Source organism: Sinorhizobium sp. NFACC03 (assembly GCF_900103435.1).
In the GTDB taxonomy this organism is placed as follows: Bacteria; Pseudomonadota; Alphaproteobacteria; order Rhizobiales; family Rhizobiaceae; genus Ensifer.
This window is the reverse complement of sequence record NZ_FMXF01000006.1, coordinates 111538-224650: the sequence shown is the minus strand read 5'-3', so window position 1 is coordinate 224650 and position 113113 is coordinate 111538. Positions and strand designations below refer to the sequence as shown.

107 protein-coding genes (3 of these 107 only partly in view) are annotated in these 113113 nt (G+C 62.8%); 45 read left to right on the top strand and 62 right to left on the bottom strand.

Annotated features, from left to right (window positions below; translation table 11 throughout):
* The 3 genes from BLU35_RS12055 to BLU35_RS12045 form a co-directional block, all read right to left on the bottom strand.
* Positions 1–279, bottom strand: the 5' portion of a protein-coding gene (locus tag BLU35_RS12055) for a VOC family protein (protein WP_058321766.1). Its footprint begins 90 nt before the window's first position; only the first 279 of its 369 coding nucleotides appear in the window; the start codon lies at positions 277–279; its stop codon lies beyond the left edge, outside the window.
* 135 nt (positions 280–414) lie between these two features.
* Positions 415–576, bottom strand: coding sequence for a Thivi_2564 family membrane protein (locus BLU35_RS12050; protein WP_089044368.1), 162 nt, complete (start codon positions 574–576; stop codon positions 415–417).
* Between the two features lie 133 nt (positions 577–709).
* Complete coding sequence (locus BLU35_RS12045) at positions 710–1432, bottom strand: META domain-containing protein (protein ID WP_093233151.1); 723 nt, start codon at positions 1430–1432, stop codon at positions 710–712.
* Positions 1433–1642: 210 nt separating this feature from the next.
* Here BLU35_RS12045 and dxr point away from each other — a divergent pair, with 210 nt between their 5' ends.
* Positions 1643–2818, top strand: a complete 1176-nt coding sequence (gene dxr, locus BLU35_RS12040; protein ID WP_093233181.1) for a 1-deoxy-D-xylulose-5-phosphate reductoisomerase — start codon at positions 1643–1645, stop codon at positions 2816–2818.
* Positions 2819–2944: 126 nt separating this feature from the next.
* Here dxr and hemA read toward each other — a convergent pair whose 3' ends face one another.
* From hemA to BLU35_RS12020, 4 genes are all read right to left on the bottom strand, one after another.
* A complete protein-coding gene (hemA, locus tag BLU35_RS12035; RefSeq protein ID WP_176907216.1) occupies positions 2945–4159 on the bottom strand; it encodes a 5-aminolevulinate synthase in 1215 nt (404 codons plus the stop codon).
* A 330-nt stretch (positions 4160–4489) separates the two neighbouring features.
* Positions 4490–5287 (bottom strand): FAD binding domain-containing protein, encoded by a 798-nt coding sequence (locus tag BLU35_RS12030; RefSeq protein WP_093233149.1) that lies wholly within the window; start codon positions 5285–5287, stop codon positions 4490–4492.
* Positions 5288–5302: 15 nt separating this feature from the next.
* Complete coding sequence (locus BLU35_RS12025) at positions 5303–7648, bottom strand: xanthine dehydrogenase family protein molybdopterin-binding subunit (protein ID WP_093233148.1); 2346 nt, start codon at positions 7646–7648, stop codon at positions 5303–5305.
* Positions 7649–7729: 81 nt separating this feature from the next.
* A complete protein-coding gene (locus BLU35_RS12020) occupies positions 7730–8218 on the bottom strand; it encodes a (2Fe-2S)-binding protein (protein WP_034802397.1) in 489 nt (162 codons plus the stop codon).
* A 430-nt stretch (positions 8219–8648) separates the two neighbouring features.
* Between BLU35_RS12020 and BLU35_RS12015 the strand changes: the two genes are divergently transcribed.
* The 5 genes from BLU35_RS12015 to BLU35_RS11995 all read left to right on the top strand — a co-directional run bounded on the left by BLU35_RS12015 (position 8649) and on the right by BLU35_RS11995 (position 17803).
* Positions 8649–8906, top strand: coding sequence for a YMGG-like glycine zipper-containing protein (locus BLU35_RS12015; protein WP_034802400.1), 258 nt, complete (start codon positions 8649–8651; stop codon positions 8904–8906).
* 218 nt (positions 8907–9124) lie between these two features.
* Positions 9125–10354: an MFS transporter gene (locus BLU35_RS12010; RefSeq protein ID WP_058325673.1), complete on the top strand. Its 1230-nt coding sequence runs from the start codon at positions 9125–9127 to the stop codon at positions 10352–10354.
* Positions 10355–10623: 269 nt separating this feature from the next.
* Positions 10624–12537, top strand: coding sequence for an autotransporter assembly complex protein TamA (locus BLU35_RS12005; protein WP_082616183.1), 1914 nt, complete (start codon positions 10624–10626; stop codon positions 12535–12537).
* A 103-nt stretch (positions 12538–12640) separates the two neighbouring features.
* Positions 12641–16819, top strand: coding sequence for a translocation/assembly module TamB domain-containing protein (locus BLU35_RS12000; protein WP_093233147.1), 4179 nt, complete (start codon positions 12641–12643; stop codon positions 16817–16819).
* A 192-nt stretch (positions 16820–17011) separates the two neighbouring features.
* Positions 17012–17803 carry an APH(3') family aminoglycoside O-phosphotransferase gene (locus tag BLU35_RS11995; protein ID WP_286161501.1) on the top strand — a complete coding sequence of 264 codons (792 nt, stop codon included), beginning with the start codon at positions 17012–17014 and terminating at the stop codon, positions 17801–17803.
* Between the two features lie 66 nt (positions 17804–17869).
* On the opposite strand, the gene BLU35_RS11990 is transcribed toward BLU35_RS11995, so the two are convergent.
* Positions 17870–18352, bottom strand: coding sequence for a VOC family protein (locus BLU35_RS11990; protein WP_057255053.1), 483 nt, complete (start codon positions 18350–18352; stop codon positions 17870–17872).
* A 110-nt stretch (positions 18353–18462) separates the two neighbouring features.
* Entirely contained in the window at positions 18463–18897 is a 435-nt protein-coding gene (locus BLU35_RS11985) for an Lrp/AsnC family transcriptional regulator (protein WP_043614769.1), read from the bottom strand.
* A gap of 154 nt (positions 18898–19051) precedes the next feature.
* Between BLU35_RS11985 and rocF the strand changes: the two genes are divergently transcribed.
* The 4 genes from rocF to BLU35_RS11965 all read left to right on the top strand — a co-directional run bounded on the left by rocF (position 19052) and on the right by BLU35_RS11965 (position 24291).
* Positions 19052–19975: an arginase gene (gene rocF / locus BLU35_RS11980; RefSeq protein ID WP_058321760.1), complete on the top strand. Its 924-nt coding sequence runs from the start codon at positions 19052–19054 to the stop codon at positions 19973–19975.
* A gap of 22 nt (positions 19976–19997) precedes the next feature.
* On the top strand, positions 19998–21203 hold the full coding sequence (gene rocD / locus BLU35_RS11975; protein ID WP_093233145.1) for an ornithine--oxo-acid transaminase: 1206 nt from the start codon (positions 19998–20000) through the stop codon (positions 21201–21203).
* 339 nt (positions 21204–21542) lie between these two features.
* Positions 21543–22022, top strand: a complete 480-nt coding sequence (locus BLU35_RS11970; RefSeq protein WP_057255050.1) for a chemotaxis protein CheW — start codon at positions 21543–21545, stop codon at positions 22020–22022.
* A 433-nt stretch (positions 22023–22455) separates the two neighbouring features.
* A complete protein-coding gene (locus tag BLU35_RS11965) occupies positions 22456–24291 on the top strand; it encodes a methyl-accepting chemotaxis protein (RefSeq protein WP_286161500.1) in 1836 nt (611 codons plus the stop codon).
* Positions 24292–24389: 98 nt separating this feature from the next.
* Here BLU35_RS11965 and BLU35_RS11960 read toward each other — a convergent pair whose 3' ends face one another.
* The 7 genes from BLU35_RS11960 to BLU35_RS11930 all read right to left on the bottom strand — a co-directional run bounded on the left by BLU35_RS11960 (position 24390) and on the right by BLU35_RS11930 (position 32461).
* Positions 24390–24623, bottom strand: coding sequence for a formate dehydrogenase subunit delta (locus BLU35_RS11960; RefSeq protein ID WP_058321757.1), 234 nt, complete (start codon positions 24621–24623; stop codon positions 24390–24392).
* On the bottom strand, positions 24613–25452 hold the full coding sequence (fdhD, locus tag BLU35_RS11955) for a formate dehydrogenase accessory sulfurtransferase FdhD (protein ID WP_058321756.1): 840 nt from the start codon (positions 25450–25452) through the stop codon (positions 24613–24615). The genes BLU35_RS11960 and fdhD overlap by 11 nt, the downstream gene beginning before the upstream one ends.
* 21 nt (positions 25453–25473) lie before the next feature.
* The gene (gene fdhF / locus BLU35_RS11950; protein WP_058321755.1) at positions 25474–28353 is read right to left on the bottom strand and encodes a formate dehydrogenase subunit alpha; all 2880 of its coding nucleotides are present in this window, start codon (positions 28351–28353) and stop codon (positions 25474–25476) included.
* Between the two features lie 11 nt (positions 28354–28364).
* Positions 28365–29921 carry a formate dehydrogenase beta subunit gene (locus BLU35_RS11945; protein ID WP_093233144.1) on the bottom strand — a complete coding sequence of 519 codons (1557 nt, stop codon included), beginning with the start codon at positions 29919–29921 and terminating at the stop codon, positions 28365–28367.
* A complete protein-coding gene (locus tag BLU35_RS11940; protein ID WP_057255044.1) occupies positions 29918–30397 on the bottom strand; it encodes a formate dehydrogenase subunit gamma in 480 nt (159 codons plus the stop codon). Before BLU35_RS11940 ends, BLU35_RS11945 begins: the two co-directional genes overlap by 4 nt.
* A gap of 179 nt (positions 30398–30576) precedes the next feature.
* Entirely contained in the window at positions 30577–31473 is an 897-nt protein-coding gene (locus tag BLU35_RS11935) for a LysR family transcriptional regulator (RefSeq protein ID WP_057255043.1), read from the bottom strand.
* Between the two features lie 220 nt (positions 31474–31693).
* A complete protein-coding gene (locus tag BLU35_RS11930; protein ID WP_058321752.1) occupies positions 31694–32461 on the bottom strand; it encodes an SDR family NAD(P)-dependent oxidoreductase in 768 nt (255 codons plus the stop codon).
* 171 nt (positions 32462–32632) lie between these two features.
* Here BLU35_RS11930 and BLU35_RS11925 point away from each other — a divergent pair, with 171 nt between their 5' ends.
* The 8 genes from BLU35_RS11925 (at position 32633) to BLU35_RS11890 (ending at position 41281) form a co-directional block, all read left to right on the top strand.
* The gene (locus BLU35_RS11925; protein ID WP_058321804.1) at positions 32633–33397 is read left to right on the top strand and encodes a DeoR/GlpR family DNA-binding transcription regulator; all 765 of its coding nucleotides are present in this window, start codon (positions 32633–32635) and stop codon (positions 33395–33397) included.
* Positions 33398–33528: 131 nt separating this feature from the next.
* A complete protein-coding gene (glpD, locus tag BLU35_RS11920) occupies positions 33529–35046 on the top strand; it encodes a glycerol-3-phosphate dehydrogenase (RefSeq protein ID WP_058321751.1) in 1518 nt (505 codons plus the stop codon).
* A gap of 139 nt (positions 35047–35185) precedes the next feature.
* Positions 35186–36256, top strand: coding sequence for an ABC transporter ATP-binding protein (locus tag BLU35_RS11915; RefSeq protein WP_093233143.1), 1071 nt, complete (start codon positions 35186–35188; stop codon positions 36254–36256).
* A gap of 21 nt (positions 36257–36277) precedes the next feature.
* A complete protein-coding gene (locus tag BLU35_RS11910; RefSeq protein ID WP_093233142.1) occupies positions 36278–37348 on the top strand; it encodes an ABC transporter ATP-binding protein in 1071 nt (356 codons plus the stop codon).
* Positions 37349–37350: 2 nt separating this feature from the next.
* The gene (locus BLU35_RS11905) at positions 37351–38217 is read left to right on the top strand and encodes a carbohydrate ABC transporter permease (RefSeq protein ID WP_057255038.1); all 867 of its coding nucleotides are present in this window, start codon (positions 37351–37353) and stop codon (positions 38215–38217) included.
* A gap of 22 nt (positions 38218–38239) precedes the next feature.
* On the top strand, positions 38240–39058 hold the full coding sequence (locus BLU35_RS11900; protein ID WP_057255037.1) for a carbohydrate ABC transporter permease: 819 nt from the start codon (positions 38240–38242) through the stop codon (positions 39056–39058).
* Positions 39058–39480, top strand: a complete 423-nt coding sequence (locus tag BLU35_RS11895) for a DUF2160 domain-containing protein (RefSeq protein ID WP_082616181.1) — start codon at positions 39058–39060, stop codon at positions 39478–39480. Before BLU35_RS11900 ends, BLU35_RS11895 begins: the two co-directional genes overlap by 1 nt.
* A gap of 79 nt (positions 39481–39559) precedes the next feature.
* Entirely contained in the window at positions 39560–41281 is a 1722-nt protein-coding gene (locus tag BLU35_RS11890; RefSeq protein ID WP_057255036.1) for an ABC transporter substrate-binding protein, read from the top strand.
* A gap of 111 nt (positions 41282–41392) precedes the next feature.
* Here the strand turns inward: BLU35_RS11890 and BLU35_RS11885 are convergent, their stop codons facing one another.
* Positions 41393–41848: a hypothetical protein gene (locus tag BLU35_RS11885; protein ID WP_143032918.1), complete on the bottom strand. Its 456-nt coding sequence runs from the start codon at positions 41846–41848 to the stop codon at positions 41393–41395.
* Between the two features lie 301 nt (positions 41849–42149).
* Here BLU35_RS11885 and BLU35_RS11880 point away from each other — a divergent pair, with 301 nt between their 5' ends.
* Together BLU35_RS11880 and BLU35_RS11875 are read left to right on the top strand one after the other, a co-directional pair.
* The gene (locus BLU35_RS11880) at positions 42150–43634 is read left to right on the top strand and encodes a nucleobase:cation symporter-2 family protein (RefSeq protein ID WP_093233140.1); all 1485 of its coding nucleotides are present in this window, start codon (positions 42150–42152) and stop codon (positions 43632–43634) included.
* Positions 43635–43796: 162 nt separating this feature from the next.
* Complete coding sequence (locus tag BLU35_RS11875; RefSeq protein WP_093233139.1) at positions 43797–44708, top strand: DMT family transporter; 912 nt, start codon at positions 43797–43799, stop codon at positions 44706–44708.
* A gap of 71 nt (positions 44709–44779) precedes the next feature.
* Here the strand turns inward: BLU35_RS11875 and BLU35_RS11870 are convergent, their stop codons facing one another.
* On the bottom strand, positions 44780–45208 hold the full coding sequence (locus BLU35_RS11870; RefSeq protein ID WP_057255032.1) for a Fur family transcriptional regulator: 429 nt from the start codon (positions 45206–45208) through the stop codon (positions 44780–44782).
* Between the two features lie 121 nt (positions 45209–45329).
* Here BLU35_RS11870 and BLU35_RS11865 point away from each other — a divergent pair, with 121 nt between their 5' ends.
* The 4 genes from BLU35_RS11865 to BLU35_RS11850 are packed head-to-tail and all read left to right on the top strand — an operon-like array spanning position 45330 to position 48869.
* Entirely contained in the window at positions 45330–46235 is a 906-nt protein-coding gene (locus BLU35_RS11865; protein WP_057255031.1) for a metal ABC transporter substrate-binding protein, read from the top strand.
* Entirely contained in the window at positions 46232–47167 is a 936-nt protein-coding gene (locus tag BLU35_RS11860) for a manganese/iron ABC transporter ATP-binding protein (RefSeq protein WP_057255030.1), read from the top strand. The genes BLU35_RS11865 and BLU35_RS11860 overlap by 4 nt, the downstream gene beginning before the upstream one ends.
* Positions 47164–48024 (top strand): metal ABC transporter permease, encoded by an 861-nt coding sequence (locus tag BLU35_RS11855; RefSeq protein ID WP_093233138.1) that lies wholly within the window; start codon positions 47164–47166, stop codon positions 48022–48024. The genes BLU35_RS11860 and BLU35_RS11855 overlap by 4 nt, the downstream gene beginning before the upstream one ends.
* Complete coding sequence (locus BLU35_RS11850) at positions 48021–48869, top strand: metal ABC transporter permease (RefSeq protein WP_058321744.1); 849 nt, start codon at positions 48021–48023, stop codon at positions 48867–48869. The genes BLU35_RS11855 and BLU35_RS11850 overlap by 4 nt, the downstream gene beginning before the upstream one ends.
* Positions 48870–48908: 39 nt before the next feature.
* On the opposite strand, the gene BLU35_RS11845 is transcribed toward BLU35_RS11850, so the two are convergent.
* Positions 48909–49658: a F0F1 ATP synthase subunit A gene (locus BLU35_RS11845; RefSeq protein WP_093233137.1), complete on the bottom strand. Its 750-nt coding sequence runs from the start codon at positions 49656–49658 to the stop codon at positions 48909–48911.
* A 330-nt stretch (positions 49659–49988) separates the two neighbouring features.
* Positions 49989–50894 (bottom strand): aminoglycoside phosphotransferase family protein, encoded by a 906-nt coding sequence (locus tag BLU35_RS11840; RefSeq protein WP_093233136.1) that lies wholly within the window; start codon positions 50892–50894, stop codon positions 49989–49991.
* A gap of 276 nt (positions 50895–51170) precedes the next feature.
* Here BLU35_RS11840 and BLU35_RS11835 point away from each other — a divergent pair, with 276 nt between their 5' ends.
* Complete coding sequence (locus BLU35_RS11835; RefSeq protein WP_286161499.1) at positions 51171–52097, top strand: DUF6030 family protein; 927 nt, start codon at positions 51171–51173, stop codon at positions 52095–52097.
* A 36-nt stretch (positions 52098–52133) separates the two neighbouring features.
* Here BLU35_RS11835 and BLU35_RS11830 read toward each other — a convergent pair whose 3' ends face one another.
* Positions 52134–52565 (bottom strand): Lrp/AsnC family transcriptional regulator, encoded by a 432-nt coding sequence (locus BLU35_RS11830; protein WP_057255025.1) that lies wholly within the window; start codon positions 52563–52565, stop codon positions 52134–52136.
* Positions 52566–52690: 125 nt separating this feature from the next.
* Between BLU35_RS11830 and BLU35_RS11825 the strand changes: the two genes are divergently transcribed.
* A complete protein-coding gene (locus BLU35_RS11825) occupies positions 52691–53794 on the top strand; it encodes a saccharopine dehydrogenase family protein (RefSeq protein WP_093233135.1) in 1104 nt (367 codons plus the stop codon).
* Between the two features lie 173 nt (positions 53795–53967).
* Here the strand turns inward: BLU35_RS11825 and BLU35_RS11820 are convergent, their stop codons facing one another.
* The 8 genes from BLU35_RS11820 to BLU35_RS11785 form a co-directional block, all read right to left on the bottom strand.
* Complete coding sequence (locus tag BLU35_RS11820) at positions 53968–55395, bottom strand: mannose-1-phosphate guanylyltransferase/mannose-6-phosphate isomerase (protein ID WP_058321741.1); 1428 nt, start codon at positions 55393–55395, stop codon at positions 53968–53970.
* Between the two features lie 254 nt (positions 55396–55649).
* Positions 55650–56051, bottom strand: a complete 402-nt coding sequence (locus BLU35_RS11815) for a F0F1 ATP synthase subunit epsilon (protein ID WP_057255102.1) — start codon at positions 56049–56051, stop codon at positions 55650–55652.
* Positions 56052–56170: 119 nt separating this feature from the next.
* Positions 56171–57688, bottom strand: a complete 1518-nt coding sequence (gene atpD / locus BLU35_RS11810) for a F0F1 ATP synthase subunit beta (RefSeq protein WP_093233134.1) — start codon at positions 57686–57688, stop codon at positions 56171–56173.
* Between the two features lie 24 nt (positions 57689–57712).
* Entirely contained in the window at positions 57713–58594 is an 882-nt protein-coding gene (locus BLU35_RS11805; RefSeq protein ID WP_058325690.1) for a F0F1 ATP synthase subunit gamma, read from the bottom strand.
* Between the two features lie 27 nt (positions 58595–58621).
* Positions 58622–60151 (bottom strand): F0F1 ATP synthase subunit alpha, encoded by a 1530-nt coding sequence (gene atpA / locus BLU35_RS11800; protein WP_057255020.1) that lies wholly within the window; start codon positions 60149–60151, stop codon positions 58622–58624.
* On the bottom strand, positions 60151–60711 hold the full coding sequence (locus BLU35_RS11795) for a F0F1 ATP synthase subunit delta (RefSeq protein WP_058325691.1): 561 nt from the start codon (positions 60709–60711) through the stop codon (positions 60151–60153). The genes atpA and BLU35_RS11795 overlap by 1 nt, the downstream gene beginning before the upstream one ends.
* A gap of 262 nt (positions 60712–60973) precedes the next feature.
* The gene (locus BLU35_RS11790) at positions 60974–61360 is read right to left on the bottom strand and encodes an AGROH133_08824 family phage infection protein (RefSeq protein WP_057255018.1); all 387 of its coding nucleotides are present in this window, start codon (positions 61358–61360) and stop codon (positions 60974–60976) included.
* 138 nt (positions 61361–61498) lie between these two features.
* Positions 61499–63715 carry a primosomal protein N' gene (locus BLU35_RS11785; protein ID WP_093233133.1) on the bottom strand — a complete coding sequence of 739 codons (2217 nt, stop codon included), beginning with the start codon at positions 63713–63715 and terminating at the stop codon, positions 61499–61501.
* A 177-nt stretch (positions 63716–63892) separates the two neighbouring features.
* On the opposite strand from BLU35_RS11785, the gene fsa reads away from it, so the two are divergent.
* Positions 63893–64546 (top strand): fructose-6-phosphate aldolase, encoded by a 654-nt coding sequence (gene fsa / locus BLU35_RS11780; protein ID WP_057255016.1) that lies wholly within the window; start codon positions 63893–63895, stop codon positions 64544–64546.
* A 51-nt stretch (positions 64547–64597) separates the two neighbouring features.
* On the opposite strand, the gene BLU35_RS11775 is transcribed toward fsa, so the two are convergent.
* Positions 64598–65731, bottom strand: a complete 1134-nt coding sequence (locus tag BLU35_RS11775) for an AAA family ATPase (protein ID WP_093233132.1) — start codon at positions 65729–65731, stop codon at positions 64598–64600.
* A gap of 63 nt (positions 65732–65794) precedes the next feature.
* Positions 65795–66718 (bottom strand): GNAT family N-acetyltransferase, encoded by a 924-nt coding sequence (locus BLU35_RS11770; RefSeq protein ID WP_057255014.1) that lies wholly within the window; start codon positions 66716–66718, stop codon positions 65795–65797.
* A gap of 134 nt (positions 66719–66852) precedes the next feature.
* Here BLU35_RS11770 and BLU35_RS11765 point away from each other — a divergent pair, with 134 nt between their 5' ends.
* Both BLU35_RS11765 and BLU35_RS11760 read left to right on the top strand, forming a co-directional pair.
* The gene (locus BLU35_RS11765; protein ID WP_058321734.1) at positions 66853–67788 is read left to right on the top strand and encodes a tyrosine recombinase XerC; all 936 of its coding nucleotides are present in this window, start codon (positions 66853–66855) and stop codon (positions 67786–67788) included.
* Between the two features lie 99 nt (positions 67789–67887).
* Entirely contained in the window at positions 67888–68976 is a 1089-nt protein-coding gene (locus BLU35_RS11760; RefSeq protein ID WP_093233131.1) for a TraB/GumN family protein, read from the top strand.
* 27 nt (positions 68977–69003) lie between these two features.
* Here the strand turns inward: BLU35_RS11760 and BLU35_RS11755 are convergent, their stop codons facing one another.
* Entirely contained in the window at positions 69004–69492 is a 489-nt protein-coding gene (locus tag BLU35_RS11755; protein WP_057255011.1) for a DUF2867 domain-containing protein, read from the bottom strand.
* A gap of 213 nt (positions 69493–69705) precedes the next feature.
* On the opposite strand from BLU35_RS11755, the gene BLU35_RS11750 reads away from it, so the two are divergent.
* Positions 69706–70200, top strand: a complete 495-nt coding sequence (locus BLU35_RS11750) for an acyl-CoA thioesterase (RefSeq protein WP_057255010.1) — start codon at positions 69706–69708, stop codon at positions 70198–70200.
* Between the two features lie 150 nt (positions 70201–70350).
* On the opposite strand, the gene lpdA is transcribed toward BLU35_RS11750, so the two are convergent.
* The 17 genes from lpdA to sdhC all read right to left on the bottom strand — a co-directional run bounded on the left by lpdA (position 70351) and on the right by sdhC (position 87974).
* The gene (lpdA, locus tag BLU35_RS11745; RefSeq protein WP_093233130.1) at positions 70351–71757 is read right to left on the bottom strand and encodes a dihydrolipoyl dehydrogenase; all 1407 of its coding nucleotides are present in this window, start codon (positions 71755–71757) and stop codon (positions 70351–70353) included.
* A 24-nt stretch (positions 71758–71781) separates the two neighbouring features.
* Positions 71782–72534 (bottom strand): SDR family oxidoreductase, encoded by a 753-nt coding sequence (locus BLU35_RS11740; protein WP_093233180.1) that lies wholly within the window; start codon positions 72532–72534, stop codon positions 71782–71784.
* Positions 72531–73031: a hypothetical protein gene (locus tag BLU35_RS11735; RefSeq protein ID WP_093233129.1), complete on the bottom strand. Its 501-nt coding sequence runs from the start codon at positions 73029–73031 to the stop codon at positions 72531–72533. The genes BLU35_RS11740 and BLU35_RS11735 overlap by 4 nt, the downstream gene beginning before the upstream one ends.
* A gap of 2 nt (positions 73032–73033) precedes the next feature.
* A complete protein-coding gene (locus tag BLU35_RS11730) occupies positions 73034–73675 on the bottom strand; it encodes a LysE family translocator (protein ID WP_093233128.1) in 642 nt (213 codons plus the stop codon).
* On the bottom strand, positions 73672–74097 hold the full coding sequence (locus BLU35_RS11725) for a VOC family protein (protein ID WP_093233127.1): 426 nt from the start codon (positions 74095–74097) through the stop codon (positions 73672–73674). The genes BLU35_RS11730 and BLU35_RS11725 overlap by 4 nt, the downstream gene beginning before the upstream one ends.
* Before the next feature lie 14 nt (positions 74098–74111).
* On the bottom strand, positions 74112–74501 hold the full coding sequence (locus BLU35_RS11720) for an MAPEG family protein (RefSeq protein ID WP_057255006.1): 390 nt from the start codon (positions 74499–74501) through the stop codon (positions 74112–74114).
* Between the two features lie 64 nt (positions 74502–74565).
* Entirely contained in the window at positions 74566–75807 is a 1242-nt protein-coding gene (gene odhB, locus BLU35_RS11715) for a 2-oxoglutarate dehydrogenase complex dihydrolipoyllysine-residue succinyltransferase (protein ID WP_058321728.1), read from the bottom strand.
* A 56-nt stretch (positions 75808–75863) separates the two neighbouring features.
* Positions 75864–78860: a 2-oxoglutarate dehydrogenase E1 component gene (locus tag BLU35_RS11710; RefSeq protein WP_057255004.1), complete on the bottom strand. Its 2997-nt coding sequence runs from the start codon at positions 78858–78860 to the stop codon at positions 75864–75866.
* Between the two features lie 243 nt (positions 78861–79103).
* The gene (gene sucD, locus BLU35_RS11705; protein ID WP_058321727.1) at positions 79104–80006 is read right to left on the bottom strand and encodes a succinate--CoA ligase subunit alpha; all 903 of its coding nucleotides are present in this window, start codon (positions 80004–80006) and stop codon (positions 79104–79106) included.
* 17 nt (positions 80007–80023) lie between these two features.
* Complete coding sequence (sucC, locus tag BLU35_RS11700; RefSeq protein WP_057255002.1) at positions 80024–81217, bottom strand: ADP-forming succinate--CoA ligase subunit beta; 1194 nt, start codon at positions 81215–81217, stop codon at positions 80024–80026.
* Positions 81218–81330: 113 nt separating this feature from the next.
* Entirely contained in the window at positions 81331–82296 is a 966-nt protein-coding gene (gene mdh, locus BLU35_RS11695) for a malate dehydrogenase (RefSeq protein ID WP_057255001.1), read from the bottom strand.
* Positions 82297–82479: 183 nt separating this feature from the next.
* Complete coding sequence (gene zapE / locus BLU35_RS11690) at positions 82480–83634, bottom strand: cell division protein ZapE (RefSeq protein WP_057255000.1); 1155 nt, start codon at positions 83632–83634, stop codon at positions 82480–82482.
* Between the two features lie 59 nt (positions 83635–83693).
* Positions 83694–84242 (bottom strand): protease inhibitor Inh/omp19 family protein, encoded by a 549-nt coding sequence (locus BLU35_RS11685; RefSeq protein ID WP_057254999.1) that lies wholly within the window; start codon positions 84240–84242, stop codon positions 83694–83696.
* 293 nt (positions 84243–84535) lie between these two features.
* Positions 84536–85315, bottom strand: a complete 780-nt coding sequence (locus BLU35_RS11680) for a succinate dehydrogenase iron-sulfur subunit (protein ID WP_057254998.1) — start codon at positions 85313–85315, stop codon at positions 84536–84538.
* An 18-nt stretch (positions 85316–85333) separates the two neighbouring features.
* Positions 85334–87175 carry a succinate dehydrogenase flavoprotein subunit gene (gene sdhA, locus BLU35_RS11675; protein ID WP_057254997.1) on the bottom strand — a complete coding sequence of 614 codons (1842 nt, stop codon included), beginning with the start codon at positions 87173–87175 and terminating at the stop codon, positions 85334–85336.
* Between the two features lie 7 nt (positions 87176–87182).
* Complete coding sequence (gene sdhD / locus BLU35_RS11670; RefSeq protein WP_058321723.1) at positions 87183–87563, bottom strand: succinate dehydrogenase, hydrophobic membrane anchor protein; 381 nt, start codon at positions 87561–87563, stop codon at positions 87183–87185.
* Positions 87564–87581: 18 nt separating this feature from the next.
* A complete protein-coding gene (gene sdhC / locus BLU35_RS11665; RefSeq protein WP_034802580.1) occupies positions 87582–87974 on the bottom strand; it encodes a succinate dehydrogenase, cytochrome b556 subunit in 393 nt (130 codons plus the stop codon).
* A gap of 305 nt (positions 87975–88279) precedes the next feature.
* Here sdhC and BLU35_RS11660 point away from each other — a divergent pair, with 305 nt between their 5' ends.
* Both BLU35_RS11660 and BLU35_RS11655 read left to right on the top strand, forming a co-directional pair.
* Positions 88280–89110: a hypothetical protein gene (locus BLU35_RS11660; RefSeq protein ID WP_093233126.1), complete on the top strand. Its 831-nt coding sequence runs from the start codon at positions 88280–88282 to the stop codon at positions 89108–89110.
* Between the two features lie 61 nt (positions 89111–89171).
* Positions 89172–89654: a DUF4304 domain-containing protein gene (locus BLU35_RS11655; protein WP_093233125.1), complete on the top strand. Its 483-nt coding sequence runs from the start codon at positions 89172–89174 to the stop codon at positions 89652–89654.
* 90 nt (positions 89655–89744) lie between these two features.
* Here BLU35_RS11655 and BLU35_RS11650 read toward each other — a convergent pair whose 3' ends face one another.
* From BLU35_RS11650 to tsaD, 6 genes are all read right to left on the bottom strand, one after another.
* Positions 89745–90152 carry a DUF1761 domain-containing protein gene (locus BLU35_RS11650; protein WP_093233124.1) on the bottom strand — a complete coding sequence of 136 codons (408 nt, stop codon included), beginning with the start codon at positions 90150–90152 and terminating at the stop codon, positions 89745–89747.
* A gap of 49 nt (positions 90153–90201) precedes the next feature.
* Entirely contained in the window at positions 90202–90867 is a 666-nt protein-coding gene (locus BLU35_RS11645) for a class I SAM-dependent methyltransferase (RefSeq protein WP_057254993.1), read from the bottom strand.
* Between the two features lie 61 nt (positions 90868–90928).
* A complete protein-coding gene (locus BLU35_RS11640; protein WP_058325701.1) occupies positions 90929–91360 on the bottom strand; it encodes an EVE domain-containing protein in 432 nt (143 codons plus the stop codon).
* 6 nt (positions 91361–91366) lie between these two features.
* Positions 91367–91660 carry a YciI-like protein gene (locus BLU35_RS11635; RefSeq protein WP_058325702.1) on the bottom strand — a complete coding sequence of 98 codons (294 nt, stop codon included), beginning with the start codon at positions 91658–91660 and terminating at the stop codon, positions 91367–91369.
* A gap of 78 nt (positions 91661–91738) precedes the next feature.
* Complete coding sequence (locus BLU35_RS11630) at positions 91739–92740, bottom strand: NAD(P)H-dependent glycerol-3-phosphate dehydrogenase (RefSeq protein ID WP_093233123.1); 1002 nt, start codon at positions 92738–92740, stop codon at positions 91739–91741.
* Between the two features lie 44 nt (positions 92741–92784).
* On the bottom strand, positions 92785–93879 hold the full coding sequence (gene tsaD / locus BLU35_RS11625) for a tRNA (adenosine(37)-N6)-threonylcarbamoyltransferase complex transferase subunit TsaD (protein ID WP_058325704.1): 1095 nt from the start codon (positions 93877–93879) through the stop codon (positions 92785–92787).
* A 74-nt stretch (positions 93880–93953) separates the two neighbouring features.
* Here tsaD and hemC point away from each other — a divergent pair, with 74 nt between their 5' ends.
* From hemC to BLU35_RS11595, 6 genes are all read left to right on the top strand, one after another.
* Complete coding sequence (gene hemC, locus BLU35_RS11620; RefSeq protein WP_093233122.1) at positions 93954–94883, top strand: hydroxymethylbilane synthase; 930 nt, start codon at positions 93954–93956, stop codon at positions 94881–94883.
* A gap of 4 nt (positions 94884–94887) precedes the next feature.
* Complete coding sequence (locus BLU35_RS11615; protein ID WP_093233121.1) at positions 94888–95601, top strand: uroporphyrinogen-III synthase; 714 nt, start codon at positions 94888–94890, stop codon at positions 95599–95601.
* Positions 95602–95757: 156 nt separating this feature from the next.
* A complete protein-coding gene (locus tag BLU35_RS11610; RefSeq protein ID WP_093233120.1) occupies positions 95758–97026 on the top strand; it encodes a COG4223 family protein in 1269 nt (422 codons plus the stop codon).
* Between the two features lie 122 nt (positions 97027–97148).
* A complete protein-coding gene (locus BLU35_RS11605; RefSeq protein WP_093233119.1) occupies positions 97149–98786 on the top strand; it encodes a heme biosynthesis protein HemY in 1638 nt (545 codons plus the stop codon).
* Between the two features lie 26 nt (positions 98787–98812).
* Positions 98813–99295: a tellurite resistance TerB family protein gene (locus BLU35_RS11600; protein ID WP_057254984.1), complete on the top strand. Its 483-nt coding sequence runs from the start codon at positions 98813–98815 to the stop codon at positions 99293–99295.
* A 1-nt stretch (position 99296) separates the two neighbouring features.
* Positions 99297–100037 (top strand): glutamine amidotransferase, encoded by a 741-nt coding sequence (locus BLU35_RS11595; RefSeq protein ID WP_093233118.1) that lies wholly within the window; start codon positions 99297–99299, stop codon positions 100035–100037.
* A 60-nt stretch (positions 100038–100097) separates the two neighbouring features.
* On the opposite strand, the gene BLU35_RS11590 is transcribed toward BLU35_RS11595, so the two are convergent.
* Positions 100098–101339, bottom strand: coding sequence for an MFS transporter (locus tag BLU35_RS11590; protein ID WP_093233117.1), 1242 nt, complete (start codon positions 101337–101339; stop codon positions 100098–100100).
* A gap of 134 nt (positions 101340–101473) precedes the next feature.
* On the opposite strand from BLU35_RS11590, the gene BLU35_RS11585 reads away from it, so the two are divergent.
* Positions 101474–101767, top strand: coding sequence for a YggT family protein (locus BLU35_RS11585; RefSeq protein ID WP_093233116.1), 294 nt, complete (start codon positions 101474–101476; stop codon positions 101765–101767).
* Positions 101768–101769: 2 nt separating this feature from the next.
* Entirely contained in the window at positions 101770–102087 is a 318-nt protein-coding gene (locus BLU35_RS11580; protein WP_093233115.1) for a DUF167 domain-containing protein, read from the top strand.
* Between the two features lie 2 nt (positions 102088–102089).
* Here BLU35_RS11580 and ppa read toward each other — a convergent pair whose 3' ends face one another.
* Complete coding sequence (gene ppa / locus BLU35_RS11575; RefSeq protein WP_057254979.1) at positions 102090–102623, bottom strand: inorganic diphosphatase; 534 nt, start codon at positions 102621–102623, stop codon at positions 102090–102092.
* A gap of 156 nt (positions 102624–102779) precedes the next feature.
* Here ppa and BLU35_RS11570 point away from each other — a divergent pair, with 156 nt between their 5' ends.
* Complete coding sequence (locus BLU35_RS11570) at positions 102780–103382, top strand: hypothetical protein (RefSeq protein WP_058321714.1); 603 nt, start codon at positions 102780–102782, stop codon at positions 103380–103382.
* A gap of 131 nt (positions 103383–103513) precedes the next feature.
* Here BLU35_RS11570 and BLU35_RS11565 read toward each other — a convergent pair whose 3' ends face one another.
* The 3 genes from BLU35_RS11565 to BLU35_RS11555 form a co-directional block, all read right to left on the bottom strand.
* Entirely contained in the window at positions 103514–104020 is a 507-nt protein-coding gene (locus BLU35_RS11565; RefSeq protein ID WP_057254977.1) for a GNAT family N-acetyltransferase, read from the bottom strand.
* 202 nt (positions 104021–104222) lie between these two features.
* Positions 104223–106049 carry a translational GTPase TypA gene (typA, locus tag BLU35_RS11560; RefSeq protein WP_093233114.1) on the bottom strand — a complete coding sequence of 609 codons (1827 nt, stop codon included), beginning with the start codon at positions 106047–106049 and terminating at the stop codon, positions 104223–104225.
* A gap of 199 nt (positions 106050–106248) precedes the next feature.
* A complete protein-coding gene (locus tag BLU35_RS11555) occupies positions 106249–107814 on the bottom strand; it encodes an alkaline phosphatase D family protein (RefSeq protein ID WP_093233113.1) in 1566 nt (521 codons plus the stop codon).
* A gap of 221 nt (positions 107815–108035) precedes the next feature.
* Between BLU35_RS11555 and BLU35_RS11550 the strand changes: the two genes are divergently transcribed.
* The gene (locus tag BLU35_RS11550; protein WP_093233179.1) at positions 108036–109385 is read left to right on the top strand and encodes an amidase; all 1350 of its coding nucleotides are present in this window, start codon (positions 108036–108038) and stop codon (positions 109383–109385) included.
* Between the two features lie 114 nt (positions 109386–109499).
* Here BLU35_RS11550 and BLU35_RS35605 read toward each other — a convergent pair whose 3' ends face one another.
* Positions 109500–109661: a hypothetical protein gene (locus tag BLU35_RS35605; RefSeq protein ID WP_093233178.1), complete on the bottom strand. Its 162-nt coding sequence runs from the start codon at positions 109659–109661 to the stop codon at positions 109500–109502.
* Between the two features lie 334 nt (positions 109662–109995).
* Here BLU35_RS35605 and BLU35_RS11540 point away from each other — a divergent pair, with 334 nt between their 5' ends.
* Positions 109996–110502: a hypothetical protein gene (locus tag BLU35_RS11540; protein WP_093233112.1), complete on the top strand. Its 507-nt coding sequence runs from the start codon at positions 109996–109998 to the stop codon at positions 110500–110502.
* 74 nt (positions 110503–110576) lie between these two features.
* On the opposite strand, the gene BLU35_RS11535 is transcribed toward BLU35_RS11540, so the two are convergent.
* Positions 110577–111491, bottom strand: a complete 915-nt coding sequence (locus BLU35_RS11535; protein ID WP_093233111.1) for a nucleotidyltransferase and HEPN domain-containing protein — start codon at positions 111489–111491, stop codon at positions 110577–110579.
* Between the two features lie 561 nt (positions 111492–112052).
* Between BLU35_RS11535 and BLU35_RS11530 the strand changes: the two genes are divergently transcribed.
* Positions 112053–113113, top strand: the 5' portion of a protein-coding gene (locus BLU35_RS11530; protein ID WP_353615029.1) for a tyrosine-type recombinase/integrase. It continues 10 nt past the right edge of the window; the window shows 1061 of its 1071 coding nt (coding positions 1–1061); the start codon lies at positions 112053–112055; the stop codon falls past the right edge of the window.
* A protein-coding gene (locus BLU35_RS11525) for a hypothetical protein (RefSeq protein WP_093233110.1) crosses the window boundary here: on the top strand, positions 113086–113113 show its 5' end (the start). It continues 713 nt past the right edge of the window; the window shows 28 of its 741 coding nt (coding positions 1–28); its start codon is at positions 113086–113088; the stop codon falls past the right edge of the window. The genes BLU35_RS11530 and BLU35_RS11525 overlap by 38 nt, the downstream gene beginning before the upstream one ends.

Sequence of the window (113113 nt, the reverse complement as noted above, 5' to 3'; positions counted from 1 at the left end):
CTCGATCGTAAGCCCCCGCTCCCGCCAAGCGGTATAGAGCCGCTCGACCTCGGCATCGTCCTTCACCATGAAGGCGATTTCCGAGCGATGGCCCGTGCCGGAGGACATGAAATCCTTCGCCGCCGTGGACCAGAGACTGAAGGTCAGGCCGTTTTCCAGTTCGAAGGCGACATAGCTTGGAAAGGCGGCGGCGGGCTCGCGATCGAGCAGGTCGGTGTAGAAGCGTGCGCTCGCCAGCGGGTCTTCGACATAAAGCAGGATGAGGTTTGGTGACAGCATGGTCGGGTCTCCCGTTTCGACAACGCGACCCTGGGCATAATGACTGTCAGCTTCCGTCAGCATGGACCGACGGCGCAGAAAAACCGCAGGTACATCGGAGCCGGCGGCTTTCACATTGGTTGGGAACGAGGCGCGTCAGAAGACGGCCAAGTATTTCAACAGAGAGATGATGCCGATGATGATGACGATGATCTGGACGATCTGTTTGGCGCGCGCGTCGAGCGGCAGCCGCTGGACGAGATAAAGCACCAACACGATGACAAGGAACGTAATCAGGATTCCGATAAGCAGCCCCATGGATCAACTCCCTTTTCACAACGACAGCGCGATAGCGCCGGGATTGTAACTATGGAGCGAGGGTAAAAGTTCCGATTCTCCCGGAAACTTCTTTAGCCGGGTTGGTTGGAGAAGTTGCGGGGCAGCCTCCGCGTCAAGGCGCAGGCTTGCAGGCGATGCCCTGGTCCTGTTCGCCCTTCGTCGCGTCGAAAAGCGTCGCTTCGTCACCCTTGGTCCACCAGATATACTGGCCGCCGGCATATTTGGCGCCCGAAGCGGCAACCACATTGGCGGCGACGACGAAGGTATCGTCGATCGTGAAAGTCACCAATGAAACCGGGCCGGCATTGATGTACTCCGCTTCGACGGGCTTGCCGCCGCAGTCATAGCGCACCGATCGCCGATCCACCGCACCGGCTCCCGGAGCACGGAACGTCACGTCGATCCCTTCGGAACCCACCGTCATCGACGCCAGTTTGATCGCGGTCCTGCCCTCCGCCTTGTTGAGCACGAGTTTCGATCCCTCGACTGCCCAGGAGAGTTCGCTGCCAAGCGCCTCCAGGAATTTCTGTTCCTGGGTCATCGCCGCCGGCACGCACATCTTGCGTGTCGATGCGGCCGGGCCGAAGGTGATCTTCGTGCCCGACAGACTGAAGGTGCCGGTGAAATGGTTGCAGCCGGCCATGCCGCCGTAAGTGCCGTCCTCGCGGATTTCCAGCGTCGATTGCAGATCGTCGATGACGCCGCCGCCGCCGATATCTTCGGCAAGCCAGGTACCGACGAGCTGCGGCGGAACGTTTTCGGCTGCAACCGGCTGCATCGAGGCCATCTCGATGGTCACGCAGGCGCAGGAAACGGCGGTAATGATCTTCAGCATCGCGAACTCCTTCGGGCTCCGACTCAAAGCAGTCCGATTCTTAGCCCGTGGACGACACGGATTGAAGACCGCGCCCTTGTTGCCGGCGGAATTCGCCTGTAGAGCCTAGCAAACAACATAAAAAACTCGGATCGATCTCGCGAAGATCACGTGTCCGCAGCGCAGGCTGCGCCGGGCATCCCGTCCGAAAAGAAGAACATGGGTATTGGCATGGCATCCCGCGACAGTGCGAAGCGCCGACTGACGATCCTCGGATCAACCGGTTCGATCGGCACCAACACGCTCGACGTCATCGAGCGCCTTGGCGGTCGCGAGCGCTTCGACGTCGTCGCCGTCACCGGCAACGGCAACATCCCCCTGCTCGCAGAACAGGCCGTGAAGGTTGGCGCAGAACTCGCCGTCACCGCCAACGAAAACCAATTCGAAAACCTGAAGGCAGCCCTTGCCGGCACCGGCATTGCCGTCGCCGCCGGCAGGAGCGGTCTGATCGAGGCAGCCGAACGCGACGCCGACTGGGTAATGGCGGCGATCGTCGGCAATGCCGGTCTTGCCCCGACGCTGGCAGCCGCCCGCCGCGGCGCCGACATCGCGCTTGCCAACAAGGAGTGCCTGGTTTCCGCCGGAAGCCTGTTCATCGACGCGGTGAAGACGGGTGGCGGCCGGCTGCTGCCTGTCGACAGCGAGCACAATGCCATCTTCCAGGTGCTGGACGAGCACCAGCGCCACGCGGTCGAGCGCATCATCCTGACGGCTTCGGGTGGCCCCTTCCGCACCAAGTCGCTCGAGGAGATGCGGCATGTAACCGCCGATGTCGCTCGCGCCCATCCCAACTGGTCGATGGGCCTGAAGATCTCGATCGACAGCGCCTCCATGTTCAACAAGGCGCTGGAGATGATCGAGGCGAAACACCTCTTTGCCCTCAAGCCGGAGCAGGTCGAGGTGATCGTGCATCCGCAGTCGGTGATCCATTCGATGGTCGGCTACACGGATGGCTCGGTGCTGGCGCAGCTCGGCTGCCCGGACATGCGCACCGCCATCGGCTACGCGCTCTCCTATCCGAGCCGCTGCAGCCTGCCGATCGAGCGGCTCGATTTCGCCAAGCTGTCGCGCCTCGATTTCGAAGCGCCGGACGAAGTGCGCTTCCCGGCAATCCGTTTGGCGCGCCGCGCCATGGTCGAGGGCGGCGTGCAGGGGGCCGTGCTCAACGGCGCCAAGGAAACGGCGCTCGACGCCTTCATCGCCGGACGAACCGGCTTTCTCGCCATGGCCGAGATCGTCGAAAAGGTCATGGACAAGCTCGCCGACCTGCCGGCGGCCGCAACCATGGGCGATGTTTTCGCCGCCGACGAAAAAGCCCGGCAACTGGCGGCCGGGCTGCTTCAATAACTGGTCTGGTCGGGCATCCCGCCCCTCATCCGCCTGCCGGCACCTTCTCCCCGCCTGCGGGGAGAGAGTTAATCCTCGGGTTAAACCCGAGGAGAGGGGCAGATTCGCCGAAAGATAGGCTTGGGCTTACGCGACGGCGCGCGCGAGCGCACAGCGCGACCACAGCGAATGCAGCGCGTTGACGAGATGGTCGATATCGGCATCCGAATGCAGCGGCGTCGGGGTGATGCGCAGGCGCTCGGTCTTCTTGGGCACCGTCGGATAGTTGATCGGCTGCACATAGACGCCGAAATTGTCGAGCAGCAGGTCGGAGATCCACTTGCACTTGGCAGCGTCGCCAACCATGACCGGCACGATATGGCTCGGGTTCGGCATATGCGGAATGCCGCGCTGGTCGAGCAGCGAACGCAGACGACGGACGCGCTCCTGGTGTGCGAAGCGTTCGACCTGGCTTTCCTTCAGGTGGCGGATCGAGGCGAGCGCACCGGCGGCAAGCGTTGGCGGCAGCGCCGTGGTGAAGATGAAGCCGGAGGCAAACGAGCGGATGAAGTCGCAGAGCGCCGCAGAACCGGTGATATAGCCACCCATGACGCCGAAGGCCTTGCCGAGCGTGCCTTCGATCACCGTCAGGCGATGCATCAGGCCTTCGCGCTCGGCAATACCGCCACCGCGCGGACCGTACATGCCGACGGCATGCACTTCGTCGAGATAGGTCATGGCGCCGTACTTGTCGGCGAGGTCGCAGAATTCCTTGATCGGCGCGATGTCGCCGTCCATCGAATAAACCGACTCAAACGCGATGATCTTCGGCGCGCGCGGATCGGCGGCGGCGAGCTTGGCTTCGAGGTCAGCGACCGAATTGTGCTTGAAGATGACGCGTTCGCACTTGGAGTGACGGATCCCCTCGATCATCGAAGCGTGATTCCCGGCGTCCGAGAAGACGATGACGCCAGGAATCTTCGAACAGAGCGTCCCGAGTGCGGCCCAGTTGGACACGTAGCCCGAGGTGAACAGCAGCGCCGATTCCTTGTCGTGCAGGTCCGCGAGCTCGCGCTCAAGCAGGACGTGGTAATGGTTGGTACCGGAGATGTTGCGGGTGCCGCCGGCGCCGGCGCCGCATTCGTCGATGGCGCGCTTCATCGCCTCGGTGACGATGGAATGCTGGCCCATGCCGAGATAGTCGTTCGAACACCAGACGGTGACTTCCTGAACGCCCGCAGCCGTGTGGCGCGCTGCCTTCGGGAAGTTGCCGCGATGACGGGCGAGGTCTGCGAAAACCCGGTAGCGGCCTTCCTGATGCAGCCCGTCCAGCTCGTTCTTAAAGAAATTCTCGAAATCCATCATTTTCTCCAGTGCCCGGTCGCTTTTCTTCAATCAAAGCGACCTGGGGTCAACCTCGGAATGCTCGGCATCTGCCAACTGCGGCAAAAGGCCCCTGAAGCGCTGCGTGTCCAATGAATGCATCCGGAATGATCTAGCATTTTCGGACCGAAGCATCTTCGCTGCTTTCACTGAAACCGTTTCAACCTGGAGAGCCCTAGTTTTGAAACATTCCAAAGAAAGCCTTAGCGCATGTTCATCTCTTCAAGCTTGATCGAAGTCAAGCAAGGATGAAAAAAGGGCGGCCGAAGCCGCCCCCTTTTTTTGCTGTTTGGCGATACCCCATGCCGGTCAAGCCGCTGCCACGGCGCGCTTGGCCATGACCTTCACCAGATTGGCGCGGTAGGCCGCGTCGGCGTGAATGTCGGAGAGCAGCTCCGAGGCATCGACGCTGACATTGCTGAGCGCGTCCGGCGACCAGTTGGCAACCAGCGCCGCCTCCATATCGCCATGCCGGAACACCCCGTTCGCTCCCGCTCCGGTAACGGCCACCCGGACGTCGCCATTGTCCCGTCGCGCGACGAACACACCGGTCATCGCGTAGCGCGACGCCGGATTGGCGAACTTCTGATAGGCAGCCTTCGCAGGCGCATCGAAGGTAATGGCGGTGACGATCTCGCTGTCCTCCAGCGCCGTTTCGAACAGGCCGGTGAAGAAATCATCTGCCGCAATCTCGCGCTTGTTGGTCACGATCGTCGCACCGAGCGCCAGCATCGCCGCCGGATAATCGGCCGCTGGGTCGTTGTTGGCGATGGAGCCGCCGATCGTGCCCATGTGCCGCACATGCGGGTCGCCGATATGGCTGGCAAGGCTGCAGATCGCCGGACAGACGGCTTTGAGCGCCGCCGACGACGCCACGTCATAATGTGTCGTGGCGGCGCCGATCCGCACTGACCGGCCGGAAACCGTGATGCCTTGCATCTCGGCGATATGCCGGAGGTCAATGAGATCGCTCGGTGCCGCCAGCCGCTGCTTCATCGTCGGGATCAGCGTCATGCCGCCGGAGACATACTTGCCTTCGCCGGCCGCTTCCATTCGGCTGACGGCATCCTGAACCGAGGACGCCCGGTGATATTGAGTCTCGTACATGCGGTGTCCTCCCGTTCACTTGGCCGCGTGCGCCGCCGCCCACACCTTCTGCGGTGTTGCCGGCATGGTGAGCGCGTTGTTGCCGATGGCATCCGTAATGGCGTTGATCAGCGCCGGCGGCGAGCCGATCGCGCCCGCCTCACCGCAACCCTTGATCCCCAAGGGATTGTTCGGGCAGGGCGTGTTCGAGGTCGAGACCTGGAACGACGGCAGATCGTCGGCACGCGGCATGGCGTAGTCCATGTAGCTTGCCGTCAGCAGCTGGCCGGAGGGGTCGTAATGCACCCCTTCGAGCAGCGCCTGGCCGATGCCCTGGGCAATGCCGCCATGCACCTGCCCCTCGACGATCATCGGGTTGATGATGTTGCCGAAGTCGTCGGCGGCAACGAACTGCACGATCTTCGTTCGCCCCGTGTCGGGATCGACCTCCACCTCGCAGATGTAGCAACCGGCCGGGAAGGTGAAGTTGGCCGGATCGTAGAAGGCGCCCTCCTTCAGGCCCGGCTCCATGCCCGCGGGCAGGTTATGGGCGGTGTAGGCGGCAAGTGCCATCTGGAACCAGGGCACCGCCTTGTCGGTGCCGGCAACCTTCAGTTCGCCGTTCTCAATCACGATGTCGCTTTCGTCCGCTTCCATCAGATGCGCGGCGATCTTCTTTGCCTTGGCCTCCACCTTGTCGAGCGCCTTGACGACCGCCGACATGCCGACCGCGCCGGAGCGCGAGCCGTAGGTGCCCATGCCCATCTGCACCTTGTCGGTATCGCCATGCACGATGTTGACGCTGTCAATCGGAACGCCGAAGCGGTCGGCGACGAGCTGGGCAAAGGTGGTCTCGTGGCCCTGGCCGTGGCTGTGCGAGCCGGTCAGCACTTCGATCGTGCCGACCGCATTGACCCGCACCTCGGCCGATTCCCACAGACCGACGCCGGCCCCGAGGGAGCCCACCGCCGCCGACGGCGCGATGCCGCAGGCCTCGATGTAGCAACTCATGCCGATGCCGCGCTTCATGCCGCGGCGATCGGCTTCCGCCTTGCGGGCGGCAAAGCCGTTCCAGTCGGCCGCCTGCATCGCTGCGTTCAGCGACGCTTCGTAGTCGCCCGCGTCATAGTTCATTATCACGGGCGTCTGGTGCGGGAAGGAGCGGATGAAGTTGACCCGCCTCAGTTCCGCCGGTGAGACCCCGAGTTCGCGCGCCGCCGTCTCCATGGTGCGTTCGAGCAGATAGGTCGCCTCCGGCCGCCCGGCGCCGCGATAGGCATCCACCGGTGCGGTGTTGGTGTAGACCGTGCGCACATTCGCGTGGATCGCCGGGATGTCGTACTGGCCGGAAAGCAGCGTCGCATAGAGATAGGTCGGCACCGCCGAGGAGAAGAGCGACATATAGGCGCCGAGATTGGCGATCGTGTCGACCTTCAGCCCGATGATGCGATTGTTCGCATCGAAGGCCATCTTCACCGTCGACACGTGGTCGCGGCCATGCGCATCGGTCAGGAACGCCTCGGTCCGATCCGATGTCCATTTGACCGGCACGCCGGTACGCTTCGAAGCCCAGAGACAGACGATCTCCTCCGGATAGATATAGATCTTCGAGCCGAAGCCACCGCCGACATCGGGCGCGATCACCCTGAGCTTGTTTTCCGGAGCGACATTATAAAACGCGCTCATCACCAGCCGCGCCACATGCGGGTTCTGGCTGGTGGTGTAGCAGGTATAGTGGTCGTCGCCGACGTCATAGATGCCAAGTGCGGCCCGCGGCTCCATCGGATTGGGCGAGAGCCGGTTGTTATGAATCGTGACCTCGGTGACATGCGCAGCCGTTGAGATCGCCTTGTCAGTCTCCGATTCGTCGCCGATCTGCCAGTCGAAGATCAGGTTACCGGGCGCTTCCGGATGAAGCTGTGGCTGTCCCGCCTCAAGCGCTTTCGACGCATCGATCACGACGGGAAGCTCCTGGTAGTCGACGACGACGGCCTCTGCCGCGTCACGCGCCTCGGCCACGCTATCGGCAACCACGATCGCCACGGCGTCACCGACATAGCGCACAGTCTCATGCGCGAGCGGCCGCCAGGCGCCCATCTTCATCGGCGTTCCATCCTTGGAGTGGATCATCCAGCCGCAGATCAGGTTGCCGATGCCATCGGCGAGAACCTGCTTGCCGTCGAGCACGTCGATGACTCCAGGCATGCCCTTGGCCGCAGACGCATCCACCTTCAGAATCTTCGCGTGCGCATGCGGGCTGCGCACGAACACCGCATATTTCATGCCCGGCACGGACATGTCGTCCGTATAGCGGCCCTTTCCGGTCAGGAACCGCTTGTCTTCCTTGCGCGCCACCCGCGCGCCAATGCCTTCAACGCCCATTGCCTATCTCCTCCCGAGATATCCAGCGACAGTCCTTCGATGACATGCCTTCGGGGCGAGGTCCCGCCCCCAAATCTACCGCTATTCTGCGGCCACGCGGGCGCCGCTCATCTCAGCGGCGGCAGCAAGGATCGCCTTGACGATATTGTGATAGCCGGTACAGCGACAGATGTTGCCTTCGAGCTCGGCGCGCACCGTCGCCTCGTCCAGTTGGCCCTGGTGCCTTCGGATCATGTCGACGGCCGTCATCACCATGCCGGGTGTGCAGAAGCCGCATTGCAGGCCGTGATTGGCCTTGAACGCCGCCTGCACCGGATGGAGTTCGCCGTCCGCCGCCAACCCTTCGATGGTGGTGATCGTGGATCCGGCCGCCTGTGCGGCGAGGATGGAACAGCTCTTGACCGATTTTCCGTCCATATGGATGACGCAGGCGCCGCACTGCGACGTGTCGCAGCCGACATGGGTGCCGGTCAGTCCGAGATTTTCGCGTATGAATTGCACCAGCAGTGTGCGGTCGTCGCAATGACCGCTCACCTGACGGCCGTTGACCGTCATTGTTACTTTCGCCATTTCGCTCCTCCGGGGTCGGTCAATGCCAACACGATCGCGGCCGAAAAGTCGGGTGAGATGGTTCACGCGACTAGGGTACGCGCCAACTGATATCGATGCCCGTCGCCCACGGATCCGCTCCTCCGGATGTCGCAGGCTTGTTTGTATCATTTGTCTTTTTTGGGAATGCCGCAACCGCTACCGCCCGCCGGACGACAATATTTTTCCACGCGGGTTGTATCTCGCGGAACTGAGCCTTCATGTCCCGTTCAGGAACGATATCATTATCTTGCGCGCCGGAAGAAGCCGCAGGTCCCCGTAGACTTTCAATAGGGACCGCGTATTTTCCGAACTGCAAGTTCAGGTGGAGCGGGATGTTCCCGGCTTCGCCATCATCCACGGGACGGACTGAGCGCTAGGCTTAAGATCCGTAGAGATCGGAGAGAACAACATGAAGAAAGCCATCGCACTTGTGCTGGTCGCCCTGGCGGTCGCAAGCTGCACCCAGACGGAAAAAGGCGCCGGCATCGGTGCCGTTTCCGGCGCGATCATCGGCGGCGCTGTCACCGGCGACGTCCGTGGCGCAGCGGTCGGTGCGGCCATCGGCGGCGTTTCCGGCGCAGTCATCGGCAACGTCACCGAGCAGCCGGGCCAGTGCTACTACCGCGACCGCTATGGCCGCCGCTACATCGACTCTTGCCCGCGCTAAGGCGTAGCGAAGACGGTCATCCTTCGGCGTAGCGCAAGCTCTCCGTAGGATCCAATTACCCCCCTCATGGCGCAAAGCCTGAGGGGGTTTTTCGTTCCGGACGCGCCGGCGAAGCTAGGCATACCCCCAAGAAATGATCCGACGCGCGCAAACCGGGTGGTTATCGGCCGCGCAAATCCGTCTGCTGTCCTCGAAGTATCATCCATCGAGGCCGTCACATGTCGAAATCACCAGGCAATCCACTGCCGCCAGCCTTCAAGCGGATCGGCTGGTCCAATCTTTTTGCGCAATTCTCGGAGCAGATGGCGCTGGCTGCCGCTCCGCTCGCCGCGGTGCTGCTGCTCGCCGCCGGTCCGGCGGAAACCGGATGGCTGCAGATGGCCCAGACACTTCCGTTTCTCCTGCTCGCCATTCCGGCCGGGCTCGTCGCCGATCGCGCCTCGCGACTGAGGCTGATGGTCTCCTCGGAAATGCTGCGCGCGCTGTCGCTGGTCGCCACGCTGCTCCTGATGGTCAGCGGCCTTTTGACCCTGCCGCTTCTGGCTGCGATGGGGTTCGTCGGTGCCATCGGCACCGTTTGTTACAATGTCGCTGCCCCTGCCCTTATTCCGGTGATCGTTCCCCGCGCCCAACTGGCCGATGCCAACCGCTGGCTGGAACTCGCCCGCAGCCTTGCCTATTCGGGCGGGCCGGCGATCGGCGGCGCGATCGTCGCATGGACGGGCGCATCCCTGGCCTATGTCGCTGCCACATGCCTTTCTCTTCTCTCCGTCGTCCTGCTTGCCGGCCTTGGCGAGCATCACCAACCCGCCGCGGCAAAACGCAAACTTCTGCAGGATCTGACCGAAGGCGCACGGTTCCTTGCCGGCCACACGCTGCTCAGGCCGATCCTCGTCACGGCGATAGTCTTCAACACCGCCTGGTTCGTGCTGCAGGCGGTCTATGTCGCTTATGCCATTCAAACCCTCGGCATGACGGCGACAGGCGTCGGCATCACGCTCGGCATCTATGGCGCCGGCATGATGATCGGCGCATTCGCCGCGCCCGCCATTGCGCGCCGTGTCCCCTTCGGCGTGATGATTGCGCTTGGTCCGCTCGGCGGGTTGGCGGCGGCCGCCGTGATGCTCTCGACGATCTGGATGCCATCCGGCGTTCTTGCCGGCTTGAGCTTCTTCCTCTTTGGTGCAGGGCCTGTGCTCTGGTCGATCGCCACCCTCACCTTGCGCCAGGCCGTCACGCCGAATGCGATGCTGGGTCGGGTTTCCGCCTTCATCACCACAGCCACGTTCGGCGCGCGGCCGATCGGCGCAGCGCTGGGTGCCGTCGTCGCCACGCGTTTCGGCGTCGAGGCATGCCTGGCCGTTGCCGCGACGGGTTTCCTGGTCCAGTTTCTCGTTATCATAGCCTCTCGCGTGCCGCAGTTGCGGGCACTGCCGGAAGCCGCATAGGCCCGACGATCCGCGGACAAAACCACCCAAACACCCAGCAAAATGCCGGCGCGCCTGGCTGGCAACCGTCCGTCCGGAGCCTATGGTTGTGCTGCGCCGACAACATTTCGGAGCTTTTTCCCGGAAAACGGCACCGAAAATCGGTATCAGGGGTGGATGCAGCCGGCTGTCATCGTTAACAGATGGAAAACCTTAGGCATGCAATAGTGACCCGGCCGCATAAGCAGGCAGTTTGTATTGGGTCGCCTGAAGACGGGATGCGGAAGCGAATGTCCCCACCACGGTCGAGTATTGCGTACTGGAAGGCCGCAACTGCGCTTGCAGTCGCCTTCTCGTTTGCGCTCGGCCCGATTTCCGCCAAAAACGCCCATGCCTTCAAGCTCTTCGGCATGAAGTTCTTCGAGAGCGACGAAGAGGAAGCGCCGGTCATCGACCCGGTCAACTATACGCTTACCTTCGACGCCGGCACCGAAGACAAGGAACTGAAGGAAGCGCTGGAAAACAGCTCGCAGCTCGTCCAGGGTCAGGAAAAGCCCGTGTCCGGCGATCTCGGTCTTGCCATCCGCGCGCGCGACGATCGCGACCGGCTGCTCGCCGCCCTCTACGAAAAGGCCCGCTACGGCGGCACCGTGGCAATTCGCGTCAACGGCCAGGACATCGACAGCCTGCCGCCGGATCCCGCCTTCCCCGACGGGCAGGCGATCCCGGTAACGGTCACCGTCACGCCCGGCCCCGCCTTTACGGTCGGTTCCGTCAGGTTCGAAGGTGATGCGGCCGGCTTCAATCCTGATAACTATGGCCTGCCTGCCGGCGCACGCGCCGATTCGACCCTGATCATCAAGGCTGGCGAAAAGGTCGTGAACGACCTGCGCGAGCAGGGCCGGCCACTCGCCAAGCTCACCGAACGCAGCGCCGTCGCCAACCACGCCAATTCCACCGTCGACGTCGTCATCGGCGCAAGCGGCGGGCCGGTCGCGCCTGTCGGCGATGTCAGCGTATCGGGAACCAAGACCGTCGATCCCGGTTTCGTGCGCGACTATTCGCGCCTCAACGAAGGGCGCCCCTATTCGCCCGAGGATATCCGCAAGGCATCCGAGCGCCTGCGCCAGCTCGGCGTGTTCTCAAGCGTGACGATCAAGGAAGCCAACACGCTGTCGCCTGACGGATCGATCCCAATGAAGATCGAGGTCTCGGAAGGCAAGCATAAATATTTCGGCTTCGGTGCGCAGGTTTCGACCACCGATGGTCTGGGTGTCTCGGGTTATTGGGGACACCGTAATCTCTTCGGGCGGGCGGAATCGCTGCGCATAGAAGGCTCGGTCGACCGCATCGGCGAGACGAAGGAACTGGACAAGCTCGACTATTCGGTCGGCATCCTCTTCGCCAAGCCCGGCGCCTTCGGCCCCGCCTCGACCTTTACCGCCAGCCTCAAGGCCAACATCCAGGATCCGGACGCCTACCGCGCCAAGATCCTGACGGGTGCTGCCGGCGCCACATTCGAACTCTCGCCGACCGACACCGTGTCCGGTGGCGGCGAGCTGAGCTGGGCCAACATCGACGACGCCTTCGGCTCGAACTCCTACCTGACTGCCGCCATTCCGCTCGAATATGTGCGCGACACTCGCGACGACAAGCTGAACGCGACCGACGGCTACCGGGCGATGATCAACGCCAAGCCGAGCTACGAGATCAAAGGCCAGACCTTCTTCTCGTCCTTCGAAGCGTCGGCATCGGGCTACCATGCGCTCGGCGACGAGAAGCGTTTCGTTCTCGCCGGCAAGATCGGCGCCGGCGTGCTCGTCGGCGGCAGCGGGCTTGAGGATATCCCGGCGAACCGTCGCTTCTATCTTGGCGGTGGCGGTTCCGTGCGCGGCTACTCCTACCAGGAGATCGGCCCGCGCAACGCCGACAACGAGGAGACCGGCGGGCGTTCCTATGTCAACGCCTCGCTTGAAGCCCGCATCGCGATCACCGACACGATCGGCGTGGTGCCGTTTATCGATGCCGGCACGGTGTCGGCGAAAACGACGCCCGATTTCTCCGACATTCGCGCCGGCGCCGGCATCGGCCTGCGTTATGCCACGCCCTTCGGCCCCATCCGTCTCGACTTCGCCGTGCCGCTCAACAAATATCCCGGTGGCACCAAGTACGGCATCTATGCCGGTATCGGCCAATCGTTCTGAGTAGGGCCGATTCTCCAGCAAGAACCGGCAAATTGCCGTCATTGCGCGATAGTTTCGCCCTGCGGCGATTCCGCTGCAGCGCAACTTGCGCTAAGGGTAGAGCATGAATCAGGTCGTCCGCTTCCTTCGCGCGACGCTGCGCTATGGCCTTCGTGTGCTTGGCGTGATTGCGGTCGTTGCCCTCCTTCTCGTCGCCTTCGTGGGCTTCACGACTCCAGGCGCCCGCCTCGTCGCCTGGGCAATCGAGAAATATGCGGCAACGCCTGACCAGATCGTGCGGATCGCTGATCCGAGTGCGCTGCTGACAGGTGAGTTTGCGGCAGGAAGCATCACGCTTTTCGACGGCCAAGGCGTCTATGCGGAGGTCCGCGACCTCAAGCTCAACTGGTCGCCGGCGGCCCTCCTCTCCTTCCGCTTCGACGCCGCGGCGTTGTCCGCCGGCTCGGTGCGTGTCGAACGCCTGCCGATCCCCTCGACCGAGACCAAGGAAGTGCGCGCGACCTTCGCGCTTCCCGTCGACGTCAAGATCGACGCGATCGATCTCAAGGAGATCGTCATCGGCAAGGCAATCGCCGGCGAAGATCAGTTCCTGACCGCCAGCGGCAAGATCAATGCGACCAACGAGAGCATTGCCCTCAGCCTGACCGCCGCCCAGCGTGACCGGCCGAAAGCGCGCGCCGTCGCCGATATCGTCTTCAACCCGGCGGGCAACGAGCTGAAGCTGGAGGCAACCGTCGATGAGCCCAACAACGGCGTGCTCGCAAAACTCCTTCGCCTGCCCAACGAGCCCGCGGTCAACATCAAGCTGACCGGCGAAGGTCCTCTTTCCGACTGGGCCGGCACTGCCACGGCCGCGCTCGACGGCAGCGAGATCCTCAAGCTCGACGGTCGCCACGTCCAGACACCCGACGGCATGCATCGGCTCACCGTCACTGGCGGCGGCGGCTTCGGTTCGCTGATGCCGCCGGCACTGCGTGCGATGTTCGAGGGCGAGACCAGCATCGACGTCGCAGCCGCGTTCAACGGCCAGGGCATGGTGCGCGTCGACAAGGGGCAGATCGCGACCGGCGCGCTGACCTTTGGCGCCTTCGGCACCTTCGACAGCAAGGGCGACAACAATCTGCAGGCCCGGCTTGCCGGCACCAACGGCGCGATCGACTTCCGCTGGCCGCTGCAGAAGGGCGAGGCCCAGGCAAAGATCAACGCCGTCAACCTGTCGCTGATCGGCGACGCGCAGGCCGCAATCCTCGATCTCGCCGCCGACGTCGCCTCCGTGACGCTGCCGGACGCGGCACTTGGCGCCGTCAAGCTGTCGGCGCGCAGCGACGGCTTCAACCTCGCTACACAATCAGGCCCGCTAAAAACGGTGATCGAAGTCGGTGAGGCAGGCTTCGTCGACGCCAACGTCACCCGGCTGGTCCAGGCGCCAATGAAGATCGACGCCAGCCTGTCGGTGACGAAGGAGAACATCGTCTTCGATCCGGTGACGATCGAAAGCCCCGGCATTGGCGGTTCGGTCACCGGTGCCGTCTCACGTGAGGAAAACACAGTTGCCGCCGCGTTCAAGCTCTTTACCGTTCCGGAGGCTCTGCCGCCGGCTGCGGCAGCGAAGTTCGACGGGACCATCGCGCTTGCCGGCGAAGTGAAGACGGCGACCGACGGCAGCGTGACCGTCGAGGGCCTCGAGCTCAAATCGAGCACGATCGAGGCGGCCGGCACGATAGCCTTGGCCCAGGGACAACTGACCACCGATCTCAAGGGAAAGCTGCCCAATCTCGGCAAGCTTCTGGCTGACGCCAAGGGCGAGGCTGAGTTTACCGCAGCCGTGACCGGCCCGCTCGCCGAACTCGGCATCAAGGCCGAACTGACCTCGAGCGGCGCCACGCTCGCCGGACGCACCCTCAGCGACCTCACGATCAAGGCCGACGCGAAGGCCAACCCCTCGAGCCCGCAGGCGAGCCTGACCGCAACCGGTGCGCTCGACGGCCAGGCGATCGACGTCAAGGCCGACGTCGTCTCCAAGGACGGACGCACCGCGATCCCCGTGCTCGAAGCCAGGATCGGTGAAAACAAGCTGACCGGTGCGATCAGTTTCACCCCGGACTTCAAACCGGACGGCAAGATCGATTTCAACCTGCCCGATCTCGGCCTGCTTGCCGCCATGGCCGGGCAGAAAGCCTCTGGCGATCTCAACGGGTCGGCCGCAATCAAGACCGCAAACGGCATCACCTCCGTCGTCGTCAAGGCCGGCGGCAGCGGCATCAAGCGTGATGCCCTGACGATCGCCAAGCCGACTGCCGATATCACGATCTCCGATGTCGCGGCCCTCGCCATCAAGGGCAGCGTGCGCGCCGAAACCATCGCTCAAGGCGCCAACCGCGTTGCCGGCCTCGCCGTCGATTTCCAGCAGCAGGCGGGACGCACCGGCTTTTCGATCGACGGCAAATATGATGGTGGCCCGCTCACGGCTAAGGGCGATCTCACGAGTGCGAAGGGACGCACGGAAATTCGCCTCGCCTCCTTCGGCGCGACGCCAAAGGGCATCCCGCTGAAGCTCGCGCAGCCGACGGTCATCGCCATCGAAAACGGCACCGTCCGCCTCAACGCGCTGACGATCCAGGCATCGAAGGGCACCATCGCGGTCAACGGAACGGCCGGCGAAAAACTCGACATCACCGCCAAGCTCAATGCGCTGCCCGCAGCGCTGGCCAACGCTTTTGTCCCGGACCTCGGCGCCGAGGGCACGATCGCCGGCACCGTCGACGTCGCTGGCGCAACGTCCGCACCTGTCGTCGCCTACAACCTCAAATGGTCTGGCGCGTCGCTGGCCGCCGCACGCACGGCCGGGGTCGCCGCCTTCGACATCGCCGCCAACGGCAAGTTCGCCAACAACAAGGTAACGCTCGACACGACGCTTTCGGGCGCCAGCGGCCTTTCCTTCAAGGGCGGCGGCAATGTCGATATCGGCGGCAACATGCCGATCGCAATGAAGTTCAACGGCAACCTACCCTTTGCCCTCATTGCCAACCTGATGGCGGAAAAAGGCTTCACGCTCACGGGCCAGGCCGGCATCAACCTCGCGATTTCCGGCTCCGCCAAGGCGCCGCAGATCGCCGGCACCGTCACGACATCCGGCGGGCGGCTCGTCGACGTGCGCCGCAACCTGGCACTGAACGATCTGACCGCCAATGTCGCGCTCGACGGAAAGCAGGCGACGATCTCCAAGCTCTCGGCCAATCTCGCGACCGGCGGCTCGATCGAGGCGACCGGCACCGTCGGCACGGTCCCCGGCTCCGGCTTCCCGGCCAATCTGACGATCCGCCTGAACAATGCCACCTATGTCGACGGCACGCTGTTCAACGCCAATCTCAATGGCGAAATGACGCTGACCGGTCCGCTGGTCGCGACCCCGACGCTCGGCGGCAAGGTTACGATCCGCAAGGCATCGATCACCATTCCCGAGAAGCTGCCCACCTCGCTCTCGGCAATCGACATCAAGCACAAGAATGCGCCGCCCAAGGTGCAGAAAATGGTCAAGGACCTGCGCAAGGACGAGGTGCCGGCAGCCGGCGCCAATGCCAGCGGCGGCATCGCCTTCGATCTGGCAGTTGCCGCCAACCAGGTCTTCGTGCGCGGCCGCGGCATCGACGCCGAACTCGGTGGCAACCTGACGATCCGGGGCACGGCCGTGCAGCCGATCGTTTCCGGCGGCTTCGAAATGCGCCGCGGGCGCCTCGAAATCCTCGGCAAGCGCCTGACCTTCACCGACGGCAATATCGGCTTCGGTGGCGACCTGATCCCGACGCTTGACCTCAAGGCGACCTCCAGCGTCGGCTCGACGACCATCACAGTCTCGGTTGCGGGCCTCGCTAACAATCCGCAGATCGCCTTCTCGTCATCGCCGGCGCTGCCGCAGGACGAGATCCTGGCACAGCTGATCTTCAACCGGTCGCTGTCGAACCTCTCGGCCTTCCAGATCGCCCAGCTCGCCTCCGCCGTCAGCCAGCTTGCCGGCGGAGGCTCGACGTCGCTGCTTGATGGCCTGCGCAACAAGCTCGGCGTCGACGACCTCGACGTCACCACCGACGAGAACGGCGGCGCTTCGGTGCGCGCCGGCAAGTATCTCAACGACCGGACCTATATCGAGCTGCAGCAGGGCTCTGATTCTGCCTCCAGCAAGGCGGTCATCAATCTCGATGTCGGCAAGGGCGTGAAGCTCAAGGGGTCGGCTGCGGGCGACGGCTCGGCATCGGGCGGTATCTTCTTCGAGAAGGAGTATTGAGGGGCGGTTTGTCTGGCGTCGCGCTCCTCGACGACATTTTGATCAGATCAAGATACGGCCTGCGGACCGAATACGATCCGCAGCCGCGCGAATGCGTGCACGTCACGTGTGGAATCACCGCCACAGCGAACCCACATCGGCATCAGCCGCCGTCACGGCCAATTTGCTGCATTCATTTTTCAGGTGATTGTATTGTCTTCCCGAAAACCGCATCTCGAATTGCCCGAGAATCTCCTGCCGCTCGTTGCAGGCTATGACTGGAATCATGACACGCTCGGACAGTCGGACTCGAGCATCTATCTGCTGAAGGCGCCGGATCGCCCGATGCTGGTGCTGAAAGTCGAGGCTGCCGGCCCCTTCAGCGAATTCGTTGACGAGGCGGAGCGGCTTGATTGGCTGGCGTCTCAGGGCATGCCCTGTCCGCGGGTGATCGCCCGCGCCTTCGACGCGGAAACGAACTGGCTGCTGCTGCAGGCTGTCGAGGGCACGGACCTCGCCTCCACGACGCTGTCGCCAAAGGACCGGATCGTCATCTTGGCGGACGCCCTGAAACGCTTGCATGGGCTGGACGTCGCCGACTGCCCCTTCGATCACCGGATCGAAAAGCGCATCGCCATCGCGGGAGCGCGCACCGAAGCCGGCCTTATCGATGAAGACGATTTCGACGAAACGCGACTCGGCCGCACGGCGGCAGATCTTTTTGCAGAACTCCGAGCCCGCGTACCTTCGATCGGCAAGCTCGTCATTACCCACGGCGACGCCTGCCTGCCGAACATCATCGAGAAGAATGGCCGGTTCTCCGGTTTCATCGATTGCAGCCAGTTGGGCGTCGCCGATCCCTATCAGGACATTGCACTTGCCTGTCACAGCATCGCCCACAATCTCGGCGAGGAATGGGTGCAGCCGTTTCTGGCGCGCTATGGCATCGACAGGGACGATCCGGAGAAACGCGACCTCTACTGCCTGCTCGACGAGTTCTTCTGATTGCCACGCGGCGGGCAACATATCCCGCCAAAGTGCACGGCCATACAGCGAGAGGCCCGCAACGCCTCAGGCGGCGTTGCGGGCCTCGATGTTCAGATCGACGATTTCGGCATCCTCAATGGCGTTGAACAGCGCCCAGATATGGCCGAAAGGATCGATAAAGGCACCGACGCGGTCACCGGTCGACAAAGTCTCGGCCGGATTGCGCAGGCTTGCCCCCGCGCCGATCGCCCGGCCGATCACACGATCGACATCGCGAACATGCAGTTCCAGGATCACCGCCGTCGTGCCCAGCGCATGCGGAGAGCGCGGTCCCCCGAGCTTGGGCTCCGCATCGCGGCGCGGGTTGGCCCCGGCAATCCGGAAGACCGATTCCCCGATCCTCAGATCCGCACTCGTCAGAATGCCGCTCGGCCATTCGTGCCGCTGCAGGAGCTCGGCGCCGAGCGCCTCGCGATAAAAGGCGATGGCGCGATCCTCGTCGCCATGCCTGACAAACAGCTTCACACAGATCTGCCGATCGGCAAGCCTGCCGCCATTGGCAACCATGACATCCTCCATCTTGGGTGAGGGCACATCATAGCGAAATATGAGAACAAAGCAAGAACAATTCAACTCAGAGACCCAATTTCCTCACCGCTTTGGGCGGCGAAAAATGCTCAGAATGCACCGGTCATCTTGCTGGTTTTCAACAGGATATTCGTCTCGGTGACGGTGATCCCGTCGATCAGGCGGATGCGCCGCAGCGTCTCGTCGAAGGAGACGAGATCGCGATCCTGCAGCTCGGCGATGAAGTCCCAGCGGCCATTGGTGCTGTGCAGCGCCCGGACCTGCGGCAGGCCGCGCAACTGTTCGGCAACGCGGTCGGCCATCTTTCCATGCACCTCGATCATCACCACGGCGCGGACCCCGGAAGCCGGGATTTCCGCGCCGGTTCGGATGGTAAAGGCGGCGATCGTGCCATTAGCGACGAGCCTGTCGATGCGGGCAGCAACGGTCGCGCGCGATACGCCTGTCATTTCCGATAGCGTTGAAACGGGGATGCGCGCATTCTGGCGCAAGGCGCTGATGAGTGCCTGATCGAGATCATCCATTGCTATCACTTTGTAACATGATGCTTATCAATCTGTCGATTTTATCTCACTAATCGGCAGTTTTCCATCTTTTTGCTGACATGCATTTTGGCCATAATCCGCGCGATCCCAACCGGGTACACACGGAATTATCTTGAGAAGGAATCGGGCGGATATGACGACCATCACGCTGATCGGCGCACCCATCGAAGAAGGTTCTGGACGGCGCGGCGCAGCCATGGGGCCGACGGCCCTGCGCATAGCCGGCATCGACACGGTGCTGCGCGACCTCGGCCACACGGTTCACGACGAAGGCGACGTCAAGCCGCTGCCGGCCCGCGACCTCGCCAACCACCCGGGCGCCAACAATCTGCAGATCGTCGCAGCCTTTGCCCGCGCGCTGCACGATTCCGTGCACGACACGGTTCGCAAGGGCCACTTCCCGATCATCCTCGGCGGTGACCACGCGCTCTCCATGGGCAGCGTCTCCGGCATGGCGCGTTACGCCGCCGAAGTCGGCCGGCCGCTCTTCGTGCTCTGGCTCGACGCCCACGCCGACTTCAATTCGCCGTCAACCTCCCCCTCCGGCAACATGCACGGCATGCCGGTCGCGTATTTCTGTGGCGAAGCGGAATTCGCTCCGATTCTGCCGGCCGACCGGCCGTTCGTCGATCCGAAGAAGGTCTTCCAGGTCGGCATCCGCTCCGTCGACGATCGCGAGCGCGAAGAGATCACCGAGCACGGCGTACGCGTCTATGACATGCGCGCCGTCGACGAACTCGGCATGGCCCACATCATGCGCCAGATCCTCAATGAGGTTCGCGCCGCCAACGGCCTGCTGCATGTCAGCCTCGATGTCGATTTCATGGATCCGGAACTCGCCCCCGGCGTCGGCACCACCGTTCCCGGCGGCGCGACCTTCCGCGAGGCGCACCTGATCATGGAAATGCTCTGGGAAAGCGAACTCGTTTCCTCGCTCGACGTCGTCGAGCTCAACCCCTTCCTCGATGACCGCGGCAAGAGCGCGCGTATCCTGGTCGAATTGACGGCGAGCCTCTTCGGCCGCCGTGTGCTCGACCGGCCGACCCGCAGCGCCTGAGATAACAAACGGAGGACAATGTATGAATACGACGGCAGCCCTGATCGAAACCGAATACCGGCTTGGCGCGCATAACTACAAACCGCTCGACGTGGTGCTCTCGCGCGGCGAAGGCGTCTATGTCTGGGACATGGAGGGCAATCGCTACCTCGATTGCCTCTCGGCCTATTCGGCCGTCAACCAGGGCCACTGCCATCCGAAGATCCTGAAGGCGATGATGGAGCAGGCGCAGAAGCTGACGCTCACCTCCCGCGCCTTCCGCAACGACCAGCTCGCGCATTTCTATGAAGAGATCGCAGCCCTCACCGGCTCGCACAAGGTGCTGCCGATGAACTCCGGCGCCGAAGCCGTCGAAACCGCCGTCAAGGCGGTGCGTAAGTGGGGTTACGAGGTCAAGGGCGTGGCCGAGAACCAGGCCGAGATCATCGTCTGCTCCAACAACTTCCATGGCCGCACCATGGGCATCGTCGGCTTCTCCACCGACCCGGATGCCCGCACCGGCTTCGGCCCCTTTGCACCGGGCTTCAAGGTCGTGCCCTTCGGCGACCTCGAGGCTTTCCGCGCTGCTATCAACGAGAACACCGTTGCCTTCCTCGTCGAACCCATCCAGGGCGAAGCCGGTGTCATCGTCCCGCCGGTTGGCTACTTCACGACGGTTCGCGAGCTCTGCACGAAACATGGCATCACGCTGATCCTCGACGAAATCCAGACCGGCCTTGGCCGTACCGGCAAGCTGCTCGCCGAAGAACACGAAGCCATCGAGGCCGACGTGACGCTGATCGGCAAGGCGCTCTCTGGCGGCTTCTACCCGGTCTCCGCCGTGCTTTCGAACTCCGAAGTATTGGGTGTTCTGAAACCGGGCCAGCACGGTTCGACCTTCGGCGGCAACCCGCTCGCCTGTGCCATCGCCCGGGCGGCGCTGAAGGCGCTGACGGAAGAAGGCATGATCGAGAACTCAGCCCGCATGGGCGAGCGCTTCCAGAAGGGCCTCACCGACATCCGCTCCAACATCATCAAGGAAGTTCGCGGTCGCGGCCTGATGCTGGCGGTCGAGCTGGTGCCGGAAGCCGGTGGCGCCCGCAAGTACTGCGAAGCACTGAAGCAGCTGGGTATCCTTGCCAAGGACACCCATGGCGACACGATCCGCATTGCGCCGCCGCTAGTGATCACCGCTGAACAGGTCGACTGGGCCGTGGAACAGTTCGCAAAGGTTCTCGCCTCCGCCTGACGTCACGATCCGATCCGCCCCGAGCCAGGCTCAGGGCGGATCATCCTTGAAGCGACGCAATTCCGGACGGAAAACCGTTTCACACTTTTCCTAGAACTGCTCTAAACACTTGCAAAAGCAAGTCTTAACGAATCCCGGCCTATAGTCCCTTCCCAAAGCGCAAAGCGGTTCTTCCGCGCATGATGCAGCTGCGCCCCGCCGGATGTGATCGGCGGACTGTAAGGATCTCTCCCCAACGGACCATCGCGGCGCTCCCATGCGCCGGCAGCCATGCGGAGATATCTCGAGTTTGGCGGTGTCGCGCCATGGGCGTCGACCGGAAAGCTGGAAGGACCTTCGATGACAAGCACACTCAGGACGGCCGGGTTTGACGGCGAGACGCTGGAGATCATTGCGTTCCGCCTCCACGATCAGGAATTCTGCGTCAAGACGACGACGATCCGCGAAATCCGCGGCTGGGCGCCCTCCACCCCCATTCCCCATTCGCCGCCGGAAGTAATCGGTGTCATGAACCTGCGCGGCACGGTGATCCCGATCATCGATCTCGCCCACAAGCTCGGCATGAAATCGACGACGGCCAACGAACGCAGCGCCATTGTCGTCGCCGAAGTGCACAACATGGTGATCGGCCTCGTCGTCGACCGCGTCTCCGACATCCTCACCGTTCAGGGCAGCCAGGTGCAGCCGGTTCCGGAAGTGACAGCATCCTTCGACAAGAGCTTTGCCGAAGGCATCATCGCCAACGAGAACGGCATGATCTGCTTCCTCAACCTGGCGCGCATGTTCAAGGAACGTGAAGTCGAAGAACTGGCCGCCTGAGGTAACCCTGAGGTAGCAGACGAACGACATGAAGGCCGCCCTACGTGCCGTGGGGCGGCCTTTCTTATTGGCGGCAGACCCAGATTGCACGGCAGTCGATTAGAAAAACAGGATCAACTAATTCAACTAAAATTGGATATACGAGTTTTTACAACTGAAATTTGATAGTTGCTATTTTAACACCTGCTTAATAGTCCTGTTGCTAACCTAGATTGTAGAAACACGGCGCCTTGGGCATGAAGCCCGGTAGTTCGAACTCCCCTCACGAAGCACGAAGCCGCTGACCCGGTGGGCCGGCGTAGGACGACCAGACAATTTTCGGCAGGCCGGTATTTGTCTTAGTCCGGGAGTTGCGCCGCTTTGGCCCCGCAAACCCTGTCAAAGAAGGCACGAAGCCCCGGCTTGAGCCAACAAACGAGATCAGAGGGTTACAATGTTCGCTCTCGGTAAAATTGCAGATGCACGCCAGATCGTCGCCGCGCTTTCGAAGTCGCAGGCCATCATCCAGTTCGACCTGACCGGCAAGATCCTGACCGCCAATGAGAACTTCTGCCAGGCGCTCGGCTACGGCCTTTCGGAAATCGTCGGCCAGCACCATCGCATGTTCTGCCCGGCCGACTACACCCAGACGCAGGAATACCGCGACTTCTGGGCCCGCCTCGGGCGCGGCGAGTTCGACGCCAATGCCTACAAGCGCATCGCCAAGGGCGGCCGCGAAATCTGGATCCAGGCGAGCTACAACCCGGTGTTCCGCAACGGCAAACCGTACAAGGTGGTGAAGTTCGCAACCGACATCACCGCCGCCAAGGTGCGGGCAACCGAGGATGCCGGCAAGCTCGACGCGATCTCCCGCTCGCAGGCAGTCATCGAGTTCACGCCGACAGGCGAAATCCTGACGGCCAACGAGAATTTCTGCGCCGCACTCGGCTACAGCCTCTCGGAAATCCAGGGCAAGCATCACAGCATGTTCTGCGAACCGAACTACGCCCGCACCGCCGAATATGCCGACTTCTGGAAACGTCTCGCCGCCGGCGAGTTCTTCTCCAACGAGTTCGTGCGCTATGGCAAGGGCGGCAAGGAGATCTGGATCCAGGCGGCCTACAACCCGATCCGCGACTTCAGTGGCAAGGTCTATAAGGTCGTCAAGTTCGCGACCGACGTCAGCGAGCGCATGAGTGCCATCAACAGCCTCGGCGCCGGCCTGAGGGCGCTCGCCGAGGGCGACCTGACCCGCAACCTCGACACGCCCTTCGTGCCCAGCATGGAAACGGTGCGGACCGACTTCAACGGGGCGACCGCCAAGCTGCGCGAGGCGATGCGCACCGTCGGCGACAACGCCAGCGCGATTGCTTCCGGCGCTCGCGAAATCCGCTCGGCGGCCGACGACCTGTCGAAGCGCACGGAACAGCAGGCGGCCTCGGTCGAGGAAACCGCAGCAGCGCTCGACGAGATCACCACGACGGTTGCCGACTCCAGCCGCCGGGCCGAAGAGGCGGGCGGACTGGTGGCCAAGACCAAGGCCGGCGCCGAACGCTCCGGCAATGTGGTCAAGAGCGCCATCGGCGCGATGGGCCAGATCGAACAGTCGTCACGCGAAATCTCCAACATCATCGGCGTCATCGATGACATCGCCTTCCAGACGAACCTCCTGGCGCTCAACGCCGGCGTCGAAGCGGCACGCGCCGGTGAAGCCGGCAAGGGCTTTGCCGTCGTCGCCCAGGAAGTACGGGAATTGGCGCAACGCTCCGCAAGTGCGGCCAAGGATATCAAGGCGCTGATCGGCACCTCCACCGAACATGTCAAGAACGGCGTGTCGCTGGTCGGCCAGACGGGTGCTGCGCTCGAAGAGATCCTCACCCAGGTCCAGGAGATCAACGCCAACGTCTCGGCGATCGTCGAGGCCGCCCGCGAACAGTCGACCGGCCTCAAGGAGATCAACCAGGCAGTCAACTCGATGGACCAGGCGACCCAGCAGAATGCAGCGATGGTCGAGGAAAGCACGGCCGCAAGCCACGCCATGGCTCGCGAGGCGGACGCCCTGCACGAACTGCTCCGACAGTTCCGCTACGGCGAGCAAGCCCAGATCATCGACGCGAACCGCCATCTCGAAGACCGCGCGCAGCCGACCCGGCTCCACGCAACCGCCCGCGCCATGCGCAGCGGCCAACGAACAAGCCTTGCTGCGGCAAGGCCGCGGATGGCTGGCAGAATTTCTGAGCGCACATCCCTGCACCCCGCGCTCGGGAATGGGGAAGGCGGCTACCGGTAGCCGCCTTCCCTTAAATCTTTTCAGACGCAGCAATTGCTTGGAAAACGCCCTGTCCGCGGAGAGCGGAGAACCTGCGGTCGATGATGAGCGCAGGCTAGCTAGGCGGCTTCCGGACGCTTGATCTTCGAAGCCGCTTCCAGCACCAGCGGCGTCAGCCCCTCGCCGCCATTGTCGATATGCTCGAACAATTTCCGCCGCATGCGTGGCTCCCAATATTTGTTGATATGGGTGGCAACGCCCTGGGCCGCCTCGTTCTGCGGCTGGCTCTTGAAGAAGGTGGCGATCTGGTTCGCCATGTAGATCAGCTTGGCGTTGGTGTTGTCATGCGACATCGGCGACAGCTCCGGACTTGATGCGTTCGGCATGGGTGAATATCTCGAATTCGTCGCCGCGCACCAGCGCAATCAGCGTCATGCCCGCAGCCTCGGCCGTGCGGATGGCCAGCGCCGTCGGCGCCGAAATGGCGATGATCACGGGGCTGCCGACGACAGCCGTCTTCTGCACCATCTCGACGGAAACGCGGCTGGTGACGACGACGACACCCTCGCTTCCCCTAAAGCCGGCACGCGCCGCAGCACCCACCAGCTTGTCGAGCGCATTGTGGCGGCCGACATCCTCTCGGACCGCGATCAGGCCGCGTCCAGGCACATAAAAGGCAGCACCGTGCACGGCGCGCGTCTCGAAATGCAGCGGCTGCTGGCCGTTGAGCAGTGCCACGGCGGAGACGACATCCTCCTGCGACAGCGTCAGCTTCGACCCGGAAACATCCGGCGTCGGCCGCACCGCCTGCTCGATCGATTCGATGCCGCAGAGCCCACACCCGACCGGACCCGCCATGTGCCGGCGACGCTGGCGGAGCATGTCGTTCTCTTCGTCCTCAAGCACAATCTGCAGGTCGATGCCGAGATTGCCGGCCACCGTCTCGGCGACGATCTCGACCGTTTCGATCTGGCCGGGATCCGTGATGATGCCTTCGGTCAGGCTGAAGCCGACGGCGAAGTCTTCAAGGTCGCCAGGCGTCGCCATCATCACCGCATGGGTCGAGCCGCCATAGCTGAAGGCGACCGGCGTCTCCTCCGGCACGGCGCGCGAGCCGTCCCGAAGCACGCCCTTGCGGCGGGCAGCCTCGGCAACGGTTGTCGATGTCCTAAACGTCGCCATGGTCGGTCGCGGCGCAAAACATCATTCCGCCGCCTCCAGCTTGCCGGAAATCCGGCGCGACTGGCGGGCCTGCTCGTCATAGTCCACCTGCCAGTCCGAAGGCCCGTTCGACGGCATCACCTGCACCGCCGTCACCTTGTATTCCGGGCAGTTCGTCGCCCAGTCGGAGAAGTCGGTGGTGATGACGTTTGCCTGCGTCGTCGGGTGGTGGAAGGTGGTGTAGACAACGCCCGGCGCAACGCGGTCGGTGATCAGCGAACGCAGGGTCGTTTCGCCGGCGCGGCTGGCAAGCCTGATCCAGTCGCCGTCGCGAATGCCACGCTGTTCGGCATCGTGCGGGTGGATCTCCAGTCGATCTTCCGCGTGCCAGACGACGTTGTCGGTACGCCGCGTCTGGGCGCCGACATTGTACTGGCTGAGGATACGGCCGGTGGTCAAGAGCAGCGGGAAGCGCGGACCGGTGCGTTCGTCGGTCGCCACATATTCGGTGCGGATGAACTTGCCCTTGCCACGCACGAAGCCGTCGACATGCATGATCGGCGAGCCCTCGGGATGCTTCTCGTTGCATGGCCACTGCACCGAGCCCAACTTGTCGAGATAGTCGTAGGAGACCAGCGCGAAGCTCGGCGTCGTGGCAGCGATCTCGTCCATGATCTCGGACGGATGACGATAGTTCCAGTTGAGGCCCATCGCCTGGGCAAGCTTCTGCGTGACCTCCCAGTCGGCATAGCCGTTTTTCGGCGTCATCACCTTGCGCACCCGGTTGATGCGGCGCTCGGCATTGGTGAAGGTGCCGTCCTTTTCCAGGAACGTCGAACCCGGCAGGAAAACGTGGGCGTAGTTCGCCGTCTCGTTGAGGAAGAGGTCGTGCACGACGACGCACTCCATCGCGGCAAGCCCGGCGGCCACGTGCTTGGTGTCCGGGTCGGACTGCAGGATGTCTTCACCCTGAATATAGATGCCCTTGAAGGTGCCATCGACCGCGGCATCGAGCATGTTCGGGATGCGCAGGCCAGGCTCGTTGGAAATCTCGACGCCCCAGAGCTTCTCGAACGTCTCGCGGGTCGCGTCGTCGGAGATATGGCGGTAACCCGGCAACTCGTGCGGGAACGAACCCATGTCGCAGGAGCCCTGCACGTTGTTCTGACCGCGCAGCGGGTTCACGCCGACGCCCGGCCGGCCGATATTGCCGGTGACCATCGAGAGGTTGGCGATCGCCATGACCGTCGTTGAGCCCTGGCTGTGCTCGGTGACGCCGAGACCATAGTAGATCGCGCCATTGCCGCCGGTAGCATAGAGCCTTGCTGCACCACGCACGAGTTCGGCCGGCACGCCGGTATAGGCTTCGGTCGCTTCCGGGCTGTGATAGGGCTCGGCGACGAAAGCCGCCCAGTCCTCGTATTCCGACCAGTCGCAGCGCTCGCGGATGAATTTCTCGTCGGCGAGGCCTTCGGTGACGATCACATGCGCCATCGACGTCAGGATCGCGACATTGGTGCCTGGCTGCAGCGGCAGGTGATAGGAGGCTTCGATATGCGGCGAGCGCACGATGTCGGTGCGCCTGGGATCGATGACGATCAACTTGGCGCCCTCGCGCAGTCGCTTCTTCAGTCGTGACGCGAAGACCGGATGGCCGTCCGTCGGGTTGGCGCCGATGATGACGGCAACGTCAGTGAACTCGACCGAATCGAAATTCTGCGTGCCGGCCGACGTGCCGAAGGCCTGGCCGAGTCCGTAACCGGTCGGCGAATGGCAGACGCGGGCGCAGGTATCGACATTGTTGTTGCCGAAGCCGGCGCGCACCAGCTTCTGCACAAGATAGGTCTCTTCATTGGTGCAGCGCGACGAGGTGATGCCGCCGACGGAATCACGACCGTACTGATACTGGATCCGCCGGAACTCGGAGGCCACATGCGCATAGGCCTCCTCCCAGGTGACCTCGCGCCAGGGATCGGAGATCTTCTCGCGGATCATCGGGTTGAGGATGCGGTCCTTGTGGTTGGAATAACCGTAGGCGAAACGGCCCTTGACGCAGGAATGGCCGCGGTTGGCCTGGCCATCCTTCCACGGCACCATGCGCACCAGCTCCTCGCCGCGCATTTCCGCCTTGAACGAGCAGCCGACGCCGCAATAGGCGCAGGTGGTGACGACGGAATGTTCCGGCTGGCCGATCTCGATGACCGATTTCTCTGTGAGCGTCGCCGTCGGGCAGGCCTGGACGCAGGCGCCGCAGGAGACGCATTCCGACGACATGAAGTCTTCCGCCATGCCGGCGGAAACGCGGCTGTCGAAACCGCGACCGCCGATCGTCAGCGCAAAGGTGCCCTGCACTTCCTCGCAGGCGCGCACGCAGCGCGAACAGACGATGCACTTGGCCGGATCATAGGTGAAGTAGGGATTGGACTCGTCCTTCGGCATCCACTTGGCGTTGATCTCGCCATTGTTGCGGGCCGTGACGTGGTTCTCGCCCTCGTAGCCGTAGCGCACGTCGCGCAAGCCGACGGCGCCGGCCATGTCCTGCAGTTCGCAATCGCCATTGGCCGCGCAGGTCAGACAGTCGAGCGGGTGGTCGGAAATATAGAGTTCCATCACGCCGCGGCGCACATCCTTCAGCCGCGGCGTCTGGGTCGAGACTTCGATACCCGCCGCCACCGGCGTCGTGCACGAGGCCGGCATGCCGGCGCGGCCCTTGATCTCAACGAGACAGAGCCGGCAGGAGCCAAAGGCATCCATCATGTCGGAGGCGCAGAGTTTTGGCACTTCGATGCCAGCGTCCATCGCCGCACGCATGATCGAGGTACCCTCAGGTACCGTGACCTCGCACCCGTCGATCGTCAGCGTCACCAGCTTTTCGGACTTGGAAGCGGGAGTGCCGTAGTCGATTTCATGTATGAGAGACATGGTCTTCCTCCTCACTCCGCCGCTTCAACGCGCGGTGCCGGCTGAAAGTCATCCGGGAAATGGGTCATGGCGCTCATGACGGGATAGGGCGTGAAACCGCCGAGCGCGCAGAGCGAACCGAACTTCATCGTGTTGCAGAGATCGGCGAGCAGTTCGCGGTTTTTCTCCGGCTCGATGCCGGCGGCGATCTTGTCCGCCACCTCGACGCCGCGCGTCGAACCGATGCGGCAGGGCGTGCACTTGCCGCAGCTCTCGACGGCGCAGAACTCCATGGCGAAACGCGCCTGGTGCAGCATGTCGACGGTATCGTCGAAAACGACGATGCCGGCATGGCCGATGAGGCCGTCGCGCGCGGCAAAGGCCTCATAGTCGAACGGCGTGTCGAACAGAGCGCGAGGGAAATAGGCGCCGAGCGGGCCGCCCACCTGCACGGCCTTCACCGGCCGGCCACTCGCCGTACCGCCGCCGATGTGATCGATGATCTCACCGAGCGCGAGGCCGAAGGCGGTTTCGAACAGGCCGGCATGCTTGACGTTGCCGGCGATCTGGATCGGGATCGTACCGCGCGAGCGGCCCATGCCGAAGTCGCGATAGAAGGTAGCCCCCTTGTCCATGATAACAGGGACGGAGGCGAGCGAGATCACGTTGTTGATCACGGTCGGACAGTCGAAGAGGCCCTTGTGGGCCGGGAGCGGCGGCTTGGCGCGAACGATGCCACGCTTGCCTTCGAGGCTGTTGAGCAGCGCCGTTTCCTCGCCGCAGACATAGGCGCCGGCGCCGGTGCGCACCTCCATGTCGAAGGCCTTGCCGGAGCCGAGCACCGAAGCGCCGAGCACGCCGGCCTTGCGCGCGATCTCGATCGCCTCAGCCATCGCCGCGATCGCATGGGGATATTCGGAGCGGGTATAAATGAAGCCCTTGGTGGCGCCGGTCGCGATGCCTGCGATCGCCATGCCCTCGATCAGCACGAAGGGATCACCCTCCATGATCATCCGGTCGGCAAAGGTGCCGCTGTCGCCCTCGTCGGCATTGCAAACGATGTATTTGCGTGTCCCCGCGGCCTCGAGAACCGTCTTCCACTTGATGCCTGTCGGGAAACCGGCGCCGCCGCGGCCGCGAAGGCCGCTCTCGGTCACCTGCGCGACGATCGCCTCCGGCGCCATGGCGATGGCGTTGCGCAGACCGGCAAGGCCGCCATGGGCCTGGTAGTCGTCGAGCGACAGGGGATCGGTGATGCCGCAGCGCGCAAATGTCAGTCGCGTCTGCTGCTTGAGGAAGGGGATCTCCTCGGTCTTCCCGAGACAGAGCGCGTGGTCGCCGCCATCGAGCAGCCCGGCATCAAGCAGTGAACCGACATCGCGTGCCTTGACCGGACCGTAGGCGACGCGACCTTCAGCGGTTTCCACTTCGACCAGCGGCTCCAGCCAGTGCATTCCGCGTGAGCCATTGCGTATGATTGTCGCGTCGAGACCGCGGGCCGCGATCGTCTCGGCCACGGCCTTGGCGACCTTCTCGGCACCGAGCGCCACGGCGGCGGCGTCACGCGGGATATAGATTTTCACCGTCATCGCCGCGCCTCCTGAACGAGCGCCTCGAGATCGGCGGCATCGACCCGGGCATGCACCTCTCCGTCAAGCATGGCCGAGGGTGCGCAGGAACAGAGCCCGAGACAGTAGACCGGCTCCAGCGTCACCGCGCCATCCGGCGTCGTCTCATGGAAATCGATGCCGAGCAGCCGCTTGGCGCGCTCGGCGAGCTGATCACCGCCCATCGACTGGCAGGCCTCGGCGCGACAGAGCTTCAGCACATGGCGTCCGGCCGGATGCTCGCGGAAGTCATGGTAAAACGTCATCACACCGTAGACTTCGGCGCGCGACAGGTTGAGCTCGCGCGCAATCACCGGAAGGCACTCCTGCGGCACATAACCGAACTCTTCCTGAAGCTCGTGCAGGATCGGCAACAGCGGACCTTCGAGCCCTTTGAGCTCCTCGACGATGGCAAGGGTGGTTTCCGCGATGTCGGCGCGCGGCTGATGGATGTTCAACGGGAGCCCTCCCGGCTCATGGGCTAGACGGCGACACCCGCAAACGGGCGACCGGTCCAGCCGACATTTCAATACCTGGCGAAGGCCGATCCTCGGCGGTCTCCGGCCATGATGAAAAAAGCTTCGCGCTTATGGCCCGATGGGTCAATAAGGCTGTTCCGTCGATCGATAGAAATAATCTATTGAACCTGGTTTCGCTCACCCAGGATACGCGCCTCGTGCAACAGAGCCGAGACAAGCGGCGTAAACGGCTCACGATGGGTCGCAACCAGGCCGACCGTGTGACGGGCATCCGGCTCGACGATCGGGATCATCCGGATATCCTCATGAAAACCGAATGATTTCGCGACGTTGAACGGCATGATGCTGGCCCAGCGCCCGGTCCGCACATGCGAAAAAAGCACGATCATCGAGTTCGATTCGAGCGTCGGCCTGGCGACCACGCCTGCCTCGGCAAAATGCTGGTTGACGATGCGGCGGTTCTGCATGTCGGCCGTCAATAGACAAAGCCGAACGTCGCTAACCTCTTTCCACGTCACGCTTTCCCGCTCTGAAAGCGGCGTTCCGGCGGCGGTGACGAGGTGATAGCGCTCGACTTGCAGCGGAACGCTGGTTACCCGGCCGAGCGGCTCGTTCTCCAGATAGGTGAGACCTGCATCGATCTCGAGATTTTCGAGCAGCGCCAGAATCTGCAGCGACGTGGTCGACAGCACCGAGAAGGTGACATCAGGATGTTTCTCCTGGAATGGCGCGGTAATCATCGGCACCATCGCCAGCGTCGTCGGCACCGCGGCCAGGCGGATATGGCCGGAAAGGCCCTTGCGCGCCGCCCGCATCTCCTCGCGCATGGTGCGGGCATCGCCGACGATACGGCGCGCCCATTCGAGCACGCGCTGCCCCTCCGGCGTCAGTCCCTGGAAGCGCGACCCGCGGCTGACGAGCATCACGCCAAGCTGATCCTCGAGCTGGCGGATGGCGGCCGACAAGGTCGGTTGCGCTACGCCACACTCCTCCGCCGCGCGACCGAAGTGTCTTTCGCGTGCGAGAACGAGGAACATTTCCAGCTTGTCGATCATGTCATGCCTTTGGAGTTCTTGATTCTGCCACGCTACTGGACTGGCTTGCCCCTCACCCTAACCCTCTCCCCGCTCGCGGGGAGAGGGGACGTGCCCGGCGAGACAAGCCCGCTTGCAGTCAAGGCAGAACGAATACGGCGCAGCGCTGTCCCTTCTCCCTGCGCGCGGGGAGAAGGTGCCGGCAGGCGGATGAGGGGCGAACGCCGACGCAAACACATGTTCAAGCAATCAATTGCCCGCCATTGACCTCCAACACCTGCCCGGTGATGTAGCCCGACAGCGCGTGCGAAGCGAGGAACAGATAGGCCGGCGCGCAATCTTCCGCCGTCCCGAGCCGGCCGAGCGGGATGGTCTTGCGGGTCGCCTCCAGTTTTTCCGGCGACGAATAGCGCTCGTGGAAGTCGGTGGTGATCGTGCCCGGCGAAACGCAGTTGACCCGGATGCCCTCGGGCGCGAGCTCGCGCGCCAGCGCCTTGGAATAGGTGGCGACGAAGGCCTTGCTGGCCGAATAGATCGAAGAGCCGGCGCTGCCCCCTGTCAGGGCGGAGATCGATACGGTGTTGACGATCGCCGGATGCGTACCCTTGCGCAGAAGCGGCAGCATCGCCCGCGTCATTTCGACGACCGCAGTCTGGTTGAGCTGCACGACGGTTTGGTACTGCTCGTCGGTCAGCTCTGCCGCCGGGAAGCGACCGACCATGGTGCCGGCATTGTTGATGAGGATATCGATGCTATCGAACTGGCCTCTGACCACCTCGGCCAGCCCCTCGACGCCACCGGGCGCCAGAAAATCCGCGGTGACGACATGCGCCCGGCCTTCCGTCGCCGCCGATTCGAGAAAATCGGGCAGATCGCCGATCGATCGGCCGGCATGGACGAGCACATGCGCGCCGCAATCCAGAAACTGCCGGGCAACCTCCAGCCCGATGCCGCGCCCTGCACCGGTGACCACAACGGTCATGCCCTTGAACAACGCCGGATGAAACATGTCCTTCCCCTCTTCATTCCTCAAGCAGAGTCGCCCATCGGCGAAACGAATGCAACGCGCACTGATCCTTTGGCCCGCAGCGAAAGCGATTTCATCGAAACCGCCGAATCTGAAATTGCATGGCTTTCGTTTTTGCATATTATGAAACAAAACGAAAATGGGGAGGACGGAATGTACCTGACAGGTCGGCAGGCGGAAATCCTGGAGCTGGCGAAGAGCGAGGGCCGGGTGCTCGTGGAGGAACTGGCGCAGCGCTTTTCCGTTACGCCGCAAACCATCCGAAAGGACCTGAACGACCTCTGCGACGCCAAGATTTTGAACCGCATTCATGGCGGTGCGATCTTCCCGAGCGGCAAGGAAAACGTCAAATACGATGCCCGCCGCCAGATCGCAGCACCGGAGAAGCAGGCGATCGGCAGGGCGGCCGCCGAACTCATCCCCGACAACGCCTCGCTGTTCATCAATATCGGCACGACGACCGAGGCCGTGGGTGAAGCGCTGCTCGACCACAAGGAATTGATGGTCATCACCAACAACATCAACGTCGCCAACCGCTTGCGAGTGTTCCCCTCGATCGAGGTGGTGATCACCGGCGGCGTCGTGCGTGGCTCCGACGGCGGTATCGTCGGCGAGGCCGCCGTCGACTTCATCAAGCAGTTCAAAGTCGATTTCGCGGTCATCGGCGCCTCGGCGATCGACCATGACGGCGCGCTACTCGATTTCGATTTCCGAGAAGTGAAAGTCGCCCAGGCGATCATCGCCAATGCACGCCATGTCATCCTCGTTTCCGACTCGACCAAATTCGAAAGAACCGCGCCGGTGCGCATCGGCCATATCTCCCAGGTCCAGACCTTCATCACCGATCGCTGTACGCTTGAAAATGTCAGGAAAATCTGTGCCGAACAGGATGTTCGGCTGATCGAAACCGACGTCTGAATCGGGAGGTTTAGACACCCCTAAAGATTCGGGGAGCATTCGTTTGACATTCGGTATGTTTTCGTTTTAACTGATTTCACTTTCGCTCATGCATCAATTTGTGCATCGCGAAAAGTGGAGGGGAAACAGCAGTGTCAGAGCAGGCAATCTACGACGTCTTCGTCATCGGCGGCGGCATCAACGGATGCGGCATCGCGCGCGACGCGGTCGGCCGCGGATACTCGGTCGCCTTGGCCGAAATGAACGATTTCGCCTCCGGCACCTCTTCCGGCTCCACCAAGCTCATTCATGGCGGCCTGCGCTATCTCGAGCATTACGAGTTCCGCCTCGTGCGCGAAGCGCTGATGGAGCGTGAAGTGCTCTGGGCAATGGCGCCGCACGTCATCTGGCCGATGCGCTTCGTGCTGCCCTATCATAAGGGCGGCCTGCGCCCGGCCTGGCTCATCCGCCTCGGCCTCTTCCTTTACGATCACATCGGCGGCCGCAAGCTGCTGCCGGCAACGGCGACGCTGGACATGAACCGCGATCCGGCCGGCAAGCCGCTGAAGCGGCTGTTCAACAAGGCGTTCGAATATTCCGACGGCTGGGTCAATGACGCCCGCCTGGTTGTGCTCAATGCCCGCGATGCTGCCGATCGCGGCGCCGTGATCATGGCCCGAACCCGCGTCGTCTCGGCACGGCGTAACGGCGCGCTCTGGACCGTCGAGACCGAAAATCAGGCAACCGGCGAACGCAAGACCCTGCAGGCGCGCATGCTCATCAATGCGGCCGGCCCCTGGGTCGATGCGGTGCTTTCGGGCGCGCTCGGCAAGAACGACGTCCACAATGTCCGCCTCGTCCAGGGCAGCCACATCGTCGTGAAGAAGAAGTTCGACGATCCGCGTGCCTATTTCTTCCAGAACCCGGATGGCCGCATCATGTTCGCCATCCCTTACGAGGAAGACTTCACGCTGATCGGCACCACCGATCGCGACTACACCGGCAACCCGGCGGATGTGCGCATCAGCGATGCCGAGGTCGACTATCTCTGCAGCGCGGCGAGCGAATATTTTCTGGAACCGGTGACGAAGGACGATATCGTCTGGACTTATTCGGCCGTGCGCCCGCTCTATGATGACGGCGCCAGCAAGGCGCAGGAAGCAACCCGCGACTACGTGCTGCGCGTCGAGGGCGACAAGGGTGCGGCACCGCTGCTCAACGTCTTCGGCGGCAAGCTCACGACCTACCGCCGCCTCGGTGAATCCGCGCTCGAAAAGATCGGCGAGGCGATCGGCGTCAAGGGTTCGAAATGGACCGCAGGATCAAAGCTGCCGGGCGGAGAATTCCCCGCCCAGGGTTATGCCGACGAAGTCGCAAGACTGCAAAAGCAATACCCCTTCCTTGCGCCTGTGCATGCCCGTCGCCTTGTGCGCCTCTACGGCACGCAGGCAGCCACCCTCCTGGGTTCGGCCTCGAACGAGGCGGCGCTCGGCCGCCGCTTCGGTGCCGATCTCTACGAGGCGGAAGTCAAGTGGCTGATCGCCAAGGAATGGGCACGGCGCGCTGAGGACGTGCTGTGGCGCCGCACGAAACTGGGATTGAAGCTGACGCCCGGCGAGGCGGCGGCACTGGAGGAATACATGCGAGGCGCGGCCGACGCAGCCGCGTGAGGATCCTCGCATTCCGAAGCATTTCCAGCCAAAGCGCGCTGCGGTTCTGGGTCCGGAAATGCGAAAAACGACGAGATGGAGCGTTTCCACGCCGGCTTGGAAACGCTCGGGACTGCCGACAGGCTGGGTGGAGAATTCAATGCTTGAAATGAAGAAGATATCCAAGGTCGTGGGCGGGGAGACGCATATCTACCCGACCGACCTGGTGCTGGAGAGGGGGTCGCTCAATGTACTGCTCGGCCCGACCCTGTCCGGCAAGACGTCGCTGATGCGGCTGATGGCCGGTCTCGACAAGCCGGCTTCCGGTTCGCTGATCTTCGACGGCATCGATGTGACGGGCCTGCCGGTGCAAAAGCGCTCGGTCGCCATGGTCTACCAGCAGTTCATCAACTACCCGGCGATGACCGTCTATGAGAACATCGCCTCGCCGATGCGCATCAGCGGCGCCGACACCGCGACGATCGACCGCGAAGTGCGCAAGGCCGCCGATCTCCTGAAGCTGACGCCCTATCTCGACCGCACGCCGCTCAATCTCTCGGGTGGCCAGCAGCAGCGCACGGCGCTGGCGCGCGCCATCGTCAAGAACGCCGATCTCGTGCTGCTCGACGAACCACTCGCCAACCTCGACTACAAGCTGCGCGAGGAACTGCGCGAGGAACTGCCGAAGATCTTTTCCGCCTCCGGTGCCATCTTCGTCTATGCGACGACAGAGCCTTCGGAAGCGTTGTTGCTTGGCGGCAATACGGCAGCCCTCAGCCAGGGCCGCATCACCCAGTTCGGCAAGACCATCGACGTCTATCGTCGTCCAGTCGACCTCATCACCGCCCGCACCTTCGCCGATCCGCCGCTGAACTGCATCGAACTCGTCAAATCAGGTTCGGCCTTCACGCTTGAGGGCAAGCCTGTGCTCGCGGTGCCTTCGCATCTGGCTGGCATTGCCGACGGTCCCTGCACCGTCGGCTTCCAGCCGCACCATATTTCGTTCGACCGTCCGCAAGGCAGCGGCGACGCACTCACCGTCAAGACCGCGATCTCCGAGATCGCAGGCTCGGAAAGCTTCATTCACGTCGGATTTGCCAATGCGCGCTGGGTCATGCTCGCGCCAGGCATTCACGACATCGAACCCGACGCGACCCTCGAGGTCTTCGTCGACACCCGTCATCTCATGGCCTTCGGGCCTGATGGACGCGCCATCGGCGGCGCGGCCTAAAGGGGGCGCTGGGAGGAAAACATGGCACGCATCGATCTCGAACATATCCGCCACGCCTATGGCGCCAAGCCGAAGTCTGAAAACGACTACGCGCTGAAGGAAGTGCATCACGAATGGAACGACGGCGGCGCCTATGCGCTGCTCGGCCCTTCCGGCTGTGGCAAGACCACGCTGCTCAACATCATCTCGGGCCTGATCAATCCGTCGGAAGGGCGCATTCTCTTTGACGGCAAGGACGTGACGCATCTCTCGACCCAGGAACGCAACATCGCCCAGGTGTTCCAGTTCCCGGTCATCTACGACACGATGACCGTCTACGACAATCTGGCCTTCCCCTTGCGCAACCGGCATGTGCCGGAAGCCGAGGTCGACCGCCGCGTCAAGGAGACGATCGAAATGATCGGTCTCGGCGGCTGGGCGAAGAAGACCGCCCGCGGGCTGACCGCCGACCAGAAGCAGAAGATCTCGCTTGGCCGCGGCCTCGTGCGCAACGACGTCAGCGCCATCCTGTTCGACGAGCCGCTGACCGTCATCGATCCGGAAATGAAGTGGGTGCTGCGCTCGCAGATCAAGCGGCTGCACAAGCAGTTCGGCTTCACCATGGTCTACGTCACCCACGACCAGACCGAGGCGCTCACCTTCGCCGACAAGGTCGTCGTCATGTATGACGGCCAGATCGTTCAGATCGGTACCCCGGCCGAACTCTTCGAGCGCCCGCGCCACACGTTCGTCGGCTACTTCATCGGTTCGCCGGGCATGAACGTGCTTCCGGTCAAGCTCGACGGCAACACCGCGACGGTCGGCGGCGAACACGTGGCCTTGAACTTCCTGCCCAAGTTCAAGGCCGGCGCCAAGACCGAGCTTGGCATCCGCCCGGAATTCGTCTCGCTCGGCCGCGAAGGCATGCCCGTCGCGATCACCAAGGTCGAGGACATCGGCCGCCACAAGATCGTGCGCGCCCGCTTCGCCGATCAGCCGATCTCGATCATCGTCGACGAGGATGGCGAGATCCCCGCCGATCCGCGCGTCCGCTTCGATCAGAAAGCCATCAACATCTACGCCGATTCCTGGCGCGTCGGCGAGGAGGCCTGACCATGGAAAAAACCTGGAACAACAAGGCCTGGTTCATGGTGCTGCCGGTTCTCGTGCTGGTCGCCTTCTCGGCCGTCATCCCGCTGATGACCGTCGTCAACTATTCGGTCCAGGACACCTTCGGCAACAACGCGTTCTTCTGGGCCGGCACCGACTGGTACGTGCAGGTGCTGACCTCCGACCGTTTCTGGGACGCGCTCACCCGCAACCTGATCTTCTCGGCGATCATTCTGGCCATCGAAATCCCGCTCGGCATCATCATCGCGCTCAACATGCCGAAGAAGGGCCTCGGCGTCCCGGTCTGCCTCGTCCTGATGGCGCTGCCGCTCCTGATCCCGTGGAACGTCGTCGGCACCATCTGGCAGGTGTTCGGCCGCGTCGATATCGGCCTGCTCGGCCGCACGCTCGAAGGCATGGGCATCAACTACAACTACGTGCAGAACCCGGTCGCCGCCTGGGTGACGCTGATCGTCATGGACGTCTGGCACTGGACGAGCCTCGTCGTGCTCTTGTGCTATGCCGGCCTCGTCTCGATCCCGGACGCCTATTACCAGGCGGCCAAGATCGACGGCGCCTCGCGCTGGTCGGTGTTCCGCTACATCCAGCTGCCGAAGATGAAGCGCGTTCTGCTGATCGCCTTCCTGCTGCGCTTCATGGATAGCTTCATGATCTATACCGAGCCCTTCGTCGTCACCGGCGGCGGCCCCGGCAACTCCACCACCTTCCTGTCGATCGACCTCGTCAAGACGGCCATTGGCCAGTTCGACCTCGGTCCGGCGGCAGCGCTATCGATCATCTACTTCCTCATCATCCTGCTGCTCTCGTGGATCTTCTACACCGTGATGACCACGAGCGACGCGCAAGGCTGATAAAGGCGGGAGGAGAACCAACATGCAAACACAACCGCTTACCGAACGCCTTTCCTGGCTGGTGCCGACGATCTACATCGTCTTCCTGCTCCTGCCGATCTATTGGCTCGTCAACATGAGCTTCAAGGAAACGAGCGAGATCCTCAGCACCTTCTCGCTCTGGCCGGTGAACCCGACGCTCCGGAACTACCAGGTGATCTTCACCGATCCGTCCTGGTACAACGGCTACATCAACTCGATCATCTACGTCGTGATGAACACGGTGATCTCGGTATCGGCAGCGCTGCCGGCGGCCTACGCCTTCTCGCGCTACCGCTTCCTCGGCGACAAGCACCTGTTCTTCTGGCTCTTGACCAACCGCATGGCGCCGCCGGCCGTTTTCGCCCTGCCGTTCTTCCAGCTCTATTCGGCCTTCGGCCTGATCGACACGCACATCGCCGTGGCGCTTGCCCACTGCCTGTTCAACGTGCCGCTCGCCGTCTGGATCCTCGAAGGCTTCATGTCGGGCGTGCCGAAGGAAATCGACGAAACCGCCTATATCGACGGCTATTCGTTCCCGCGCTTCTTCGTGAAGATCTTCATGCCGCTGATCGCCTCGGGCATCGGTGTCGCCGCCTTCTTCTGCTTCATGTTCTCCTGGGTCGAACTGCTGCTAGCCCGCACGCTGACGACCACGGACGCCAAGCCGATCGCCGCCACCATGACCCGCACCGTTTCCGCTTCCGGCCTCGACTGGGGCGTGCTGGCCGCTGCCGGCGTGCTCACCATCATTCCGGGCGCGCTGGTGATCTATTTCGTCCGCAACTACATCGCCAAGGGCTTTGCCCTGGGGAGGGTATGATGACCGCTCAACCCATTCGCAAGGCCCGTTGGCAACTGCCCTTCGCCGCCGTTCTGATCGTCTATGCCGCCGCCGCCGGGCTGCTCATGAGCATGCTGCCGATCAAGGACGGCGCACGCGACTGGTTCGCGCCGCTGGTCGCCGGTGGTTGGATGGCCTGGTCGTTTCCGTCGGCCATGTTCTTCCTCACCATCTTCGCGCTGCTGTCGATGATGGCGGTCTGGGAATATGCCGCGCCGGGCGGAAACCCGCGCGTCGGCATCCTGCGCTTCGAGACGACACGGGGCGATCGCCTCTTCGTGTCGCTGCTCGGAAGCGCCTTCATTCACCTCGCATGGCTCGGTTTCGTCGGCGGGCAGAACCTGTGGTGGGCGCTCGCGCTCTCCCTGGTCTATGCCGTCGGCGTCTTCCGCTACGTCTGAGGCGAGCCGATTTGAGGGGCCGCGCGCGCGGCCCCTCAAAAGCTAAAGAACCGCATTCGCAAACCTAAGGGAGGGAATTATGCGACGGCATCTTTTGACTACGACGGCGGCTATGCTGCTGGCTTTCACCGGCACCGCTTTTGCCGGCATGGACGAGGCAAAGAAGTTCCTCGATACCGAAATCGGCGACATGTCCTCGCTCGACCGCGCGGCCCAGGAAGCCGAAATGCAGTGGTTCGTCGATGCGGCTAAGCCCTTCGCCGGCATGGAAATCAAGGTCGTTTCCGAAACGATCACCACCCATGAATACGAATCGAAGACCCTCGCCAAGGCCTTCGCCGACATCACCGGCATCAAGATCACCCACGACCTGATCGGCGAAGGCGACGTCGTCGAAAAGCTGCAGACGCAGATGCAGTCGGGCGAAAACGTCTATGACGCCTACATCAACGACTCTGACCTGATCGGCACCCATTGGCGTTACCAGCAGGCGCGCAGCCTGACGGACTTCATGGCCAATGAAGGCAAGGACGTCACCAACCCGAACCTCGACATCGACGACTTCATCGGCAAGTCCTTCACGACCGCGCCGGATGGCAAGCTCTACCAGCTGCCCGACCAGCAGTTCGCGAACCTCTACTGGTTCCGCTACGACTGGTTCAACGACGAGAAGAACAAGGCGGACTTCAAGGCGAAGTACGGCTACGACCTCGGCGTTCCGGTCAACTGGTCGGCCTATGAGGACATCGCCGAGTTCTTCACCGGCCGCGAAGTCGACGGCAAGAAGGTCTATGGCCACATGGACTACGGCAAGAAGGACCCGTCGCTCGGCTGGCGGTTCACCGACGCCTGGCTGTCGATGGCCGGCAACGGCGACAAGGGCATCCCGAACGGCAAGCCGGTCGACGAATGGGGTATCAAGGTCGACGAGAACTCGCGTCCGGTCGGCTCGTGCGTTGCCCGCGGCGGCGACACCAACGGCCCGGCCGCCGTCTACTCGATCCAGAAGTACCTCGACTGGATGAAGGCCTATGCACCGGCTGCTGCCCAGGGCATGACCTTCTCGGAATCCGGTCCGGTTCCGTCGCAGGGCGAAATCGCCCAGCAGATGTTCACCTACACGGCCTTTACCGCCGACTTCGTCAAGCCGGGCCTGCCCGTCGTCAACGAGGACGGCTCGCCGAAGTGGCGTTTCGCGCCGAGCCCGCACGGCGTCTACTGGAAGGACGGCATGAAGCTCGGCTACCAGGACGCCGGTTCCTGGACGCTCTTGAAGTCCACCCCTGACGACCGCGCCAAGGCCGCATGGCTCTATGCGCAGTTCGTGACCTCGAAGACCGTCGACGTGAAGAAGAGCCATGTCGGCCTCACCTTCATCCGCCAGTCGACGCTCGACCACAAGAGCTTCACGGACCGTGCTCCGAAGCTCGGCGGTCTGATCGAGTTCTACCGTTCGCCGGCCCGCCTGCAGTGGTCGCCGACCGGCACGAACGTTCCTGACTATCCGAAGCTGGCTCAGCTGTGGTGGCAGGCGATCGGCGATGCATCCTCGGGTGCGAAGACCGCTCAGGAAGCCATGGACTCGCTGTGCGCCGAGCAGGAGAAGGTTCTCTCCCGTCTCGAACGTTCGGGCGTTCAGGGCGACATCGGTCCGAAGCTCGCCGAAGAGCATGACCTTGAGTACTGGAACGCCGAAGCCGTCAAGGCTGGCAACCTCGCTCCGCAGCTGAAGGTCGAGAACGAGAAGGAAAAGCCGCAGACCGTCAACTATGACGATCTGGTCAAGAGCTGGCAGAAGTAACAAGAAGGCCGCCCAAACCGGGCGGCCTTTTTCTTTCAGGAGATGCGGCACCGGGGTCGGCAACGGCCCCGGTATTTCTTTGCCGGCAATCCCTGAGCGGCATGGCCGTGCCTACATGCGGGCCAGCCGAAGGCGTCCGGACTTCTCGGACCGGCGCTTGTCGAAGATCGCCCGGACGGCGCGCGTCGAGCCGTCGTCCATCTGCACGGTCATGTCCATGTAGAGATGCTTGTCGACGATAGCGATCCGGATATCGAATGGCTGACCGCGATAGTGGCTGGTACCGTCCTCGCTCCAGCGACCGATCCCCTCGGCGCTATGGCCGCCTCCAGCGCGTCCGAGATGGACCACCGCGAACCATCCGTCCTTGCCCGTCACCTTCAGGACCGGACCGTTCCGCCTGATTTCGACCCAGCAGGTCCCGCAGGCGTCGGTTCCTGACGCCACCTGCTGCCACTGCCCCGGAAAGGTGGCGCCGTTGGCGCGCGCGGCAACCGGTGAAAGCGCGAAGGCGAGCGCGAACAGCACAGCGGGCAAACGCCAGAGGGCCAGTCTCCAAGATACCATCGATCATGATCCCAAACGAACAGCGCCGGAGCACCGGCGTAAGGGACCATCGCTGCTTCGCATTGCGGCTACGTTGCATGGTCTCCCGCCTCGTCAGGCTCGCCTGCAGCTTTTCGTCAAGGCTCGCGGCCTTGCGGCAACTGTTCCCGCCGCCAGCGCATCGTGACTGATTTCCCCCGGATTCCGGAAAGTGTTTTCGTTTTCGCAATACTTGCGACATTCTGCCTCGGCACGGAAAAATTGCACTCCCCTGTTGGAGGACGGGGGAACCGGACTGGTCGACGTGATGGGAGGAGGAACCATGAGCGACGTTTCCAGCATACACCCGGTGGACGAGAAGCTGCCTGTGGGCAGGCTCGCGACACTTGGGATCCAGCACGTTCTTGTCATGTATGGCGGCGCCGTCGCGGTACCGCTGATCGTCGGCCGGGCATTGCAGCTCAGCCCCCAGGATGTTGCCTTCCTGATCTCGGCCGATCTGTTCGTCTGCGGCATCGTCACCATCATCCAGTCGCTCGGCCTCGGTCGCAGCTTCGGCATCCGCCTTCCCGTCATGATGGGCGTTACGTTCGCCTCCGTCGGCCCGATGGTTTCGATGGCGGCGATGACCCCGGGCCAGGAGGGCGCGCGCATGATCTTCGGCGCCATCATCGGCGCCGGCCTCGTCGCCCTGCTGATCGCGCCGTTGATGGGCAGATTGCTCAAGTTCTTCCCGCCGATCGTCACTGGCACCATCATTCTCGTCATCGGCGTTTCGCTGATGCGGGTGGGCGTCAACTGGATCTTCGGCAATCCTTTCGGTCCAACGGCGCCGAAACTGGTCGACCCAGCCCATACCGAATGGCTGGCCGCGATAAAGGCCGCGGCCGCCGCCGGCGGACCTGCTATTCCCGACGGTCTGGTGCTCGGCGCCACAGTGCCGAACCCGCTCTATGCGGAGCCGGGCCACATCGCGCTTGCCGCCTTCGTGCTTGTGTCCATCCTCGTCATCGCACGCTTCGGCCGCGGATTGATCAGCAACATCGCGGTGCTGACCGGCGTCGTCCTCGGCTGCGTCCTCGCCGCCGCACTCGGCATGATGCACTTCGACCGGGTGGCCGACGCCGGCTGGTTTGCCGTGGTCACGCCGCTGCGCTTCGGCATGCCGATCTTCGATCCGGTGCTGATCGCCACCATGTCGCTCGTGATGATCGTCGTCATGATCGAATCGACGGGCATGTTCCTGGCGCTCGGCGAAATGACCAACCGCGAGGTGTCGCAGCAGCAGCTGACGGCGGGGCTCAGGGTCGATGGCCTCGGCACGATGATCGGCGGCCTGTTCAACACCTTCCCCTATACGAGCTTCTCGCAGAATGTCGGTCTCGTCGGCGTCACCGGCGTGAAGAGCCGCTATGTCTGCGTGATGGGGGGCGTCATCATGATCGCGCTCGGACTGATCCCGAAGATGGGCGCTCTAGTGGAAGCGGTGCCGACCTTCGTGCTCGGCGGCGCCGGCCTGGTGATGTTCGGCATGGTGGCGGCCACCGGCGTGCGCATCCTGTCGACCGTCGACTTCAAGTCGTCGCGCAACAACCTCTTCGTTGTCGCCGTCTCGGTCGGCTTCGGCCTGATCCCTTTGATCGCGCCGAACTACCTGATGTGGCTGCCGCATGCGATCCACCCGATCATCGAGTCCGGCATCGTGCTCGCCTCGATCTCGGCCGTGGTGCTCAATGCCTTCTTCAATGGCTTGAGCTTCGAAAGATCCGCGTCCGTCGACGCGGCCAAGCTCGCCGACAGCCACTGAGCATAAACGAAAGCATCTGCCCCGCCCCCCCCGAAAGGTGGGTCGGGGCTTTGTCGTCTCACGTCCGCGGAGAGATCTCGATACTTCGATCGCCACCGAAGCATCTGCCGTCTCCATCGCGCTAGAGGAAGGACAACGACGACGACACGAAGGTTCTCTGCCATGGCCAAGACCAATCTCACCCTTGAACTCCTCCTGCTGCTTGCGCTTGCGACGCTCTGGGGCGCTTCCTACACCTTCATCAAGATCGGCGTTGAAACCATTCCGCCGGTCACGCTGATTGCCGCCCGTACCTTGATCGCCGGCGCCCTGCTTCTCGCGGTTCTCCGTTGGCGTGGCCTGAAAATGCCGCGCGACGTCGCAACCTGGCGGCGGTTCCTGTTCCAGGCTTGCCTCAACAGCGTCGTGCCCTTCACACTGATTGCCTGGGCGGAACAGACGATCGATGCCGGCATCGCTTCGATCCTCAATGCGACGACGCCGATCTTCGCCTTCCTGATGACGGCCCTGATTACCCGCCACGAGGCCGTCACCGCACGCAAGCTCGTCGGCGTCATTGCCGGCATGACCGGCATCAGCCTGATCATCGGCATGGAGGCCTTCGGCGGTCTCGGCGCGCAATTGCTGCCACAGCTCGCCGTGGTGCTTGCCACCGTTTGTTATGCCGGTGCCGCCATCTTCGGGCGCAGCTTCAAAGGGCTCGACCCGATGATGCCCGCCGCCGGCTCGCTGATATCGGGCACGGTGCTGCTGATCCCCACCAGCCTCATTGTCGACCGGCCGTGGACGCTGGCTCCATCCATGGATTCGCTGCTTGCGCTCCTTGGCCTCGCAGTCTTTTCGACAGCACTTGCCTTCGCCATCTACTTCCGGCTGATCCAGACGCTGGGTTCGGTCGGCGCCACGGCCCAGGCCTATCTGCGCGTGCCGGTCGGTGTCGCCATCGGCGCGATCCTCCTCGGCGAACGGCTGTCGGACACCGCCTGGATCGGCCTTGGCTGCGTCATCATCGGCGTTGCGGCCATGACCATACCGGCACGGCGGCGCACCTCCGCCGTCGCGGGTCGCGGCTGACATTCTTTCATTTGAAAGCAAACGGAGACGTCGCGCGACATCACGAGCGCAACGACTCTGACGAGCTTCGCTCAGTCCTTGCGCTTGCGGCAGTAGAGCTCGAGCCGGTGGCGCACCAAATCGTAGCCGAGCTCGGCGGCAATCTCCGCTTGCAGTTGCTCGATCTTGTCGGAACGGAACTCGATCACAGCCCCCGTGTCGATATCGATCAGATGATCGTGATGCGGCGCGTCGGCGGTCTCGAAACGCGCCGTCGCGCTTTCGAAGGCATGGCGCTGCACGACGCCCTGCTGCTCGAGCGCTGACAGCGTCCGGTAGACCGTCGAAAGCGAGACGGTGGCGTCGATTTCCTTCGCCCGGCGATGCAGTTCGTTTGCATCCGGATGGTCTTCGGCGGTGGCGAGAATCTTCAGGATTGCGGAGCGCTGGCGCGTAACGCGCACGCCGCCATCCCGCAAAACGCCTTCCAGCTCTTCGACACGATTCTTGTTCTGTTTCATGGTCGTTACACTAGCCAAGGGCATTGGTTTTGAAAATAGCTAGTTGCGAATGCTTCGCATTTGCATTGACTTATGCAAATCATTCCCCTACTCCTGTGATGTCAACATCTGGGAGTAGCGAATGATCGATCAGACGAAGCGCGCGATCCTGGCAGCGGCAGCTGCCCTGGCAGCCATCGCGCTCCTTCCCGGCGCCGGCTCAGCGCAGGAGAAATTCAAGGCAGTGACGACCTTCACGGTCATTGCCGACATGGCCAAGAACGTCGCGGGCGACGCCGCAATCGTCGAATCGATCACCAAACCGGGTGCCGAGATCCACAACTACCAGCCGACCCCGCGCGACATCCTGAAGGCGCACGACGCCAAGCTGATCCTGTGGAACGGTCTGAACCTGGAGCTCTGGTTTGAGAAATTCTTCCAGAACTTTGATGACGTCCCCGGTGCCGTCGTCTCGACCGGCGTCGAGCCCATGGGCATTGCCGAAGGCCCCTACAGCGGAAAGCCCAATCCGCATGCCTGGATGTCGCCATCGGCAGCCCTCATCTATGTCGACAACATTCGCGACGCCTTCGTGAAGTACGATCCCGCCAATGCCGAGACCTACAAGGCGAATGCCGAGGCCTATAAGCAGAAGATCGAGGCGACCATCGCGCCGATCCGCGCCGAGATCGCCAAGATCCCCGAAGACAAGCGCTGGTTGGTTTCGAGCGAAGGCGCCTTCAGCTACCTGATCCGCGATTTCGGCATGAAGGAACTCTACCTCTGGCCGATCAATGCCGACCAACAGGGTACCCCGCAACAGGTCCGCAAGGTCATCGACGCCGTCAGGGCCAACCACATTCCGGTCGTCTTTTCCGAAAGCACGATCTCGCCCGATCCGGCTGAGCAGGTGGCGCGCGAAACCGGTGCAAAATACGGTGGCGTGCTCTACGTTGATTCCTTGAGCGAGGCGGACGGTCCGGTTCCCACCTATATCGATCTGCTGCGCGTCACATCGGAAACCATCGCCAAGGGGCTTTCGCAATGAACCTTCAGGTGAAGCCCCGCTCCGGCCCCGCGCCGGCGTCCGGCGAACAGGGCAGCGGCATCCGTGTCTCTGGCGCGACAGTCACCTACCGCAACGGCCTGCGGGCCCTGCGCGACGCGACCTTCGAGATCCCGACGGGCACGATCACCGCGCTCGTCGGCGTCAACGGCAGCGGCAAGTCGACACTCTTCAAGGCGATCATGGGCTTTGCCCGGCTCTCGCGCGGCGAGATCTCGATCCTTGGCCGTTCGGTTCCGGAAGCGCTCAAGAAGAACCTCGTCGCCTATGTGCCGCAGGCCGAGGAGGTCGACTGGAACTTCCCGGTCCTGGTCGAGGACGTCGTCATGATGGGCCGCTACGGCCACATGAACATGCTGCGCATCCCGAAGACGGCGGATCATGAGGCGGTCGAGGCAGCGCTTGCGCGCGTCGGCATGAGCGACTATCGCAAGCGCCAGATCGGTGAACTCTCCGGCGGCCAGAAGAAGCGCGTCTTCCTGGCGCGCGCGCTCGCCCAGGATGGCAAGGTCATCCTGCTCGACGAACCGTTCACCGGCGTCGACGTCAAGACCGAGGACGCGATCATTCGCCTCCTGATCGGCCTGCGTGACGAGGGCCGGGTCATGCTGGTTTCCACCCACAATCTCGGCAGTGTGCCGGAATTCTGCGACCGCACCGTGCTCCTCAAGAACACCGTGCTCGCCTATGGCCCGACGGAAACCACCTTCACCCGCGAAAACCTGGAACTCGCCTTCGGCGGCGTTCTCCGGCACTTCGTGCTCGGCGGCGAAAACCTGCATGACGATGCCGATCCGCGGCAGCTCGCCGTCATCACCGACGACGAGCGCCCGCTCGTCATGTATGGCGACAAGGATCGGATGGTGGCGCAGCCGGCAAAACCCGAGACCAACGGGGAACCGAACGGCAAATGATCGCCACGCTCCTGGAACCCTTCACCTATGGCTACATGGTCAATGCCATGTGGGTGAGCGCGCTGGTCGGCGCCGTCTGCGCCTTCCTCTCCTCCTATCTGATGCTCAAGGGCTGGTCGCTGATCGGTGATGCCCTCTCGCATTCGATCGTCCCGGGGGTCGCCGGCGCCTATATGCTGGGCCTGCCCTTCTCGCTCGGCGCCTTCTTCTCCGGCTCGCTTGCCGCCGGCGCCATGTTGTTTCTCAACCAGCGCACAAGGCTCAAGGAAGACACGATCATCGGCCTGATCTTCACCTCCTTCTTCGGCCTCGGGCTTTTCATGGTCTCGCTGTCGCCGACATCGGTGAATATTCAGACCATCGTGCTCGGCAACATCCTGGCGATCACGCCCGCCGACACACTGCAGCTCGCGATCATCGGCATCGTCTCGCTGGTCATTCTGGCAGCGAAGTGGAAGGACCTGATGGTGACCTTCTTCGATGAGAGCCACGCCCGCTCGATCGGCATTCCCACCACCTTCCTCAAGGTGCTGTTCTTCACCCTGCTCTCGGCCTGTACGGTCGCAGCACTGCAGACCGTCGGCGCTTTCCTTGTCATCGCCATGGTGGTGACGCCTGGCGCGACCGCTTACCTGCTCACGGATCGCTTTCCGCGGCTGATCCTGATCAGCGTCGCCATCGGTGCGCTGACGAGCTTCTTCGGCGCCTATTTCAGCTACTTCCTCGACGGTGCCACCGGCGGCATCATCATCGTGCTGCAGACACTCATCTTCCTGACGGCCTTCGTCTTGGCCCCGAAGCACGGGCTGCTCGCCGCGCGCAGGCGCAGCGCCGAACCGATGGAGGCTGCCCGATGATCTCGCTCGACATGCTGCTTGCGGTCTTCGAATTCGAGTTCATGCGCAACGCACTTCTGATCTCGGTGCTGGTGGCGATCCCGACCGCCATGCTCTCCTGTTTCCTGGTGCTGAAGGGCTGGTCGCTGATGGGCGACGCGATCTCGCATGCGGTCTTCCCCGGCATCGTCATCTCCTACATCGTCGGCCTGCCGCTTGCCGTCGGCGCCTTTGCCGCCGGCATGTCCTGCGCGCTTTTGACCGGCTATCTCAAGGAAAACAGCCGCATCAAGCAGGATACGGTGATGGGCGTGGTCTTCTCCGGCATGTTCGGCTTCGGGCTGGTGCTCTACACCAAGATCCAGAGCGACGTGCACCTCGACCACATCCTCTTCGGCGACATGCTCGGCATCGGCTGGCGCGACATCGCCGAGACCGGCGTGATCGCCTTGGTCGCCACCGGTATTCTCGCCGTCAAATGGCGCGATTTCCTGCTGCACGCCTTCGATCCCGCCCAGGCCAAAGCCGTCGGTCTTCCGGTTAACTGGTTGCACTATGGGCTGCTCGCGATCCTGTCGCTGACGATCGTCGGCGCGCTGAAGGCGGTGGGGCTGATCCTTGCCATCGCCATGCTGATCGCACCCGGCGCCATCGCCTTCCTGGTCACCCGCACCATGGGCGCCATGCTCATCGTCGCCGTGCTCATCGCGATGACGGCCTCCTTCTGCGGCGTCTATCTCTCCTTCTTCATCGACAGCGCGCCGGCGCCGACCATCGTGCTCCTGATGACCGTGATGTTCCTGATCGCCTTTGCCTGGACCTCCTGGCGGACCTATCGGAACGAAGCGCGGCGGGCGATCGAATGACAAAGAGGCTCCCGGTGCAGGGAGCCTCATCGCCTGTTCTCAGTGGCTCGGATGGAGCGCGTCGTTGAGATACATGCAGGTCAGCATGGTGAAGATATAGGCCTGGATGAGCGCCATCAGCAGTTCGAGCCCGGTCAGCGCCACCGTCATCAGCAGCGGCATGACCGCGGCCAGGATCCCGAGCGCCCCAAAGCCGCTGAGGCCCACGACGAAACCGGCGAAAACCTTGAGCGTGATGTGGCCGGCCAGCATGACCGCGAATAGACGAACCGAGTGGCTGACGGGACGCGAGAGGTAGGAGACCACCTCGATCGGGATGATGATCGGCGCCAGAATCAACGGCACGCCCGCCGGCATGAACAGCTTGAGGAAGCCGAAGCCGTGCCGGTAAAGGCCATAGAGCGTGACCGTCAGGAACACCAGCATGGCCAGCGCGAAGGTGACCGCGATATGGCTCGTCACCGTGAAGGCATAGGGGAACATGCCGATCAGGTTGGCGGTGAGGATGAACACGAAAAGCGAGAAGACCAGCGGGAAGAAGCGCATGCCCTTCTCGCCGGCATTGTCGCGCAGCGTCTTTGCCGCAAACTCATAGAGGATCTCGGCCGCCGACTGCGCCCGGTTCGGCACGAGGCCGCGTCTTCCCGTTGACAGGATCAGGAACAGACTGGCGATCGCCACCGTCAGCACCATATAGGCGGCCGAGTTGGTAAAGCTGATCTGGTGACCGCCGATCTCGGCGATCGGTAGGAGTGACTTGATCTCAAATTGTTCGATGGGTCCGGCCATCATCAACCTCATGTGTTGGCGGAGACGCATCGGCGGCGCGCGTCGGCGGCCGCCGGCGCGTCAATGTGTTGGACAAGCGATCGGCGGCCGAGATCGTTCCACGAAGCGATTGCTTCCGATGGAATGACTAGGCTGTTCAATAAAGGGAAAGGTCGCGCGGACGTGCCGCGAGCTTTGGGGCTGCATGATGCGATCGACTCCAAGTATCTCGGTCGAGATACTGGGGCCGTCCCCAGGCGAAGCACCGACGCGGGTCGTCCCGCGTGCGCCTGACCTAGAGGCAATTTGCAGCGGGGTCAAGCTGGCTTGCCCCCGATCGTGGCTTGGGCGCTAGCCGAAGCGGCGATGATCCGCAAGCACGTCTTCGATCACCGTGCGCTGCTTTGCCTTCTCGCTTGCAGGTGCGCCGGTCATGCCGGCAAGCACGATCAGCGCCTTCCACAGGGTCCAGCCACGCCCGCGGGCCCAGGCACCGCGATCGAGTGCCATGCCATGACGGAAGACCTCGCGGCTCTCGCCATGGAAGAACGTCCAGGCGATCGCCAGATCGCAGGCGGGGTCGCCGACACCCGAAGTGCCGAAATCGATGACCGCGCTCAAGCGACCCTGCGCGACCAACAGGTTGCCCCAGGCGATATCGCCGTGAAACCAGACGGGCGTCCCCTCGAATGGCGCAGCAAGGGCCGCTTCCCAGACCTCTCTGGCCGCCACCGTGTCGACCTGTCCCTCAAGCAGTGGGAGCGCCTGACGTGTCTGCTCGTCATAGAAGGCAGGCGGACCGCCGCGGTGGAAGTTATGGTCGCCGGGCAAAGGCCCACTCGCAGCATCCGCCTGCCGCAAGGCGCGCAGAAACCGCGTGAGATCCTTCGCCACTTGCCCGAGATCTGCGACCCGCTCCACCGCCAACGTTTCCCCCTGAAGCCAGCGGTAGACCGACCAGGGCCAGGGAAAGCCTTCTCCCGGCGTGCCCTTGGCAAGCGGCACGGGAATGGGCAGCGGCAATTGGGGAGCCAGCCGCGGCAGCCAGCGGTGCTCCTTTTCCACTTGCAGCACATAGTGCTCGGCGCTCGGCAGGCGCACGGTCATCTGCTCGCCGAGCCGGAAGCTTCTGTTGTCCCAGCCGCCGGGCTCGATCGGGCGCACCTCAAGATCCGACCATCGCGGAAACTGTGTCGCGATCAGCCGCCGTACCAGCGACGCATCGATCACAAGCTCGGCTGATTTCGGGTTTGCCATGACCTATTCCATTCGATGTTTGCGTCCAGAAGCTATGTGATCGTCCCCGGATTTCAACTTCCTAGTTCACCGTAACGCTCGTTCAGCGGCGCGTTGTGTTGAGACGTGACAGTCGCTTGCCGATATCGGCGGTTGCATATTGCCGCCGCGACGGATTTCGAGGATGAAGAAGGCCTAGACCCGTTGATAGCTTGAGATCATGGAAGCCCGGCCGACCGATCATCTTTTGCTGGAGGTCCCGCGCCTCATCGCACCCCGCCGGGCAGGCGGGACCGCATGAGCACGCCCCGTGACAAGACGCCGGCTCCAAAGCCTGCCGGTCGGACGGGACTGCGCTTCTTTCTCGTCGCTCTCATCCTGATCGTCACCGCCATTCTCGCGACGGCCCTGCTTGCCAACGAACAGCGTAACCTCAAGAAAGTTCTCGTGGCATTGGGTCTGCCGACGACCTTCCTGGCGAAGAGCAAGCCCTCCGAATCGACGGCCGAGAAGCCGGCAAGGCGCGAACCGCCACGCATCGCCCTGCCCGCCTGGACCTTCCAGGATCTGCAGACGCCGGAGCAGCAGTTCCTGCGCGTCATCCGCAGCGATCCCAAGGCGCTCTGCGACGAGTTGCGCGACGCCGGCTTTCGCGAACTCGAATGGAAAGCCGGTGCCGGTGAGCGTGCCCAATGGGAATGTTCGTCACTCGTCTCCTTCCCGCGTCCGGGCGAGGACAAGCCCTCATCGATCTTCATCTTCGTCAAAGGCAGCGGCGAGGAGGAAATCACCTCCTTCCGCGTCAAGCTCAACATCGAGCGACCGGAGGACCGCCAGGCCGTGACCACGGCAGCGGCGCGGGCAGCGGCGGTGTTCCTCGACCACGTGCGCTGGGCCGATGCCGCAAGCGTCACCCTGCAAATCCAGGCGCTGAAGGAATTCGATCTCAAGCGTTTCGGCAGCCGCATCCAGTTCAAGCGCGAGTCCGACGAGGTGACGCCGCGCTTTAACTTCCTTGCCAACCAGCCGCCGCGCGCGCGGCCGAAGAGCATTGCCGAGCTTTACTTCGACCGGAGCAAATGGCTCGCCTATGGCGATGCCGGACTGCGTAGCTTCGTCAAGGGCCCGACAGACTGGAACGTGCCGGCAAAAGTGCCGAATGGGAAGGAGCCAGCGACGGACGCCACATCAGGCGAGAAGCCCTCCGCGGAGCATGCGCCATGACGATCCCGTCACTCGCTGACTTAGGAAAGCAACGGCCTACCGATCGATCCGGGTCGAAAGGATAATCGAAGAAAGCGTCCGGTCGACGCCGTCGATCTCGCCAATGCGATCGATCAGAAGATCGAGTTCGCTGATCGACGTCGCCGCGACCACCGCGATAAGATCGAAACTGCCGCTGACAGAATGCAGCGTCTGGATTTCACGGATGGCACTGAGTTCGGGGGTCACGCGGCTCAGCGCCCGCGGCGCGATGGTGATCAGCACATGCGCCTTGACCAGCCCCTTCTCGTAGCTCTCCGACAGGCGCACGCCATAGCCGGCGATGATTCCCTCGCGCTCCAACCGCTCGATCCTCGCCTGCACTGTCGTGCGCGACAGGCCGAGCCGGCGCGCGATCGTCGCCGTCGGCATGCGGGCATTTTCGCTGAGGACGGCGAGGAGCTCTCGATCCTTATCCGTGATTTGCATTTCGTCGGTCCGGTTGGGCAATCTGCCGAATATCTATAGGCGATTTAGTCGTTTCAGCGCTTCAAATCAACAACCCCTCCCACGACAATAGGGGCACACACAGTTCTCATGCCCTGGGGGAAAGAATGAAGAATATCGTCGTCATCGGAGCAGGCAAGATCGGCTCCACCATCGCTCGCATGCTCGCCCATACCGGCGACTACAGCGTCTGCGTCGCCGACCGCAGCGCCGAACAGCTGGAGCAGGTGGAAAAGCACGCTGCCATCACGACCGCGACGGTCGATATCGCCGACAAGAAGCAGCTCGTCGCTCTTCTGTCGGGCAAATTTGCCGTCCTCAGCGCCGCTCCGTTCCACCTGACGGTCGCAATTGCCGAAGGCGCTGCTGAAGCCGGCATCCACTACCTGGACCTGACCGAAGACGTCGAATCCACCCGCCAGGTCAAGGCGATCGCCGCCAAGGCCAACACCGCCTTCATCCCGCAGTGCGGCCTCGCACCGGGCTTCATCTCGATCGTCGCCAACGATCTCGCCAGCCACTTTGAGACGCTGGAAAGCGTGCGCATGCGCGTTGGCGCCCTGCCGCAGTACCCGTCGAACGCGCTCAACTACAATCTTACCTGGAGCACCGACGGCGTTATCAACGAATATATCGAGCCCTGCGAAGCGATCGTCGAAAACAACCTCATCGAAGTGCCGGCCATGGAAGAGCGCGAAGAATTCTCGCTCGACGGCGTCACCTATGAAGCCTTCAACACCTCGGGCGGTCTCGGCACGCTCTGCGAAACGCTGAAGGGCAAGGTTCGCACGCTGAACTACAAGACGATCCGCTATCCGGGCCATGCCGCCATCATGAAGGCGCTCCTCAACGACCTCGGCCTGCGCCACCGCCGCGAAGTCCTCAAGGACATCTTCGAGAACGCCCTGCCGACCACCACCCAGGACGTCGTCGTGATCTTCGTTACAGTTTCGGGCTTCCGCAGCGGCCGCCTGATCCAGGAAACCTACGCCAACAAGGTCTATAGCGGCGTCGTTGCCGGCCGCATGCAGAGCGGTATCCAGATCACTACGGCAGGCAGCATCTGCGCCGTGCTCGACCTGCTCGCCGAAGGCAAGATCGCCTCGAAGGGCTTCGTTCGCCAGGAAGACATCAGCCTCGACACCTTCCTCGCAAACCGCTTCGGCCACTACTACGCTCAGAAGGGCGAAACCGAGCGCGTCGCCGGCTGATCCTTCAGCTATAAGCGTGCCGAATTTGGAGCGGGACAGACGTCCCGCTCTCACCTACGCAAAGCCCGGGTCTTGGCCCGGGCTTTTTTCGTGTCGTCCGATCATTCGGGCCTGAGGCGCCGCGTCGTATCAGACGCGCGCAAAGGTCGCCGTAGCACTTTGACGGATACCCCTTAGCTTCGGCCGAATTCGTCCTCGATACGGATGATGTCATCTTCGCCGAGATAGGAGCCGGTGCGCACCTCGATCAGTTCCAGCGGGATTTTGCCCGGGTTGTGAAGCCGATGCACGATCCCCGGCGGAATATAGACCGACTCATTCTCGTGCAGCATTCGCGTTTCCCCGGACATCGTGATCTCCGCAGTGCCGCGCACCACGATCCAATGTTCCGCCCGATGATGATGCTTCTGCAGTGAGATCTTCTTGCCGGGGTTCACGCGCAGACGTTTGACGGCAAAGCGTTCTCCGTCCGAAATGGCCGCGACCGCCCCCCAGGGGCGATAGGACGTCGGGTGTATCTCGGTCAGCGCCGCCGTCTGTGGCGACTTCGCCAGCGTCTTGACGATGGAACCGACGCTCTGGCTATCGGCCAGCCGTCCGACATAGACGGCATCCTCGCCGGCAATGACGGCGACATCGTCCAGCCCTTGAACTGCAAGGTGAATGTCGCGCGACAGGACCAGCGAATTGCGCGTGTTCGACACCGTGGCCTTGTCGGTGACGACATTGCCGTCGCCGTCCTTTTCTCCCGTCTTCCAGACCGCGTCCCAGCTGCCGAGATCGGACCAGAGGAAGGAAGACGGCACCACAGCCGCCCGCTCAGTCTTTTCAAAGACCGCATAATCGACGGAGATATCAGGCGCAGCGGCAAAGCTCGCCGCGTGCAGCCGGGTGAAGTCGAGATCCTTCTGAGCCCCTTCCACCGCGAGCTTCGTCGCTTCCCAGACCTGGGGCGCGTGGCGCTTCATCTCATCAAGAAAGTGCTTTACCGGCAGCATGAACATGCCGGAGTTCCAGAGGTAGCGCCCGGTCTCGAGCATTGCCTCGGCTTTGGCGCGGTCCGGCTTCTCGACGAACCGCGCCACACGGTTCGTGCCAGCCGTCAGTTCTTCGCCGCGCTCGATGTAGCCGTAGCCGGTCGCCGGTTCCGTCGGCGTGATGCCGAAGGTCACCAGTTCTCCGTGGCGGGCGGCCTGGTGCGCCCTGAGTATGCAATCCCTGTAGACCTCGCCGGCATCGATCTCATGGTCAGAAGCAAGCACCTGCATGACCGCACCCTTGCCGTAACGGCTGAGTACCTGGAAAGCCGCGGCAGTCAGCGCCGGCGCTGTGTTGCGTGCAACCGGCTCAAGGAGGATGTCGCCCAGATGTACGTCGATCGCCCGCGCCTGCTCCGCGACGATGAAGCGAAAGTCGCTGTTGGTGACGATGATGGCCGGCTCGAACTGGCCGGCGTCGCGCACGCGCTCCAGCGTCTGCTGGAACAGTGAACGATCGGAAAGGATCTGCAGGAATTGCTTCGGAGCGGCGGCGCGAGAGAGCGGCCACAAACGGGTGCCGCGCCCGCCCGCCATGATCACCGGAACAATCTTTGACGTCATGCCGGCGCCTCTTCTTCTTTGAGCTGAACTTTCAGGGACCAATAAAGGGCTTCTGATGAAGAATAGCTAAAGCGCCGATCCGGGCAAGCCATTCACCGACGCGAAGGCTAATACTGATGAGGAAGGGTATACGGTTGTCCGCCCGCATCCCGCTCCACTTAAGCGAAGCGTCACGGCAAAGAACTCGCGATCAACAAAAAACCCCGCACGAAGGCGGGGCTTTCGGATTTGCATTACCCTTCCGGGTGCCCCTTTCAGGCCGGGATCACGATCTCGCCGAGCTTCGTCAGTTCGGCGACGAACTGCTCGAGACGGGTCTTCTTCTCGTCGCCGGCGCCTTCGAGCTCGGCGCGAACCGCGTCGATGCGGTTTTCAAGAACCGTACGATCGAGTTCGTCGACGTGGACGGCGGACTCGGCCAAAAGCGTGCATCCGGTCGGCAGGATGTCGGCAAAGCCGCCGAACACAGCAAAGCGCTCGGTCTTGCCGTCAGCCGTCTTCACCGTGACCACGCCGGGCTTGACCGTCGTCATCGTCGGAGCGTGATTAGCCATCACGGTCATCTCGCCCTCGGTCGCCGGAATGACGACTTCCGTCACCTTTTCGGAGAGGAGCAGGCGCTCGGGGGAAACAAGCTCAAAGTTGAAATCGGCCATGACCATTCACTTCTCGTGGGCGCGCCACCTAAAAGGCGGCTGTGCATGTCTTCCCTGCCTTCTGATAAGGCAGGATGAAAGCCTCGGCGCTTGGGTCGCGCCGAGGCTTAACAGTGCAATCAAGCGGCTTCAGCAGCCAGCTTCTTGGCCTTTTCGACCGCTTCTTCGATCGAGCCGACCATGTAGAAGGCAGCTTCCGGCAGGTGGTCGTATTCGCCGTTGACCAGGCCCTTGAAGCCCTTGATCGTGTCTTCGAGAGCGACGAGCTTGCCCGGCGAACCCGTGAAGACTTCGGCGACGAAGAACGGCTGCGACAGGAAGCGTTCGATCTTACGAGCGCGGGCAACGGCGATCTTGTCTTCTTCAGACAGTTCGTCCATGCCGAGGATGGCGATGATGTCCTGGAGCGACTTGTAGCGCTGCAGGGTCGTCTGCACCTTACGCGACACTTCGTAGTGCTCCTCGCCGACGATCATCGGGTCGAGCATGCGCGACGTGGAGTCGAGCGGGTCAACGGCCGGGTAGATGCCCTTTTCGGCGATCGAGCGCGACAGAACCGTCGTTGCGTCCAGGTGGGCGAACGAGGTAGCCGGCGCCGGGTCGGTCAAGTCGTCGGCCGGAACGTAAATGGCCTGAACCGAGGTGATCGAACCCTTGGTCGTCGTGGTGATGCGTTCCTGCATCTGACCCATGTCGGTCGCCAGCGTCGGCTGGTAACCCACGGCCGAAGGAATACGGCCGAGCAGAGCCGACACTTCGGAACCTGCCTGGGTGAAGCGGAAGATGTTGTCGACGAAGAACAGAACGTCCTGGCCCTTGTCGCGGAAGTCTTCAGCGATCGTGAGGCCCGTCAGAGCGACGCGAGCGCGGGCGCCCGGCGGTTCGTTCATCTGGCCGTAAACGAGCGCAGCCTTGGAGCCTGCGCCGCCGCCATGCTTGTTAACGCCGGACTCGATCATTTCGTGGTAGAGGTCGTTGCCTTCGCGAGTGCGTTCACCCACGCCTGCAAACACCGAGTAACCACCGTGCGCCTTGGCGACGTTGTTGATCAGTTCCATGATGAGAACGGTCTTGCCGACGCCTGCACCACCGAAGAGGCCGATCTTGCCGCCCTTTGCGTAAGGCGCGAGAAGGTCGACGACCTTGATGCCGGTGACAAGGATCTGTGCTTCCGTCGACTGCTCGACGTAGGACGGCGCATCCTGGTGGATCGCGCGCTTGCCCGAGGTAACGAGCGGACCGGCTTCGTCGACCGGCTCGCCGATGACGTTCATGATGCGGCCGAGCGTTTCGTCGCCAACCGGAACCGTGATCGGCGCACCGGTGTCGGTGACCGGCTGGCCGCGGACGAGACCTTCGGTCGAGTCCATGGCGATCGTGCGGACGGAGTTTTCGCCGAGGTGCTGAGCGACTTCGAGAACGAGGCGGTTACCGTGGTTGTCGGTCTCCAGCGCGTTCAGGATCTGCGGAAGCTGGCCTTCTTCGAACACGACGTCAACGACGGCGCCGATGACCTGCGTTACGCGACCGACAGCGCCGGTTGCGGCAACTGCTGCGGTCTTGGCGGAAGCTGCCTTCCTCGGTGCAGCGGGCTTCTTCTCCACTGCGGTTTCTTTCGGGGTAGCTGCCTTAGCCATAATCCTTACCCTCTTTCCGTAACCTTAGAGCGCTTCCGCGCCCGAGATGATTTCAATGAGTTCCTTGGTGATCTGAGCCTGGCGCTGACGGTTATAGTTCAGCGTCAACTTGTTGATCATCTCACCAGCATTGCGCGTCGCATTGTCCATCGCGCTCATCTTCGCGCCCATTTCGCCGGCGACGTTCTCGAGCAGGGCCCGGAAGATCTGCACGGAAATGTTGCGCGGAATGAGGTCGCTCAGGATCGCGCCCGCGTCCGGCTCATATTCATAGACGGCCGAAGCATCCGATGCTTCCGCTGCGACCGGGCCGGCCGAAGCGGGGATCAGCTGCTGAGCCGTCGGAATCTGGGCGATAACGGACTTGAACTCGGAGTAGAACAGCGTGCAGACATCGAACTCGCCCTTTTCGAAGAGCGCGATGACCTTGTGGCCAATCTGGTCGGCGTTTTCGAAGCCGATCTTCTTGACTTCACGCAGGTCGACACGATCGATGATCAGCGACGCGAATTCGCGACGCAGAATATCGAAGCCCTTCTTGCCCACGCAGATGATCTTGACCGTCTTGCCGGCTGCGAGCAGCTTGCGAACGTGGTCGCGGGCATGACGGGCGATCTGCGAGTTGAAGCCGCCGCAAAGGCCGCGTTCAGCCGTGCAGACGACCAGAAGGTGCGTATCGTCCTTGCCGGTTCCGGTCATCAGGGCAGGCGCGCTGTCGTCCGCACCAACCGCCTGAGCGATGTTGGCGAGAACGGTAGCCATGCGCTGCGAGTAAGGCCGGGCGGCCTCGGCCGCCTCCTGCGCACGCCGAAGCTTCGCCGCGGCGACCATTTTCATCGCCTTGGTGATCTTCTGCGTCGCCTTGACGGAGGCGATCCGGTTCTTCAGATCCTTAAGTGAAGGCATCCGTTATCCGTCCTAAATGAAATCCGCTCAGGCGAAAGACTTGGCGAAGCTGTCGATTGCAGCCTTCAGCTTGCCCTTGACGTCGTCGGAGATCGCCTTGTCCTTGCGGATGGTTTCCAGGATGTCCTTGCCTTCCGAACGCATGTACGAAAGCAGGCCCTGCTCGAACTTGCCGACCTGGTTGACCGGCAGCTTGTCGAGGTAACCGTTGACGCCAGCGAAGATGACCGCGACCTGCTCTTCCGTCTTCAGCGGCGAGAACTGCGGCTGCTTCAGGAGTTCGGTCAGGCGGGCACCGCGGTTGAGCAGGCGCTGCGTAGCGGCATCGAGGTCCGAGCCGAACTGCGCGAAGGCGGCCATTTCACGATACTGAGCGAGTTCGCCCTTGATCGAGCCGGCAACCTGCTTCATCGCCTTGATCTGCGCGGCGGAGCCGACGCGCGAAACCGACAGACCGACGTTAACGGCCGGACGGATGCCCTGGTAGAACAGGTCGGTTTCAAGGAAGATCTGGCCGTCGGTGATCGAGATCACGTTGGTCGGGATGAACGCCGAAACGTCGTTGCCCTGCGTTTCGATGACCGGCAGAGCCGTCAGCGAACCGGCGCCATTGTCGTCCGAGAGCTTTGCAGCGCGCTCGAGCAGGCGGGAGTGCAGGTAGAAAACGTCGCCCGGGTAAGCTTCGCGGCCCGGCGGGCGGCGCAGCAGGAGCGACATCTGACGGTAGGAAACAGCCTGCTTCGACAGGTCGTCGTAGCCGATGAGGGCATGCTTGCCGTTGTCACGGAAGTATTCGCCCATCGCGCAACCGGCGAACGGTGCGAGGTACTGCATCGGAGCCGGGTCGGATGCGGTTGCAGCAACGATGATCGAGTACTGCAGAGCGCCACGCTCTTCCAGAACCTTCACGAACTGGGCAACCGTCGAACGCTTCTGGCCGATTGCGACGTAGACGCAATACAGCTTGTCACCTTCCGGACCATTGTCGTGAATGGCCTTCTGGTTGAGGATCGTGTCAAGGATGATCGCGGTCTTGCCGGTCTGGCGGTCGCCGATGACGAGCTCGCGCTGGCCACGACCAACCGGGATCAGAGCGTCGATGGCCTTGAGGCCGGTCGACATCGGCTCATGAACCGACTTGCGCGGAATGATACCCGGAGCCTTGACGTCAACGCGCGAGCGCTGCTTGGCGTTGATCGGGCCCTTGCCGTCGATCGGGTTGCCGAGCGCGTCGACGACGCGGCCGAGCAGTTCCGGACCAACCGGGACGTCCACGATGGCGCCGGTCCGCTTGACGGTGTCGCCTTCCTTGATGTCACGGTCCGAACCGAAAATAACGACACCGACGTTGTCGGCTTCGAGGTTCAGCGCCATGCCGCGAATTCCACCCGGGAATTCGACCATCTCGCCTGCCTGAACATTGTCGAGGCCGTAGACGCGGGCAATACCGTCACCGACGGAAAGCACCTGACCGACTTCGGAGACTTCTGCTTCCTGGCCGAAATTTTTGATCTGATCTTTGAGAATTGCGGAAATTTCCGCGGCGCGGATATCCATCAGCCGACCTCTTTCAGTGCAAGCTTAAGGGTAGAGAGTTTGGTGCGAAGGGAGGTGTCAATCTGGCGGGACCCGACCTTGACGATCAGACCTCCAAGAATAGACGGGTCGACGGTGACGTTGACCGTCACGTCTTTGCCGGTGACGCTTTTCAGCGTCGCCTTCAATTCGTTTTCCTGCACTGCAGAGAGCGCATGGGCCGACGTGACGTCGGCAGAGACTTCGCCACGATGGCGTGCGGCGATCAGGCGGAACGCCTTGATCATGCCCGGCAGCGCGAAGAGGCGGCGATTGCGGGCAACGACCTTGAGGAAGTTGCCGACGAGCCCGGAGATGCCAGCCTTCTCGGCAACTGCCGAAATGGCCTTGAACTGGTCGTCTGCAGAAAAGACCGGGCTTACGATCAGCCGCTTCAGATCATCGCTGCCGTCGATCAGGGCCTGGACGCGGGTCAGATCCGCGCCGACTGCCTCGACGGAACCGGCGCCGAGCGCGAGTTCAAAAAGCGAGGACGCGTATCTTTCTGCAACACCGGAAATAAGCTGGGATGTGTCTGCCACGGGCACAAGCTTCTCTCATTTTCATCCAAGAACCGAGCTGGCGGTGGGCCGTCAACTTAAATTCTTGAATTTGCTGCAATAATTTGCAGGATATCGAGGCCTGGCGACCCACTTCCCCCGCAATTCGCGGTTCGTCTAGCATAGGATGTTTGGACTCGCAACACGCGAACGGCAGGAATGCGGCATAAGTCGGCCACCTTGGCCGAATTTTGCCGTAAATTCGTTTCCTGCGTTGTGAATCGCGGAATGGCCCGCGGCACGATCAGATCATGCCGAAGACGTATGCGAGCGGAAGGATGGCGAGTGCCGCCTGAACGAAGAGCGCCAGCCAGTTGTAGACCGTGCCGCCATTGTCGCTCATCATCGAGAGGATTCGGCCGAAGGCGGCAAGCGCGAACGCCGCTCCGACTGCAAGATAGACCATCGGCTGCGCCAGGAGGATCGCGGCAAGGCCGAGCCCCACATGCATGCCGCCCATGGTGGAGCGTGCCTCGGCATAACCGCCGCGCCGCCCCTCGGCAATGCCGATGCCAGCCGCACGAAAGGTAAGCCGCGGCGCAAACAGCATGACGACGCCGATCAGCGCCGCAGCCACGGCCGCGCAGAAGGCGAGGAATTCGCCGGTTTCCGTCGGAATGTAGAATTCCATGCCCGTTCCTGCAGATGAGCCCTTGTCATGCCGTTTCGTCTTCGGCCGAAGCGGCGCGTCCTTGACCTCTAGCGCATGTCGCCCCGGTTGTGAATCGCCCGCGGCCTGTTCAACGCGACGATCACAGGAAACTTGATTTTACAGGAAGCTTTGGGGATCGATGTCGAGCTGGACGCTGATCGAGCCGCGCTCCTTGGGGCCGGCGGCGATCATCGCCTTGACGAAAGCCTGCATGTCGCTGTTGCGCCGGCCATGCACCAGCAGGCGGAAGCGATGCCGTCCACGGATCAGCGCCAGCGGCGCCTCCGCCGGGCCGACAATGGTGATGCCGTCAGTCCGCGGCGCAGCCATGCGCAAGCCCCGCGCATGGCCCTCGGCATCCTGACGGGTATCGGCCGAAACGATCAGCGAGGCGAGCCGGCCGAAGGGCGGCAGCAAGGCCTTTTCGCGCTCGGCGATCTCGCGGTCGTAGAAGGCATCCGCATCGCCGGAGACGATGGCCTGCATCACCGGATGCTGCGGCTGGTAGGTCTGCAACAGGCCGAGACTCTTGAGACCGGTTCGCCCGGCGCGGCCGGTCACCTGCGAAAGAAGCTGGAACGTCCGCTCGGCTGCCCGCGGATCGCCATTGGCCAAGCCGAGGTCGGCATCGACGATGCCGACCAGCGTCATCAGCGGAAAGTTATGCCCCTTGGCGACAAGCTGGGTGCCGATGACGATGTCCGCTTCGCCGCGCGCAATGGCGTCGAGTTCCAGCCGCAGCCGCTTGACGCCCATGAGGTCGGAGGACAGCACGATCGTGCGCGCCTCGGGGAAATGCCGCTCCACCTCCTCGGCAATGCGTTCGACCCCCGGGCCGCAGGCAACGAGGTGATCGAGCGTGCCGCATTCGGGGCAGGCCTCCGGCGTCTTCTCCGTATAGCCGCAATGGTGGCACTGGATCTGCCCGCGGAAGCGGTGTTCGACGAGCCAGCTTGAACAGTCCGGGCACTGGAAGCGATGGCCGCAGACGCGGCAGAGCGTCAGCGGCGCATAGCCGCGGCGGTTGAGGAAAAGCAGCGCCTGCTCGCCGCGCTCAACGGCCTTGCCGATCTGGTTGATGAGAACCGGCGAAAGGAAGCCGCCGCGCGCCGGCGGATGCTGGCGCATATCGACCACGCCGAGCCGCGGCAGCGCCGCATCGCCGAAACGCGTTGGCAGGTGGATCGGCTTGTAACGGCCGACCTCGCCATTGACCCGGCTTTCGACCGATGGCGTCGCCGAGACGAGCACGACGGGAAAGCCGGTGATCCGACCGCGCACGACCGCCATGTCGCGCGCATTGTAGAAGACGCGGTCTTCCTGCTTGTAGGCCGGGTCGTGCTCTTCGTCGACGATGATGAGACCGAGCTCTTCGAACGGCAGGAACAGCGCGGACCGCGCACCGGCAACGACGCGCACCGTGCCGGTCGTCACCTGGCGCCAGACCTTTTCGCGCGTCCGCGGCGCAAGGTCCGAGTGCCACTCCGCCGGCTTCGCCCCGAAACGATCCTGGAAGCGCTCGAGGAAACTCGATGTCAGCGCGATCTCCGGCAAGAGTATCAGCACTTGCTTGCCTGCCCGAAGCGTCGCGGCAATCGCCTCGAAATAAACCTCGGTCTTGCCGGAGCCGGTGATGCCGTCGATCAGCGACACAGAGAAGCCGCCCTCCTCCACCGCCGCCAGGAGATCGGCTGCCGCATCCTTCTGGGGCCCTTCGAGCCGGGGCGCGACAAAATCGGGATCAGGCAAGGCAACCACCGGCGGCGGCGCCATGAATACGGTCTCAAAGACGCCTTGCTGCGTCAGTCCCTCGATCACGCTCGACGAAGTTCCGGCCGCATGCGCAAGCCCGGAGCGCGTCCAGGAGACGCCATCGCTGGCGGTCGCGATCACGCGCTCGCGCGCCGCCGTCATGCGCTCCGGCCGCATGTCCGTGAGGCGCAGCGCTTCCACCATCGGCTCCGGATCGAAGGCCGCCGGTGCCCGGAGCGCCATGCGCGCGACGAGCCCCGGCGGCGTCACAGTGTAGGCAGCAACCCAGTCAAGAAAAGTTCGCATGTCCCTCGTCAGCGGCGGGCAGTCAAAAACCTTCTCGATTGTCTTGAGTTTCTTCGGATCGACATTGCCGTCATCGTCTCCATCCCAGACCACGCCGACGACGAGACGGGGGCCGAGCGGCACCTGCACAATCGAGCCCGGCTCGACCGCCATGCCGTCGGGAACCGCATAGGAATAGGCTTTCGGCGCCGGCATGGGCACCAGGACCGGCACGACGCGACGGGCAGAAATCGGCCCGAGCAAATCGCCGAATAAATCGGTTGAATCGCGAGTCATTTTGCCGTGACCTTGCCACGTGTTTCGGTTAAAGAAAACTGCGCTGCGAACCGCAGCCTTGCCGGCGCAGGGTTTGTCACGGTTCCACCAGAGTTTCAACGCGCGCGATCTCTGCCAACGGAATTCCTCCCCGGTAGAGATGCGCCCGAGCGGCAATCGTGCCCAAGGAGTGACTCCATGAAATTTTTCGTTGATACCGCCGACGTCAAGGAAATCCGCGAGCTGAACGATCTCGGCCTTCTCGATGGCGTCACCACCAACCCCTCGCTGATCCTGAAGTCGGGCCGCGACATCACGGAAGTCACCAAGGAAATCTGCTCGATCGTCGAAGGCCCGGTTTCGGCTGAAGTGACCGCCACCGAATACGCCGAGATGATGAAGGAAGCGGCCGTTCTTTCGAAGATCGCCGACAACATCTGCATCAAGCTGCCGCTGACGCTCGACGGTCTCAAGGCCTGCAAGGCGCTGACCTCGGACGGCCACCAGACCAACGTGACGCTGTGCTTCTCGGCGAACCAGGCCCTGCTCGCCGCCAAGGCCGGCGCGACCTTCGTTTCGCCCTTCGTCGGCCGCCTCGACGACATCGCCTTCGATGGCATGGACCTGATCCGCGAGATCCGCCACATCTTCGACAACTATGGCTATGAGACCGAGATCCTTGCAGCCTCGATCCGCACCGTGAACCATGTCAAGGAAGCCGCCCTCATCGGCGCCGACGTCATCACCGCGCCGCCGGCAACGCTGAAGGCTCTGGTCAAGCACCCGCTGACCGACAAGGGCCTCGAAATGTTCCTGGCCGACTGGGCCAAGACCGGCCAGAAGATCGCCTGATTGCTTCAGAAATGAATGAAAACCCCGCAGCGATGCGGGGTTTTTTGTTGCCTACTCGTCGTCGTCCATCAGCCCCGTCAGCCGCATGCCGTCGATCCAGGTGGCGCTGTCCTTGCGGATCACCCGGCGCGGACGGATGCCGCAACGCTGGCGCACTTCCTCCGCCAACCGCTCAGAATGAGTGACGATCCAGATCTGGCTTTCGCGCGAAGCGCTGGCGACCATGTCGGCGAGCGCCGGCAGCATGTCCGGATGCAGGCTCGTCTCCGGCTCGTTGAGCGCAATGAACCGGGGCCGGCGATAGGAAAGCAGCGCTGCCGCCAGCGCCAGGAACCGCATCTGCCCATCCGACAGCTCGCGCGGCGAGAACGGCCGGTTGGGGAAATCCGGAAAGACCAGCGAAAACTCGGCAAACTGTCCCGGTTCGGGAACGTCGAGATAGGCGCCGCCGAAGGCGTCGGCGACCGCTCGATCGAGATCAACCGTATCCTCACGTGTGTGCCTGAGCGTCGCAAACACCGCAGCCATGTTGACACCCGTCTCGTCAAGCATCGGCGCCGTCACGGCGAGGCAAGGCAACCGCAACGGCGAATCGCGATCGGTGCGGAAGCCATGGAAGAACCGCCATTGGTCGACCGCGCGGCGAAAGGTGCCGACCTCCGGATAGTGGCCGGCATCGCCGAGCAGCGAGATGGCCGTTTCCGAAGTCAGAGCCGTTTCCGGATAGTCCTCCATCCGCCCGCGCTCGCCGCGCACGAAGATGCCGGGGCCGGACCGCTTCATCATCGTCACGGGACGGCGGCCGGTTTCGACCGTCAACTCCTCTTCCTTGACCTGAGGCTCATAGGCAAAGCCGGCGGCAGCCGTGGGCGGGCGCAGTCCCGCCTCGATGCGGTAGCGGAAGGTGATCGCCCGTTCCTCGTCCAAAAGCTCCGTTTCGAGCCGGATGCGCGCCGGCTTGTCGGCGCGGCGGCGGCCACTCCAGAGCGCCGACGACATGCCGCCCTCCTCCGCGATCTCGCGCGCCAGAGTGCCGCGCGTCGCCGACTGCACGAGCTGAAGCGCACGATAGAGATTGGACTTGCCGACGCCGTTCTCGCCGATGAACAGGTTGACGACCGTCAGATCCATGCGGATCGACTTCAACGAACGGTAGTTTTCGGCAAACATGGATTGAAGCTGCATGGCTCAAGACCTAGCCGATCCGCCGCACGGCGTGAAGCCCGGCAGGCATGGCGCGGCTGATCGCTAGAGCGCGACCTCTGCTTGCAACCGGGGCTGGAACGCCACGTCCGCGTCCATGGCCAGATCGAACACCGTGTGCCGCTCGAGCGCCTTCGTCACCTCGCCAGGCTCACCTTCCAGCGCCTCCGGCGGGATCAGGTTGCCGATGCGGAAATCGAAGAAGTCGCCCTTCTTGTTGAGCAGCTCGTGGAACACGGTCATGTCGCGCAGTTCCGTCGACCATTTGGCGAACCAGTAGAACAGGCCGGAATTGCGGGCGCTCATGTGCACCGGCAGGATCGGCAGGCCGTATTTGCGCGCAAAGCCCACCGCAGACGTCTTCCACGGCCGCTCGTTGAGGCAGCCGTCCGCCCAATAGGCGATGCGCCCGGAAGGGAAGAGCACCGTCGCCTTGCCCTCGCCGATCGCCCGATTGGTCACCTGCAGCGTCTCGCGGGCCTTCAGCTTGCTCTTGTGCTCCTCGCGCCATTCGACGGGGATGACCATCTCGACAAAGCGTGGATTGACGCGGATGGCGTCGCGGTTGGCGAAGAACATCATGTCCGGCCGCCGTGTCTTGAGCAGGTCGAAAACAGCGATACCGTCGGCTATGCCGGTCGGGTGGTTGCTGACGAGCAGGAAGCCGCCCTTGGCCGGAATGCGCTCGGCCCGGTCGACCCGCACCTCCAGCGAGAGAAGCGAACTCAGATGTTCGAAGGCCTGGAAGCCGGGCATGTTGGCGACCGCATCGGCGAACTCGTGCGCCTTGCGGTAGTTCAGCAACGCGTAGAGAAAAGGTCGCATCAACGGCCACATCGGGCTCTTGACGATGCGCTGCCCGCGCTCGGCAATCAGGGTGTCAACGATGTGACCAGGTTTTCCCTGTGAGACCAGGGCGAGTACTTCAGCAAAATGCGCGAATCCGTTCACCGAATCCCGTCCCACCATAGTCCGATCCGATTCTTTCCGGCTGACCATCGCAATTCTATATGATCGAAGAATGACAGATTCCAAGGGCGCATTAGCAAAAACATAAGATGCGTCAGGGCATTGTCGCCGATGGACCAACTTGGGAAGCGACAATGAACGAGCTCCTCGTCATCGGCCATCCGGAACTCCTTGCCGAACGCCAACGTTGGCTCAATGGGCTCATGCGGGAGCGGCGCCTCTCCGACAACACCGTCGAGGCCTATGAGCGCGACACCCGTCAATTCCTGACATTCCTGACCGGCCATCTGGCCGGGCCGCCGCGCCTTTCCGACATCCGGACGCTGCGGCCGGCGGATCTGCGCGGCTTCCTCGCCCAGCGACGCAAGGGTGGCGCCGGTGCACGCACGCTCGGCCGTGGCCTCGCCGGCTTGCGCTCCTTCCTGCGCTTTCTCGAACGCAATGGCCTTGCGAACGCAGCAGGTGCCGCCGCCGTGCGCTCGCCGAAGCAGCCGAAATCCCTGCCGAAGCCGCTGACCGACCGAGAGGCGCTGAACGTCGTGACCTCGGAGGCGCAGCTTGCCGAGGAGCCCTGGATCGCCGCGCGCAATGCCGCGGTGCTGACCCTGCTCTATGGCTGCGGCCTGCGCATTTCCGAAGCGCTCGGGCTGACATCGGGCGATTTCGCCGGCTCGCCCTCGTCGCTGCGCATCATCGGCAAAGGCGGCAAGACGCGGCTCGTGCCATTGATTCAGGCTGCGCGTGAAGCCGTCGCAGCCTATATCAAACTCTGCCCCTATCAGCCGCCTGCTGATGAACCGTTGTTTCGTGGTGCCCGTGGCGCCAAGCTGCAGCCGGCAATCATCCAGCGGGAAATGCAGAAGCTGCGCGGGGCCCTCGGCCTGCCGGACACGGCAACGCCGCATGCGCTGCGACACTCCTTCGCCACCCATCTGCTGGCCGGCGGCGGCGATCTGCGAACCATCCAGGAACTGCTCGGCCACGCCAGCCTGTCGACCACGCAGGTCTATACCGGTGTCGATTCCGCACGGCTTCTGGAAATCTACGATCGCGCCCATCCGCGCGCCTGATTTTCGGCGAAACGATGAATTAACCATGCCCCTTAAGGAAGCCGTGACCGGCCCGGCCCTAGGGTTCAGCAACGACCGTCCGACCGTCGGGGAACAACGATGACCGCCTTTGCGAGACCTGATCGAAACCTGCCCCGCAACCTGCTTGCGCGGGTCGCTGACGATACGCTTTGGCTCATTGCCCTCTTGCATGTCGTTCTTGCCGCCAGCCTCGTCGTTGCACTCTTCTTCGTCGCGGAAGCCGATGCGCAGGAAGCCGAATGCGGCGGCTCGAATGTGCTCACCGCCCTTGCCAAGACGGATCCGACCAAATTCGCCACACTCGAAGCGGAAGCCGCCGCCGTGCCGAACGGCAAAGGCATCTTCTGGAAGATCGAGAAGGAAGGCATCGCGGCCTCCTGGCTGCTCGGCACCATGCACGTGACCGATCCGCGCGTACTGGCATTGCCTGCCGAGGCGCCGGCCGCTTTCGAAGCAGCCTCAACCGTCATCGTCGAATCGGACGAGATCGTCGACGAGAAGAAATCGGCCGCCGCGATCCTGATGCGGCCCGACCTCACCATGTTCCCGGATAACAAGACGATCGCCGATTTCCTGAAGCCCGGCGATCGCGAACAGCTCGAAGCGGGCCTCAAAGCCCGCGGCATTCCGCTGACGCTCGTTGCGCGCATGAAACCCTGGATGATCGCGAGCTTCGTCGCATTGCCCGCCTGCGAGATCAGCCGCAAGGCGACCGGCGCCTCCTTCCTCGACAAGAAGATTGCCGAGGATGCTGTCAGCCAGGGCAAGACGCTCAAGGGCCTGGAGACGCTGATCGAACAGCTCGCAGCGATGGATTCGCTTCCGACCGAACTGCACCTGCGCGCGCTCATCGAGACGCTGGCGCTCGGCAAGACGATCGACGACGTCTTCGCGACAATGACCGACCTCTACCTTTCCGGCGACACCGGCATGATCATGCCGATGATGAGATCCGTTTCCGACAAGGGCACAGCGGAGGATTTCGGCTATGCCGATTTCGAGCAGCGCATCATCGTCGACCGCAACAAGACGATGGCGACACGTGCCGAACCGATCCTGAAGGACGGCGGCGCTTTCATGGCCGTCGGAGCGCTGCACCTTCCGGGCAAGGAAGGCCTGGTCGAACTGCTCCGCGCCCAGGGCTTCACGGTCACGCGCGCCAACTGACTGGCGGGCGTTCAAGCCGGAGACTGATCAGCCAATCTGACCGCCCGGACCCGCCACCCGGGCCAGAAGCGTCGGCACGATCACCTTGTGAAACGGCGTGACCGCCGCGAGGTAAACCCGCCCGAGCGCATTGTGCCGCCGGACGAGCGTGGTGACGCCGACGATCTGGTTGACCGCGGATCCCGCCCTGACATCGACGACGATGCGAAAATCGAGATGCTTGTCGTCAAAACCGAGCACCACTTCGTCATCGCTTTTCGACAGCACCGGAAACGCCCCGACCAGCCCGAAGCGACCCGGTTTCGGCGCCGCCGATTTCAGGCCAATGAGCGAGACCACGCGGTTGCGCAGGCGCAGCAGTTCGCGAATCCATCGCGGCGAACGGCCAAGCGAACGTTCGGCCGCTTCCGCGGCGGTCACGCCCTTGCCGTCGAGGGCGAGCTCGAAACGGTCGGCCCAATCGGCGTGCGGTAGATGCCGGTTCGGCAACGAGGTGGCCACGGCTCTCGGTTTCATGTTTCCTCCTGACGCCACGGCGTCGTTTGTCCTTTGAAACATGATTGCGCCCTCCGTCGTGCCTGGACAGGAGACCGCTTGTCGCAGCCCTCGGTCCAATCGTCACACCCAGTCTGCCGCCGGGGCCGTCCTACGCCGATGCGGTGGGGCCTTCCCTTCGCGCCGACAAGCTGCATAACTCAAGCTGAACGTTGCAAATTCTGGGGATGGACAATGGAAACCAGCCACGACACACGCGAACTCGAAATGGTCGTGCTGATGACGCCGGACATGGCCAATTTCAGCGGCAAGGTCCATGGCGGCGCGCTGCTCAATCTCCTGGATCGCGTGGCTTTCTCATGCGCCTCGCGCTATTCGCAGCAATATGCGGTGACGCTTTCGGTCGACCAGGTGACCTTCCGCCAGCCGATCCATGTCGGCGAGCTCGTCACCTTCCGTGCCGCGGTCAACAATGCCGGCCGAACCTCGATGGAAATCGGCATCCGCGTCGAGGCCGAGAACATCAGGAGTGGCGAGCGGCGACACACCAACTCCTGTTACTTCACGATGGTCGCGGTCGACGCCGACGGCGCGCCGACGCCCGTACCTCCGCTGAACACTGACACCGCTGACCGCAAGCGCCGGCAGCGCGCGGCCGAAGCACGACGCAGCCTCAGGCGGGAGTTCGAGGAGCGCTTCCACGCGCTCCGATCTGCTTCTGAAGAGTGAGAGATAATCGCCATCCGCCACGAAATATCCGGGGGGGATGTCAGCGAACGCTGACGCGGCACTGGCGAAAGCACCGCAACAACAGCCGGCATGTTGAAAGCGCGCGGCTGGAACAAGGGGGCCGCTTGCTGCAGCCCCCTCGCTGGATCATTACATGTGAATCGGCTTGAAGAAGGTCGAAAGAGCCGCTTCCTTGACCGCTTCCGACATGGTCGGATGCGCATGGCAGGTGCGGCCGAGGTCTTCCGACGAACCGCCGAATTCCATCAGCACGGCGATTTCGTGGATCATCTCGCCGGCGCCGAAGCCGACGATGTGGCCGCCGAGAACCCGGTCGGTTTCCTTGTCGGCGAGAATCTTCACGAAGCCGTCGGTGGCAAGCATGGCGCGCGCGCGGCCATTGGCTGTGAAGGGGAACTTGCCGATCTTGTAGGCGACGCCTGCAGCCTTCAACTCTTCCTCGGTCTTGCCGACGGAGGCGATTTCCGGCTGGGTGTAGACGACGCTCGGGATGACGTCATAGTTCACGTGGCCGGCCTGTCCGGCGAGGATCTCGGCAACGGCGACGCCTTCGTCTTCCGCCTTGTGGGCGAGCATCGGGCCGCGCACGACGTCACCGATCGCGTAGATGCCGGTAACGCTCGTCTGGTAGTGATGGTCGATCTCGACACGGCCGCGCTGGTCCATGACGACGCCGGCCTTATCGAGGCCAAGACCATCGGTGTAAGGCTTGCGGCCGGTGGCAATCAGCACCACGTCGGCATCGAGCGTTACCGCGTCGCCGCCCTTGACCGGCTCGAAGGTCACCTTGGCGCCCTTGCCGTCCTTGACGACACCCGTAACCTTGGCGCCGAGCTTGAAGTCCATGCCTTGCTTCGCGAGCATGCGCTGGAACTGCTTGGCAACTTCACCGTCCATGCCGCCGAGGATGGTATCGAGATATTCGACGACCGTGACCTTGGCGCCGAGACGGGCCCAGACCGAGCCGAGCTCGAGGCCGATGACGCCGCCGCCGACGACGATCATGTTGGCCGGGACCTTTTCGAGCGCGATGCCGCCGGTCGAGGAGATGATCACCTTCTCGTCGATATCGACCTGAACGCCCGGAATGCCGGCGACGTCGGAGCCGGTGGCGATCACGATGTTCTTGGTTTCGAGGATCTGCTCCTCGCCCTTGTCGTTGGTGACCGAGACCTTGCCCTGACCGAGAACCTTGCCGGTGCCCTGGATGCCGTCGATCTTGTTCTTCTTGAACAGGAACGAGACGCCCTCGACGTTGGACTTAACGGTCGCGTCCTTGTGGGCCAACATCTTTTCGAGGTTCAGCTTCGGTGCTGCGACTTCGACGCCAAGCGCGTCAACGCCATGGGCGACCTGATGGAACACCTCGGAAGCATGCAGCAGCGCCTTGGACGGGATGCAGCCGATGTTGAGGCAGGTGCCGCCATAGGTGGCGCGCTTCTCGACGACGGCCACCTTCAGGCCGAGCTGAGCCGCCTTGATGGCGCAGACATAGCCGCCGGGGCCGCTGCCGATAACGATGAGATCATATGCCATTAGAATATCCTTCCTTCAGGGCGGTTACCGCCCGCCGCTGACATTGAGAATTGCCCCCGTCACATAAGTCGCCTTGTCTGACAGGAGGTAGAGAACCGCGTCAGCGACTTCCTCGGCGGTGCCGGGTCGCTGAACGGGAATGGTGGGAGCGAGATCGCGCGCCCGGTCCGGCAGGCCGCCGGAGGCATGGATCTCGGTATCGATGACGCCGGGACGGATCGCATTGACGCGAATGCCCTCGGTCGCAACCTCGCGCGCAAGGCCGATGGTGAAGGTGTCGATCGCACCCTTCGAGGCGGCGTAGTCGACATATTGCGCCGGCGAGCCGAGCACGGCTGCGGCAGACGAGATGTTGACGATGGCGCCACCGTTGCCGCCGTAGCGCGTCGACATGCGCCGGACAGCTTCCGCCGCACAGCGGATGGAGCCGGTGACGTTGATGCGGAACATGCGGTCCAGCCGATCGACCGACATCTCGTCGATCCGGGCGGTCGGCCCGACGATGCCGGCATTGTTGACGAGGCCATCCAGCCGGCCGAAGGCCGCATCGACGGCAGCGAACATCGCCTGGATATCTGCCTCGGAGCCGACATCGCCCCGAACGGCGATCGCCGTGCCGCCGACCGCTTCGATCGCGCCGACAACCGCATCTGCCGCATCACGGTTCGTCGCGTAGTTGACGGCGACACGCCAGCCGGCTTTCGCCGCGGCGACACAAACCGCCGCGCCGATGCCGCGGCTACCGCCTGTCACGAGAAGAACGGGGCCTGCGCTCATGCGGCGCATCCCTTGAGGGTGAAAGAATCCCAGCTGTCGGCCTCGGCCTTGCCTTTGCCCCAGGCGCTCGATGCTCTGAGAGAAGGCCCGAAATCGGGAAGCAGCAACTGCTCGGCCGCCTGTTCGGCTTCACCAGGGATCTCGCTGATCGCACCGGCCTTGTCGAGCGCATAGACGACGCCCTGCCATACCGTGCAGGCGCGCAGTTCCTCGCCGGTCGCGTCACCCTCCGGGCAATTGTGCATGATCAGCCCCGTGGCGCGTTCCGGCTCTCCCGCCGGCATCACGACGCCGTCGAGCAGAAGCCCGGGTTTGAGCACCGCCACCTTGAAGTGGTTGCTGGTCGCCGCACTTGCCGAGCCGACCGGCTCGAAGCGCAGCTCATAGCCGCCGTCACGATCGGCGTAGATCGCGTGCGACTGCTTGCAGTCGGCAGCGATCGCCGGTGCGGTAAGCGCAGTGTAGAACAGCATCAAGGCGAGGCGACCAAAAACCATGCTCAGGCGACCTTCTCCGTCGCGAGCTTGAGGCCGAGCGCAATGAAAACGACGCCGCTGGCGCGGTCGATCCACTTGCTGGCGCGGGTGAAGGCGGCGCGCATCCGCGGCGTCGTCATGAACAGGCTGACGCCGACGAACCAGAGGATCAGGCAGGTGGCCATGACCAGCCCATAGCCGAACTTGACGAGGATCGGCGTGTGGGCGCTGACGACGGTCGAGAAGATCGACAGGAAGAAGAATACCGGCTTCGGATTGAGCGCATTGGCGGCAAAGCCGAGGCCGAAAGCCTTGGCGGTCGACTGGCCCTTGGCCGGCTCATTGCCTTCCGCGCGCTCGACCTTGATCTCCGTCTGGCCGGCACGGAGCGCCTTGATGCCGATATAGATCAGGTAAGCGACGCCGCACCATTTGACGATGTTGAAGAGGTAGATCGACTGCGAAATGATCAGCCCCAGACCGAGGATCGTGTAAGTCACATGGAACATCAGCGAGGTGCCGATGCCGAAGGACGTGATGATGGCCGGGCGCCGGCCATGCACGATCGACTGGCGCATGACCATGGCCAGATCGGCGCCGGGAGAGACGATCGCAAAGGCGAAGATCGCCATCAGCGATGCGAGTTCTAGGAGATATTGGCTCATGGTTGTGCGACCGGTGCGTTGAAGGCCCAGACGTGGCCGAAGGGATCCTGGATGCGCGCGTAACGTGCGTGCCAGAAGGTATCCTGCGGCTCCAGAACTGTCGATGCCCCGGCGGCGATCGCCCGGTCATAGGCTGCATCGACGTCGGCGGCATCAGGCAGATTGATGTTGATGGCGACGTTCGCACCACCGACCGTCTTCGGCGAAAGAACGTTCGAGCCGAATTCGGGAAATTCGTCGTGCAGCATGATCTCGCCGCCGAAGAGCGCGAGATTGGAATGCATCACGCGCTTGCGATCCTCCGCCAGCTGGCAAAAGGTGTGTTGGGCACCAAAGGCCTTCTCGTAAAAGGCGATCGCCGCCATGCCGTCCTTGACGCAGAGATGCACCTGGATCGGCGGAACGTTTGGTTCGGATGCCATGCGAGTTCCTCCGTTCAGATCAGAATACCCGCAATCATCAGCAGGAGCCCGACCGCCGAAACGGTCCAGACGGCGGAGCGAACCAATCCGAGGCCGCCAATATAAATCGGCAGGTAGGCGGCTCTTGCCCAGAACCAGATCCCCACGCCCCATTGGGTGAGCGGTCCGCTCCGTCCGGAGAATTCTATCACGACCGCAAGGGCGATGAAGACCGGATAGGTCTCGTGAAAATTGCGCAGCGCCCGTCCCGCCCGCCCGGTAAAGACATTGGGCTCCGGCACGACGTCGCGATTGGTATCAGCTTCGATGACGCCGTGCTGCAGGCGATAGGCGCCCGCCTGCGCCATCATATAGGCGAAGGCGAGAACGGCACTCCAGAGCAGGTAGGTCAGTTCGAACGACATCGATGCGATCCGGAGAAGCGCGGCGCAGAAAGAAGCGGGGGCTGCAATCGCCCCCGCCCAACTCTTAGAGATCGAGAACCAGACGCTCCGGATCCTCGAGGCTTTCCTTGACGCGGACGAGGAAGGTCACGGCTTCCTTGCCGTCGACGATGCGGTGATCGTACGAGAGCGCGAGGTACATCATCGGGCGGATGACGACCTGGCCGCCGATGGCGACCGGACGGTCCTGGATCTTGTGCATGCCGAGAATGCCCGACTGCGGCGCGTTGAGGATCGGCGAGGACATCAGCGAACCGTAGACGCCGCCGTTGGAGATGGTGAAGGTACCGCCCTGCATGTCGGCCATCGACAGCGCGCCATCACGCGCAGCCTTGCCGAGACGACCGATGTCCTTCTCGATCTCGGCGATCGACATCTGGTCGGCATCGCGCACGATCGGAACGACAAGCCCCTTGTCGGTGCCGACGGCGACGCCGATGTGGCAGTAGTTCTTGTAGATGATGTCGGTGCCGTCGATCTCGGCGTTAACAGCCGGGATTTCCTTCAGCGCGTGGGTCACGGCCTTGGTGAAAAAGCCCATGAAGCCGAGCTTCACGCCATGCTTCTTCTCGAAGATGTCCTTGTACTTGTTGCGCAGCGACATGACGGCGCTCATGTCCACCTCGTTGTAGGTGGTGAGCATGGCGGCGGTGTTCTGCGCATCCTTGAGGCGCTTGGCGATCGTCTGGCGCAGGCGGGTCATCTTGACGCGCTCTTCGCGCACGACATCTTCTGCCGTCGACGGCGCACGGGCCTGGACCTTCGCCGGCTCTGCAGCAGCAGGGGTCGAGATGCCCTTGGCGACGGCTGCAAGCACATCACCCTTCAGCACCTGGCCACGCTTGCCGGAGCCATCGAGCTGATCGGCCGACAGGTTGTTTTCGGCGAGCAGCTTAGCGGCAGCCGGTGCCGGCGGCATCGACGAGGCAGCGGATGCTGCAGCAGCAGCCGGGGCAGCCGGAGCGGCAGCGGCCGGCTCGGCCTTCTTTTCGGCAGCAGCGGCCGGAGCGGCCGCAGCAGCGCCGGCAGCACCGGCGGCGATCTGGCCGAGCAGCGCGCCGAGACCGACGGTCTCGCCTGCCTGCGCAACGATTTCGGAGAGCGTGCCTGCAGCCGGAGCCGGCACTTCGATCGTCACCTTGTCGGTTTCGAGTTCGAGCAGGGGCTCATCGGCCTTGATGGCATCGCCGACCTTCTTGAACCAGGTGCCGACGGTCGCTTCGCTGACGGATTCGCCGAGGGTGGGAACGCGGATTTCTGTTGCCATGATTTTTGTTCCGTTGATCAGATATCTGTTTCTATTGGCTCAGAGCGTGGGGAGCGTCAGCCCCCCAGCGCGTCCTCGAGGAAGGCGGCAAGCTGCGCCTGGTGCTTCGACATCAGGCCCGTTGCCGGCGAGGCGGCAGCCGGACGGCCGGTGTAGCGCACGCGCTGATACTTGGCGTCGATATGGGCGAGAACCCATTCGAGATAGGGGTCGATGAACGACCAGGCGCCCATGTTCTTCGGCTCTTCCTGGCACCAGACCATCTCCGCGTTGCGGAAGCGGCTGAGCTCGTTGATCAGCGCCTTGGCCGGGAACGGATAGAGCTGTTCGACGCGCAGCAGGTAGACGTCGTCGATGCCGCGCTTCTCGCGCTCTTCGAGCAGGTCGTAGTAGACCTTGCCCGAGCAGAGCACGACGCGACGGATCTTCGAGTCCTTCTGCAGCTTGATCGGACCATCCTTGATCACTTCGGCGTCATCCCACAGCAGGCGGTGGAACGAGCTCTCGCCGGCCATTTCCGACAGACTTGAAACCGCCCGCTTGTGGCGCAGCAGCGACTTCGGCGTCATCAGGACCAGCGGCTTGCGGAAGTCGCGCTTCACCTGCCGGCGCAGGATGTGGAAGTAGTTCGCCGGCGTCGTGACGTTGGCGACCTGCATGTTGTCTTCGGCGCAGAGCTGCAGGAAGCGTTCGAGGCGGGCCGACGAGTGTTCCGGACCCTGGCCCTCATAACCGTGCGGCAGCAGGCAGACGAGACCCGACATGCGCAGCCACTTGCGTTCACCCGACGAGATGAACTGGTCGAAGACGACCTGTGCACCGTTGGCGAAGTCGCCGAACTGGGCTTCCCAGAGTGTCAGCGCGTTCGGACGGGCGAGCGAATAACCGTATTCGAAGCCGAGGACCGCCTCTTCCGAGAGCATCGAGTTGATGACTTCGTAGCGGGCCTGGGTCGGCGACAGGTTCGCAAGCGGAATGTAGCGCTCTTCGCTCTGCTGATCGTAAAGCACCGAATGGCGCTGCGAGAAGGTGCCGCGTTCGCAGTCCTGGCCCGACAGACGGATCTTGGTGCCTTCCGTGACCAGCGTACCGAAAGCGAGCGCCTCGGCCATGGCCCAGTCGACGCCTTCGCCGGTCTGGATCATCTGAGCGCGGTTTTCCATGAAGCGCTGGATCGTGCGGTGCGCGTTGAAGCCGGCCGGGATCTCCGAGATCTTGCGACCGACTTCCTTGAGCTGCTTCATCGGCACCGAGGTCTTGCCGCGGCGCTGTTCGTCCTGGTTGTCGGCCGAGCGCAAGCCCGACCAGACACCATCCAGCCAGTCGGCCTTGTTCGGCTTGTAGGACTGGCCAGCCTCGAACTCCTGCTCGAGGTGAGCGCGCCAGTCGGCCTTCATCTTCTCGACTTCGCCTTCCGACATCAGGCCCTCGGCGACCAGACGGTCGGAGTAGAGCTGGACGACGGTCTTGTGGGCGCGGATGACCTTGTACATCTTCGGCTGCGTGAACGCAGGCTCATCGCCTTCGTTGTGGCCGAAGCGGCGGTAGCAGAACATGTCGATGACGACAGGCTTGTGGAACTTCATCCGGAATTCGGTGGCGATCTTGGCCGCGTAGACAACCGCTTCCGGATCGTCGCCGTTAACGTGGAAGATCGGCGCCTCGATCATCTTGGCGACGTCGGACGGATAGGGCGACGAACGCGAGAAGGCCGGATTGGTGGTGAAGCCGATCTGGTTGTTGATGATGAAATGGACGGTACCGGCAACGCGGTGGCCGCGCAGGCCGGAAAGGCCGAGGATTTCAGCAATCACGCCCTGGCCGGCAAAGGCGGCGTCGCCATGCAGCAACAGCGGCATGACCTTCGAGCGTTCGCGCAACGGAATGATGTCGCCTTCAAACACGGTCGCCATCTGGTCCTGCTTGGCACGGGCCTTGCCCATGACGACAGGGTTGACGATTTCGAGGTGCGAGGGGTTCGCCGTCAGTGACAGGTGAACCTTGTTGCCGTCGAATTCGCGGTCCGAGGAAGCGCCGAGGTGGTACTTCACGTCGCCCGAACCTTCGACGTCGTCAGGCGCGTAGGAGCCGCCCTTGAACTCGTGGAAGATGGCGCGATGCGGCTTGGCCATCACCTGGGACAGCACGTTCAGGCGGCCGCGGTGGGCCATGCCGAGCACGATTTCCTTGAGGCCTTCCTGGCCGCCGCGCTTGATGATCTGCTCGAGTGCCGGGATCAGCGATTCGCCGCCGTCGAGACCGAAGCGCTTGGTGCCCTTGTACTTGACGTCGATGAACTGCTCGAAGCCTTCCGACTCGATCAGCTTCTGCAGGATCGCCTTCTTGCCCTCGGGCGTGAACTCGACGCCCTTGTCCGGCCCTTCGATGCGCTCCTGGATCCAGGCCTTCTCTTCCGGGTTGGACATGTGCATGAATTCGACGCCGATCGTCGAGCAATAGGTACGCTCGAGGATTTCGACCATTTCGCGAATGCTCGCGTATTCGAGGCCGAGCACGTTGTCGATGAAGATCTTGCGGTCGAGATCCTTCTCCTCAAACCCGTAGTTCGAGGGCGAAAGCTCGTTGTAGTCCTCAACCGGGGCAGCAAGGCCGAGCGGATCGAGCTTGGCATGCAGGTGGCCACGGGCACGATAGGCGCGGATCATCATGATGGCGCGGACGGAATCGCGCGTCGCCTGAAGGATATCTGCCTCGCTCACGGCAGTGCCGGTGGCGACGGCGGCTTCCTCAGCCTTCGCCTTGACCTTCTTCTCGATGACCTTTTCGACCGTGCCCCAATCGCCGTCGAGCGCAGAGACGAGTTCGCCATTGGCCGCGATCGGCCAGTTGTTCTTTTTCCAGGAGGCGCCCTTGGCTGCCTTCACCACATCTTCCGGCCGGTCGGCGAGCGCCTTGAAGAAGGCCTGCCATTCGGCCGAGACGGACGCCGGGTCCGTTTCATAGCGTGCTTGGAGCTGCTCGATATAGGCGGCGTTGGCGCCGTCCAGAAACGAAGTGAGCTGGAATTGCTCGTTGGCCTCTTGCCTTGTCATGGTCTCACGCGGACTGTTCTGTCCGCCTCCTGACTGAAGTTGGGTTGCCGGGTATCCCGGTCGTTCATGTTCGTTCGGCGCGTTGGCGCCTGGTGTTCCTACGGCGCCGCGCATCGAAAGGACGCGCCGGGATCGCCGTGGCACTAAGGTTGCCGCGCATCCTGATCTTCAATCAGCCAAGGAAACACGCGGCAGGCACGCTGTCCGGACCGGAATGGTCCGGCCCGGACAGAAGTCTTGAGATCAGCCCTTGAGGACTTCGACCAGCGTCTTGCCGAGACGGGCCGGCGACGGCGACACGCGGATGCCTGCCTGCTCCATCGCAGCGATCTTGGATTCCGCATCGCCCTTGCCGCCGGAAACGACGGCGCCGGCGTGACCCATGGTGCGGCCCTTCGGCGCCGTACGGCCCGCGATGAAGCCGGCCATCGGCTTCTTGCGGCCCTTCTTGGCTTCGTCGATGAGGAACTGCGCCGCATCCTCTTCGGCCGAGCCGCCGATCTCGCCGATCATGATGATCGAGGTCGTGGCTTCGTCCGCCAGGAACATCTCCAGCACGTCGATGAACTCGGTGCCCTTGACCGGGTCGCCGCCGATGCCGACGGCCGTCGTCTGGCCGAGGCCTTCGTTGGAGGTCTGGAACACGGCTTCATAGGTCAACGTACCGGAGCGCGAAACGATGCCGACCGAACCCTTGCGGAAGATCGAGCCCGGCATGATGCCGATCTTGCATTCTTCCGGCGTCAGGATACCGGGGCAGTTCGGGCCGAGCAGGCGCGACTTGGAGCGGTCGAGACGAGCCTTGACGCGCACCATGTCGGCAACCGGGATGCCTTCGGTAATGCAGGTGATGAACGGGATTTCCGCATCGATCGCCTCGATGATCGCGTCCGCGGCGCCTGCCGGCGGAACATAGATCACGGATGCGTCCGCACCGGTCTTTTCACGGCCTTCGGCAACCGACGCGAAGATCGGCAGGGTTTCGCCCTTGGAGCCGGTCCAGGTTTCGCCGCCCTTCTTCGGGTGAATGCCGCCGACCATCTGCGTGCCGTAATAGGCAAGCGCCTGTTCGGTATGGAAGGTGCCGGTCTTGCCGGTCAGGCCCTGAACGAGGACCTTGGTGTTCTTATTGACGAGAATCGACATGAGGTCTGGTCCTTCAGTTAGCCGTTGATCGCGGCGACGATCTTCTTGGCAGCGTCATCCAGATCGTCGGCGGCGGTGATCGCCAGGCCGGATTCGTTCAGGATCTTCTTGCCAAGCTCGACATTCGTGCCTTCGAGACGAACGACCAGCGGAACCTTGAGGCCGACTTCCTGCACGGCCGCAACGACACCTTCAGCGATGACATCGCACTTCATGATGCCGCCGAAGATGTTGACGAGGATACCCTCGACCTTCGGGTCGGCGGTGATGATCTTGAAGGCTGCCGCAACCTTCTCCTTGCCGGCGCCGCCGCCGACGTCACAGAAGTTCGCCGGCTCCTTGCCGTAGAGCTTGATGATGTCCATCGTCGCCATCGCAAGGCCGGCGCCGTTGACCATGCAGCCGATGTTGCCGTCGAGCGCGACATAGGCGAGGTCCCACTTGGAGGCCTCGATTTCCTTGGCGTCTTCTTCGGTTTCGTCGCGCAGTGCCTTGATGTCGTCGTGGCGGAAGAGCGCGTTGCCGTCGAACGAGACCTTGGCGTCGAGAACGCGCACGCGGCCGTTCTTCATGACGATCAGCGGGTTGATCTCGAGCAGGCTCATGTCCTTCTCGACAAAGGCCTTGTAGAGGATCGGGAAGAGCTTTTCGGCATCAGCCTTGGCTTCGCCTTCGAGCTTCAGGGCCGAGGTGAGCTTGGCGAGATCAGCGGCGGTGACGCCGGCTTCCGGGTTGATCGCGACGTTGACGATCTTTTCCGGCGTGTCGTGCGCAACAGCCTCGATGTCCATGCCGCCTTCCGTCGAAACGACGAAGGCAACCTGGCCGACCGAGCGGTCGACGAGCAGCGACAGATAGAGTTCGCGGTCGATGTCGGCGCCATCCTCGATATAGAGGCGGTTCACCTGCTTGCCGGCAGGGCCGGTCTGCGCAGTGACGAGCGTGTTGCCGAGCATGTCCTTGGCATGAGCCTTGGCTTCATCGATCGAGAAGGCAAGACGAACGCCGCCCTTGGCGTCGGCGGAAAGTTCCTTGAACTTGCCCTTGCCGCGGCCGCCGGCATGGATCTGGCTCTTGACCACGTAGAGCGGGCCCGGGAGCTTCTTGGCAGCGGCTTCTGCCTCTTCTGCGGAGAAGATCGCGACACCTTCCGCGACCGGCGCGCCATAGCTCTTCAGGAGAGCCTTGGCCTGATATTCATGAATGTTCATGGTGTTTTTCCTGTCTGGAGCATTCTGCAGACAGGTGAAACACCTGCCGTCGCACAAATGCGGCAAAAACAAAGAGGTTGAGCGGATGCCAGCATCCGCTCAACGCGACGCGATTACTGCTTCAGGCTCGGCGCAATGCCGATGCAGGCTTCGCAAAGGCCAGCGACCGAAGCGACCGACTTGTCGAACGCTTCCTTCTCGGCCTTGTTGAGATCGATCTCGATGATGCGCTCGACGCCGCCGGCGCCGATGACCGTCGGAACGCCGACATACATGTCCTTGACGCCGTACTGGCCGGTCAGATGCGCGGCGCAGGGCAGCACGCGCTTCTTGTCCTTGAGGTAGGCTTCCGCCATCTCGATCGCCGAAGCGGCCGGAGCGTAGTAGGCCGAGCCGGTCTTGAGCAGGCCGACGATTTCAGCGCCGCCGTCACGGGTGCGCTGGACGATTTCTTCGAGGCGCTCCTTGGTGAGCCAGCCCATCTGCACGAGGTCGGTCAGCGGGATGCCGGCAACGGTCGAGTAGCGGGCGAGCGGCACCATGGTGTCGCCGTGGCCGCCGAGAACGAAGGCGGTGACGTCCTGGACCGAAACGTTGAATTCCTGGGAAAGGAACAGGCGGAAGCGCGCGCTGTCGAGAACGCCGGCCATGCCGACGACCTTGTTCTTCGGCAGGCCCGAGAACTTCTGCAGCGCCCAGACCATGGCGTCGAGCGGGTTGGTGATGCAGATGACGAAGGCGTTCGGAGCGTACTTTTTGATGCCGGCGCCGACCTGTTCCATGACCTTGAGGTTGATGCCGAGCAGATCGTCGCGGCTCATGCCGGGCTTGCGGGCAACGCCGGCGGTGACGATGCAGACATCGGCGCCTTCGATGGCGGCGTAGTCGCTGGCACCCGTCAGGTTCGCGTCGAAACCTTCGACCGGGGAGGACTGGCCGATGTCGAGACCCTTGCCCTGGGGGATGCCGTCGGCAATGTCGAAGAGGACGATGTCGCCCAGCTCCTTCAGGCCGGCGAGATGCGCCAGCGTGCCACCAATCATCCCTGAACCGATAAGTGCGATCTTGTTGCGAGCCATGAAAGTGCTTCCTTTGTGATCCCAATATGATCAAGGCCTGAAACGCGGCAAACGCCAAACCTTCGCCGAAAGCCATTAAACGGCAAATGGTAAAATATCAAACGATACTTTTGGATGAAGCAATTTCAATCGGTTAGATCATAAAAGTCTTACGTAAACGTAAGACTTTCCGTCACAACCGCGTCACGAAACGGTCCGATTGGCGGGGTGTTCGGCGGCATATTCCTCACTTTGCATCTCGATCAGACGCGAAACCGTGCGGTCGAACTCGAAGCCTTCCGTACCCTTCTTCTGGGTCAGGAGATCCTGTGGCTCGGCCGCGGCCGACGCGAACAATCGGGCGCCATTGTCGTAGAGCGTGTCGACCAGAAGGATGAAGCGCTTGGTCTCGTTGCGCATATGGGGTCCCAGATGCGGCACGTGGTCGACGAAGATCGTCGAGTAACGCTCGAGGATCGCCAGATAATCGGCAGCACCCAGTGGCTGCTGGCAGAGATCGGCGAACGCAAAGCGGGCGCTCTGGCCGGCGGCGGCCGGCACATGGATCTTGCGGCCCTTGCGCGGCACTTCGGCCGGAGCAACAGCCTCGTTGCGGGTTTCCCGCATCCAGGCGCGCGCCATCGCCGCATCCGCCTCCGGGCCGAGCGGCGAAAGCCACACCGGACTTCCGTCCGTCTTCGTGAGGCGATAGTCGGTATCCGTGTCCAAGGAAATGACCTCGGCATTCGCCTTGAGCAGATCGATGAAGGGCAGGAACAGGCCGCGATTGAGGCCGTCGCGATAGAGATCGTCAGGCGCCACGTTCGACGTCGCGATCAGCACGCAGCCCTTTGCGAAAAGCTCGCCGAAGAGCCGCCCAAGGATCATCGCGTCGGCAATATCGGTCACCGAAAACTCGTCGAAACAGAGCAGCCGGGCCTCGCCGAAAAGCTCCGAGGCGACAGGCGGGATCGGATCGGCCTGTTTCGTCTCGCCGTTCTTCAGCTTCTGGCGGTGCTTGTAGATGCGCTCGTGCACATCGGCCATGAACTCGTGGAAGTGCGCCCGACGCTTGCGCTGGATCGGCACGGTATCGAAGAACAGGTCCATCAGCATGGTCTTGCCACGCCCGACGCCGCCATGGATGTAGAGGCCCTTTACCGGCGGATGGTCCTTCTTGCGCGAGGCGAACAGCCAGCCGAGCGCATTGGTCTTGCGCGACGGGCGGCTGGCGAGCAGCTCGGCGGAAAGATGATCGAAACGCCGCGCAATCGTAAACTGTGCGGGGTCGCGCTTACGCTCGCCACTCGTAACGAGCGCTTCGAGCTTGCGGTAGATACTGTCGTCAGGATTGAGCACGTCTCACCCGAGAGGAGCCGGAAAACAAAAGCCCGGCGCGAGACCGGGCTGGAAAAGCGTCAGCGGCTGAGGCTGACCGGCTGGCCGCCATTGGTCGAGCCGTCGAACCGGGCGTCGGCCGTCTTGTAGAGACGGGCGATGGCGTTGCCGCTGCGGTCTTTCAGAACCACCTGCTTGCCGGCCACTTCCCAGGAGCCCATGGTCGTCAGCTCGCCGGCGCAGCCACGGGTGCCGCCGCGCGAGCCGGAGCCGAGATTGGTAAGCGTCAGGAACATGTCACAGGAGGAGCCGGCGCTCGATACGCGCCAGTTGCCGACCATCGATTCCTTGGTGACGTCAAGCCCGCCGCCCGCCGCCGCGGCGACCTGCGTGCCGGGCTGCTGAACACCGCCGCCGGCGATCGCCGTGCCGCTCGCCGGTGCAGCCGGGAATTGCGAGGTGTTGCCGCTCGGCGCCGGAAGCTGGTTCGACGAAACCGAGGGAACCGGTGCGGCTTGGATGGGAGCGGGTGAAACATCCTGGGAACCGAAGCCGCCCATCGATGTTCTTTGGCATCCGGTCAGCGCAAGCACAACCGCCAGCCCCGCCGCCGCATGAATAACCCGCATATCCCTACTCCTGTTCGTGTCCGCGAACCATGATGCAACGCGATAATATAGGCCGAAATACAGCAAATCCACCTGACAAATCAAGCGACGACGATTCCTTGCGACCTGTTGCAGGATTGAAACGTCCTGACACGACGCATGCTCGGCGCGGTCATCGCCACATTGCCAACTGCCTATCCCCTGTCGCCGCGGCACAATCACGAATTGTCGATCGCCGTTTCACCGATGACATCAAAAAGAAAACGGCGAGCCAAGGCTCGCCGTCTCCTGAACTTCGTTTCCAATCCGACCGGTCAGACGCGGCGCTCGACCAGCATCTTCTTGATTTCGCCGATCGCCTTCGCCGGGTTCAGGCCCTTCGGACAGGCCTGGGCGCAGTTCATGATCGTGTGGCAGCGGTAGAGGCGGAAGGGGTCCTCGAGATTGTCGAGACGCTCGCCGGTCGCTTCGTCGCGGCTGTCGATCAGCCAGCGATAGGCCTGCAGCAGCACGGCCGGACCGAGGTAGCGGTCGCCGTTCCACCAATAGCTCGGACAGGAGGTCGAGCAGCAGGCGCACAGAATGCACTCGTAGAGGCCGTCGAGTTTCAGGCGGTCCTCGTGGCTCTGCTTCCATTCCTTGGCCGGCGTCGGCGACACCGTCTTCAGCCAGGGCTCGATCGAGCGGTGCTGGGCGTAGAAGTTGGTGAGGTCCGGCACAAGGTCCTTGACGACAGGCATGTGCGGCAGCGGATAAACCTTCACCGTGCCCTTCACCTCGTCCATGCCCTTGGTGCAGGCGAGCGTGTTGGTGCCGTCGATGTTCATGGCGCAGGAGCCGCAGATGCCTTCGCGGCAGGAGCGGCGCAGCGTCAGCGTCGGGTCGATCTTGTTCTTGATGTAGAGCAGACCGTCGAGCACCATCGGGCCGCAATCGTCGACATCAATGTAGAAGGTGTCGATGCGCGGATTGGCGCCGTCATCCGGGTTCCAGCGGTAGATGCGGTATTCGCGAACGTTGGTCGCGCCCTGCGGCTTCGGCCAGACCTTGCCTTCCGTCATCTGCGAGTTCTTGGGGAGAGCGAGTTCAACCATGTGGCTTATTCCTCAAGATCAGTAGACGCGCGCCTTCGGCTCGATCTTCTTGGGATCGATGCCGTCGGCAATCAGGTCGGTATGAACGGGGCGGTAGTCGAGCTTGACGTCGCCGGCTTCGTTGACCCAGGCAAGCGTGTGCTTGCGCCAGTTGACGTCGTCGCGGCCGCCGAGAGCGCCTTCGGTGAAGTCCTCGCGGGCGTGCGACCCACGGCTCTCCTTGCGCGCTTCGGCGCCGTAGATCGTCGTGATGGCGTTGGCCATGAGGTTTTCGAGTTCCAGCGTCTCGACGAGGTCGGAGTTCCAGATCATCGAGCGGTCGGTGACCTTGATATCAGGCAGCTCCTTCCAGATCGCCGAGATGCGCTTGCAGCCCGATTCCAGCGATTCCTGGGTGCGGAACACGGCCGCGTCTTCCTGCATGGCGCGCTGCATCTTTTCGCGCAGCACCGCCGTCGGCGTGCTGCCATTGGCGTTACGCAGGCGGTCGAAGCGGTCCATGATCCGGTCGCAGGCGGCCTTGTTGAGCTCCGGCACCGCCTCGTTGCGGTCGATCACCTGGCCGGCGCGGATGGCAGCGGCGCGGCCGAAGACCACGAGGTCGATCAGCGAGTTGGAACCGAGACGGTTGGCACCGTGCACCGAGGCGCAGCCGGCTTCGCCGACGGCCATCAGGCCGGGCGCGATGCGCTCTGGGTTTTGGGCATCGGCGTTCAGGACTTCGCCCCAGTAGTTGGTCGGCACGCCGCCCATGTTGTAGTGCACCGTCGGCAGAACCGGGATCGGCTCGCGCGTCACATCGACGCCGGCAAAGATCTTCGCCGATTCCGAGATGCCCGGCAGGCGCTCGTGCAGGACCGCCGGATCCAGGTGGTCGAGGTGCAGGAAGATGTGGTCCTTGTTCTTGCCGACGCCGCGGCCTTCGCGGATTTCCATCGTCATGCAGCGCGATACGACGTCACGCGAGGCAAGGTCCTTGGCCGAGGGCGCGTAGCGCTCCATGAAGCGCTCGCCTTCGGAGTTGACGAGGTAACCGCCTTCGCCGCGTGCGCCTTCGGTGATCAGGCAGCCCGCGCCGTAGATGCCGGTCGGGTGGAACTGGACGAATTCCATGTCCTGCAGCGGCAGGCCGGCGCGCGCGATCATACCACCGCCGTCACCGGTGCAGGTGTGCGCAGAGGTCGCCGAGAAATAGGCGCGGCCGTAGCCGCCGGTCGCCAGCACCACCATCTTGGCGGAAAAGCGATGGATCGTACCGTCGTCGAGGTTCCAGGCGACGACGCCGGTGCAGCGGCCGTCATCCGACATGATCAGGTCGAGCGCGAAATACTCGATGAAGAACTCGGCATTGTTCTTGAGCGACTGGCCATAGAGCGTGTGCAGGATCGCGTGGCCGGTACGGTCGGCAGCAGCACAGGTGCGCTGAACCGGCGGGCCTTCGCCGTAGTTCTGCATGTGGCCGCCGAAGGGCCGCTGGTAGATCTTGCCTTCGGCATTGCGCGAGAAAGGCACGCCGTAGTGCTCGAGCTCATAGACCGCCTTCGGCGCTTCCATGGCGAGATACTGCATGGCGTCGACGTCGCCGAGCCAATCGGAACCCTTGACGGTGTCGTAGAGGTGCCACTGCCAGCTGTCCGGCGTCATGTTCTGCAGCGAGGCAGCGATGCCGCCCTGGGCGGCAACCGTGTGCGAGCGGGTCGGGAAGACCTTGGTGATGCAGGCGGTCTTCAGACCCTGCTCGGCCATGCCGAGGGTGGCACGCAGACCGGCGCCGCCGGCGCCGACGACGACGACGTCGAAGGCGTGATCGACATATTCATAGGCCTTGCCGTTTGCAGCGGGTGAACTGTTCGATGCCATGGCGAAATTACCCTGCAAAAGCGATCTTCAGGATGGCGAAGAGACAGAGCCCACCAACCGCGATCGTGAAAAATGTATTGAGCATGAGAAGGACGATCTTCATGCCTTCGCCATGCACGTAGTCTTCGATGATCACCTGCATGCCGAGCCGCATGTGGATGAGGCCCGAGAGCACGACAAGAGCCATGACGACGGCGACGAAGGGGTTCGCAAGCGCGGCGACGACGTCCGCGTGGGGCGCACCGGCGTAGCGAACGAGGAAGATGACGAAGAAGATCAACAGCGGAACGTTGGCGACCGCCGTCAGGCGCTGGCGCCAGAAGTGATCGGTGCCTTCCTTGGCCGAACCGAGGCCGCGGACCTTGCCGAGAGGTGTGCGCATATCCATGGGTGTCTTTCCTCTCAGTTAGCGGACGAGATAGCCGACAACCCAGATCAGCAGCGTCAGAGCCACCGAACCGATGATCGTCGCCTTGGCCATCTTGGTGGCGAAGTGCTTCTCGTAACCGTAGCCGAGATCCCAGGCAAAGTGGCGCAAGCCTCCGAGCATGTGGTGCACCAACGCCCAGGTGTAGCCGAAGAGCACCAGCTTGCCGATCAGCGTGCCGAACAGCCAGCTGACCCAGTCGTAGTAGGCCGCACCCGACGCGGCGGCGATCAGCCACCAGGCAACGAGGATGGTGCCGAAGTAGAGCGCGCCGCCGGTGATGCGGTGCACAATGGACATGACCATCGTCGGGATCGGCTTATAGATTTGAAGATGCGGCGAGAGTGGCCGGCTTCTTGTGACATTCGTCATCGGAACCTCACGGAATGCCCGGATTTTCGCCCAAAAAACTGGACGAATTTAGTCCGGTATCGCACCTGATTGTGCGCAATTCAGTCATTCGGACCTTTAATCACCATAATGCTTAACGACAAGTGTGTTTGCGGTGCAAAATCAATTTAATCGATTAGACGAATTGCGCCATTTTCCAGCCTGCCGGAGACATGGGCATCCGTTAACGATAGCCGCAAAAAGCCAAGCAATTCCGTGACTTTCCCGCGAAAGTGGGCGAGAGTGATCTTAACCAATTGTTAAGTGTCCTCCGGAGGGCGAACAGAATGACTCTGTTCAAGGCAATCCATGCGACCAAAGTGCTAGCGCTCGCCGGCCTGGTCATCGTCACCACCTGCATCCCCTTGGAGGCCCGCGACTGGGGCGGAGCACGCGGCGTTCAGACACGAACCAACCATGTCCGCATGTATCAAGGTCGCCCCGGTCCGCGCTACGAGTTTGGCGGCATGGGCTCCCGCAACGGCTGGAACCGCAATCGCATGCACCGTCGCGACTGGATGGCCAACGATGGGTTGCCGGACGTGAACACCCGCACCCGGCACGTTCGCCTTCCCCGATATCGCCCCTATCCCGGCCCCTACACCGGGAGCTGGGAGCATCGCGGCGGATGGGTTCGTGACAGGGCAGGCAACGACATCTGGACGTCCGGAGGCCGTCGCCACGATGGTCGCCCACGCATCGCCAATGGACTGCCGGAAGTCGAGACACGCACGCGGCATGTTCGCCTCCCGCAGTATCGCCCATATCCCGGCCACTATGCCGAGCACTGGGGAAGCGGCGGCGGATGGGTTCGCGACAGGGCCGGCCGCGAGATCTGGACGTCCGGTGGCCAGCGCCGCGACTATCGCCAGGGCTACTATGGCGGCGATGAATATCCAGACACACCGGGCATCGGCACCTATGTCGGCGGCATTTCCGCCTATGTGGATCTCGGCAACGGCATCTATTTCAACCAGGAGGGCGACTATGGCTATGCCGACGACGGGCAGTCCGAATCGCCGCCGCAGACCAGACGCGGCAAGATCATCAATGTCACGCCGCAGACGATGAACGGCTCCTGCGCCTATGAACACGGCGTCTGTGTGATCCGGCGTTAGTTCATGTCACGGATTCGCGGGAAACCGCGGCTATGAGCCCGTCTGGAGCCATTTCGTCCAAATGCCTGTAGCAAACCCCGTCGCTGATGCCGTGTCGTCGCTGTTGAAGCCACTTGGCTTCAGGAGAAAGTCATCAAGCTGGTATCTCGAAAATGACGAAACCGTTCTGATCGTAAACGTCCAAAGGTCGCAGTTCGGCCCCCAGTATTACCTCAACTTTTCTGTGGTCATCCGAGCGATCTCGACAGTGCCACAACCCAAAGAATACCATGGAGACATCCGCTTCAGGCTCGAAGAGACTCTGCCTGCCCACTCGCACGAACTGTGCAAGAAGCTGCTGAACCTTGAATACCCGCTCTCTGACGATGAACGGTCGTTGCGTCTGGTGGAATTGATTAAGCGCCACGGCTTGCGGCTATTGCTGACATGCAATTCGGAGGCCGGCTTAAAAGAGGCGCTTGAAAGCAAATCACTTCCGGACTGGACATTCTCAAGTGCCGCGCGGGCGCATCTTGTCGAGCGCGTCACACGCGCCTCGATCTAGCAGAGGTCGGATAACGCTCGTCAGCGTGTTGGCGTTCTCCTCATGCGAGCGGCCGCCCGCGAGGCGAAGTCACCGACCGGCTCAGCGCCATCACACGCCCATGGCGCCGATGATCGCGCCCATTGCCAGAAGCACCAGCAGCCAGTGTCCGCCGTCGATCAGCGACAGGTCCCAACCGAAGCCCTGGTAGCGATGGTTGACGATGAGGGTCGTCGCGACGAAGCCGAGCCAAAGGAAGAAGGCCGAGACGACGCCGTTGACGAGCGTGACCTCGCCCGGCCCGAGGTGGCCGACGACGCCGGCGACCATGGTCGCCATCACCAGTTCCGAGACGAAGGAAATGGCAAAGAGAACCGGCGACATTTGCGCAGCCGCGGGATCGATGCGCGCCGCCTTCATCCAGGGTTTGCCGAGAACGCCGTAGTAGATCGCGCCGATGACGAAGGCCGCAATGGCGGCGATCAGCACCGCCAGATAGTTCATGCCCGCAAATACCATGTTCGTTCCCCCGTTTTTGCGGGGATTGGAATCGAAGGCCTTTGGGCTGTCAACTGTCCGTGTTCGCAGTGCCCCCGAAGCGCCAGACCGTCGTGCACTTGACCTCGCTGTCCTCCAGCGCGCGGGTCACGGGAACCTCGTAGGTGGCAAGGGCCGTCATCATCTCGCGCGGGCAATAGGAACGGCCGGGGTCGCCGACGATCACTGTCGCCCCTTTCGCCGTCAGATCCGAAAACCACGGTTTCAGCCGGTCGGCAAAAGCCTTGTCGTAGAAGACGTCGCCGGCGAGGTAGACATCGGCCCCAAGTTCGCGACCGGTCACGTCCTCGTCCGTATAGGAAAGGGCGACGCCGTTGAGTTCGGCATTGAGCCGGACCGCCGTTTTCGCCCAGGGATCGATATCGGCGGCAAGAACCGATGCCGCCCCCGCCTTCATCGCGGCGATTGCTACCAAGCCCGAACCGGAGGCGAAGTCGACGACCTGCCTGCCGCGCACCGTCTCGGGATGATCAAGGATGTAGCGGGCAAGCCCCTGCCCGCCGGCCCAGGCAAAGGCCCAGAACGGCGGCGGCAGGCCGATTTCCTGCAATTCCTCCTCGGTCTTCAGCCAGAGCTCATGCGCCTCGGTTGCCAGATGCAGGCGCACCTCCGGCACGTGAGGCGGCGAAAGCACGCCGGTATTGGCGAGGATGAAACTTTCCGGATCGGTCTTCACGAAAACTCTCCGAGCCTATCCGAAAGGCGAAAGCGGTTTCAGGATAGGCGGAAAAACAAGATTACCGCGGAGGATTGTCGAGCCCGCCCATGCGGCAGACCTCGATCCATTCGTCCTCGGTCACCGGCTGCACCGACAGGCGCATGGAAGTGACGAGCGACATCTTGGCGAGCTTCGGATTGTCCTTGATCTCTTTCAATGTCACCGGACGCGGCATGTCGGTGACAGCGCGGATATCGACGCAATCCCAGCGGGCGTCACCCTCGGCAGTCGAATCCGGATGCGAAAGCGCGCAGACCTCGGTAATGCCGACGATCTCCAGACCCTCGTTCGAGTGGTAGAAGAAGCCTTTGTCGCCGATCTGCATCGCCCGCATGTTGTTGCGCGCCAGATAGTTGCGCACGCCGGTCCATTCGGTGCCCTTGGCGCCTGCATCCTTCTGCATCTGCCAGGACCACTTGACCGGTTCGGATTTGTAGAGCCAATGCGCCATCGCGTCTCAGGCCTCCGGATTGTTGAAGACCCAGTTGAAGGCCTTGATCTCGACATCGGAGAAGAGGCCCGCCTTGGCATAGGGATCCGCTTCGGCAATGGCGCGGGCTTCTGCGATGGTCTCGGCCTTGACGATCACCAGGCTGCCGGTCGGCTTGCCGTCGTCACCCAGGAACGGGCCCGCGATCTTTAGAATGCCCTTGGCGTTGAGATCGTTGAGATAGGCGACATGATCGGGGCGGGTATCGAGCCGAAGCTGCAGCGCGCCGGGTTTGTCGGTGCAATGAAGTGCGAAGAGCATGCTTCCTCCTGAAGTTGTCGTTTGGCGCGGGATGCGAGCGGAAAACCGCTTTACACTTTTGCGCACCCCGCTACCGGATTATTCCTGGGTGATCGGGCGTGTCATCAATTGTTCGAGTGCGGTGCGGACATCGAGCTTGCCGTCGATAATCGCCGCCACCGCTTCGGTGATCGGCATCTCGACGCCGAGATCATGGGCGACGCGCGCGGCGACCGACGCGGCAAAGGCGCCTTCGACCAGCTCGCCCTTGCCCCCATCGGCGCGGCCGTTTCGGCCGAGCGCGATGCCGAAGCGCAGATTGCGCGACTGGTGGCTGGTGGCCGTCAGCACGAGATCGCCGAGGCCCGAGAGGCCGCGCACCGTGTCGGCCTCGCCACCCTCGGCGGCGATGAAGCGCGACATCTCGGCAAGGCCGCGTGAGATCAGCGCTGCGCGGGCGGAATCGCCGAGACCCGCACCCTCGACGATGCCGCAGGCAATCGCCAGCACGTTCTTGAGCGCGCCGCCGAGCTGCACCCCGATGCGATCCTGCGATGGGTAGAGCCGGAAGGTCGGGCCTGAAAGCACCTCTGCCAGCGTCGTCGCCGTTTGAGCATCGGCGGCAGCGATTACCATCGCAGTCGGCAGGCCCTTGGCGATATCTGCGGCGAAACCGGGACCCGAAAGCACGCCGATCGAACGACCGGGCAATTCCTCCGCCAGAACGTCGGTCAGCAACCGGCCGGTCGCTTGCTCCATGCCCTTGGCGCAGGTGACGATCGTGGCGGCTGCATTGATCTGCGGGCCATATTGCCGCGCCGCATCACGGTGCGCCTGGGACGGCATGGCGAACAGCACGACTTCGGCTTCGGCGAGAACGGAGACATCCGCCGTATGTTTCAGCGCCGGCGGCAGATCGATGCCCGGCAGGGCATCCTCGTTGCGGCCGGTATTGCGGCACGCTTCAGCAATCTCCTGCCGACGGGCGAGCAGCGTCACGTCGCTGCCTTCGGCGGACGCCGCAACTGCGGCGAGCGCGGTGCCGAAGGCACCCGCACCAACCACCACGATCTTCGGCCCGGTCTTGGATTTGTCGTTCATTCTCTATCCGTCACATTCTGGCATCATGGCCCTGGCTGAGCCCCTCATGCCTTGGCGCCGCGTTTGCCGGAGCCGAGCAGTGCCTGCGCTTGGGCGTCGAGCGGCCAGCGCGAGCGCGGCGCAACGTCGAGGCTATCGGCCACCATGCCCGCCGCCAGGCGCTCCGCACCGGCCCAGGCGATCATCGCGGCATTGTCAGTGCAGAGCGAAAGCGGCGGCGCGATAAACTCGAAACCGGATTGCGCGCACAAGCTCTGCAGCGTCGAACGCAGCACCTGGTTCGCGGCAACGCCCCCGGCGACCACCAGGGCCGGGCGCACCACGCCGGCATGCTCCGCCTTGAAGCGCTTCAGCCCGCGCCCGACGCGATCCTTGAGCGTGCGCGAGATCGCACGCTGGAAGGAAGCGCAGATATCGGCGATGTCCTGCTCCGTCACCGGCTCCAGCGATTGCGCCGCCTGGCGCACCGCCGTCTTCAGACCCGAGAAGGAGAAATCGAGCCGGGCGTCACCGACGAGCGGGCGCGGAAAATCGAAACGCTGGGGATTGCCGGCGAGCGCCGCACGCTCGACCGCCGGACCACCCGGATAGGGAAGACCGAGCAGTTTCGCCGTCTTGTCGAAGGCCTCGCCAAGCGCGTCGTCGATCGTCGTGCCCCAGCGCTCGTATTCGCCGACACCCTTGACGAGGATAAGCTGCGTATGGCCGCCGGAAACGAGCAGCATCAGATAGGGAAAGGAGAGCCCGTCGGTCAGCCGCGCCGTCAGCGCGTGGCCTTCGAGATGGTTGACGGCGTAGAGCGGCTTGCCGGTTGCGCGCGCGATCGCCTTGCCGGTCATCAGCCCGACGATCAGGCCGCCGATCAGACCGGGACCACTTGTCGCAGCGATCGCATCGATGTCGGAAAGCGTGATGCCGGCGCGCAGCAGCGCCTCCTCGATCAGCGTGTCGAGCGCTTCCACATGGGCGCGCGCGGCGATCTCGGGAACCACGCCGCCATAGGCGCTATGCTCTTCCAGCTGGCTCAGAACGACGTCGCCGAGAATGTGACCCTTGCCGTCGGAATCGCGCAAAATAACGGAAGCGGCGGTTTCGTCGCAGCTTGTTTCTATGCCGAGGATGCGCAGGGGCGGAGACATCAGAGTATACTCAAAGATTGCGGTCGCACCGAAAGGTGGGTACACGGAACTCCGGTAACAATGGATAGCCTTTGATGCAAACAAAACCTTTCCGGATCGGCACGCGCGGCAGCCCGCTGGCGCTCGCTCAAGCCCATGAAACGCGCGACCGGCTCGCAGCGGTGCATGGTCTGGCGCCGGAAATGTTCGAGGTCGTCATTCTCTCGACCAAGGGCGACCGGATCACCGACCGCTCGCTCGCCGAGATCGGCGGCAAGGGCCTGTTCACCGAGGAGATCGAGCAGCAATTGCTGTCGGGCGAACTCGATTTCGCCGTGCATTCGTCCAAGGACATGCCGACGAAGCTGCCCGATGGGCTCTGTCTTTCCGCCTTCCTGCCGCGCGAGGACATTCGCGACGCCTTCATCGGCCGCACGGCACCGAAATTGATGGAACTGCCTGAAGGCGCCACTGTCGGTTCCTCGTCGCTGCGCCGCCAGGCGCTGATCCGCCGGCTGCGCCCGGATATCGACGTCATCACCTATCGCGGCCAGGTGGAAACGCGGCTAAGGAAGCTCGCCGAGGGCCAGGTGGATGCAACGCTGCTCGCCTATGCCGGCCTGAAGCGGCTCGGCATGTCCGACGTTCCGACCGAACTGCTCGACCCGACGGATTTCCCCCCGGCCCCGGCGCAAGGCGCGATCTGCATCGAAAGCCGGGTCGGCGACAGCCGCATCAACGACCTGCTCGCGGCCATCGACGATCCACGCACCCACGAGGCCGTTACCTGCGAGCGCGGCTTCCTCGCGACGCTTGACGGCTCCTGCCGCACGCCGATCGCCGGCCTCGCCACCTCGGATGGCACCCATCTCCGTTTTTCCGGCATGATCCTCACGCCCGACGGCCAGACCCATCATCGCGTCACGATCGAAGGCAGGGCCACCGACGCCGAAGCGCTCGGCAAGAAGGCCGGCGAGGAAATCCGCGCCAAGGCCGGCCCGGGCTTCTTTGCAAGCTGGACCTGAGCCGATGCGCGTGCTCGTCACCCGGCCGCTTCCCGCCGCCGAGGCGACGGCGCGTCGGCTGGAGGCTGCCGGCCACCAGCCGATCCTCCTGCCGTTGATGCAGGCCATGCATCTCGCCGCCGTTGCCGAAGCAGCGCTAGACATACCGTTTGCAGCCATTGTCCTGACCAGCGCCGAAGCGGTTCGGGTCCTCGCGACACTGGGCGGCAAATTGGAAAAGCATCTGAAAAACCCGTGCTTCTGCGTCGGCGAGGCGACTGCGCGGGCAGCACGAGAACTTGGCTTCACCGATCTCCGCATCGGCGATGGCACCGGCAAAGCGCTGGCCGGGCTGATTGTTTCGGCCGTCGGCACTTTGCCGAAACAGCCCCTCCTCTACCTGACCGGCTCTCCGCGCTCCGACGGCCTCGAAAGCACGCTCCGGCAACATGGCGTCGAGTATAGGACGGTCGAATGCTATCGCATGGAACCGACCGTGCAGCCGCCCGGTGCGCTGAAAGATCTCGCGCGAACCGACCGGCCCGACGCCGTTCTGCTCTATTCCCGGGAGACGGCTCGACGCCTGGCGGCATTGCTGCTGGAGGCCAGTCTGGACGCTGCGTCCTTCAGCCCGCGCTATCTCTGCCTGAGCGCTGCCGTCGCCGAGGCGCTGCCAAGCAACGTCATGGCGCAGATCGCCGCTAAGCCCGACGAAGAAAACCTTTTTAGTTTGATCTAAAATGGGATGAAGAAAAATGTTGGCGGTTTTCCGCCCGCATTCCACGTCACTCCAGGGCCGATTCAGCCAAAATCGAAACGCAGGGGCTTTCCCTCACCGTTCGGGCTGACTAGGTTTGAGAGAAGAGCCGACAGGAACCAACGGTAAGAGGTCACCATGGTATCGGAAAACCCGCCGCGCCGCTCGAAGTCCGAGAAGGAACCGCTGACGATCGACCTCGAAGCGGAAAAAACCGTTGCGGAACCGACTGAGGCCGAAACAACCCGCGAGACGGTGACGGACGTGGCAAGCGAAAGCCCGGCAAGCGACGCCAAGGCGGATGAGACGGCAACGGACAGCAGCGACGACAGCGCCGCCGGATCGCGCCTGGAAGAAGAGATCGAGGAGCAGCGCGCCGACGCGGCCGCAGCCGTCTTCGCCGAAGAACCGCCGCACGCGGCACAGGAGCCGGGACCGGCGCCGCGGCAAAAGCCAGTGTCGAACTCTGGCGCGCTCGCCGCCGGTATCCTCGGTGGCCTTGTGACGCTACTCGGCTTTGGCGGCCTGCAATATGCCGGCATCGTCCCCGGACTTGGCCCTGAGCGTGGCGTCGAGCAGAACATCTCCAGCGAACTGCAGGCACTGCGCGATCAGATCGCAGCACTGCCCACGACCGCCGCAGTCGTCGACAACACGGCGCTCGAAGGCCGCATCGCCGCCCTCGAACAAGCAGCCGCCCAACCCGGCACGAACGGCGCGCCGAGTGCCGAGGTCGAAACGCTGAAGGCGGAGATCGACAACCTTACCAAGGAACTTGCAGGGCTGAAGACGGCACTCGCCGACGCCCAACAGACGGCGACAACGGAGAGGGCGGAACTGACGAGCCGCATCGAATCCGCCGAGCAGAAGCTCAACGAGCCGGTCAACGACATCCAGATGGCCAAGGCGGTCGCGGTCACCGCGCTGAAGTCGGCAATCGATCGCGGCGGCCCCTTCCTCGCCGAACTCGACGCGCTGCGCAGCATCGCACCGGACGAACAGGCCGTCGCCGCTCTGGCCCAGGACGCTCAGGTCGGCGTGCCGACCCGCTCCGATCTGCGGCGCGAGTTCCCTGACACGGCCGACGCCATGCTCGACGCCCTCAATCAACCCGATCCGAACGAGGGCATCTTCGACCGGCTGGTGTCCAGCGCCATGTCCGGCATTCGCGTACGCCCCGTCGGCAGCGTCGAGGGTGAAACGCCCGAAGCCGTCATCGCCCGCATCGAGGACAAGCTGAACAATGGCGATCTCAAGGGCGCTGCTCTGGAGTGGGATGGTCTGCCGGATGCCGCCAAACCGGCGGGCGAGGCCTTCAAGGCCAAGCTCGACCAGCGTCTGCGTGTCGAAGCCGCGATCGACGCCGCCGTCGCCGCGACGATGGCAAAGCCGGGCACAGAGGGCTAGAGCGGGATGAGGAAAAGTGTATGCGGTTTTCCGCCCGCATCCCGCTCTAACTTATGGAAAACGATCACGTCTATGACTTTGGGTCGGCGACCCAAAATCATCGTGATCTGAGGGAACCAGATATGATCCGCATTCTGATTTTCATCCTGATCGTGCTTGGTCTCGGCCTCGGTTTCGCGTGGCTCGCGGACCGACCGGGTGAACTTTCGCTCGTCTGGCAAGGTCAGCTCATCGAGATGAGCCTGATGCGCGCCGCATCGTTGCTGATTTCGCTGATCGCAGCCGTGCTGATCGCCGTGTGGCTGGTGCGCACCATCTGGCTCTCTCCCCACACCGTCACCCGCTATTTCCGCGCCCGCAAGCGCGACCGTGGCTACCAGGCGCTTTCGACCGGCCTGATCGCTGCCGGCGCCGGCGACGCCAATCTTGCCCGCAAGATGACCGCCCGCACCCGCGGATTGATCAGCGCCGACCAGGAGCCGCTGATCCACCTGCTCGAAGCGCAAACCGCCCTCGTCGAAGGCAAGTACGATGACGCGCGCCGCAAGTTCGAGCTGATGGCCGACGATCCGGAGACCCGCGAACTCGGGCTTCGCGGCCTCTACCTCGAAGCCAAGCGCCTCGGTGCCCACGAGGCCGCCCGGCAATATGCCGAACGCGCCGCCGAGAAAGCACCGCATCTGCCCTGGGCGGCTCTCGCGACGCTCGACAGCCAGAGCCAGGCCGGACAGTGGGACGATGCTCTGCGTCTTCTCGACAAGAGCCGCGCCGCCCATGTGGTCGAACGCAAGGAGGCCGACCGTAAGAGGGCGGTGCTCTTGACCGCCCGGGCGATCACAAAGCTCGACGGCGACGTGAAGGGTGCCCGCGACGATGCGCTTGCCGCACTGAAGCTCGACGAACATCTGGTGCCGGCGGCGCTGACGGCCGCCAAGGCGCTGTTTCGCGAGGACAACCTGCGCAAGGGGACCTCGATCCTGGAGAAAAACTGGAAGCACGAGCCTCACCCGGACGTGGCGCGGCTTTACGTGCGTGCCCGCGGCGGCGACACCGCCGTCGACCGGTTGAAGCGGGCGCGCAAACTTGAAGCCCTCAGGCCCAACAATGCCGTGGCGATGGCAGCTGTCGCCGAGGCCGCGCTCGAAGCGCGCGAACTGCTTCTGGCCCGCACCAAGGCGGAAGCCGCCGCCAGGCTCGATCCGACCGAGAGCGTCTTCCTGTTGCTCGCCGACATAGAAGAAGCCGACACCGGCGACGAGGGCCGCATCCGCCACTGGATGGCGCAGGCCCTGCGCAGCCCACGGGATCCGGCCTGGACTGCCGACGGCGTGACGTCGCCGACCTGGCTGCCGGTCTCGCCCGTCAGCGGACGGCTCGATGCGTTCGAATGGAAAGCGCCGCCGCATACGCTTTCGGCGACCGTCGACCACGACCAATCGAATGCCGACGAAGCGATCCGCAGTCTGCCGCCGGTGGCCGCGGAGCCGCGTGCGCATGAACCGGCCCCCGTAGCCCGCCGCAGCGAAGCGCCCGTCATCCTCGAGGCCGAACGGGAACCGCAACCGATCAAGGTCACGGAGCGCAAACCGTCCGAGCCGATCGCCGACAAGACTCCGGTCAAGAAGACGGAGAAGGAAGAGGTTACCAACGGCGAGCACATGCCTGATCCCTTCTTCGGCCGTCCGCCGGATGATCCCGGCGTGCGCGATCCAGCTACCGGCGAGAAGGCGCCGGAAAAGGCTAGTTTCCGACTGTTCTGAACTCTCAAGGGGCTGTGGCAGAATACATGTTTGAACGCTTACGGACGTTTCTCGACGGCCTGACCGGCCCGGCGACGCGGATAGAGCACGGCGATCCACGCGTGGCGGTCATCGCCCTCTGTTTCCAGGTCATGGAAGCCGACGGCCGGATCCTTGCGTCCGAACGGCGCAAGATGCGATCGGTCATCAAGCAACACTACAAGCTCGACGATGCCTCGCTTGCCGCGCTGATCGAAGCGGGCAAGACTGCCGAAAGCGAGGCGATCGATTACTACCAGTTCACCGCCGAGCTCAAGCGCCACCTCTCGGAGGAACAGCGCATCGAACTCGTCGGCATGCTCTGGGATATCGTCTATGCCGACGGCAAACGCAGCGAAATGGAAGACCACGTGATCTGGCGCATCGCCGATCTGCTCGCCGTCTCCGGGCGCGACCGGGTGTTGCAGCGGCAGGAGGCCGCAGCGAGAAGCGACACCGTCGAGGACGCCGAGCCGCAACAGGAAACCTGAAATGCCGACGCCGGACACAAGCGCGCGAAAACCAGTCTTGATCATCCTGCATCAGGAGCGGTCGAGTGCCGGCCGTGTCGGCCAGATTCTGGAGCAGAAGGGCTTTCGGCTCGACATCCGCCGGCCGGCCCTTGGCGATGACCTGCCGCCGACCCTGGAGCATCATAGCGGCACGATCATTTTTGGCGGTCCGATGAGCGCCAATGACGAGGAAGAGTTTGTCCGCCGCGAGATCGACTGGCTGTCCGTGCCGCTCAAGGAGAACAAGCCCTATCTCGGCATCTGCCTCGGCGCGCAGATGCTGGCGCGCAATCTCGGCGGCTCCGTGGCGCCGCATCACGAAGGCATGACCGAGATCGGCTGGTATCCGCTGATCGCAACCGATGCCGGCAAGGCGCTGATGGACTGGCCTGACATGGTCTACCATTTCCACCGCGAAGGATTCGACCTGCCTGCCGGGGCCGAGTTGCTCGCAACCGGTAACACCTACCCCAACCAAGCCTTCCGCTATGGCGACAATGCCTGGGGCATTCAGTTCCACGGCGAGCTGACACGCGCGATGATGCACCGCTGGGTCGTGCACGGCGCGCACCGGTTCGAGATGCCGGGCGCCCAGGTGGGCAAGGCGCATCTCGACGGCCGCATGCAGCACGACGGACCGCTGCGCACCTGGATGGAAAACTTCCTGGAACTGATCTTCCTGCGCGATGAGCGGCCGGAAGCAATTCCAGGAAAAGTGTAGAGCGGTTTTCCGTCCGGAATTGCCTGGCTCAAAGGAGCAGCCTGACGACGCGCAGCCCGCCTACTTGTGGTGGTCGGGCACGTCGAGCGTGTCGATCTTGCGCAATTGCGGGAAGCCGAGCGCCCAGAGCCCTGACACGAGCAACGTGCCCATGCCGCCGAAGACCACCGCAAAGACGGCGCCGAAGCCGGATGCCATCATGCCGGCGCGAAACTCGCCAAGTTCGTTCGACGCGCCGATGAAGACCATGTTGACGGCGTTGACCCGGCCGCGCAGCTCGTCCGGCGTCCAGAGCGTGATCAGGATTTCGCGCACATAAACCGAGATCATATCGGCAGCGCCCATGACGACGAGCGCGGCGATCGAGATCCACGGCGTCGCCGAAAGACCGAAGACAACGGTACCGAGCCCGAAGAGCGCGACACCGGTGAACATGTAGAAACCGGCGCGGTGGCGGATCGGATGCGCCGCGAGCCAGACCGCCATACTGACGGCACCGATACCCGGAGCGGCGCGCAAGAGGCCGAGACCCCAAGGACCGAGATCGAGGATGTCGCGGGCAAAGACCGGCATCAGTGCGACCGCGCCGCCGAGCAGTACCGCGAAGAGATCGAGCGATATCGCGCCCAGAACCACCTTTTCGGCCTTGATGTAGCGGAAACCGGCGGTGATCGTCTCCCAGCTCTGGGCGGAGGCTTGCGTACGGGTCGCGGGCTTCGGGATGGCAAAGACCATGAGCGCGGATGCCAGGAAGAAGCAGACGCCGACGGCATAGGGAACGACGGCGCCGAGCGCATAGATTAAGCCGCCGGCAACGGGGCCAACGATCATCGCCGTCTGCCAGGACGTCGAATTCCAGGCGATCGCATTGGGCAGATCTTCGGGCGGCACGAGATTGGGCGCCAGTGACTGGGACGCGGGCGCCAGGAAGGCGCGTTCGATGCCGAAGACGACCAGGATCGCATAGACCGGCCAGGGTGAAAACAATCCGGATACCGTCAGAAGCAGCAATGCCGTCGCGCAGAGCGTGCTGATGACCATGCAGATCCCCATGATCATGCGCCGGTTGTAGCGGTCCGCAGTCGCGCCAGTGACGAGGATCAGCACCAGTGACGGCAGAAACTGGAAGAGGCCGATCAGGCCGAGATCGAACGGGTCACGCGTAAGGTCATAGATCTGCCAGCCGACTGCGACAGAAATGATCTGGATCGCGAAGTACGCCAGGAAGCGCGAGAAGAAATAGCGGCGATAGCCGACATGCCGGAAGGCGGCAAAACGATGCGAGGCATGAACGGCGGACATGCGGAAGGGGCTCCTGCTGAGGCTCGGTTATCGTGCGGTCCCATGTTAAACATGATCGCGCCCGATAAGCCGGCGTACTTGCTCGTTTAGGTCTCAATGTCTACATGTCTGTCAATAACGATTTGGAGACCGGCATGCTTGCTGTCATCGGCACCTTGAACTTCATTATCAACATCGCGTGGTTTCTGGTCATCGCGTCGGCCATCTTTTCCTGGCTCTACGCGTTCAACGTCATCAACGTGAACAACCAGGCGATCAACATGATCGGCCGCTCGCTCTATCAGCTGACGGAGCCGCTCTATCGCCCGATCCGCCGCGTGCTGCCCGACATGGGTGGCGTGGATCTGTCGCCGCTGGTGGTGCTGGTGATCCTCTATTTCATCCAGCTCTTCCTGAATACGACGGTCGCGCAGGCGCTGCTTGGCTGACGATGGCCAATCCGGCCTTCACCGCGCATGGCGACCACGTTCGCCTGACGGTACGCTTGACGCCGAACGGCGGCCGCGATGCCATTGATGGCTTGGAAGCGGCTGCCGACGGGGAAGAACATCTGAAAGTGCGCGTCAGCGCGGTTCCGGAAAAAGGCAAAGCCAACCAGGCGCTGATTGCCGTTCTTTCGAAGAAGCTCGGGCTTGCCAAGAGCAAGCTTTCCCTCATCTCAGGCGAAACGCAGCGCAAAAAAATCCTCCGGATCGATGGCGACCCGGAGGATTTGATAGAGCGACTTGCAGAGCTGGTCGGTAAGTAAACTTACTTGGCGCCCTTGGCGCGCTCGACGGCTTCCTTGATCAGCTGCCTTGCGACGGAAGCATCCTTCCAACCAAAAATCTTCACCCACTTGCCGGGCTCCAGATCCTTGTAGTGCTCGAAGAAGTGCTCGATCTGCTTGAGCGTGATCTCCGGCAGGTCGGTGTATTCGTGCACCTTGTCGTAGCGCTGCGTCAGGTGAGCCGACGGAACCGCGATGATCTTTTCGTCCTGGCCGGAATTGTCTTCCATCATCATCACGCCGATCGGGCGGACGTTGATGACGCAGCCCGGAACGAGCGGGCGGGTGTTGCAGATCAGAACGTCGATCGGATCGCCGTCGTCGGAGAGCGTGTGCGGCACGAAGCCGTAATTGCCCGGATAGGTCATCGGCGTGTAGAGGAAGCGGTCGACGACCAGCGTGCCGGCTTCCTTGTCCATCTCGTACTTGATCGGATGGCCGCCGACGGGAACTTCAACGATGACGTTGACATCTTCTGGTGGATTCTTTCCGATGGAAATCGCGTCGATGCGCATGGATCTACTCCAGGGTCAGTTGAGTTTGCCCGTCGGATAAAGGGAAACATGCCGCGATGCAACATAACTTTCGTCCGAAATGCAGATTCAACCGGTCGTTTTGTCATCACCGAACGACCCCCATGATCGTCAAAATCTCGTTCGAGGGAGATCACGATGAACGGAAAGGTTGCATGCCTGTCGCTGGTCCTGTTGTCCGCCGCACCCGCGGTGGCCAATGAGAGCGTCTATGTCAACGTCAGCCGCGAAAAGTGCAAGACGATTAAAGAGGAGCCGGGCAGGTACTCCCTGATGACCTGCCCGGGCCATGGCGATTATCCGGCTCATTTCAAGGAGATGGATATCCGCCAGAGCTTCTCCTTCGGTCACCTCAACGAGCGCTACCGCAACGAGGCGTTCGAAACCTTCATCCCCTTCAACCACGCCGGCGCCACAGTGGAATGGCGCATTGTCAAAGGCGGCACCCCGGTCGCGACGATCCTGCGCTGGTTCATCGAGAACCCCGACCCGGCGACGGGAGCATCGGCACCGGCGCTTGAAGGGCAGGTTCTCGTCGTCTCCACGGTAGCCCAGAAGGACGACGGCAAGGGCTGCGTCGCCGGCTATGTCGATGCGCTCGCCAATCCCGATCCCAACGCGCTCGCCCGCAAGATCGCCGACGAGGTGGCGCCGACCTTCCGCTGTGGCGTCGACAAGGCGGTCTACCATGGCACGCAAGGCGACAAGGCAAGCGCACCGCGCAACGAACTGCCGGAATAGCGGCTGATCTCAAGCGGAAGCGGGAAAGCCTAGAGCGCCGTGCGTTCAAATGAACGCACAAAGGACGCTCTAGCACTTTGATTCTAGAGCATCTTTCCGCCTCCAGTGATTCCACTTGAGAGCGGGATGCTCTAGTTCCAGGCGAAGCCGACCTTCTTCAGGTGCTTGTCGCCGAAATCTTCCATGCCTTCGGCGATATCCGTGCCGCCGGCGCCCTGGAAGAACTGGTAGGCGTGTTCGCTATCCTCGAGGCACCAGACGACGAGGCCGCGGCAGCCGAGCGAACGCAACAGGCTCTTGGCTTCGCCGAAGAGAATGCGCCCGAGACCGATGCCCTGATATTCCGGCCGGAGATAGATCTCGTAGATCTCGCCCTCCTGCGGCAGGGCCTTGGCGCGGCTGAGGCCGAGCGTGGCGTAACCGGCAATGGTTCCGGCCACGTCGACGACGAGCAGCGTGGCAGGCCCGCGCGTCGCCTTGCGCCACCAGACCTCGTCGCGGCGGTTGACCATCTGAACCAGGGGACGGTGGGGGATGAGACCGCCATAGGCTTGCAGCCACGAAACGCGGTGCACATCGGCAATTGCCGACGCTTCCTGCGGCTCTCCGGGCCGAATCTCTATCGAAACAGTCTTCATGACTCGCGACTCTAAACGCACACAAGGCGAACAGGAATCCCGCCCGGTTGCCGGCCAGCGTTAACCCACAGGCAACTTTAACGGCACCCTATGGAAGGTTAACGCCTTTTTAACTTTATCCGCAAGTCGCCCATCCGTGGCACACACAGCAAAAAACCCCGGATCGCTCCGGGGTTTTTTCAGGCTCGGTAATGTCAGAAGCTTAAGCCGCGCCGGCAGTGCGGGCCTTTTCGAAGCGCTTGCGGTCGTTCGGGTCGAGATGCATCTTGCGCAGACGGATCGACTTCGGCGTCACTTCGACGAGCTCGTCGTCCTGGATCCAGGAGAGCGCGCGCTCCAGCGTCATGCGGATCGGCGGCGTCAGGCGAACGGCTTCGTCCTTGCCGGCGGCGCGCATGTTGGTGAGCTTCTTGCCCTTCAGCACGTTCACTTCCAGATCGTTGTCGCGGGTGTGGATGCCGATGATCATCCCGGCATAGACCTTCTCGCCAGCATCGATGATCATCGGGCCGCGGTCTTCCAGGTTGAACATCGCATAGGCAACCGATTCACCGGCATCGTTCGACAAGAGAACGCCGTTGACGCGGCCACCGATCTCGCCCTTGTAAGGCTGGTAGGCGTGGAACAGGCGGTTCATGATCGCCGTGCCGCGGGTGTCGGTCAGAAGTTCCGACTGGTAGCCGATGAGGCCGCGGGTCGGAGCGAAGAACACCAGGCGGACGCGGTTGCCGCCGGACGGACGCAGCTCGACCATCTCGGCCTTGCGCTCCGACATCTTCTGCACGACGACGCCGGAATGCTCTTCGTCAACGTCGATGACGACTTCTTCGATCGGCTCGAGCATCTGGCCGTTGTCGTCCTTGTGCATGACGACGCGCGGACGCGACACGGCAAGCTCGAAGCCTTCGCGGCGCATGGTTTCGATCAGAACCGCGAGCTGCAATTCGCCGCGACCGGAGACGAAGAACGAATCCTTTTCCGAAGATTCCTCGATCTTCAGCGCAACGTTGCCTTCGGCTTCCTTGAACAGACGGTCGCGGATGACGCGGCTCGTGACCTTGTCGCCTTCGGTGCCGGCAAGCGGGCTGTCGTTGACGATGAACGACATGGTAACGGTCGGCGGGTCGATCGGCTGTGCCGTCAGCGCTTCCGTGACCGACGGATCGCAGAAGGTGTCGGCGACGGTGCCCTTGGTCAGGCCGGCGATCGCGACGATGTCGCCCGCCTGTGCTTCTTCGATCGGCTGACGCTCGATGCCGCGGAAGGCGAGGATCTTGGAGATACGGCCAGTTTCAAGCAGCTTGCCATCCTGGCCGAGAACCTTGACGGCCTGGTTCGGCTTGACGGAGCCGGAATAAACGCGGCCGGTGATGATGCGGCCAAGGAAGGGGTTGGCTTCGAGAATCGTGCCGATCATGCGGAACGGGCCTTCGGCAACCGTCGGCTCCGGTACGTGCTGCAGCACGAGGTCGAGAAGCGGCGCCATGCCCTGGTCCTTCGGACCTTCCGGGTTGACGTTCATCCAGCCGTCGCGGCCCGAACCGTAGAGGATCGGGAAGTCGAGCTGCTCGTCGGAGGCGTCGAGGTTGGCAAAGAGGTCGAAGACTTCGTTGATGACTTCTTCGTGGCGACCGTCCGGACGGTCGATCTTGTTGATCGCGACGATCGGCTTCAGGCCGACCTTCAGCGCCTTGCCGACGACGAACTTCGTCTGCGGCATCGGACCTTCGGAAGCGTCGACGAGAACGATGGCACCGTCCACCATCGACAGGATGCGCTCGACTTCACCGCCGAAGTCGGCGTGGCCGGGGGTGTCAACGATGTTGATGCGCACGCCCTTCCACTCGACCGAGGTCGCCTTAGCGAGAATGGTGATGCCGCGCTCTTTTTCGATGTCGTTGGAGTCCATGACGCGTTCGGCAACGCGCTGGTTTTCGCGGAACGAGCCCGACTGCTTCAGGAGCTCGTCAACAAGGGTCGTTTTCCCATGGTCAACGTGCGCGATAATCGCGATGTTACGAATGCTCATTTTTCGTCTCGGAGGTTCAGGGCAAGCCCCGATGGGCCACGCCGCTTTTTCAATGGTCGCGCTCATACAGGTTTTTTTGCGATTGCGAAAGGGGGCGCGCGCATCAGTGCCGCGGTCAAATGCCGGTAGGCCATGGGTTTGCAACCGCCAGGGGTCTCGCGTGAGGGGTTTGGAAAGCTGTTAGCCGCGACCAGATTCGTCATGCAATCGCGGCCGGATCGAGCGTCACGCGCCAGAGTTCCTGGTCCTGCCTGTCCATCAGCCGCACGGTCATCTGCTGCGTCTGACCGTTGATATCGACGATGCCGAAGAACTGCAGACCCGCCGATGGCGGCAGGTTACTGTCGATGCCGCCGCCCGACGCCTTGATGAAGCGGACCTCCGGCCCGAAGGTCATGTCGAGTTCCTTCGGCCCATAGGTGCCGGAATGAAGCGGCCCCGACACGAGCTCCCAGAAAGGCGTGAATTCCTTGAAGGCGGCACGCGTGGGATCGTAGTGATGCGCGGCGGTATAATGTACGTCCGCCGTCAGCCAGACGAGGTTGTCGATGCCGTTGTCGCGGATGAAGCGCAGGAGATCGGCAAACTCCGGCTCGCGCCCCGAAGGTAGGCCGTTGTCGCCATTGGCGATGGCGTCGGAGCCGCGCTTATTCGTGTAGTCGTCCCAGACGACGAGCCCGATCGGCATGTCGCAGGCAATCACCTTCCAGACCGAGCGCGAAGCGGCAAGCTCGCGCTTCAGCCAATCCGCCTGCCGCGAGCCGAACAGCGCGCCGCCGCCGTCTTCGCCCTGGTTGGCGCCGCGATAGGAGCGCAGGTCGACGAAGAACACATCTAGCAGCGGCCCATAGCCGACCTTGCGGAAGATGCGGCCGGGCTGCGTCGCGACGTTGCGTATCGGCGTCATCTCGTGGAACGCGCGGGCTGCCCGTTCCGCGTAGACGGCGACGTCCTTTTCCGGATAGCGGGCATCGTCGCGAAGGTCGGTCGAAGCCGACCAGTTGTTCAAGACCTCATGATCGTCCCATTGATAAAAGGTGGGACAGACGGCATTCAGCTGCCGCACATGATCGTCGAGCAGATTGTATTTCCATTGCCCGCGATATTCCTCGAGCGTTCGCGCCACGTCACGCTTTTCATGGGTCACCACCCGGTTCTTCCAGACGCCGCCGTCGCGCAGCTGGATCTCGTCAGGAATAGGATTGTCGGCATAGATCGTATCGCCGGAATGGATGAAAAAATCCGGCTCATGCAGCCGCATGGTCGAATAGGTCTTCATGCCGACATCATCGATTCCCCAGCCCTGGCCGGCGGTATCGCCGGACCAGACGAAGCGGACCGAGCGCTTGCGCAAGGGTGCTGTGCGAAACCGGCCGGTGACCGGTTCGGAGACCCGGTTGACATCATAAAGATCGGTGGCGGTGAACCGGTAGAAGATGTCCTGGTCCGGCAGCAATCCGTCGAGCGAACACTTGATCGCACAATCCGTCTGCGGCGTCGCTGTGAGATCGGCAAGGCGAACCGGATTGGAGAAGCTCTCGGTGGTCGAATACTCGACCGACACCTTCGACGGTCGATCCACCCGCGTCCAGATCATGCCGGAGGACGTATCGACATCGCCCGATTGCACGCCATGTATGAACTCCGGCCGGCCGTAGCCTCTCGCATAGAAGGGTGTCGCAAGACCGGACGAGGCCACGAAGCCCGCGGCACCGGCGGAAAGCAGGAAAGAACGCCGGGAAAGCGTCTTGAGGATATCGGCCAAACGGACCTCCGAATCGGCAGCGCGACCGCGCGTGCCGGACCTTTGGGCATCCGGATGTCAGCGACGTAACAGAGCCATGAAACTATTTGAACAGTTTGGCGACAGTTCGGTGAAGGCCGAGGCCCGCTGGCCCCCAATCCTCACCGTGGAATTCGGCGGCAATGCTGCTATCTAAGGTCATGTTCGTTCGCCCCGCGAATCCGGCCAACAACTTCAGTCTCATGCCGCCCTGGCGGCGACAAATCCGACAGGTCATCCTCGTGCCCCATTCGACCAACACTCCCGCCCGCGACCGCCTGGAACAGATCTTGAGCCGGCTCAACGATCGTCGGCACGAAGAAAAGGCCTTCGTGCGCCTCTATGCCGACAGCGCCCGTGCCGAGGCTGACACCTCCGACCGGCGCCAAAAGACCGGCGCCAGCCTTGGACCACTCGACGGCAAGATCGTCTCGATCAAGGACCTTTTCGATGTCGCGGGCGAACCGACGCTTGCCGGTTCCATCATCCGCCGCGACGCGCCGCCGGCCACGTCAGACGCGTTGGCCGTACAGCGACTGCGCGCCGCCGGCGCTGTCATCATCGGCAAGACGCATATGACCGAATTCGCTTTCACCGCAGTCGGTCTCAATCCGCATTACCCGGCGCCAGGCAACGCGACCGACGAAAACCTGATCCCCGGTGGCTCGTCCTCCGGCGCCGGGGTTTCCGCGGCCGAAGGCACCTGCGACATCGCCATCGGCTCCGATACCGGCGGCTCCATACGCATCCCGGCAGCGCTGAACGGCATCGTCGGCTTCAAACCGACGGCCAGCCGCGTTCCGCTCGATGGTTCCTTTCCGCTGTCGCCGAGCCTCGATTCGCTCGGGCCGCTCGCCCGAACCGTTGCCGATTGCGCGATAACAGACGCCGTGATGGCCGGTGAGCAGCCGATACCGCCTGTCGCCCGCCCGATTGCAGGACTTCGCATCGGTATTCCCCGGGGAAGGCTGCTCGAAGAGCTCTCGCCCGAAATCGCCAATGCCTTTGCCGCAAGCCTCGACCGGCTGGCCAAAGCGGGCGCCGAGATCGTCGACTGTACACTCGATGACTTGATTGAGCGGCTTGCCGAAGCAACGCGAATCGGCTCGATCGCCGGCCTGGAAGCAAGCCGCATCCATGCCGGCTGGCTAAATGACGATGGTGCTCCCGTCGATGACAGGGTCAAGCTCCCGCTTCGCCGCCGCCTCACCGTACCGGATGCAGCCATCTCGGCCCTGTTGGAAACTCGGCGCGCACTCGCCGCCGCCATGGACGAGCGGCTTTCGCCCTTCGATCTCATCGCACTGCCGACGACACCGATCGCCGCCGTGCCGATCGCCAGCGTCGAAACGGACGTGGCGGAATACAACCGCGTCGAGGGACTGCTCCTGCGCAATTGCCAGGTTGCCAACCAGTTCGATCTCAACGCCATCACCCTGCCGATGCCGGGTCTCGTGCGGCCGGCCGGACTGATGCTGATGGGAAGGAATGGAACGGACGCGGCCGTGCTGACGACGGCGCTTTCGGTGGAAGCACTGCTGCGGGAAATTTAAGGTAGCAACCGACCTCCGACGCGGAGGATCCATGCGAGCCGGGTGTCAGTCTCGGCAAGCATTTCCTCTGGTGACGCCGGCCAAGCTCAGTACGCTGGCGGCCGGCACTGTCTCTCAGTGCATCGTCTCGCCGGAAATCTCGTCGCGGAGAATACGGAAGGCGTCTTCAAGCGCTGCGACCAGAGCGTCGGTCAGTTCGTCGCCGTCATTGTTCGCGAGATAGAGGGCGACCATCGAATCCGACGGGTCACGGTAATGTTCGATATCATTTGACATATCATTGTCCTTCATTCGCCGTGTCACATCCCGGCCATTGACGTGACGATAGGCAAAGGGACTTGCGTAAAGCTGGACGCATGAGTCCGAGGATAGGCCCGCGAACAAACACGCCCCCAGCAAATGCTTCTCATCGCTTCGATGCGGGTTCCTACCGAGAATGCCCCGGAAAGGATAGAGGATAGCCGCGCATTTCGCTCGCGCCCGAAGCCCGAGCGCGTTACAGCCGTGCGGACGGAACCGCAGGAAAGGACGATCTCCTTATTTTTGCCCGGCTCCAAAAATGAGGTTTTCAGTCGCTAAGACTGCCTGGACGAACGATGCGGGAACGAGCATGTCGAAGAAAACCAAGCGCGACGAATCAGGTGATATGCAACGCCTGAAACTCGATTTCCCTGAAATCCATGCCGATCTGCTTTCCGGCCGCATTCCCTCATTGCGAAAGGCTCTCGTGGCCGCCGGCCTCAAGGATGAACGCACCCGGCTCGACAAACTCAAGAACTCCTGGTCCAAGGCAAGCCCCGCCGAGCGCGAAGCCTTCCTTATGTGGCTCGCCACCAAGGGGGCGGGCATTACCGCCGCGCAAACTGAAAGCGGTCCGGCGCACGCGGCTCATCCTGCGCCCGCCATTGCCAGCGGCCGCTACCTGCTTCCCGAGACGATTGGGAAGATCCGCGCGGTTATGAACCGGCGCCGGATGCGGCCGAACGACATCATGGCCGAGATGGGCTTTGCCCCCGACGACCTGTCGCTCACCCGTGCTTTGGCCAAGGGCGCCAGCCTGCGGCTATCAGTGATTGCAGCGTTGGAAACCTGGCTTCGGGAAAATGCAGAGGATTGAAATGCACGTTCTACCACGAAGCGTGACTTCCAGCACTGTCTCGCTGCTGCTTGGCGCCGACTTGAAAGAGACATTTATTTGCGGCTCGCGGCTGCCTGGCCCAACTCGTTCAGCCGCTCCTTACAAATCGTCTCGACGAGGCTGTGCAGATGTTCCGTTCGCTCGAGCAGCCAGCCAAGCGCCTCCTCGGTGATCTCGAAGTGCTTGGAGTAGCGTGCCTTGACGTAAGCCTCGTTGAGGATGTTGTACCAAGCGATTTGGCGATGCTGGTCACGCGGCCAGGCGTCGACAAGCCGCTGGTCACGATCCTCGGCGAGCCCGCGGAGAAATTTGATGTTGTGCGACGGTGGGCTGTGGTTGGTTAGGGTCAGAAGAAATGTCGAGTACGCTGCCTCGATGGCCTGATGCAATTGAAAGGCTGCTAGTCTGGAATTTCCTTTTTCGATAAGAAATTTCGTCGTTTGGACAAAGTCCACTGCATCGGGAAACCGCCTCGCAAAATGCTCTTGTGCCACCCGCAGCGCCTCGGCAGGTGACAGCGGTTTTGGCTGCGCCAGCGGCTGGTCATCGATCTCGTAAAGCACGATGCCCTCGCGCAGGATGTCGACGAAGAAGTACTGCCCCTCGGTGAGGAACGTGTTGACCTCCCGGCGGCCATGGACAATCAGCCCGATCGGCGTCGACACGCCCTTGTCCCACATCAGTCGATCGGTTGCCTTGTCCCAATATTCCGGTTGGGCCAGCTTACGCGTGTTGACGATGACGAGGATATCGTAGTCGGAGCGGTAGCCCTTCATCGTGTGTGGTTCGTCCACCCACGTGCCGCGGCAATACGAACCAAACAGAATGATCTTCAGGATCCGTCCGCGCTTCTTGAACGGCGCCGTTCCGCCTTCGAGCGCATCGGCAAATTCCTCGTGGATGATCTCGACGACGCGGGCAAGCTCGCGCTGCTTCTTTTCCGGCAGATGTTCGAGGCTCGTTTTCATATGCAACCGATAGGACAATGACGATTCGCCGTCTACCGCGGGGAGAAGATCCGCCTTCGATCCGTGTCACAGAGCGCGGTTTCTTGCCGCTCTGTCGGGTTTCGTTCGGGCGCCTTTCGTCCCTCGCCAGAAACCCCTCGCCGGTCGTGATTCGATGAGAGCCAATTGATTCCCTCGCACTCATCGTGAAAGACACTCGGCCATCATCCTTGATCAGTTCCGCAGCATGACGAGCGCTAACGTCGCAGTCGTGAGCATGGAAATTGGCGGAGAGGGTGGCTGCCTATATAGAGGACAAGGATGTGCAGCTACGTTTATTTTTCAATGTAAATTCAATCGCATAGTTTTTACTCTTGTTCAATACCGTTCATTGAGGTTCAGTGAAATGCGGCCCATCATGTTGGGTGAATTGTGGGGTAATCACGATGCCGAAGGCAATGGGCCAACATCGGGAGAAGGTACTGTCAGCGCTCAAGGTCAAGCAAGTGACCGAGCCGGGCAAGTACGGCGACGGCAACGGGTTGTACCTCATTGTCGATAAATCCGGGGCAAAAAAGGTGGATGCTGCGCACCCTCGTAAACGGCAAACGCACAGACATCGGCTTGGGGGGGCTGTCCTTGGTGTCGCTTGCCGAGGCGAGAGAGAAGGCGATGGAATACCGTAGACTGGCCCGCGCGGGTGGCGATCCGCTCGCCGCAAAAAAAGAGGCGAGGCGCGTTGTTCCAAGCTTCAAAGTTGCGGCGAAGACAGTCCACGAAGAACACAAGATGGCTTGGAAAAACCCCAAGCACGCCGACCAGTGGATCAACACGCTGAACCAGTATGCCGTGCCGCACATCGGCGACATGATGGTGGACCGCATCGATACGCCCGACATCCTCAGGGTCCTGTCACCCATCTGGTTAGCCAAGCCAGAAACGGCTCGACGTGTCAGGCAGCGGCTTAACACAGTCTTCGATTGGGCCAAAGCATCTGGCTATAGAACCGGCGACAATCCCGTCAAGGGGGTGACACGCGGGCTACCTAAGCAGCTAGAGCGCGGTGGCCACCACACCGCTATGGCATTTGCCGATGTTCCGGCTTTCATCAAAGCGATGCGGGGAACGAACAGCAGTTTGATCGCCAAGCTTGCCTTTGAATTTTTGATCCTGACCGCGACACGCACCAGCGAAGCCCTGCTGGCCAGAAAAGCGGAAATAGACGCAAAAGGTAACCTTTGGATTATTCCGGCAGACCGCATGAAGGGAAAGCGGGAGCACAGGGTGCCCATAACCGATCGGATTACCGAAATCCTCACAGAAGCAGCTAAGATATCCGGCGACAGCCCGTTCATCTTCCCGGGGCGCTCCGAAGATAAGCCTCTGTCCAACATGGTTTTCTTAAAGATCCTTGAGCGAATGGAGGTCCCGGTTACCGCGCACGGCTTCCGCTCGTCATTTCGCGATTGGGCTTCGGAGGCTACGAATTTCCCCCGCGAGATCGCTGAAATGGCGCTGGCACATGCTATCGAGAACAAAGTGGAAGCGGCGTATCGTCGGGGCGACCTGCTCCAAAAGCGACGAGAAATGATGACTAGCTGGGAGAAGTTTTGCTTTGGCAGGAAAAAACACGACGAAATCCG

Excerpts from the sequence above, each read along its gene's own strand:
- BLU35_RS12050 (WP_089044368.1), bottom strand. The coding sequence starts at position 576 with ATGGGGCTGCTTATCGGAATCCTGATTACGTTCCTTGTCATCGTGTTG.
- BLU35_RS12045 (WP_093233151.1), bottom strand. The coding sequence starts at position 1,432 with ATGCTGAAGATCATTACCGCCGTTTCCTGCGCCTGCGTGACCATCGAG.
- dxr (WP_093233181.1), top strand. The coding sequence starts at position 1,643 with ATGGCATCCCGCGACAGTGCGAAGCGCCGACTGACGATCCTCGGATCA.
- hemA (WP_176907216.1), bottom strand. The coding sequence starts at position 4,159 with ATGGATTTCGAGAATTTCTTTAAGAACGAGCTGGACGGGCTGCATCAG.
- BLU35_RS12030 (WP_093233149.1), bottom strand. The coding sequence starts at position 5,287 with ATGTACGAGACTCAATATCACCGGGCGTCCTCGGTTCAGGATGCCGTC.
- BLU35_RS12025 (WP_093233148.1), bottom strand. The coding sequence starts at position 7,648 with ATGGGCGTTGAAGGCATTGGCGCGCGGGTGGCGCGCAAGGAAGACAAG.
- BLU35_RS12020 (WP_034802397.1), bottom strand. The coding sequence starts at position 8,218 with ATGGCGAAAGTAACAATGACGGTCAACGGCCGTCAGGTGAGCGGTCAT.
- BLU35_RS12015 (WP_034802400.1), top strand. The coding sequence starts at position 8,649 with ATGAAGAAAGCCATCGCACTTGTGCTGGTCGCCCTGGCGGTCGCAAGC.
- BLU35_RS12010 (WP_058325673.1), top strand. The coding sequence starts at position 9,125 with ATGTCGAAATCACCAGGCAATCCACTGCCGCCAGCCTTCAAGCGGATC.
- BLU35_RS12005 (WP_082616183.1), top strand. The coding sequence starts at position 10,624 with ATGTCCCCACCACGGTCGAGTATTGCGTACTGGAAGGCCGCAACTGCG.
- BLU35_RS12000 (WP_093233147.1), top strand. The coding sequence starts at position 12,641 with ATGAATCAGGTCGTCCGCTTCCTTCGCGCGACGCTGCGCTATGGCCTT.
- BLU35_RS11990 (WP_057255053.1), bottom strand. The coding sequence starts at position 18,352 with ATGGTTGCCAATGGCGGCAGGCTTGCCGATCGGCAGATCTGTGTGAAG.
- BLU35_RS11985 (WP_043614769.1), bottom strand. The coding sequence starts at position 18,897 with ATGGATGATCTCGATCAGGCACTCATCAGCGCCTTGCGCCAGAATGCG.
- rocF (WP_058321760.1), top strand. The coding sequence starts at position 19,052 with ATGACGACCATCACGCTGATCGGCGCACCCATCGAAGAAGGTTCTGGA.
- rocD (WP_093233145.1), top strand. The coding sequence starts at position 19,998 with ATGAATACGACGGCAGCCCTGATCGAAACCGAATACCGGCTTGGCGCG.
- BLU35_RS11970 (WP_057255050.1), top strand. The coding sequence starts at position 21,543 with ATGACAAGCACACTCAGGACGGCCGGGTTTGACGGCGAGACGCTGGAG.
- BLU35_RS11965 (WP_286161500.1), top strand. The coding sequence starts at position 22,456 with ATGTTCGCTCTCGGTAAAATTGCAGATGCACGCCAGATCGTCGCCGCG.
- BLU35_RS11960 (WP_058321757.1), bottom strand. The coding sequence starts at position 24,623 with ATGTCGCATGACAACACCAACGCCAAGCTGATCTACATGGCGAACCAG.
- fdhD (WP_058321756.1), bottom strand. The coding sequence starts at position 25,452 with ATGGCGACGTTTAGGACATCGACAACCGTTGCCGAGGCTGCCCGCCGC.
- fdhF (WP_058321755.1), bottom strand. The coding sequence starts at position 28,353 with ATGTCTCTCATACATGAAATCGACTACGGCACTCCCGCTTCCAAGTCC.
- BLU35_RS11945 (WP_093233144.1), bottom strand. The coding sequence starts at position 29,921 with ATGACGGTGAAAATCTATATCCCGCGTGACGCCGCCGCCGTGGCGCTC.
- BLU35_RS11935 (WP_057255043.1), bottom strand. The coding sequence starts at position 31,473 with ATGATCGACAAGCTGGAAATGTTCCTCGTTCTCGCACGCGAAAGACAC.
- BLU35_RS11930 (WP_058321752.1), bottom strand. The coding sequence starts at position 32,461 with ATGTTTCATCCGGCGTTGTTCAAGGGCATGACCGTTGTGGTCACCGGT.
- BLU35_RS11925 (WP_058321804.1), top strand. The coding sequence starts at position 32,633 with ATGTACCTGACAGGTCGGCAGGCGGAAATCCTGGAGCTGGCGAAGAGC.
- BLU35_RS11915 (WP_093233143.1), top strand. The coding sequence starts at position 35,186 with ATGCTTGAAATGAAGAAGATATCCAAGGTCGTGGGCGGGGAGACGCAT.
- BLU35_RS11910 (WP_093233142.1), top strand. The coding sequence starts at position 36,278 with ATGGCACGCATCGATCTCGAACATATCCGCCACGCCTATGGCGCCAAG.
- BLU35_RS11905 (WP_057255038.1), top strand. The coding sequence starts at position 37,351 with ATGGAAAAAACCTGGAACAACAAGGCCTGGTTCATGGTGCTGCCGGTT.
- BLU35_RS11900 (WP_057255037.1), top strand. The coding sequence starts at position 38,240 with ATGCAAACACAACCGCTTACCGAACGCCTTTCCTGGCTGGTGCCGACG.
- BLU35_RS11895 (WP_082616181.1), top strand. The coding sequence starts at position 39,058 with ATGACCGCTCAACCCATTCGCAAGGCCCGTTGGCAACTGCCCTTCGCC.
- BLU35_RS11890 (WP_057255036.1), top strand. The coding sequence starts at position 39,560 with ATGCGACGGCATCTTTTGACTACGACGGCGGCTATGCTGCTGGCTTTC.
- BLU35_RS11885 (WP_143032918.1), bottom strand. The coding sequence starts at position 41,848 with ATGGTATCTTGGAGACTGGCCCTCTGGCGTTTGCCCGCTGTGCTGTTC.
- BLU35_RS11880 (WP_093233140.1), top strand. The coding sequence starts at position 42,150 with ATGAGCGACGTTTCCAGCATACACCCGGTGGACGAGAAGCTGCCTGTG.
- BLU35_RS11875 (WP_093233139.1), top strand. The coding sequence starts at position 43,797 with ATGGCCAAGACCAATCTCACCCTTGAACTCCTCCTGCTGCTTGCGCTT.
- BLU35_RS11870 (WP_057255032.1), bottom strand. The coding sequence starts at position 45,208 with ATGAAACAGAACAAGAATCGTGTCGAAGAGCTGGAAGGCGTTTTGCGG.
- BLU35_RS11865 (WP_057255031.1), top strand. The coding sequence starts at position 45,330 with ATGATCGATCAGACGAAGCGCGCGATCCTGGCAGCGGCAGCTGCCCTG.
- BLU35_RS11860 (WP_057255030.1), top strand. The coding sequence starts at position 46,232 with ATGAACCTTCAGGTGAAGCCCCGCTCCGGCCCCGCGCCGGCGTCCGGC.
- BLU35_RS11855 (WP_093233138.1), top strand. The coding sequence starts at position 47,164 with ATGATCGCCACGCTCCTGGAACCCTTCACCTATGGCTACATGGTCAAT.
- BLU35_RS11850 (WP_058321744.1), top strand. The coding sequence starts at position 48,021 with ATGATCTCGCTCGACATGCTGCTTGCGGTCTTCGAATTCGAGTTCATG.
- BLU35_RS11845 (WP_093233137.1), bottom strand. The coding sequence starts at position 49,658 with ATGGCCGGACCCATCGAACAATTTGAGATCAAGTCACTCCTACCGATC.
- BLU35_RS11840 (WP_093233136.1), bottom strand. The coding sequence starts at position 50,894 with ATGGCAAACCCGAAATCAGCCGAGCTTGTGATCGATGCGTCGCTGGTA.
- BLU35_RS11835 (WP_286161499.1), top strand. The coding sequence starts at position 51,171 with ATGAGCACGCCCCGTGACAAGACGCCGGCTCCAAAGCCTGCCGGTCGG.
- BLU35_RS11830 (WP_057255025.1), bottom strand. The coding sequence starts at position 52,565 with ATGCAAATCACGGATAAGGATCGAGAGCTCCTCGCCGTCCTCAGCGAA.
- BLU35_RS11825 (WP_093233135.1), top strand. The coding sequence starts at position 52,691 with ATGAAGAATATCGTCGTCATCGGAGCAGGCAAGATCGGCTCCACCATC.
- BLU35_RS11820 (WP_058321741.1), bottom strand. The coding sequence starts at position 55,395 with ATGACGTCAAAGATTGTTCCGGTGATCATGGCGGGCGGGCGCGGCACC.
- BLU35_RS11815 (WP_057255102.1), bottom strand. The coding sequence starts at position 56,051 with ATGGCCGATTTCAACTTTGAGCTTGTTTCCCCCGAGCGCCTGCTCCTC.
- atpD (WP_093233134.1), bottom strand. The coding sequence starts at position 57,688 with ATGGCTAAGGCAGCTACCCCGAAAGAAACCGCAGTGGAGAAGAAGCCC.
- BLU35_RS11805 (WP_058325690.1), bottom strand. The coding sequence starts at position 58,594 with ATGCCTTCACTTAAGGATCTGAAGAACCGGATCGCCTCCGTCAAGGCG.
- atpA (WP_057255020.1), bottom strand. The coding sequence starts at position 60,151 with ATGGATATCCGCGCCGCGGAAATTTCCGCAATTCTCAAAGATCAGATC.
- BLU35_RS11790 (WP_057255018.1), bottom strand. The coding sequence starts at position 61,360 with ATGGAATTCTACATTCCGACGGAAACCGGCGAATTCCTCGCCTTCTGC.
- BLU35_RS11785 (WP_093233133.1), bottom strand. The coding sequence starts at position 63,715 with ATGACTCGCGATTCAACCGATTTATTCGGCGATTTGCTCGGGCCGATT.
- fsa (WP_057255016.1), top strand. The coding sequence starts at position 63,893 with ATGAAATTTTTCGTTGATACCGCCGACGTCAAGGAAATCCGCGAGCTG.
- BLU35_RS11775 (WP_093233132.1), bottom strand. The coding sequence starts at position 65,731 with ATGCAGCTTCAATCCATGTTTGCCGAAAACTACCGTTCGTTGAAGTCG.
- BLU35_RS11770 (WP_057255014.1), bottom strand. The coding sequence starts at position 66,718 with ATGGTGGGACGGGATTCGGTGAACGGATTCGCGCATTTTGCTGAAGTA.
- BLU35_RS11765 (WP_058321734.1), top strand. The coding sequence starts at position 66,853 with ATGAACGAGCTCCTCGTCATCGGCCATCCGGAACTCCTTGCCGAACGC.
- BLU35_RS11760 (WP_093233131.1), top strand. The coding sequence starts at position 67,888 with ATGACCGCCTTTGCGAGACCTGATCGAAACCTGCCCCGCAACCTGCTT.
- BLU35_RS11755 (WP_057255011.1), bottom strand. The coding sequence starts at position 69,492 with ATGAAACCGAGAGCCGTGGCCACCTCGTTGCCGAACCGGCATCTACCG.
- BLU35_RS11750 (WP_057255010.1), top strand. The coding sequence starts at position 69,706 with ATGGAAACCAGCCACGACACACGCGAACTCGAAATGGTCGTGCTGATG.
- lpdA (WP_093233130.1), bottom strand. The coding sequence starts at position 71,757 with ATGGCATATGATCTCATCGTTATCGGCAGCGGCCCCGGCGGCTATGTC.
- BLU35_RS11740 (WP_093233180.1), bottom strand. The coding sequence starts at position 72,534 with ATGAGCGCAGGCCCCGTTCTTCTCGTGACAGGCGGTAGCCGCGGCATC.
- BLU35_RS11735 (WP_093233129.1), bottom strand. The coding sequence starts at position 73,031 with ATGGTTTTTGGTCGCCTCGCCTTGATGCTGTTCTACACTGCGCTTACC.
- BLU35_RS11730 (WP_093233128.1), bottom strand. The coding sequence starts at position 73,675 with ATGAGCCAATATCTCCTAGAACTCGCATCGCTGATGGCGATCTTCGCC.
- BLU35_RS11725 (WP_093233127.1), bottom strand. The coding sequence starts at position 74,097 with ATGGCATCCGAACCAAACGTTCCGCCGATCCAGGTGCATCTCTGCGTC.
- BLU35_RS11720 (WP_057255006.1), bottom strand. The coding sequence starts at position 74,501 with ATGTCGTTCGAACTGACCTACCTGCTCTGGAGTGCCGTTCTCGCCTTC.
- odhB (WP_058321728.1), bottom strand. The coding sequence starts at position 75,807 with ATGGCAACAGAAATCCGCGTTCCCACCCTCGGCGAATCCGTCAGCGAA.
- BLU35_RS11710 (WP_057255004.1), bottom strand. The coding sequence starts at position 78,860 with ATGACAAGGCAAGAGGCCAACGAGCAATTCCAGCTCACTTCGTTTCTG.
- sucD (WP_058321727.1), bottom strand. The coding sequence starts at position 80,006 with ATGTCGATTCTCGTCAATAAGAACACCAAGGTCCTCGTTCAGGGCCTG.
- sucC (WP_057255002.1), bottom strand. The coding sequence starts at position 81,217 with ATGAACATTCATGAATATCAGGCCAAGGCTCTCCTGAAGAGCTATGGC.
- mdh (WP_057255001.1), bottom strand. The coding sequence starts at position 82,296 with ATGGCTCGCAACAAGATCGCACTTATCGGTTCAGGGATGATTGGTGGC.
- BLU35_RS11685 (WP_057254999.1), bottom strand. The coding sequence starts at position 84,242 with ATGCGGGTTATTCATGCGGCGGCGGGGCTGGCGGTTGTGCTTGCGCTG.
- BLU35_RS11680 (WP_057254998.1), bottom strand. The coding sequence starts at position 85,315 with ATGGTTGAACTCGCTCTCCCCAAGAACTCGCAGATGACGGAAGGCAAG.
- sdhA (WP_057254997.1), bottom strand. The coding sequence starts at position 87,175 with ATGGCATCGAACAGTTCACCCGCTGCAAACGGCAAGGCCTATGAATAT.
- sdhD (WP_058321723.1), bottom strand. The coding sequence starts at position 87,563 with ATGGATATGCGCACACCTCTCGGCAAGGTCCGCGGCCTCGGTTCGGCC.
- sdhC (WP_034802580.1), bottom strand. The coding sequence starts at position 87,974 with ATGACGAATGTCACAAGAAGCCGGCCACTCTCGCCGCATCTTCAAATC.
- BLU35_RS11660 (WP_093233126.1), top strand. The coding sequence starts at position 88,280 with ATGACTCTGTTCAAGGCAATCCATGCGACCAAAGTGCTAGCGCTCGCC.
- BLU35_RS11655 (WP_093233125.1), top strand. The coding sequence starts at position 89,172 with ATGCCTGTAGCAAACCCCGTCGCTGATGCCGTGTCGTCGCTGTTGAAG.
- BLU35_RS11650 (WP_093233124.1), bottom strand. The coding sequence starts at position 90,152 with ATGGTATTTGCGGGCATGAACTATCTGGCGGTGCTGATCGCCGCCATT.
- BLU35_RS11640 (WP_058325701.1), bottom strand. The coding sequence starts at position 91,360 with ATGGCGCATTGGCTCTACAAATCCGAACCGGTCAAGTGGTCCTGGCAG.
- BLU35_RS11635 (WP_058325702.1), bottom strand. The coding sequence starts at position 91,660 with ATGCTCTTCGCACTTCATTGCACCGACAAACCCGGCGCGCTGCAGCTT.
- BLU35_RS11630 (WP_093233123.1), bottom strand. The coding sequence starts at position 92,740 with ATGAACGACAAATCCAAGACCGGGCCGAAGATCGTGGTGGTTGGTGCG.
- tsaD (WP_058325704.1), bottom strand. The coding sequence starts at position 93,879 with ATGTCTCCGCCCCTGCGCATCCTCGGCATAGAAACAAGCTGCGACGAA.
- hemC (WP_093233122.1), top strand. The coding sequence starts at position 93,954 with ATGCAAACAAAACCTTTCCGGATCGGCACGCGCGGCAGCCCGCTGGCG.
- BLU35_RS11615 (WP_093233121.1), top strand. The coding sequence starts at position 94,888 with ATGCGCGTGCTCGTCACCCGGCCGCTTCCCGCCGCCGAGGCGACGGCG.
- BLU35_RS11610 (WP_093233120.1), top strand. The coding sequence starts at position 95,758 with ATGGTATCGGAAAACCCGCCGCGCCGCTCGAAGTCCGAGAAGGAACCG.
- BLU35_RS11605 (WP_093233119.1), top strand. The coding sequence starts at position 97,149 with ATGATCCGCATTCTGATTTTCATCCTGATCGTGCTTGGTCTCGGCCTC.
- BLU35_RS11600 (WP_057254984.1), top strand. The coding sequence starts at position 98,813 with ATGTTTGAACGCTTACGGACGTTTCTCGACGGCCTGACCGGCCCGGCG.
- BLU35_RS11595 (WP_093233118.1), top strand. The coding sequence starts at position 99,297 with ATGCCGACGCCGGACACAAGCGCGCGAAAACCAGTCTTGATCATCCTG.
- BLU35_RS11590 (WP_093233117.1), bottom strand. The coding sequence starts at position 101,339 with ATGTCCGCCGTTCATGCCTCGCATCGTTTTGCCGCCTTCCGGCATGTC.
- BLU35_RS11585 (WP_093233116.1), top strand. The coding sequence starts at position 101,474 with ATGCTTGCTGTCATCGGCACCTTGAACTTCATTATCAACATCGCGTGG.
- BLU35_RS11580 (WP_093233115.1), top strand. The coding sequence starts at position 101,770 with ATGGCCAATCCGGCCTTCACCGCGCATGGCGACCACGTTCGCCTGACG.
- ppa (WP_057254979.1), bottom strand. The coding sequence starts at position 102,623 with ATGCGCATCGACGCGATTTCCATCGGAAAGAATCCACCAGAAGATGTC.
- BLU35_RS11570 (WP_058321714.1), top strand. The coding sequence starts at position 102,780 with ATGAACGGAAAGGTTGCATGCCTGTCGCTGGTCCTGTTGTCCGCCGCA.
- BLU35_RS11565 (WP_057254977.1), bottom strand. The coding sequence starts at position 104,020 with ATGAAGACTGTTTCGATAGAGATTCGGCCCGGAGAGCCGCAGGAAGCG.
- typA (WP_093233114.1), bottom strand. The coding sequence starts at position 106,049 with ATGAGCATTCGTAACATCGCGATTATCGCGCACGTTGACCATGGGAAA.
- BLU35_RS11550 (WP_093233179.1), top strand. The coding sequence starts at position 108,036 with ATGCCGCCCTGGCGGCGACAAATCCGACAGGTCATCCTCGTGCCCCAT.
- BLU35_RS35605 (WP_093233178.1), bottom strand. The coding sequence starts at position 109,661 with ATGTCAAATGATATCGAACATTACCGTGACCCGTCGGATTCGATGGTC.
- BLU35_RS11540 (WP_093233112.1), top strand. The coding sequence starts at position 109,996 with ATGTCGAAGAAAACCAAGCGCGACGAATCAGGTGATATGCAACGCCTG.
- BLU35_RS11535 (WP_093233111.1), bottom strand. The coding sequence starts at position 111,491 with ATGAAAACGAGCCTCGAACATCTGCCGGAAAAGAAGCAGCGCGAGCTT.